This window comes from Nocardioides sp. Z43_10, assembly GCF_059766615.1.
Genome location: NZ_JCBAJY010000005.1, coordinates 112,912 through 224,858 on the forward strand (window position 1 = coordinate 112,912; position 111,947 = coordinate 224,858).

A 111,947-nucleotide genomic window follows, 5' to 3' on the forward strand; every position below is an offset into this window, starting at 1 on the left:
GCCGGGGGGTCGTCGACGCGGACCACCAGGTGCACGGCCACCCGGGGCTGTACGTGATGGACGCCAGCGTGATCCCGGCGAACCTCGGCGTGAACCCGTCGCTGACCATCACCGCGCTCGCGGAGAGGTTCGCCTCACGGTTCCCGGCGCCGGCCGGTGCTCCGCGGCGGCGCGAGCCGATCGACGCCCGGGAGACCGCGACCCCCAAGCCGGTAGCTCCTGATGAGCCCGGAGGCAGGGGGCGCCGTTGAACAGGTAACGAACGGTGCCTGGGTGACCGTTCGTTGCGCCCTCGTCCGTGGGGGCGCAATCTGGGGAGGTACGCCAGTCAACGATGGAGTCTGTCGACGCATCTGCGCCGACCGTTCGAGGAGGCATGGGCATGAGGCGAGCTGCACTCTCCGTCGCCGGCGCCGTGCTCGTGTCCAGCGCGCCCATGCTCACGGCGTCGCCCGCCGTGGCAGACAGCCAGGGCTGTGTGACGCGGCACGAGTTCTACGAGGTGCGCCCCGGGATGCGAATGTCTCGCGTCCAACGGGTGTTCGACACCGCGGGCCGGGTTGCCTGGCGAGACGCCGGCCGGTTGCACAAGTACTACAAGGTCTGCCACGTCCGATTCATCAGACGACAGGCTGTGCACGTGATCTACCAGAAGGACCATGGCGTCTGGAAGGTGCGCCGGAAGTGGGCGAACGCCGAGTAGCGACGGTGCGTCGACTGGGCGCCCGGAACGAAGGAGCCTGAAATGAAGAAAAGGCCCCGTGGAGCCGGGGCCTTTCCAGTGTCCGAGGGGGGACTTGAACCCCCACCCTCTATACGAGGACTAGCACCTCAAGCTAGCGCGTCTGCCTATTCCGCCACCCGGACGAGTGCTGTGGAACTGTAACAAAGGTTCGCCCCAACTCTCACATCGGACCCCCCGGGCGGTGCAGATGTCAGGATGTGCCCATGGTCACCGAGAGCCCCCAGCCCGCGCCGTACGACCCCGCCGCCGAGGTCGTGGACCTGTGCCGCGACCTGATCCGCATCGACACCTCGAACTACGGCGATGCCGAGGGTCCCGGGGAGCGCAAGGCCGCCGAGCTGGTCGCCACCCTGCTCGACGAGGTCGGGATCACGTCGACGATGTACGAGTCCGAGCCGGGGCGCACGTCCCTGATCGCGCACTGGGGCGGTACGACGGGTGAGCCGCTGTTGCTGCACGGCCACCTGGACGTGGTGCCGGCCGCAGCCGAGGACTGGCAGGTGCACCCCTTCTCCGGGGAGGTCCAGGACGGCTTCGTCTGGGGCCGCGGCGCGGTCGACATGAAGGACTTCGACGCGATGCTGCTCTCAGTGGTCCGGGCCCGCACCCGCGCGGGTCGGCTGCCCGAGCGTCCGATCGTGCTGTGCTTCACCGCCGACGAGGAGGCCGGCGGGCACAAGGGTGCCGAGCACCTGGTCAAGGTGGCGCGCGAGGAGCTCGAGGGCTGCACCGAGGCGGTCGGCGAGGTGGGCGGCTTCAGCGCGACGGTGCGAGGTCGGCGGATCTACCTGATCGAGGCGGCCGAGAAGGGGATGGCCTGGATGCGTCTGCGCGCCCGCGGACGCGCCGGCCACGGCTCGATGATCAACCACGAGAACGCCATCACCGAGCTCGCCGGAGCGGTGGCCCGGATCGGTGCCTACGAGTGGCCGGTGCGGCTCACCCCGGCGATGCGGGTGCTGCTTGCCTCGGTCGGGGAGCTCGCCGGGACCGAGGCGACGCCGGAGAATGCGGAGGCGCTGATCCAGGAGTTCGGCCCGGCGGCTCGGATGCTGGGCGCCGTCATCCGGAACACCGCGAACCCGACGATGCTCGACGCCGGCTACAAGGTCAACGTCATCCCGACCGAGGCCACGGCACACCTCGACGGCCGGTTCCTGCCCGGCTACGAGGATGAGTTCTTCGCCACGATCGCCGAGTTGTGCGGGGAGAACGTCGAGATGGACTTCGTCAGCCACCAGCAGCCCTGGGAGATGCCCTACGACACCCCCCTGGTGGACGCGATGACGCGCTCGCTGATGGCCGAGGACCCCGACGCCCTCGTCGCGCCGTACCTGATGAGCGCCGGGACGGACGCCAAGCACTTCACCAAGCTCGGGATGCGCTCCTACGGCTTCGCGCCCCTGCGCCTGCCCGCCGACCTCGACTTCACCGCGCTCTTCCACGGAGTCGACGAGCGGGTCCCGGTCGACGCCCTCCATTTCGGCGCCCGAGTCTTCGACCGCTTCCTCGACGAAGCCTGACCCAGCACGTCGAGTCGGCGTGAGGTCGCACGCTCAGCACGCCGAGTCGGCGTGAAGTCGTGCGCTCGGTACGCCGACCGGGCGTGAAGTCGCACGCCCGTAGCGTGAGTTCACGCCGACTCAGCACCCGTACGACGCGAGTTCGCGCCGACTCAGCACCCGTACGACGCGAGTTCACGCCGACTCGGGGGGCGTACGAGGTGAGCTCGTGCCGGGTGGGCGGGGAATGGGGGCGGGGGCGAGGGGGTTGGGGTGGGGGCAGGACGCCGCACGCAGTCAACCGAAGGAGAGCTCGTGAGCAAGGTCCTTTTCGTGGTCACCGCAGCCCGGCACTGGACGCTGAAGGACGGCACCCAGCACCCCACCGGGTTCTGGGCCGAGGAGCTCGTGGCGCCGTACCGGGTCTTCACCGACGCCGGTCACGAGGTGGTGATCGCGACGCCCGGGGGAGTCCCTCCGGTGGTCGACAAGGCCAGCCTCGCCGCCGACGTCAACGGGGGACAGGAGCAGGCCGACGCCATCGCCGCCCAGCTCGACGGCATCGAGCAGCTCGCGACGCCGGTGCGTCTCGAGGACACCAGGCTCGACGACTACGCGGCGGTGTTCTACCCCGGCGGCCACGGCCCGATGGAGGACCTGGCGGTCGACGAGACCTCCGGGCGCCTGCTGGTCTCGGCCCTGGAGTCGGGCAAGCCGCTCGGCATCGTCTGCCACGCCCCCGCCGCGCTGCTGGCAACCGCCGACGCCGACGGCACCAGCCCGTTCGCGGGCTACCGGCTCACCGGCTTCAGCAACGCCGAGGAGAGCCAGGCCGGCCTGGCCGACCAGGCACCGTGGCTGCTGCAGGACCGCCTGATCGCGCTCGGCGCGGACTACCAGGAGGCCGAGCCGTGGACGCCGCACGTCGTGGTGGATCGGACGCTGTTCACCGGACAGAACCCGGCGTCCTCGGCCCCGTTGGCCGAGGAGATCCTCAAGGCCCTCTGAGTCGCCAGCGCGCACGCCGCGTGAGCACAGTGCGGTCGATCCGGAGCACCACCTGCTCCGGATCGACCGCACACGTGTCTCAGCGGCTCACAGGTAGAAGGTCGGCCGTGCCTGGCGGATGATCTTGCGCCGCAAGGTGACCCGCCGGGTGCCGTCCGGGGTGATCCGCACCCGGTCCAGCTCCCAGCCGCCGTGCTCGGCCCGGTCCACCAGCAGCCGGGTCACCACGTTGCGGGAGAACTCCCGCGACAGCGTGATCCGATCGAACTCCCACTCCACTCCCGGGGCGGGCGGCCGACGATGCGTGCGAGGGCTCATCTCACTCTCCTGAGACGTCGTCCAGTGCGTCAGTGATCTCCTCGGGCAGCTCGAGCCCCTCGGTCTCCAGCACGGCACGCAGCTGTGCCGCCGTCCGCGCCCCGACGATGGGGGCGGTGACCCCCTCCCGGTCGCGCACCCAGACCAGCGCCACCTCGAGCGGCGACCAGCCCAGCCCGTCCGCGGCACGGATCACGGACTCCACGATGCCACGGCTGCGCTCGCCGAGGTAGGCGTTGACGAAGCCGGCGAAGTGCTCGGTCGCGGCGCGTGAGTCCGAGGGGGTCCCGTGCCGGTACTTCCCGGTCAGCACCCCGCGACCCAGCGGCGACCAGGGCAGCACGCCGAGGCCGAGCGCCTGGGCGGCGGGCAGCACCTCCGCCTCGATCGAGCGGTTCAGCAGCGAGTACTCCACCTGCGTCGAGGCGAGCAGTGCACGCCCCGGCACCGCGCGCTGCCAGGTGGCGGCCTGCGCGGTCTGCCAGCCGGTGTAGTTCGAGATCCCCACGTACGACGCGCGACCGCTGGACACCGCCAGGTCGAGCGCGGTGAGCGTCTCCTCGAGCGGGGTCGAGTCGTCCCACACGTGCACCTGCCAGAGGTCGACGTGGTCCACCCCGAGGCGCCGCAGCGAGGCGTCGAGGGTGGTGAGCAGATGACCGCGCGAGGTGTTGGTCGAACGCTGACCGTGGCGCCGCGAGATCCCGGCCTTGGTGGCGATCACCAGGTCGTCGCGGTCGGCGATCTCGCCGAGGAGCGACCCGATCAGCTCCTCCGAGGCTCCGTCGCCGTAGCCGGCCGCCGTGTCCAGCAGCGAGCCACCCGCCTCGGTGAAGGCGATCAGCTGGTCGCGCGCCTCATGCTCGTCGGTGTCTCGTCCCCATGTCATCGTCCCCAGACCGAGCCGGGAGACCTTGAGCCCTGTCGAGCCCATCGCGCGCTGCTGCATGGCGCAACGTTAGCCACGCCCCTCACGGACGCTTCCCGCGGCACGCCGTACACGTGGGTGTCGGACCGCACCGACACACTTCCACGTAGGCTTCCGGCCCGTGGTCGACCTACTCAAGGCTGTCGTGCTCGGGACCCTCCAAGGGCTCACCGAGTTCCTGCCGATCTCCAGCAGCGCCCATCTGCGGATCTTCCCCGAGATGCTCGGCTGGGGCGACCCGGGCGCGGCGTTCACCGCGGTCATCCAGATCGGCACCGAGCTCGCCGTGCTCATCTACTTCCGCCACGACATCTGGCGCATCGCCACCGCCTGGCTGCGCTCGCTGGTGAAGCCGGAGTACCGCGGCCACCTCGACGCCCGGATGGGCTGGTTCATCATCATCGGCTCGCTGCCGATCGTGATCCTGGGCATCGCCCTCAAGGACGTGATCGAGAAGGACTTCCGCAGCCTGTGGATCATCGGCAGCACCCTGATCGTGCTCGGCATCATCCTCGGGATCGCCGACAAGATGAGCAGCAGCAGCAAGCAGATCAAGCAGATGAACCTGCGCGACGCGGTGCTGATGGGGCTGGCCCAGGCGGCGGCGCTGGTCCCGGGGGTGTCCCGCTCGGGTGCGACGATCTCGATGGGCCGGATCCTCGGCTACGAGCGCGAGGCCGCGACCCGCTACGCGTTCCTGCTGGCCATCCCGGCGGTGGTCGGCGCGGGCCTGTACGAGCTCAAGGAGATCCCGCACGGGGACAACTCCTTCGGCTGGGCGCCCACGATCGTGGCGACCGTGGTCTCCTTCGTCGTCGGGTACGCCGCCATCGCCTGGCTGCTGCGCTACGTCTCCACCCGCTCCTACACGCCGTTCGTGATCTACCGGATCGGGCTGGGCGCCCTCACCCTGGGCCTCGTCGCCACCGGCGTGCTCGCCGCCTGAGCCGCCGGGATCACAGCCAGCCAGACCGCTTGAACTGCACCCACAGCAGCCCCGACGAGAGCGCCATCAGCGCCAGCGCGAACGGGTAGCCGAAGGTCCAGCCGAGCTCCGGCATGAACTTGAAGTTCATTCCATAGATCCCGGCGATCAGCGTCGGCACCACCACCAGGGCCGCGTACGCCGAGATCGTGCGCATGTCCTCGTTCTGCTGCACCGAGATCCGCGCGACGTGGGCGTCGAAGGCCGACGAGAGCAGCGCGTCCAGGTTGTCGATGATCTCCGCCACCCGGCCCAGGTGGTCGTCGACGTCGCGGAAGAACGGCCGGCTGTCCTGCCGGATCCCCTCGACGCGCCCGGCCGCGAGGTTGCTCATCGGCAGCCGCAGCGGGATCACCGCGCGGCGTACCTCGGCGATCTCGCGCTTGAGGGTGTAGATGCGCTCCGCGTCGCGGCTGCTCAGCGTCGAGAAGACGGACCGCTCGACCTCGTCGACGTCCACCTCCAACGAGGCGGCCACGGACTGGTACTGGTCGACCACCACGTCGCACACGGCGTACACGACGGCCGAGGCACCCTGGGAGAGCACCTCGGAGGCCCCCTCCAGGTAGCTGCGGGCGGAGTGCAGTCCGTTGCCCTCACCGTGGCGCACGGTGACGACATAGCCGGGGCCGATGAACAGGTTGATCTCGCCGGTCTCCACGGCGTCCTCGGCGTCGACGTACCAGAGCGTCTTGAGGACCAGGAAGAGGTCGTCGCCGTAGTGCTCGAGCTTCGGACGCTGGTGTGCCTTTACCGCGTCCTCGACCGCCAGCGGATGCAGGCCCAGCTGCCCGGCGACGGTGTCCATCTCCTCGGCCGTCGGCTCGTGCAGCCCGACCCAGACGAAGGAGTCGTCTCCGCGGACCTGCGCCCGCGCCTCACCCAGCTGGTCCACGGCGACGGCGCCCTCTTCCCGGACGCCGCCGCAGTAGAGCGCGCTCTCCACGATCATCGGGTCACTGTACGACGGATACGCTCCACGCCATGGCCACTGTGATCCTCGCGCGCCACGGGCGCACGACCGCCAACGCGTCCGGCGTGCTCGCCGGTCGTCAGGCGGGCGTCCGCCTCGACGACACCGGCGCCCGGCAGGCCCTCGCCGCCGGTGAGCGGCTCGCCGCGGTGCCGCTGGCGGCCATCGTCACCAGCCCGCTGACCCGGTGCCGGCAGACGGCGTCGGCGATCGCCAGGGCCCAGGCGCACGAGCGCCCCGCGCCGCCGGTGATCACCGAGCGCGGACTGCTGGAGTGCGACTACGGGCAGTGGCAGGGCCGCTCGATCAAGGAGCTCGCCCAGGAGGACCTCTGGCGGGTCGTGCAGCAGCAGCCCTCCGCGGTGACCTTCCCCGGCGGGGAGTCGATGTTCGCGATGCAGGCGCGGGCGGTGGAGGCGATCCGCCGCCACGACGCCGCGGTCGAGGCCGAGCACGGGCCGGGCGCCGTCTGGCTGGCCGTCTCCCACGGCGACATCATCAAATCCGTGCTGGCCGACGCGCTGGGCACCCACCTGGACCTGTTCCAGCGCATCCACGTCGACCCGGCGTCGCTGTCGCTGGTGCGCTACACCGCGACCCGTCCGTTCGTGCTGGGCGTGAACACCCACGCCGGCGCGCTGGACTGGCTCGTCGCGCCCCCCGCGGCCGCCGCAGCGGCCGCCGCACCGGGCGCCCCGGGCACCGACGCGGCCGCCACAGGGGACCCCGGCGACCCGGGGGACGCCGTGATCGGCGGCGGCGCCGGGCCCGGCGCCGCCGCTGTCGGGTCATAAGGTGGGGGACATGGCACCCCTCGTCCACGGTTTCGACCCTCCGGAGCGCTTCGTCGCCGGCACCGTCGGCCCTCCCGGCCAGCGGACCTTCTTCCTGCAGGCACGCGAGGGCGCACGCGTGATCAGCGTCTCGCTGGAGAAGCAGCAGGTGGCCGCCCTCACCGAGCGGATCGACGAGCTCCTCGACGAGGTGATGGTCCGGGCCACCACCGAGGCGGTCGTCCCCGCCGTGGCGCCACTCGACCTCGAGGACACCGCCCCGCTGGAGCAGCCGATCGAGGAGGAGTTCCGGGCGGGCACGATGACGCTGTCGTGGGACCCCACCGACGAGCGCATCGTGATCGAGGTCTTCCCGTTCAGCGAGGCCGCGGTGGTCGCCCCCGACCAGCTCGACGAGGAGCTCGAGGAGCCCGAGCCCGACGAGCTGCTGCTGGTGCGCCTCAGCGCCGCCGCCGCGCGCGCGTTCGTCAAGCGCGCCGCCCAGGTCCTCGAGGCCGGACGCCCCGACTGTCCGTTCTGCGGCCACCCGATCGACCCCGAGGGCCACCTGTGCGTGCGCGCCAACGGGTTCCGTCGACGCGACCCGTGAGCGCACCCGGCCCGGCGGAGGTCGACGTCGAACAGCTCCGGACCGCTCCGATCGAGCTGCACGGGCGGGTGATGCCCGCCTCCAACGCCACCTTCATCGGCGAGATCGACGACGTCCGGGTGGTCTACAAGCCGGTGGCGGGGGAGCGTCCGCTGTGGGACTTCCCCGACGGCACGCTCGCCCAGCGCGAGGTGGCGGCGTACGCCGTCTCGCAGGCCCTCGGCTGGGACGTCGTCCCGCTCACGTTCCTGCGCGACGGACCGCACGGTCCGGGGATGGTCCAGCTGTGGCGTGAGCCCGACCCGGAGCAGAGCGCCGTCGACATCGTGCCCGAGGGCGAGGTGCCCCCGGGGTGGTGCCGGGTCTTCGACGGCGTCGACGGCAACGACAGCCCGGTGTCGCTGATCCACGAGGACACGCCCGCGCTGCGCCGGATGGCGATCTTCGACGTGCTGGTCAACAACGGCGACCGCAAAGGCGGACACGTCCTGGCGATGACCGACGGGCACCGCTACGGCGTCGACCACGGCGTGAGCTTCCACGTCGAGGACAAGCTCCGCACGGTGCTGTGGGGCTGGGCCGGCCAGGACCTGCGCACCGAGGAGCTCGACGCCGTACGGCGCGTCGAGGACCTCGCCCTGTCCACCGGAGCCGGCACCCTGGGCCCGGAGCTGGCCGAGCTCGTCACCGGCGCCGAGGTCGGCGCCTTCCTCTCCCGGTGCGCGCTGCTGCTGCGCCGCGAGGCGATGCCGACGCCCGGCGGGGGCTGGCCGTCGATCCCGTGGCCACCCTTCTGACCTGACCCGTGCAGGGGGTTGGCTAGGCTGCCCGCCATGCGTACGTGGTCTGCTCCAGACGTCCCGACCCTGCCCGTCACGGGTCCCATCGTCCGGTTGCACGACACCGCGACCGACGCCGTGGTGGCCACCGACCCGGTGGGACCGGCCCGGCTCTACGTCTGCGGCATCACGCCCTACGACGCCACGCACATGGGCCACGCCGCGACGTACCTCGCCTTCGACCTGCTCAACCGGGCCTGGCGCAGCGCCGGACACGAGGTGACCTACGTGCAGAACGTCACCGACGTCGACGACCCGCTGCTCGAGCGGGCCGCCAAGGTCGACATCGACTGGCGCGAGCTGGCCGAGCGGGAGACCGAGCTCTTCCGCCAGGACATGGAGGCGCTGCGGGTGCTGCCGCCGGCGCACTACATCGGCGCGGTCGAGTCGATCCCGCTCGCGGTCGAGCTGATCGCCCGGCTCGAGACCACCGGCTCGGTCTACCGTGTCGACGACGACCTCTACTTCTCCGTGGCCGCCGACCCCGACTTCGGCGCGGTGTCCCGCCTGGACCGCGAGGAGATGCTGCGGATCTTCCCCGAGCGCGGCGGCGACCCGGACCGGCCCGGCAAGCGCGACCCCCTGGACTGCCTGCTGTGGCGCGCGGAGCGCCCCGGCGAGCCGGCCTGGGAGAGCCCCTTCGGGCCGGGCCGCCCCGGCTGGCACATCGAGTGCACGGCCATCGCGATGGAGCACCTCGGCGGCGCCTTCGACGTCCAGGGCGGCGGCAGTGACCTGGTGTTCCCGCACCATGAGATGTGCGCGGGCCACGCCCAGGTGGCCGTGCCCGGCACGCCGTTCGCGCAGGTCTACTCCCACGCCGGGATGGTCGGCTACGACGGCGAGAAGATGTCGAAGTCGCGCGGCAACCTGGTGTTCGTCTCCGCCCTGCGCCGCAGCGACGTCGACCCGATGGCGATCCGGCTGACGCTGCTGCGCCACCACTACCGCTCCGACTGGGAGTGGACCGACGACCAGCTCTGGGCCTCGGTGGACGCGCTGGTGCGGATGCGCCAGGCGCTGTCCCTGGGCGCCGGGGCGCCGGCCGCGCCGGTCGTCGACATCGTGCTCGGCGCCCTGGCCGACGACCTCGACGCGCCCACGGCGCTGGCGGCCGTCGACGCCTGGGTCGCGGCCACGCTCGGCACCGACGGCCTGGCCGACACCAGCGACCCGAGCGCCGCGGCGACGATCCGGACGCTGCTCGACGCGGCCCTCGGCCTGGCTCTGTGAGGCGGGCCGGCCGGGTCGGTGCGGCTCAGCCGCCGGCCGGGTCGTCCCCGCGCCGCTTGAGGTAGCGCTCGAACTCGCGGGCGATCGCCTCGCCCGAGGCCTCCGGCAGGTCGGTGGTGTCCCGGGTCTCCTCGAGGGCGCGCACGTAGTCGGCGACGTCCTCGTCCTCCTCGGCGAGCTCGTCGACGCCGCGCTCCCAGGCGCGGGCGTCGTCGGGCAGCTCGCCGAGCGGGATGCTCGTCTCGAGCAGGTCCTCCAGCTGACCGACCAGGGCCAGGGTGGCCTTGGGGCAGGGGGGAGAGGCCACGTAGTGGGGGACCGCGGCCCAGTAGGAGACGGCCGGGATGTCGAGGCGCACGCAGGCGTCCTGGAAGACGCCGACGATCCCGGTGGGCCCCTCGTAGGAGGACTGCTCGAGCTTGAGCCGGTCTACCAGCTCGGGCTCGGTGGCGGTGCCCGTCACCGGGATCGGGCGGGTGTGCGGGGCGTCGGCGAGCAGCGCACCGAGCGTCACCACCAGCTGGCTGCCCAGGTCGTCGCAGGCGGCGAGCAGCTCGGCGCAGAACTGCCGCCAGCGCATGTTCGGCTCGATGCCGCGCACCAGGATCACGTCGCGTCCCATGCCCGGGGGCGAGGCGACCGCGATCCGGGTGGTGGGCCACTGGATGCGACGGTGGCCGAGCGCGTCGGTCCCGACGACGGGACGGTTGACCTGGAAGTCGTAGAACTCCTCGGGGTCGACCGCGCCGACGATGCGTGCCTGCCAGACGTCGATCAGGTGGTCGATGACCGACGAGGCGGAGTCGGCCGCGTCGTTCCACCCCTCGAAGGCGGCGATCACCACCGGGTCGACCAGCTCGGGCACGTCGTCCATCTCGATCACCCACCCAGCCTAGTCGCGGCCGGGGATTTCCTCCGTGCCGACCGGCGGTGTCACGATGCGGGAAGCCGGTCCACGAGACGGACAAGCCTGCCTAGGCTGGAGGACGCGGTCCGTGTCCGCGACCTTGAGGAGAACCTGTGAGCCCGTCCGAGCTGATTCGTCCCGATCTCACCGAGCAGCTCTCCGAGGCGATGCGCACCCGCATCCTGGTGATCGACGGTGCGATGGGCACGATGATCCAGGGCTACGGCCTCGAGGAGCCCGACTACCGCGGTGAGCGGTTCGCCGACACCGACCGCGAGCTCAAGGGCAACTCCGACGTGCTGTCGCTGACGCGCCCCGACGTGATCCGCGCGATCCACCGCAGCTACCTGGAGGCGGGCGCGGACATCGTCGCCACCAACACCTTCAGCGCCCAGCGCATCTCCCAGGCCGACTACGGCCTCGAGGACCTGGCCTACGAGCTCAACTTCGCCTCGGCCAGCCTCGCCCGGCAGGCTGCCGACGAGGTCACCGCGCAGACCCCGGACCGGCCCCGGTACGTGGCCGGCGGGCTCGGCCCGACCAACCGCACCGCGTCGATCAGTCCCGACGTCAACGACCCTGGCAAGCGCAACACCAGCTTCGACGAGCTCGCCGAGGCCTACCTCGAGCAGGCCCGGGGCCTGGTCGACGGCGGCGCCGACCTGCTGCTGATCGAGACGATCTTCGACACCCTCAACGCCAAGGCGGCGATCTTCGCCCTGGAGACGCTCTTCGAGGAGCGCGGGCGCCGCTGGCCGGTGGTCATCTCGGGCACCATCACCGACGCCTCGGGACGCACCCTGTCGGGTCAGCTGCCCGAGGCCTTCTGGAACGCCGTGCGCCACGCGCGGCCGCTGGCGATCGGGCTCAACTGCGCCCTGGGCGCCACCGACATGCGCCCCTACATCGCCGAGCTGGGCCGGGTCGCGGACTGCTTCATCTCCTGCTACCCCAACGCCGGACTCCCCAACGCCTTCGGGGAGTACGACGAGACCGCCCAGCAGATGGCCGCCGTGCTGGCCGAGTTCGCCGGCAACGGCCTGGTGAACCTGCTCGGCGGCTGCTGCGGCACCACCCCCGAGCACATCTCCGAGATCGCGAAGGCCGCCGCGTCCGGCACCCCGCACCAGCCGAGCACAATCGCGCCCGCCACCCGCCTCTCGGGCCTGGAGCCGTTCAACATCACCCCCGACAGCCTCTTCGTCAACGTCGGCGAGCGCACCAACATCACCGGGTCGGCGCGCTTCCGCAAGCTGATCAAGGACTCCGACTACGACGCGGCCCTGGCGGTGGCCGCCCAGCAGGTGGAGAACGGCGCCCAGGTCATCGACGTCAACATGGACGAGGGGATGATCGACGGCGTCGCCGCCATGGACCGCTTCCTCAAGCTGGTCGCCGGCGAGCCGGACATCAGCCGGGTGCCGGTGATGATCGACTCCTCCAAGTGGGAGGTGATCGAGGCCGGGCTCAAGTGCGTGCAGGGCAAGGCGATCGTCAACTCGATCTCGATGAAGGAGGGCGAGGACGCCTTCCGCGAGCACGCCCGGCTGTGCCGCAAGTACGGCGCGGCGGCCGTGGTGATGGCCTTCGACGAGGACGGCCAGGCCGACGACCTCGAGCGGCGCAAGGAGATCTGCGCCCGGGCCTACCGCATCCTCACCGAGGAGGTCGGGTTCCCCGCCGAGGACATCATCTTCGACCCCAACGTGTTCGCCGTGGCGACCGGCATCGAGGAGCACGCGTCGTACGGGCTGGACTTCATCGAGGCCACCCGCTGGATCAAGGAGAACCTGCCCGGGGCCAAGGTCTCCGGCGGCATCTCCAACGTGTCGTTCTCCTTCCGCGGCAACAACCCGGTCCGCGAGGCGATCCACGCGGTCTTCCTCTACCACGCGATCGCCGCCGGCCTGGACATGGGAATCGTCAACGCCGGCGCGCTGGTGGTCTACGACGAGGTCGACCCCGAGCTGCGCGAGCGCATCGAGGACGTCGTCCTCAATCGGCGCCCCGACGCCGCCGAGCGGCTGCTCGAGGTCGCCGAGGAGCACAACCGGGCCGCCGGGCGCACCGAGGCGGTGACCGAGGAGTGGCGCTCGCTGCCGGTCGGCGAGCGGATCACGCACGCGCTGGTCAAGGGCATCGACGCCTACGCGGAGTCCGACACCGAGGAGCTCCGTGCCGAGATCGAGGTGCGCGGCGGGCGGCCGATCGAGGTCATCGAGGGTCCGCTGATGGACGGCATGAACGTGGTCGGCGACCTGTTCGGGGCCGGCAAGATGTTCCTGCCGCAGGTGGTGAAGTCCGCACGGGTGATGAAGAAGGCCGTGGCCTACCTGATCCCGTTCATCGAGCAGGAGAAGCTCGACAACCCCCAGTACGCCACCGCCAAGGACACCAACGGCACGATCGTGATGGCCACCGTCAAGGGCGACGTCCACGACATCGGCAAGAACATCGTCGGCGTGGTGCTGCAGTGCAACAACTTCGAGGTCGTCGACCTCGGCGTGATGGTGCCGGTGCAGAAGATCATCGACAAGGCCGTCGAGGTGGACGCGGACGCGATCGGGCTGTCCGGGCTGATCACGCCCTCGCTCGACGAGATGGTCACCGTGGCCGCCGAGATGCAGCGCCAGGGGCTCACCATCCCGCTGCTGGTGGGCGGCGCGACCACCTCGCGCGCGCACACCGCGGTCAAGGTGGACGGCAAGTACGACGGCCCCGTCGTCTGGGTCAAGGACGCCTCGCGCTCGGTGCCGGTGCTGGCCGCGCTGCTCAGCGACGCCCAGCGCCCCAAGCTGCTGGCCGACCTGAAGACCGACTACGACGCGCTGCGCACCCGCTACGCCACCAAGCAGGACCGCCCGATGCTCTCCCTGGAGCAGGCGCGGGCCAACCGCACCCCGATCGACTGGGAGGGCTACCAGCCGCCCGCCCCGCGCCAGCCCGGCGTACACGTGCTGTCCGGCTACGACCTCGGGGTGCTGCGCGACTACATCGACTGGCAGCCGTTCTTCAACGCCTGGGAGATGAAGGGGCGCTTCCCCGACATCCTCAACAACCCGACGACCGGCGAGACCGCCCGCGCCCTGTACGACGACGCGCAGGCCATGCTCGACCGGATCGTCTCGGAGAAGTGGCTCACCGCCAACGCCGTCTTCGGCTTCTTCCCCGCTCACGCGGTCGGCGACGACATCGTGCTCTACACCGACGAGTCGCGCACCGAGGTGCTGAGGACACTGCACAACCTGCGCCAGCAGGGCGAGCACCGCGACGGCGTGCCGAACCGGTGCCTGGGCGACTTCGTGGCGCCGCAGGAGAGCGGGCTGCCCGACCACGTGGGCGCCTTCGCGGTGACCGCCGGCCTGGGCATCCACGAGCGGATCGAGGCCTTCAAGAAGCAGAGCGACGACTACTCCGCGATCCTGCTCGAGTCGCTCGCCGACCGGCTGGCCGAGGCGTTCGCCGAGCACCTGCACGAGCGGGTCCGCAAGGAGTTCTGGGGCCACGCCCCCGACGAGACGCTCGACAACGAGGCCCTGATCGCGGAGCGCTACGAGGGGATCCGCCCGGCGCCCGGCTACCCGGCCTGTCCCGAGCACACCGAGAAGCGGACCCTGTGGGAGCTGCTCGACGTCAACGCCAACACCGAGATCGAGCTCACCGACGGGATGGCGATGTGGCCCGGCGCAGCCGTCTCGGGCTGGTACTTCTCCCACCCGCAGTCGCAGTACTTCGTCGTCGGCCGGGTCGGTCGCGACCAGGTCGAGGACTACGCGCGGCGCAAGGGCTGGACGATCGCGGAGGCCGAGCGTTGGCTCTCCTCCAACCTCGCCTACGACCCGGAGGACTGAGCCGCTCCGACGCGCCTGTGCTGAGGTCGGGCGGAGCCCTGGTTTCTCGCGCGCGCGATCGACACAATGTGTGGGTCGCCGCTGCGGCCCAGGGCTCCCTCACCGGGGCGCCCTCCCACACCTCGAGGACTCGCATGACCGAGACCGAAATCGACCGCTCCGTCCCCCCGTCGGGGACCGGCTGCGCCGAGTGCCTCGCCACCCCGGACGGCTGGTGGTTCCACCTGCGCCGGTGCGCGCGGTGCGGGCATGTCGGCTGCTGCGACTCCTCGCCGTCGCAGCACGCCACCGCCCACCACCGCAGCACCGGACACCGCTACGTGCAGAGCTTCGAACCCGGGGAGTCGTGGTTCTGGGACTACGCGGACGAGCGGACGCGCAGCGGACCCGAGCTCGCTGCCCCGCACCATCGTCCCCTCGACCAGGGAGCGCCGGCGCCGGCGCACCTGGTGCCCGCGGACTGGGAGTCCCGGCTCCTCTGACTGCGCGAGCACGGGTGAGGCAGGATCAGCGCCGGTGGTCCTGCGACCCGTTGGCGCAGGCCGCGCACCTCGGTTCTAGGGTGGGCCGTCGCACAGGAACGCCGCACGGAGCCTGAGGGAGGACCTTCTGAACACCGCCGAATCGGGAGAACCCGGAGGTCGGACCGGCCACGCCGAGTTCCCCCACGCCGTCCTGTGGGACATGGACGGCACCCTCGTCGACACCGAGCCGTACTGGATCGCCACCGAGTTCGAGCTCGCCGAGCGCCACGGCGGGAAGTGGACCCACGAGCACGCGCTGGAGCTGGTCGGCAACGACCTGATCAGCTCGGGGCGCTACATCCGCGAGCACATGGGCATCGACCTCGAGCCCTCGCAGATCGTGGAGGAGCTGCTCGACGGAGTGGTGGCCCGGGTCGAGCGCGAGGTGCCCTGGCGACCCGGCGCCCGCGAGCTGCTGGCGGACCTGGGCGGCAACGGGGTGCCGTGCGCCCTGGTCACGATGTCCTACCGGCGCTTCGTCGAGCCGGTGCTGGCCGCCCTACCGCCGGGGACCTTCGCCGAGGTCGTCACCGGCGACGCGGTCACCCACGGCAAGCCGCACCCCGAGCCCTACCTCAAGGCCGCCGGCGCTCTGGGGCTCGACCCGTCGTCGTGCCTGGCCATCGAGGACTCCAACACCGGCGCCCGCTCGGCCGAGGCCGCGGGCTGCCTGGTGCTGTGCGTGCCCAACCACGTGCCGATCCTGGAGTCCGAGAACCGGGTCTTCCGCGACACCCTGGTCGGCCTGGACGCCGCCGCGCTGCGCCGGCTGACGCCCTGACGCCGCGGCCGTCCGGGCGCGCTCAGCCCTCGGAGGCGCTGCGCAACGTGGACGCGGGCTCCTCGCGCCCGAGCAGGGCGCCGTAGCTGAGTCCGGCGATCAGCGCTCCGCAGATCGGCGCGAGGATGAACAGCCACAGCTGGGCGATCGCGTCGCCGCCGGCGAAGAGCGCGGGGCCGATGGAGCGGGCCGGGTTCACCGAGGTGTTGGTGACCGGGATGCTGATCAGGTGGATCAGGGTCAGCGTCATGCCGATGGCCAGCGGCGCGAAGCCCTTGGGTGCCCGGGTGTCGGTGACGCCGAGGATCACGTAGAGGAAGATCGCGGTCAGCACCACCTCGATGACCACGCACGCCAGCAGCGAGTACTCACCCGGCGACCGGTCGCCATAGCCGTTGCTGGCGAACCCGGACTCCTCGGCGGAGAACCCGGCCTGCCCCGACGCCACCAGGTAGAGCACGGCGGCCGCGGCGATCGCGGCCACCACCTGTACGACGATGTAGGCGGGGGTGTCCTTCCACGGGAACCGCCCCCCTGAGGCAAGCCCGAGGGTGACCGCCGGGTTGAAGTGTCCTCCGGAGACGTGCCCGACCCCGTAGGCCATGGTCAGCACCGTCAACCCGAAGGCGAACGAGACGCCCAGGAAGCCGATGCCCAGGTGCACGTCGTCGTCGCTGAGGAACCCGGCCGCGAGCACGGCTGAGCCGCACCCGCCCAGGACGAGCACGAACGTGCCCAGGAATTCCGCTGCCAGCCGGTGCGTCATCGGGATGGGAGTCGACATCGTGCCTCCGAGGGGCTCGCGGACCGAGGACGCTCCCCGCTCCGGGTAGTCCTCAAGTGTGCACCTCGCACGCCCAAATGGCTCGGGTCCTGCTCCATCGAAGGGGTCCGCTCAACGGAGCTCCGTGTCCGGCTGTCGTGCAGATCGTTGCCGATTTGGGACCTGCCACCGGGGTTTCTCCCGTGGCGTGGCTCACACTGCGGCCAGTATGTTCCCCGAAACCGGTCTCATTCGGGCCCGGGTCCGAGTCAGTAAGGGGTCTGGACGTGAACCGCAGAAGGCATGCGATCGCGCTGGCGGGGGTGGGCGTGCTGATGGCGTCCCTCGTCGCCTGCGGCGGCGACGACGAAGGTGACGGCGGCAACGGCGACGGCGGGAACGGCGCGGGCGACGCCAGCGGCGCCCCCTGGATCCTGGGCACCACGGAGTCCGTGACCGCGATGGACCCCGCCGGGTCCTACGACTTCGGCTCGTGGAACATGCAGTTCAACATCTTCGAGCAGCTGGTCTCCATCCCCGCCGGGGCCGACGCGCCGGTGGGCGACGCCGCGGAGTCCTGCGACTACGACGACGCCGAGACGGTGACCTGCACCCTGCGCGAGGGGCTGAAGTTCTCCAACGGCAACGAGCTCACCTCCTCGGACGTGAAGTTCTCCTTCGAGCGCAACATCGCGATCGCCGACCCCAACGGCTCCTCGGTGCTCCTCGGCGCGATCAGCAACGGCGACGAGAAGAAGCCGGCGCTGGCCGAGGGCGCGATCGAGACGCCCGACGACACCACCGTCGTCTTCCACCTCAACAAGCCCGACACCACCTTCCTCAAGGTGCTCAGCACGGCCACGGCCTCGATCGTGGACGAGGAGACCTTCCCGGCGGACAAGCTTCTGGGCGACGCCGAGGTGATCGGCTCCGGCCCCTTCAAGCTCAGCCAGTACAAGCCCGGCGAGCAGGCCGTCCTCGAGGCCAACGCCGAGTACGACGGCGAGCGTGCGCCCAAGAGCTCGCAGATCTTCGTGCAGTACTTCGAGGACGCGGCACCGCTCAAGCAGGCCGTCGAGTCCGGCCAGGTCGACGTGGCCTGGCGCACCCTGAGCCCCACCGACCTGAACTCCCTCGAGGAGGGCGGCAAGGTCGACGTGCTGCACGGCGAGGGCTCGGAGTTCCGCTACTGGGTGTGGCAGTTCGCCAACCCGGTCGCCAAGGACGTGGCCACCCGGCAGGCCGTCGCCCAGATCATCGACCGCGAGGCGATCGCCCAGGACGCCTACGACGGCACCGTCGAGCCGGCGCAGTCCATCGTGCCGCCCGGGTTCGGTGGCCAGAAGGACTCCTTCGAGGAGAAGTACGGCGAGCCCGATGTGGAGGCCGCGAAGAAGCTGCTCAGCGACGCCGGCATCAAGACCCCGGTGAAGCTGACGCTCGGCTACACGCCCACCCACTACGGCCCCAACGCCGTGGACGAGGCCAACGAGCTCGCCGCGCAGCTCAACGACAGCGGCCTGTTCGAGGTGACCACGCAGGACGCCGAGTGGGAGGAGTACCAGACCCTCTACAAGGAGGGCGCCTACGACCTGTTCATCCTGGGCTGGTACCCCGACTTCCTGGACGCCGACAACTACCTCACCCCGTTCCTGCGTGAGGGCGGCTTCTACGCCAACAACTACAACAGCGAAGAGGTCAACGCCCTGCTCGACCAGGAGCTGGCCGAGACCGACGAGGGCACCCGCAGCGACCTGATCGGGCAGATCCAGGACATCGTGGCCGAGGACGTGCCGCTGATCCCGTCCTGGAACGGCCAGAACGTCGCGGTGGCGAGCTCGGAGATGGAGGGGGTCGAGGAGACGCTCGACCCGACGTACATCTTCCGCTTCTGGGGCATCTCGAAGAACAGCTGATCACCTGGGGGAGGAGGGCGCGCGCTGCGCCCTCCTCCCTCGCCCTTGTCCCACCCGTCCCACCCGTCCCACCCCGCCCCACCGTGCGTGTCCTGGCCGGCACGCCCCAGAGGAGTGATCTTGAGTTCCGCATCGGGCTCGCTGCCGCGCTACGTGATGGTGCGGCTGGCCCTCGTCGTACCGATGATGTGGGTGCTGCTCACCGTCGTGTTCTTCCTGCTCCGCGTGGCGCCGGGCGACCCGGTCTCGGCCGCTGTCGGCGGGAAGCTGAGCGAGGACGCCCTGGACGCGCGCCGGGCGACGTTGGGCCTGGACCGGCCGATGCTGGTGCAGTACCTGGACTACCTCGGCGACGTGGTCCGCCTCGACTTCGGCAACACCATCAGCGACAACCGCCCGGTCCTGGACCTGATCAGGGACCAGGGCGGCGCCACCCTGACCCTGACCCTGGGCGCCTTCCTCTTCGCGCTGCTGATCGGCCTGCCGCTGGGCCGGCTCGCCGGGCGCTACCGCGACTCCGCGCTGGACGCGACGATCCGCGTCTTCGGGGTGGTGGCCTACGCCGCGCCGATCTTCTGGGTCGGCATCATGCTGGTCATCCTGGTGGTGAACCTGTTCCCCGGCTGGCCGACCTACGACATCGCCTCGGTGGTCACGAAGTTCACCACCGAGCCGAAGACGCACATCCTGCTCGTGGACACCATCCTGGCCGGTGACGGCGCCGCGACCGTCGACGTGCTCAAGCACCACCTGCTGCCGTGCCTGACCCTCGGCCTCCTGCTGTCCGGGGTGATCATCCGGCTGGTGCGCATCAACGTGATCCAGGCGATGAAGGGCGACTACGTCGAGGCCGCCCGCGCCCGCGGCATCGCGGAGGGCCGGGTGATCCGCAAGCACGCCTTCCGCAACGCGCTCGTCCCGGTGATCACCGTGATCGGCCTGCAGATCGCCCTGACGCTCTCCGGCGCGGTGCTCACCGAGCGCACCTTCAACTGGCCGGGGCTGGGCACCTCCCTGATCGACTACATCACCGCCCGCGACTACATCGCGGTCCAGGGGCTGGTGACGTTCTTCGCGATGATCGTGGTGCTCGTCAGCGTCGTCGTCGACATCATCAACGCCCTGGTCGACCCCCGAGTGAGGTACTGATGCGCACCCTCCTGCGGACCGTCTGGAACACCAAGGGGATGGCCCGGTGGATCTTCTTCACCGGCCTGCTGATCACCGCGGTGTTCGTGGTGTTCGCGGTCTTCGCGCCCTGGATCGCCCCCTACGACTTCAACCAGAGCACGGCCGACGGTTCCAAGCTGCCCAAGCTCGCCGCTCCGTCGGGCGAGCACTGGCTGGGCACCAACGACCAGTTCTACGACATCTACTCCCGGGTGGTCTGGGGGGCGCGGACCGCGCTGGAGGTGATCGTGCTGGCGGTGCTCCTGTCCGCCGTCGTCGGGGTGCCGCTGGGGATCCTCTCCGGCTTCATCGGCGGCTGGATCGACCGGATCCTGGTCTTCCTGATGGACGCCATGTACGCCTTCCCGGCGCTGCTGCTCGCGATCGTCTTCTCCTTCCTGCTGCGCGGCCCCCTCGGCGGGGGCATCGTGGCGGCGGCCCTGTCGCTGACGGCCGTCTACATCCCCCAGTACTTCCGGGTGGTGCGCAACACCACCGTCTCGGCGCGCGAGGCGACGTACGTCGAGGCCGCGCGAGCGATCGGGGCGCCCCCGTTCACGATCATGCGCAAGTACCTGTTCGGCAACGTGGTGCAGTCGGTGCCGGTGCTCGGCACGCTGAACGCCGCCGACGCGCTCGGCACGCTGGCCGCGCTCGGGTTCCTCGGCCTTGGCATCCAGTCCAACGAGGCCTCCGAGTGGGGCTACGACCTGAGCCGTGCCCTGGATGACGCCGCCGCCGGCAGCTGGTGGCCGGCGCTGTTCCCCGGCCTGGCGATCGTGCTGCTGATCACCGCCCTGACGCTGGTCGGCGAGGGCCTCAACGAGACGGTGAACCCCGCGCTGCGCCGGCGCAGGCTGCGCCCCGTGCAGCTGCCGGCGACCGACGACACGAAGGTGACCCCGTGAGCGACCTGACCCTCACCTCCGGCTCCGGCTCCGCCCCGGAGACCGGTCCCGACGCCGACCCTGTGCTCGACGTACGTGACCTGCGGGTCTGGTACGGCACCGAGCGCGGCCCGGTGCAGGCCGTGAACAAGGTGAGTTTCGAGATCCGCAAGGGCGAGATCCTCGGCCTGGTCGGGGAGTCCGGCTGCGGCAAGTCCACCCTGGGCCGCGGCCTGGTGGGCCTGCTGCCCGACGGGGCGGTGCGCGACGGCGAGCTCCACTTCCGCGGGCGCGACATGCTTTCGCTGCGCAAGAAGGAGCAGCACGCGATGCGGGGCAAGGACCTCGCGATGATCTTCCAGGAGCCGCTGACCCGGCTCAACCCGCTGATGCGGATCTCGGAGCACTTCGCCGAGACCCTGCGCACCCACGTGAAGGGGATCAGCAAGGAGGAGATCGAGCAGCGCTCCATGGAGGCGCTGCGGCTGATGGGCATCCCGCCCACCCGCTACCGCGCCTACCCGCACGAGTTCTCCGGCGGCATGCGCCAGCGGGTGATGATCGCGCTCGCCCTCGTGCTGCGCCCGGCCTTCGTGGTCGCCGACGAGCCGACCACCGCCCTGGACGTGCTGGTCGAGGCGCAGATCATCCGCATCCTGCACGACCTGCGCAGCACCTACGAGACGTCGCTGCTGCTGATCACCCACAACCTCGGCATCATCGCGGAGGCCTGCGACCGGGTCGCGGTGATGTACGCCGGGGAGATCGTGGAGATCGGCGACGCCCGCGAGGTCTTCTCCCGCCCCCAGCACCCCTACACCCGCGAGCTGCTGCGCAGCACCATCTCGCTGCGCACCACCGGCCTGAACTTCATCGACGGGGCCCCGCCGGACCTCGTGGAACCCCCGTCGGGCTGCTACTTCCACCCCCGCTGTCCCGACGCCATGCAGGTCTGCGCCACCCGGCACCCGGTCCAGCGCGTGCACGACTCGGGCACCCGCGCCGCCTGCTGGGCCGCCGACCTGCGCGACGGCCAGGTGGACCTCACCGACCACGAACGCGCACCCCTGGTGCGGGAGGAGATCTCCGTTGCCGACGAAGCCTGAGCCACCCGTGACCACCCGCGTGGAGACGCGCTCGGACGCCGTCGTCGACGTCCAGGACCTCTCCGTGCACTTCGAGCTGCGCGGCGGCGCGCTGAGCCGGCTGCTGGGCCTCAAGACGCGTGCGGTGAAGGCCGTGGACGGCGTCTCCTTCAACCTCCGGCGCGGCGAGGTGCTCGGTCTGGTCGGGGAGTCCGGGAGCGGCAAGTCCACGCTCGGCCGGGCGCTGCTCGGGCTGGTGCCGGCGACCAGCGGGAGCATCACCTACCACGACGCCGGGCGTGGGGAGCGGGTCGTCTCCACCATGCGGGGCCGCGAGCTGCGCGAGCTGCGGACCAACCTGCAGATGGTGTTCCAGGACCCGCACGCCGCGCTGAACCCGTCGATGACCATCGAGGACGCCGTCGGACACCCGCTGGTGATCCACAAGATCGCCCAGGGCGAGGAGCTGCGCCGACGCGTGGCGCACGCCCTGGAGCGGGTCGGGCTGGCCCCGGTGGAGCGATTCCTGTCCAAGTACCCCTCGGACCTGTCGGGCGGGCAGAAGCAGCGGGCGGTGATCGCGCGTGCGATCATCCTCGACCCCGAGGTGCTCGTCGCCGACGAGCCGGTCTCGATGCTGGACATGAGCGTGCGCGCCAAGATCCTGCAGCTGATGCTGGACCTCAAGCGCGACCTGGGACTCACCTACATCTACATCACCCACGACCTGGCCAGCGCCAAGTACTTCTGCGACCGGATCGCGATCATGTACCTGGGTCGCGTGGTGGAGATCGGGCCGACCGAGGAGATCTTCCGCAACCCCCGCCACCCCTACACCAAGGCGCTGCTCAAGGCGATCCCGGAGCCGGACCCGGAGCTGATGGTGGCCCGCGACCTGCCCCGCGGGGAGATCCCCGACGCGGCCAACCCGCCGCTGGGCTGCAGCTTCCACCCGCGCTGCCCCGAGGCGACGCCCGCCTGCGGGTGGGAGGCGCGCGACCTCAAGACGCTCCTCGAGGAGCACTGGACCCGCCGCCCGGAGGCCTTCGAGGCCGAGCAGTCGCTGGTCGGCAACCTCGAGGTGCTGGACCGGCCCAGCCAGGTGGCACGGCTCGGGCGCGGCGGCGCCGGCGAGGTCCGCGGGCTGCTGGAGCGGATCCGCGCGGAGAACGCCGACGAGCCGCTGTGGGGAGGGGTCGACCGGATCGAGGACCACGGCGCGGGAGTGGACGTGCACTTCCACGAGGGGGTGGACCCGCGGCTGCGGCGGGCGGGCACCGTCGACGTGGCCTGCGTGCTCTACCCGACGCCGGACTCGCCGCCGGACCCGGTGAGCGGCACCGGCGCCGACTGAGCCACCTCCACCACGGCGGCCTCGGGGGTGGTCGGGGGCAGCGGCGGGGGAGTGCCCCCGAACTCGGGGCAGAGCGCCTGGTGGGCACACCAGGCGCACAGCGCGCTGCGCCGCGGCTGCCAGTCCCCGGTCTCCTCCGCGTGGCGGATCGCGCGCCAGATCGCCTCCACCTTGCGCTCGGTGGCCAGCAGCTCGGCCTCGTCGGGCACGTGGCGCAGGATCTCGCCGCTGCCCAGGTAGACCAGCTGCAGCATCGCCGGGACCACCCCGCGGGTGCGCCACAGCACCAGCGCGTAGAAGCGCATCTGGAACAGCGCCTTCGCCTCGAACGCCTCGCTGGGGGCCCGGCCGGTCTTGTAGTCGACCACGCGCACCAGCCCGTCCGTGGAGACGTCGAGCCGATCCACGAACCCGCGCAGCAGCAGGCGCGAGTCGAGCACCGTCTCGACGTACAGCTCCCGCTCAGCCGGCTCCAGGCGCCGGGGGTCCTCCAGGGTGAAGTAGCGCTCCAGCACCTCGCGGCACCCGGCCAGCCACCCGGCCAGCTCCGGGCCCTCCTCGCCGAGCATCGCGGCGAGCTCGGGCTCGGCCTCCCGCAGGCCCGCCCACGCCGGATCGAGCATCCGGGCGGCCTGCTCAGGGGTGCGCTCGGCGGCCGGCAGGTCGAAGAGGTCCTCGAGCACCTTGTGCACCACGGTGCCGCGCACGGCGTCCGGCGAGGGCGGCTCGGGGAGCCGGTCCACGGTGCGGAAGCGGTAGAGCAGCGGGCAGGTCAGGAAGTCCCCGGCGCGGCTGGGGGAGAGCGCGCCGAGCACCTCGACGCCGTCGACCGGCGTCGAGACCAGATCCGCTGGGGAGTCGTGCGGGGCGCTCATGGCAAAAACCCTAGGCGAGGGCGCCGACAGTGCGGTCGGCTAGCCTCGGCAGCGTGCCTCCTGAAGCCCCCAGCTCCGCTCCGCACCGCCCCCCGGGAACCCTGCGGATCGGCACCATCGCGGGCAGCGACGTCCTGGTCTCCTCCTCGTGGTTCCTGATCGCCGGCCTGATCGCGGTGGTGATGGCGCCCGCCATCGAGCAGGCACAGCCCGGCCTCGGCGCCTGGAAGTACGTCGCCGGAGCGACCTTCGCCGTGGTCCTCTACGGATCGGTGCTCCTGCACGAGGCCTCCCACGCGCTGATGGCGCGCCGCCAGGGCTTCGCCGTACGCGCCATCACCCTGCACTTCCTGGGCGGCGCGACCGAGATCCAGGGCGAGTCGCGCACACCGCGCCAGGAGTTCCTGATCGCCGTCGTCGGCCCACTCACCTCGATCGCGATCGGGCTGCTCGCCCTCGCCGCGGTGCCGGTGACCCCGGACGGGCTGCTGCGCCTGGTGCTGCAGGGGCTGATCGTCGCCAACCTGCTGGTGGGCGTGCTCAACCTGGTTCCCGGCCTGCCCCTGGACGGGGGGCGCGTGCTCAAGGCGGCCGTGTGGCAGCTGACCGGCGACATGCACCGGGGCACGGTCGCCGCCGGATGGGGCGGGCGCCTCGCCGCGCTCGCGGTGCTGCTGTGGCCCGCCGCGCAGCCGGCCGTGCTGGGTCGCGACCCCGACGTCTTCGACTACGTGATCGCGTTCGTGATCGCGCTCTTCCTGTGGACCGGGGCGACCGCGTCGATCGCCTCCGCCCGGATGCGGGCACGGCTGCCGCAGCTGGTGGCCCGCGACATCGCCCGCCGTACGGTCACCGTGCCCGACGACCTCTCGGTGGCCGAGGCGGTACGCCGCGCGCAGGAGGCGCAGGCGGGCAGCGTCGTGACCGTCGCCGGCACGGACACGCCGGTGGGGATCCTCAGCGAGGCGGCCCTGCTCGCGACCCCCGAGGAGCGGCGTCCCTGGCTGCCGGTCTCCAGCATCTCGCGCAGCCTCGAGGCCGGGCTCACCCTGCCCGCCGGGCTGTCGGGGGAGCAGCTGGTGGTCGCCCTGGGGCGCACCCCGGCGTCGGAGTACCTCGTCGTCGACGACGACGGTCGGTTGTTCGGCGTGCTCAGCACCGCCGACGTCGATAGGGCGTTCCGCAGCACCCGCCGATAGTCTTCCGCGCATGCTCGAGGACACCCCGGACCCCCAGACGACGGACCAGGAGGCTCCCGACCAGGAGGCCCCGGACCAGCGCGCGCCGCACGAGAACGCTCCCTGGGAGGACGTCGCCCCCGAGGCCTGGTCGGGGGTGCACCGCGGTCCGCTGCGCGAGGGCGAGTGGGTGCGCCTGGTCGACCAGAAGGGCCGGCGCCACAACATTCGCCTGGAGGCCGGCAAGAGCTTCCACACCAACCGCGGCGGGATGGCGCACGACGACCTGATCGGGCGCGACGAGGGGTTCACCATCACCTCGACGGCCGGCGGCCAGTACCTCGTGTTCCGCCCGCTGCTCTCGGAGTTCGTGGTCTCGATGCCCCGCGGCGCGGCGGTCGTCTACCCCAAGGACAGCGCCCAGATCGTGGCGATGGCCGACATCTTCCCCGGCGCCCACGTCGTCGAGGCCGGCGTCGGCTCCGGCGCGCTCACCTGCTCCCTGCTGCGTGCCGTCGGCCCGCACGGGCGGGTCACCTCCTACGAGCGCCGCGAGGAGTTCGCCGACGTGGCCCGGCGCAACGTCACCCAGTTCTTCGGCGGCGACCACCCGGCGTGGAGCCTCGAGCTCGGCGACCTGGCCGAGGCGCTGCCGGCCTCCGGCGCCCGCGTCGACCGGATCATCCTCGACATGCTCGCGCCCTGGGAGTGCGTCGACGCGGTCGCCGGCGCCCTGGTGCCCGGCGGCATCGTGTGCGCCTACGTGGCGACCACCACGCAGCTGAGCCGGATCGTGGAGACGCTGCGCGCCCACGGCGGCTTCACCGAGCCGCAGGCCTGGGAGTCGCTGGTGCGCGACTGGCACGTCGAGGGGCTGGCCGTGCGGCCGGGACACAAGATGATCGGCCACACGGCGTTCCTGGTCACCGCGCGGCGGATGTCGGCCGGCCAGAGCGCCCCGGTCAAGCGTCGACGCCCCGCTCCCGGCGCCTACGGCGTCGACTACAGCGGTCCCCGCCCGGCCGACCTGCCCCCGCAGGTGGTCGAGGAGCCCTCCTGGGACTGACGCCGCGCGCGTCCCTTCCGTTCCTGGAGGACAGCGGTAGGGTCGCTGGAACACACAGGAGGTGACGCTCATGTCGGCATCGGACAGTGCTTCCAACTTCGGTCGCGGCCGCGAGGAGCTCCTCAGCCAGGTGCGGTTCCTGGAGGCGGAGGTCACCGACCTGCGCCGGCGCCTCGCTGACGGCCCCGCTCACTCACGGGGCATCGAGCTCCGGCTCGCCGACACGCAGCGCTCGCTGGCGGCGGTCACCAGCCAGAACGAGCGGCTGGCCCACACGCTGCGCGAGGCCCGCGACCAGATCCTCAAGCTCAAGGAGGAGGTCGACCGGCTGGCGCAGCCGCCGGCTGGCTTCGGCACCTTCCTGGCCCGCAACGACGACGACTCCGTGGACGTGTTCACCGGCGGGCGCAAGCTGCGGGTCAACGTCAGCCCCTCGGTCGAGCTCGACGAGCTGCGCCGCGGCCAGGAGGTGATGCTCAACGAGGCGCTGAACGTGGTCGCCGCCTTCGACTTCGAGCAGGTCGGCGAGGTGGTGATGCTCAAGGAGCTGATGGCCGACGGCGACCGGGTGCTGGTCATCGCCAACGCCGACGAGGAGCGCGTGGTGCGCCTCGCCGAGCCGCTGCGCACCGAGACGCTGCGCGCCGGCGACTCGCTGCTGCTCGACGCCCGCGCCGGCTACGTCTACGAGAAGGTGCCCAAGTCCGAGGTCGAGGAGCTCGTCCTGGAGGAGGTCCCCGACATCGACTACTCGCGCATCGGCGGGCTGGTCGCTCAGATCGACCAGATCCGCGACGCGGTGGAGCTGCCCTACCTGCACCCCGAGCTGTTCCTCGAGCACGAGCTCAAGCCGCCCAAGGGCGTCCTGCTCTACGGGCCGCCCGGCTGCGGGAAGACGCTGATCGCCAAGGCGGTGGCCAACTCGCTGGCCAAGAAGGTCGCCGCCCGCACCGGGCAGGAGGGGAAGTCCTACTTCCTCAACATCAAGGGCCCCGAGCTGCTCAACAAGTACGTCGGGGAGACCGAGCGCCACATCCGGCTGGTCTTCCAGCGGGCCCGGGAGAAGGCCAGCATGGGCACCCCGGTGATCGTCTTCTTCGACGAGATGGACTCGCTGTTCCGCACCCGCGGATCGGGCGTCTCCTCCGACGTCGAGAACACCATCGTGCCGCAGCTGCTCAGCGAGATCGACGGCGTCGAGGCGCTGGAGAACGTGCTGGTCATCGGCGCCTCCAACCGCGAGGACATGATCGATCCGGCGATCCTGCGGCCCGGGCGGCTGGACGTGAAGATCAAGATCGAGCGTCCCGACGCGGAGTCGGCACGCGACATCTTCAGCAAGTACCTGACCTCCCACCTGCCGCTGCACACCGACGACCTCGCCGAGTTCGGCGGCGACCGCGAGGCGTGCACGGCCGGGATGATCCAGGCCACCGTCGAGCGGATGTACACCGAGACCGAGGAGAACCGCTTCCTCGAGGTCACCTACGCCAACGGCGACAAGGAGGTCCTGTACTTCAAGGACTTCAACTCCGGGGCGATGATCCAGAACATCGTGGACCGCGCGAAGAAGATGGCGATCAAGGACCTGCTCGAGCACCAGCAGAAGGGCCTGCGCGTCCAGCACATGCTCCAGGCCTGCGTCGACGAGTTCAAGGAGAACGAGGACCTGCCCAACACCACCAACCCCGACGACTGGGCGCGGATCTCGGGCAAGAAGGGCGAGCGGATCGTCTTCATCCGCACGCTCATCACCGGCAAGCAGGGCACCGAGCCCGGCCGGTCCATCGACACCGTCTCCAACACCGGCCAGTACCTCTGAGCCGCGGTCAGTCGGCCGGGCGCACCGCCCGGCCGACCGACCCGAACGTCCACGGCCGCAGCAGCGCCTGGCCCGGTAGGTAGAGCTGCTCCAGGTCGACGACGTCGAAACCCGCCTCGCCCAGCAGGGCCGGGACGTCGCGGGTCAGGTGGCAGCCGGCGAAGGCCCGCCGCTGGAACGGTTCGAGCCGGCGCTGCCAGCCGCGCACGGCGTCGTCGGGCGCCTGCCCGTGCTCGAGGAAGTGCAGCGCACCGCCCGGCGCCAGCACCCGGCGCACCTCGGCCAGCGCACGCAGCGGGTCGGGGATCGTGCACAGCGTGAACGTCGAGAGCGCGCTGTCGCAGGACCCGGTCTGCTCGGTGAGCGACTGGCCGTCCAGTCCGGAGCGCTGCACGGACACGCCGCTGGCGGCGCGCCGCGACGCCGAGCGGCGCCACCCCAGGTGCGAGGGATCGACGGCCGCGACCTCGCTCACCGCCTCGGGCAGCCAGGCCAGGTTCAACCCCGACCCGAAGCCCAGCTCCAGGACCCGGCCGCGCAGCCCCCGGCACACCCGCCGGCGCCAGGTCGCCACCTCGTCGCCGCTGAGCGAGGCGTCGGTCAGCCGGGGCACCACGTGGTCGGTCCAGGCACCCATCCGGCGCTCCTCGGTGAGTCGTTGTTGAGCCATCCCCACGGTAGTTCGTTTGCCCCGTGGCAGACACGGGTAGGTCGCCCACGGATGCCGCGGGCTACCGGCGGCCGGGAGGAGGCTGGACTCGTGCTCAAGATCCTGGCGATCGTCCTCGTCGTGCTCGCGATGCTCTACGTCACCAAGATGGTGATGAGCCGTCGGTAGGCTCTGTCCATGAGCGTGCGCCGCGTCATGGGAACCGAGGTCGAGTACGGCATCTCCGTGCCGGGTCAGCCCAGCGCCAACCCGATGGTCGCCTCCTCGCAGGTCGTCAACGCCTATGCGTCGGCCACCGTCAAGGCCCGTCGGGCGCGGTGGGACTTCGAGGAGGAGTCGCCGCTGCGCGACGCCCGCGGCTTCGACCTGTCGAGGGCCGCCGCCGACGCCTCGCAGCTCACCGACGAGGACCTCGGCCTGGCCAACGTGATCCTGACCAACGGGGCCCGGCTCTACGTCGACCACGCGCACCCGGAGTACTCGACCCCCGAGGTCACCACCCCGCTCGACGTGGTGCGCTGGGACAAGGCCGGCGAGCTGGTGATGCTCGATGCGGCGCGGCGCGCGGGGCAGCTGCCGAACGGCTCGCCGATCGTGCTCTACAAGAACAACACCGACAACAAGGGCGCCTCCTACGGCACCCACGAGAACTACCTGATGCGGCGCGCCACGCGCTTCGCCGACATCGTGCGCCACCTGACGCCGTTCTTCGTCAGCCGCCAGGTGGTCACCGGCGCCGGGCGGGTCGGGATCGGGCAGGACGGCCGCGAGCACGGCTTCCAGATCAGCCAGCGCGCCGACTACTTCGAGGTCGAGGTCGGGCTGGAGACCACCCTGAAGCGGCCGATCATCAACACCCGCGACGAGCCGCACGCCGACCCCGAGAAGTACCGGCGCCTGCACGTCATCATCGGCGACGCCAACCTGGCCGAGATCTCGACGTACCTCAAGGTGGGCACCACGTCGCTGGTGCTGGCGATGATCGAGGACGGCTTCATCGACCGCGATCTCAGCGTCGAGCGGCCCGTCGCGGCGCTGCGCGCGGTCTCCCACGACCCGACGCTGCGCCACCTGGTGCGCCTGAACGACGGCCGCACGCTGACCGCGGTCCAGCTGCAGATGGAGTACCTCGACCTGGCCCGCAAGTACGTCGAGGACCGCTACGGCGACCAGGTCGACGCGCAGACCGCCGACGTGCTGGCCCGCTGGGAGTCGGTGCTGACCCGCCTCGAGCAGGACCCGATGCTGTGCGCCGGGGAGCTGGACTGGGTGGCCAAGCTCAAGCTGCTCCAGCAGTACCGCGACCGCGACGGGCTCGACTGGGACGACGCCAAGCTGCACCTCATCGACCTGCAGTACGCCGACATCCGCCCGGAGAAGGGCCTGTACCAGCGTCTGGTCCGCGCCGGGCGCATCGAGCGGCTGCTCGGGGACGCCGAGGTCGTCGAGGCCATGCACGAGCCGCCGCACGACACCCGGGCCTTCTTCCGCGGGCGCTGCCTGGAGAAGTACGCCGCGCACGTGGCCGCCGCCTCCTGGGACTCGGTCATCTTCGACCTGCCCGGTCGCGAGTCGCTGCAGCGGATCCCGACCGTCGACCCGCTGCGCGGCACCCGGGCGCACGTCGGGGAGCTCCTCGACCGCTGTGAGAACGCCCAGCAGCTGATCTCGGCGCTGACGCGCTGAGTCACCGACCCCCAAAGCTCACCGACCCTGGATAGGGTCGGTGGCGACCCCTCACCAAGGAGGACCCCGTGGCCCAGGAGCACAAGCAGCCCCGCAAGTCGACCGAGAGCGAGGCGAAGGCCGAGGAGGCCGTCGAGAGCGACGTCGCCGAGCGCAAGGAGGCCCTCGACGACGACGTGGACGCCATCCTCGACGAGATCGACGACGTCCTGGAGACCAACGCCGAGGACTTCGTGAAGTCGTTCATCCAGAAGGGCGGCGAGTGAGCTCAGTGAGCGACAGCCCCCGCCTCCCCGCGGCCTACCTGATGCCCGGGACGTCCTCGTTCTCGGACTTCCTCGCCGACCAGGCACCCGACCTGCTGCCCTCGCGTCGCGCCGTACCTCAGGGCAACGCGGGCGACCTCGCGCCCCACGGCACCACGATCGTCGCGGCCACCTTCCCCGGCGGGGTGCTGATGGCCGGTGACCGGCGGGCCACGATGGGCAACATCATCGCCCAGCGCGACATCCAGAAGGTGTTCCCCACCGACGAGTACTCCTGCGTCGGCATCGCCGGCACCGCCGGGCTCGCGGTGGAGATGGTGCGCCTGTTCCAGACCGAGCTCGAGCACTACGAGAAGATCGAGGGCACCACGCTGTCGATGGACGGCAAGTCCAACCGGCTGGCGGCGTTGATCCGCTCCAACCTCGGGATGGCCATGCAGGGCCTGGCGGTGGTGCCGCTGTTCGCGGGCTACGACCTGCACACCGAGCAGGGGCGGATCTTCAGCTACGACGTCACCGGCGGACGCTACGAGGAGACCGCGTTCCACTCGGTGGGGTCGGGCTCGCTGTTCGCCCGCGGGTCGCTGAAGAAGCTCTACCGCGACGACCTCACCGCCGAGGAGTGCGTCACGGCCGCCCTCCAGGCTCTCTACGACGCCGCCGACGACGACTCCGCCACCGGTGGGCCCGACATCGCGCGGCGGATCTTCCCCGTGGTGCACGTGGTGACCGCCGACGGGGGCCGCCGGCTGCCCGACGACGAGGTGGCGACCATCGCCGACCGCGTGATCGCCGGGCGGATGAACCGCCCCGATGGCCCCTCCGCGGGCCTGGTCTGAGAGGGAGCCACCATGAGCATGCCGTTCTACGTCTCGCCCGAGCAGATGATGAAGGACCGCGCCGACTTCGCCCGCAAGGGCATCGCGCGCGGCCGGTCGGTGGTCTGCGTGCAGTACGCCGACGGGGTCCTGTTCGTCTCCGAGAACCCCTCCGAGGCGCTGCACAAGGTCTCCGAGATCTACGACCGGATCGCCTTCGCCGCGGTCGGGCGCTACAACGAGTTCGAGAACCTGCGCATCGCCGGGGTCCGGCTGGCCGACATGCGCGGCTACGCCTACGACCGGGGCGACGTGACCGGGCGGGGCCTGGCCAACGCCTACGCCCAGACGCTGGGCACGATCTTCTCCAGCGGGGGCGAGAAGCCCTACGAGGTCGAGCTGTTCGTCGCCGAGATCGGTCACGCGCCGGCCGAGGACCAGATCTACCGGCTCACCTACGACGGGCAGGTCGCCGACGAGCACGGGTACGCGGTGATGGGCGGCGCCGCCGACGTGGTCGCGGGCCACCTCAAGGAGCACTACCGCGAGGGCGGCTCGTTGCAGGACGCCGTGCGGCTCGCGGTGGCGGCGCTGGGGCACTCGGAGTCCAACGACCGGGTGATCCCGATCGAGGACCTCGAGGTGGCCGTGCTCGATCGGACCCGCAGCCAGCCGCGCAAGTTCGCCCGGCTGCGTCCCGCGCGGGTCGTCGAGCTGCTCGGCGAGCGCGGCGCCGTCTCGCCCTCCGAGGCCGGCGACGACACGCCGGCCACGGGCGGTGCCGACACCCCGGCCACGGGCGGGCCGGACACGCCGGTGGCGCCCCCGGTGGCCCCCGAGATCGACCCGGGTGACCCGCTGTCGTGACCGAGCTGCCGCCGGCCCGGCCCGACTGGGTGCCGGTGGGGGAGGACCGCGTCGCCTACGACGGCTTCGTCCGGGTCCTGCACCGCCGGCTGCGTCTCCCCGACGGGCGCGAGGCGCTGTGGGACATCGTCGACACGCCGGCCACCGTCGCCGTGCTGGCGCTCACCCCCGACGACCACGTGGTGATGGTGCGCCAGTACCGGCCGGGCCCCGCCCGCCAGGTCCTCTCCCTGCCCGGCGGCATCGTCGACCCCGGCGAGGACCCCGCGAGCGCCGCCGCCCGGGAGCTGCGCGAGGAGACCGGCTACGGCTGCGAGCGCGTCGAGGTGGTCGCCTCCACGATGTCCGGCAACGGGACGGGGCCCCGCTACGCCGCGATCGCGCGGGGCTGCGTCGCGTCGTACGACCAGCGCCTCGACGAGTTCGAGGACTGCGAGCCCGTCCTGCTCGACCTGCCCACCCTGCGCGCCGAGCTGCGCGCCGGCCGTCTCGGCGTCACCGAGCAGACCTACCTGGCCCTGGACCACGCCGGCCTCCTCTGACCCCTCGCACGCTCCGCCTCGCAGGCTCGGCCCGCCTCGCAGGCTCGGCCCGCCGTTTGGTCCCCAACGGATGACTTTCGGCGTCTCCTGATGCCGTTTGTGACCAATCGGCGTGTGTACGAAGCCGCCCGGCGGCCGTGGGCGGCTCGACGTGAGGATCGTTATCCACAGGGTGGGGGTTGGGGGTGTCGGTGGGTGCGGGTGAGACCGATGCTCGCCTGTATGAACGAGGAACCAGCAGCCGACATCGGGGCGGTCCGCGGCGACATCCGGGCGGTCGGCTACCGCCGGGTGGGACATGGCCTGTACCTGCCGGTGCTGCCCGGGGCCGGGCCCGAGGAGGAGACGATCCGCGAGCTGCACGCGTGGCGGTTGGTACTGCCCCAGGGCGCCGTCTTCACCCACCTCACCGCCGCGCGGCTGCTGGGCTGGAGCCTGCCGCGGCTGCCCGAGCGTGTCCCGGTCTTCGCGGCCGTGCAGCACGATGACCCGCGCCCTCGGCGCCCCGCGCTCGTGTGCTCTCGGCTGGCCCGCGCCGCCGAGGTCCAGGAGCATCGAGGGGTCCCGATCGACACGGTCGAGGAGATCCTGCTGCGCGCCGCCCGGGACCTGTCCCTGCTGGACCTCGTCGTCCTCGTGGACGCCGCCCTGCACGCCGGACACACCACCCCCGAGCGACTGCTGGCACTGTGCAACGCGGCGCCGCGTCCCGGCGTACGTCGACTGCGCCGTGCGGTGCGCTTGTCCGACGCCCGCTCGGAGTCGGCGTGGGAGACGCTCCTGCGGATCTTCCACGTCCTGGTCCGGATCGCCGTCGAGCCGCAGTTCGAGGTGTTCGACGACGACGGCCTGTTCGTCGCGCGCGCGGACCTGCTGGTCGTCGGCACCTGGTTCCTCCATGAGTACGACGGGGGTGTGCACCGCACGCCTGAGGTGCAGGCGGCCGACCTGCGCCGCGAACGTCGCCTCAGCGGCACGCCGTACCGCCGTCGCGCCTTCACCGCCGACGAGCTCCTCAACCGGCCCTCGAGCGTGCTCCAGGAGATCGACCACGCCCTCGGGCGAAAGCACCTGCCCGCCCGGGTCCAGCCCTGGCGGCGGCTGGTGGGGGAGTCCTGCTGGTCGCCGGCGGGCAGGGCTCGCCTGGAGAACCGCTGGCGGAAGGTCAACGGGGTCCCCGATTGGGCACAGACGGCATGACTGGAGCCGGATTTCGCGCCGTTGGGGACCAAACGGCAGCCACCGACGCAGGAGGACGCGGGCGATGTACGCCGCGTGCTAGGTGAGGGGGCCTAGGGTGGCGAAATGGACCGCCGCATCTTCGGTATCGAGAACGAGTACGGGGTCACGTGCACGTTCCGGGGGCAGAGACGCCTTTCGCCGGACGAGGTTGCCCGCTACCTGTTCCGCAAGGTGGTGAGCTGGGGGCGCAGCAGCAACGTGTTCCTGCGCAACGGGGCCCGGCTCTACCTCGACGTGGGCAGCCACCCGGAGTACGCCACGCCCGAGTGCGACGACATCATCGAGCTGGTCACCCACGACAAGGCCGGCGAGCGCGTCCTCGAGGGGCTGCTGCTCGACGCTGAGCAGCGCCTGCACGACGAGGGCATCGCCGGTGACATCTACCTGTTCAAGAACAACACCGACTCCGCCGGCAACTCCTACGGCTGCCACGAGAACTACCTCGTGGGTCGGGCCGGCGAGTTCAGCCGGCTGGCCGACGTCCTGATCCCGTTCCTGGTGACCCGCCAGATCATGGTGGGGGCCGGCAAGATCACCCAGACGCCCCGCGGGGCGACATACTCGGTCTCCCAGCGCGCCGAGCACATCTGGGAGGGCGTCTCCAGCGCGACGACCCGCAGCCGGCCGATCATCAACACCCGCGACGAGCCGCACGCCGACGCCGAGAAGTACCGCCGCCTGCACGTGATCGTCGGCGACTCGAACATGAGCGAGACCACCACGATGCTCAAGCTCGCCAGCTGCGACCTGGTGCTGCGGATGATCGAGGAGGGCGTGGTGATGCGCGACCTCACCATGGAGAACCCGATCCGGGCGATCCGCGAGATCTCGCACGACCCGAGCGGGCGCCGCAAGATCCGCCTCGCGAACGGGCGCGAGGCCAGCGCGCTGGAGATCCAGGGGGAGTACCTGGCCAAGGCCCGCGACTTCGTCGACCGCCGCGAGCTCAGCACACCGGTCATCGAGCGGGCGCTGGACCTGTGGGAGCGCACCCTGAAGGCCGTGGACTCCGACGACCTGGGCCTCGTCGACACCGAGATCGACTGGGTCATCAAGTGGAAGCTGATCGAGCAGTACCGCGCCAAGCACAACCTCGCGCTGGGCCACGCCCGGATCGCCCAGATCGATCTGGCCTACCACGACATCCACCGTGATCGCGGGCTGTACTACCTGCTCGAGAAGCGAGGCAAGGTCGCCCGGGTGACCAGCGACCTGCGCGTCTTCGAGGCCAAGTCGGTGCCGCCGCAGACCACGCGGGCTCGGCTGCGCGGCGAGTTCATCAAGCACGCCCAGGAGCGACGCCGCGACTTCACCGTGGACTGGGTCCACCTCAAGCTCAACGACCAAGCCCAGCGCACCGTGCTGTGCAAGGACCCGTTCAAGGCCTACGACGAGCGGGTGCAGCGCCTGATCGACGGGATGTGAGCCGCCGGCCCCGTCCGTTACGGGGCGCCGGATAAGGTGACGACGCCGTTCGCGGCTGACCCGAACCCCGTTTGTCTGGAAGGTAGTCCCCACGTGCGTCGTCGTCCCGGTCGTCTGCTGGCTGTCCCGCTCGCGCTGAGCCTGGCCCTCGGCCTCGCCTCCTGCGGCGAGGAGGAGGAGCCCGGCGCAGCGCTGGACACCGTCAAGGTCTCCGACGACTTCGGCACCGCCCCCGAGGTCACCTGGGACGGTCGCCTGGAGGCCGAGAAGCTCGAGTCGGAGGTCCTCGTCGAGGGCAAGGGCGCGAAGCTGGGCGAGGGCGACGGCGTCTTCGCGCACCTTTGGCTGGGCAACGGCTACACCTCCAAGCAGACGCTGAGCACCTGGGACTCGCAGGTGCCGACCATCCTCTCGATCTCCGACAACCTGCCCGCCTTCCTGCTGGAGGCCCTCGAGGGCCGCAGCATCGGCTCGCGGATCGTCGTCGCCGCGCCGCCCAAGGACGCCTACGGTGAGCAGGGCAACGCCTCGCTCGGCCTGGGCAACGGCGACAGCGTCCTGGTCGTCGTCGACCTCGTCGACCCGGTGCTCTCCGCCCCCGAGGGCGCCGCGCAGAAGGCCCCGGCGACCATGCCGAAGGTGGTCGAGGCCGAGGGCTCGGTCACCGACCTCGACTTCGCCGGCCTCAAGCGGCCCTCCTCGCAGCTGCAGGCCACGACGCTGGTCGCCGGCACCGGCGAGAAGGTCAAGAAGGGCGACGTGATCGCCGTCGACTACTTCGGCAAGGTCTTCGGCGGCAAGAAGCCCTTCGACGAGACCTACACCCGCGAGCCGTACGCCGCCCCGATCGGCGAGGGCGGGTTCGTCAAGGGCTGGGACCTCAAGCTGGTGGGCGTCCCGGTCGGCAGCCGGGTGCTGCTCGCGGTCCCGCCGAAGTTCGGGTACGGCGCCAAGGGCCGCGGCGACATCAAGGGCACCGACACGATGTACTTCGTGGTCGACATCCTGGGCACCACCGACAAGACGGCGGCCCCGGCGGCCCCCGAGGACCCCGCGTCCTCCCCGGCCACGCCCCCCGAGCAGAACGACGACTCCACGCAGTAGTCTCCGCGTCGCCCCGCTGGTCGACAGCGGGGCGACACCACACGCAGGGAAGGGAAGCCGCCATGGCGACGGCGAAGTCGGAGCGGTTGCTCAACCTGCTGATCATGCTGCTGGTCCAGCGCCACTACGTGCCCAAGGATCGGATCCGGGCGATCCTCTACCCCGACGCGAGCACCGACGCCTTCGAGAAGATGTTCGAGCGCGACAAGGAGGAGCTGCGCAGCCTCGGGGTCCCGATCGAGGTGGGCAGCCTGGACGCGTTCTTCGAGGAGCCGGGCTACCGGATCCGTCCCGACGCGTTCGCCCTGCCCGAGATCCGCTTCGAGGCCGACGAGGCCGCGGTGATCGGTCTGGCCACCCGGGTGTGGGAGCACGCCCGCCTCGCCGAGGCCACCTCCGAGGCCCTGAAGAAGCTCGCGGCCGCGGGGCTGCCGGTCGACATCACCGCCCTGGACATCGTGGAGCCGCGGCTGAGCGCCGACGAGCCCGCCTTCGACGCCTTCTGGGAGGCCACCCAGGAGCGCATCCCGGTCTCCTTCGCCTACCGCCGGGCCGGGGCCACCGAGGCCACCACCCGCCATCTCCAGCCGTGGGGGGTGGTCCGCTCCTCGGGGCGCTGGTACGCCGTGGGCCTCGACACCGACCGTGGCGAGGAGCGGGTCTTCCGGCTCTCCCGGGTGGTCGGTCGCGTGCTGCACGACGGACCGCCCCGCTCGTACGCCGTACCGGCCGGCACCGACGTCGGCGCCCTGACCCGTCGCCTGGCGCCCGCCCCGGTCGCCGAGCACGCGGTGGTGCTGGTGCGCGCCGACGCCGGTCACGCCCTGCGCCGGCACGCGATCAGCATCACCCCGGGCGTCGAGGGCCCCGACACCCGCTCGACCTGGGACGAGGTCGTCCTGGGCCAGTCCGGCCCCGACATCGCCGACGAGCTGCTCAGCCACGGCCCCGACGTGTACGTCGTGTCCCCGCCGCGGCTGCGCGAGGAGGTGGTCGCCCGGCTCTCCGCGGTCGTGGCGCGCCAGGTCCCCGGAGGTGCCGCATGAGCCAGCCTCCCGTGCAGCCCAACGCCCGCGAGCAGGTGGCCCGGCTGCTGACGCTCGTGCCCTACCTGCACGCCCACGACGAGGTCCGCCTGGAGGAGGCCGCCGCGGCTCTCGGGGTGGAGCCCGCACAGCTGGTGCGCGACCTCAAGGTACTGCTGATGTGCGGCCTGCCCGGCGGCTATCCCGACGACCTGATCGACGTGGACCTCGACGCGCTGGAGGGCCCGGAGGGCGACGGGGTGATCCGGGTGTTCAACGCCGACTACCTGGCCCGTCCGCTGCGCCTGACCACCACCGAGGCCACCGCGCTGATCGTGGCCCTGCGCGCGCTGCGCAACGGGGCCGGAGACGACACCCGGGTGATCGTGGACCGGGCGCTGGCCAAGCTCGAGGCCGCGACCGCCCAGGGCAGCGCCGCCGCGCTGATCGACCCGGGCAGCGACCCCGCCGAGGCCGAGCTGACCCGGCTCAGGGCCGCCCTGGAGGACGCCGTCGCCCGGGGCCGCCAGGTCCGGCTGACCTACTACGTGCCGGCGCGCGACGAGGAGTCCGAGCGCACCGTGGACCCCCGCGGGGTGCTCAGCGCGCACGGGCACTCCTACCTCGACGCCTGGTGCCACAGCGCCGAGGCGCCGCGGCTGTTCCGGCTCGACCGGGTGCACCACGCATCCGTCCTCGACACACCGGTCCGCACCGCCACCCAGGCGCCGCGTGACCTGTCCGCGGGGCTGTTCCAGCCGGCCGCCGGCACCACCCCGGTGACGCTGCGCCTGGCTCCGGCGGCGCGCTGGGTTCCGGAGTACTACCCGGTCGAGGCGGTGCGCCCCCAGGACGACGGGTCGCTGGAGATCGACCTGCTCGTGGCCGACCACCGGTGGCTGCGCCGGCTGCTGCTGCGGCTGGCCCCGCACGCGCGGGTGGTGACCCCCGCCGAGCTCAGCGACGACTTCCTGGAGCAGGGCCGACAGGCCCTCGGGCTGTACAGCTCGGGCGCGTAGGATGATCACTACCCGCAGCACTCCTAGGTGAGGACGCCATGACCACCCCCCTGATCTCCGCCCCCGGCCCGACCGAGCTGATCCTGATCGTCCTGGTCATCGTCCTGCTCTTCGGCGCGAAGAAGCTCCCCGAGCTCGCCCGCGGCACCGGTCGCGCCCTGCGCATCTTCAAGGCCGAGACCAAGGGGCTGATGGACGACGACGAGCTCTCCGACGATGACCGCCCGACCGGCGAGCTGCCGGCCTCGCAGCGCCGGCAGACCCCGCCCCCTGCCGTCACCGACCCGCAGCCGTCGGACGCCCGTCCCGACACCCAGAACCTCTGAGCACCCGTCCGCGGACGGCGTCGAGCTGAGCCACGCCCGTGTCTGTCACCGGTCTCGTCCAGCTCTTCGCGGGCAAGCCGCGCCATCCCGTCGGCCCCGACGGCCGGATGGCACTCTCGGATCACCTGCGTGAGCTGCGCGCCCGGCTGCTGAAGATCGCGGTCTTCCTGGTCTGCGGCCTGGTCGTGTCGCTGTTCTTCTTCGACCCCATCTTCGACCTCGTGCTGACCCCCTACGAGCGGGCCAGCGCGGCGCTGGGGGAGGACGTCGACACCGAGGCCACCATCGGCGGCGTGGGTGGTCCGCTGATGCTGCAGCTGAAGCTGTGCGGGGTGGTCAGCCTGGTCGCCACCAGTCCGCTGTGGCTCTACCAGATCTGGGCGTTCATCCTGCCCGGGCTGCACCGCCACGAGCGCAAGTGGAGCCGGGTCTTCGCCGCCGTCGCCGGTCCGCTGTTCCTGATCGGCGTGGCGGTGGGCTACTGGACCCTGCCCAAGGGCCTGGAGGTGCTGATCGGGTTCACCCAGGACTCGCTGGTCAACCTGGTCGACTTCGGTGACTACCTCAGCTTCTTCACCCGCACGCTGCTGGTCTTCGGCATCGCCTTCGAGATCCCGGTCTTCGTGATCCTGCTCAACCTGGTCGGGGTGCTGCCCGGTCGCGCCCTGGGCACCTACCGGCCGTGGATCGTGATCGGCACGTTCGTCTTCGCCGCCGTGGCGACCCCCTCCACCGACCCGTTCTCGATGCTGTTCCTGGCCCTGCCGATGCTGGGGCTCTTCGTCCTCTCCGAGATCATCGTGCGGATCCTGGACCGGCGGCGCGGGCGCCGCAACACGCTGGCCACGGTCGGCGACGACGAGCTGTCGGCCCTGTGACGGGCGCCCTCCCCGAGGAGGTCGACCCGTTCGACCTGCCCGACTGGCTCGGCGTCGGCGACGTCACCTGGAGCACCGAGGTGGGGGTGCGCACCGCCGGGCACCTGGTCTCGGGGCGGCTCACCGGCGTCGAGGACGACCGGGCCTGCGACCTGCCGTGCGACCTGCTGGCCGTGGACGAGGCCTACCCGGCCCCGGTGGCCGCCGACGACGTGCGGCGTCGTACCCACCAGGCCTGGCGGCACGGCCAGGTGTACCTGGTGGAGCGGGAGGGCCGGCTCACGCTCGCGCTGCCCGGGTCCGACCTCGACGCCGACCGTGCCCTCGACGCGATCAGCCGGCTGGCCCGCGCCGTCGGCGCCTCGCCGGAGCGCTACGCCGTGCTGCTGCGGATCGGCACCTCCTCGCCGCGGCGTCCAGGGGCCGCCGGATAGTCTCGCCTGCGTGGCCGTGCAAACGCGAGAGATCGCACTCCTGACGAACCCGGCCGCGGGCCGGGGGCGCGGGCGCCGGCTCCGCGACGCCGCGCTCGACCGGCTGCGCAGCTCCGGGCTCGCGGTGCGCGACCTGCAGGGCCGTGACGCCGACGAGGCCCTCGACCTGGCCCGGGGCTGCGTCAGCGACGGCGTGGAGGCGCTGGTCGTCTGCGGCGGCGACGGGCTGGTGCACGTCGGGGTGCAGGCGGTCGCCGGGACGCCGGTGGCGCTGGGCATCATCCCGGCCGGCTCGGGCAACGACGCGGCGCGCGCGCTGGGGATCGCCACCGGCGACCCGTCCGCAGCGGTGGACCGGGTGATCGCCTCGCGCACCCGCCAGGTCGACCTCGCCCGGTGCGGCACGCGCTACTTCCTCACCGTGCTCGCCGCCGGCTTCGACGCGGTGGTCAACGAACGGGCCAACTCGATGACCTGGCCGCAGGGCCAGATGCGCTACAACCTCGCCACGCTCGCCGAGCTGCGCACCTTCCGGCCGCTGTCCTACAGCCTGGACCTCGACGGCGCGGCCCGCCGGGTCGACGCGATGCTGGTCTCGGTCGGCAACGGTCCGTCGTTCGGCGGTGGGCTGCGCATCGCCGAGGGCGCCTTGCTCGATGACGGCATGCTCGATGTCGTGATCATCAAGCCGGTCAGCAAGGTCGAGCTGGTCCGCACCTACCCGAGGCTGTTCCGGGGTACCCACGTCACGCACCCGCGCTACGAGCACCACCGGGTGCGGCAGGTGACCGTGGCCGCCCCGGGGATCGTCGCCTACGCCGACGGCGAGCGCTTCGGTCCCCTTCCCCTGACGATCGAGTGCGCGCCCGGCGCGCTGAAAGTGCTGGCATGACTGACGACAAGACCGCCGCGGAGCGCTACGCCGACTTCCGCGTCTGGCAGCGCCACCCGGTGCTGCGCGAGTTCACCGGGCTGTACGACTTCGAGCTCGACGACTACCAGCTGCGCGCCTGCCGCGAGGTCGAGGACGGGCGCGGGGTGCTGGTCGCCGCGCCCACCGGCTCGGGCAAGACCATCGTCGGCGAGTTCGCGATCCACCTCGCGCTGCAGACCGGACGCAAGGCCTTCTACACCACCCCGATCAAGGCGCTGTCGAACCAGAAGTACTCCGACCTGGTCAAGCGCTACGGCGCCGACCAGGTCGGGCTGCTCACCGGCGACAACAGCGTCAACGGCGAGGCGCCGATCGTGGTGATGACCACCGAGGTGCTGCGCAACATGCTGTACGCCAGCTCCCGGACGCTGAGCGGTCTGGGCTTCGTGGTGATGGACGAGGTGCACTACCTCGCCGACCGGATGCGCGGGGCGGTGTGGGAGGAGGTCATCATCCACCTGCCCGAGTCGGTCGCGCTGATCTCGCTGTCGGCGACGGTCTCCAACGCCGAGGAGTTCGGCGAGTGGCTCGAGACCGTGCGCGGGGACACCACCACGATCGTGGAGGAGAAGCGCCCGGTCCCGCTCTACCAGCACGTGATGCTCGGGCGGCGGCTGCTGGACCTGTTCGCCGACTCCGACGTCGACGCCAAGGCCGGCTTCGTGAAGGAGGGCGCGCCGGTCAACAACGAGCTGGTCAAGATCGCCCGCGACGAGTGGGCCGCGACCCGGATCAAGGACCGGCGCTCGCCGCGCGGACGCAGCAACGCCCGCGGCCGCGACGACAAGTCCGGCGGGGGGCGCCCGATCGGCAACGGACGACGGGTGTGGATCCCCAGCCGGGTCGACGTCGTTGAGCGCCTGGAGCGCGACGGGCTGCTGCCGGCGATCAACTTCATCTTCAGCCGGGTCGGCTGCGACGCGGCCGTCACCCAGTGCCTCAACGCCAACCTGCGGCTGACCACGCCCGAGGAGCGCGACACGATCTACGCGTTCGTCGAGGCCAAGTGCGCCCACCTGCCGCGCGAGGACCTGCAGGTGCTCGGCTACCACGAGTTCCTCGACGCGCTGACGCGCGGCATCGCGGCCCACCACGCCGGGATGCTGCCCACGTTCAAGGAGTGCGTCGAGGAGCTCTTCCAGCAGGGGCTGTGCCGCATCGTCTTCGCCACCGAGACGCTCGCGCTGGGCATCAACATGCCCGCGCGCACCGTGGTCATCGAGAAGCTCAGCAAGTGGAACGGCGAGACGCACGCCGACCTCTCGCCGGGGGAGTACACCCAGCTCACCGGGCGCGCCGGGCGCCGCGGCCTGGACGTCGAGGGCCACGGCGTCGTGCTGTGGCAGCCGGGGATGAACCCGCGCGAGCTGGCCGGCCTGGCCTCCACCCGCACCTATCCGCTGAAGTCGTCGTTCCGCCCGTCGTACAACATGGCCGTCAACCTCGTGCACCAGTTCGGCCGGGAGCGCGCCCGCAGCCTGCTCGAGTCCTCGTTCGCGCAGTTCCAGGCCGACCGGGCCGTGGTCGGGATGGCCCGCCAGCTGCGCAAGAGCGAGGAGGCGCTGGACGGCTACCGCGAGGCCGCCACCTGCCACCTGGGCGACTTCATGGAGTACGCCGGGCTGCGCCGTGCCATCAACGACGCCGAGAAGGGGGCCGCGCGGGCCCGCCGGCTGGATCGTCGCGAGGAGGCACTGACCTCGCTGAGCAAGCTGCGCCCCGGCGACGTCATCGCGGTGCCGACCGGCAAGTACGCCGGGTACGCCGTGGTCATCGACCCCGGCCTGACCGGCGAGGAGCCGCGCCCCTACGTGGTCACCAGCGACCGCCAGGCGCGCCGGCTGGCGATGGTCGACTTCCCCACCCCGGTGCAGGCGCTCTCGCGGGTGCGGGTGCCGCGCAACTTCAACGCGCGCAACCCGCAGATGCGCCGCGACCTGGCCGCCACCCTGCGCTCGGCCACGCACGGGCTGGACCCGCAGCCGCCGCGCAGCAGGTCGGCGCGCGGCGACACCCTGGCCGTGACCCGCCAGGACGCGGAGATCGAGCGGTTGCGCGCCGAGCTGCGCGCGCACCCGTGCCACGAGTGCCCCGAGCGCGAGGACCACGCACGCTGGGCCGAGCGCTGGTTCAAGCTCGACCGTGACGCCAACACCCTGCGGCGCCGCGTGGAGCAGCGCACCAACACCGTGGCCCGGCAGTTCGACCGGGTCTGCGAGGTGCTGACCGCGCTGGACTACCTCGAGGGCGACACCGTCACCGAGCGGGGCCGGCACCTGCAGCGGATCTACAACGACATGGACCTCGTCGCCGCCGAGGCGCTGCGCCAGGGGACGTGGGAGGGGCTGGACGGCTCCGGGCTGGCCGCCGCCCTCTCGGTCCTGGTCTACGAGACCCGGCGCGCCGACGACTCCGCCACGCCGCGGGTGCCCGGCGGCGCCATCCAGGACGCGATCGCCCAGACCGTGCACCTGTGGGCCGGCCTCGACGCACTGGAGAAGCAGCACCGGCTGGACTACCTGCGCGAGCCCGACCTCGGCTTCGCCTGGGCCGCGTACCGGTGGGCCGAGGGCGACGAGCTCGACGACGTGCTCACCGCCACCGGGCTGGCCGCCGGCGACTTCGTCCGGTGGGTCAAGCAGCTGCTCGACCTGGCCGGCCAGGTCGCCGACGCCGCCGGCGACGACGCCGCGCTGCGCAGCACCGCACGCGAGACGGTCAAGCGGCTGCGCCGCGGCGTGGTCGCCTACTCAGCCCTGGCCGACTAACCCAACCCGGCGCAACCCCGCGCCGAGTCGGCGTGAACTCGCGCAAAATCCGTGCCGAGTCGGCGTGAACTCGCGCGGAATCTGCGCCGAGTCGGCGTGAGCTCGCTCAGCCGGCGACGGCCCGAGCGATCGCGTCGTCGATGCTCAGGTCCCCGGAGACGAGCTCCCACTGGTGCCCGGCGGTGGCGGGGCTGTCCAGGGCAGCGGCGACGACGGCGGCGACGTCCGCGCGCGGGACGCTGCCCCGCTCGACGCGCTCGGCGAGAGTGACGCGTCCGGTGCCGGGCTCGTCCACGAGGGCGCCGGGCCGGATGATCGTCCACTCCAGCGGGCTCTCGCGCAGCGCCGCGTCGGCGTCGCGCTTCGCCTCGACGTACGCCCGCCAGACCGGGGCGGTGTCCTCGGGGATCGGCTCGTCGACGCCGATCGCCGAGACCTGGACCAGGCGACCGATGCCGGCCTTGTGGGCGCCCTCGATCGACTTGAGCGAGCCCTCGAGGTCGACCGTGCGCTTGCGCTCGATGTTCCCGTCGGGTCCGCCGCCGGCGGCGAAGACCACCGCGTCGCAGCCCGAGAACGCCTCGGCGAACGCCGTGGCGTCGTCGCGCTCGATGTCGAGGATGCGCACCTGCGCGCCGAGCGCCTCGAGCTCGGGGCGGTACTCCTCCTTGCGGACCAGCGCCACCGGCGTGTGACCGGCGGCGACGAGGAGGGGGTGGAGGTGGAGGGCCACCTGGCCGTGGCCGCCGACGATCGCGATGTGAGTCATGGCCTCCAACGTACGCGCCGGGCAAGCACCGCCCCGGTCAGCGGCGAGAGCGAGAGCTCAGCCTTGTAGCGCCTCCACCAGGCGTACGGCGGAGCTGCCGAGCCCCCACCGCTCGTCGAGCGCGACGACGCGGTCGGGGTCGCGAGGGGTGCGGGGCAGGGTCAGGTCGGGGCCGGCGAGGTCGAGGTCACGCACCACCGCGACCACCTGGGGCGCGACCGCGAGGTAGTCGGCGGCAGCCTTGATCTTGCCCCGCGGCCCCGGGCCCATCTCACTGGCCGGGTCGTGCGCGGCCGCCACGATCGCGTCGATGTCCCCGAAGCGCCCCAGCAGGGTGGCGGCGGTCTTGTCGCCCACGCCGGCGACCCCGGGCAGGCCGTCGGAGGAGTCACCGCGCAGCGTCGCGAAGTCGGCGTACTGCCGGGCGTGGACGCCGTACTTGGCCCAGACCCAGTCGTCGGTCACCCGCTCGTGCTTGCCGACCCCGCGCGCGGTGTAGAGCACCCGCACCTGAGCCTCGTCGTCGACGAGCTGGAAGAGGTCCCGGTCGCCGGTGACGATGTCCACGGGCATGCCCGCGCCCGTCGCCAGGGTGCCGATGACGTCGTCGGCCTCGTGCTCGTCGGCGCCGACCACGGCCAGGCCGAAGGCGTCGAGGACCTCCAGGATCACCGGGATCTGCACCTGCAGCGGATCGGGGACCTCCTCCACGTCGGGGTCGCCGGGCACCTCCTCGACCACCCGATGCGCCTTGTAGGTCGGCAGCAGGTCGACGCGCCACTGAGGGCGCCAGTCGTTGTCCCAGCAGCAGGCCAGGTGGGTGGGCTGGTACTCGGTGACGAGGCGGGCGATGAAGTCCATCAGCCCGCGCACCGCGTTCACCGGCGTCCCGTCCGGCGCCTTGATCGTGTCGGGCATCCCGAAGAAGGCACGGAAGTACAGGCTCGCGGTGTCGAGCAGCATCAGCCGCTGCGGGGACTCAGTCATGGCCGAAGCCTAGGCGTGCGCTCCGACGCTCGCAGCCTCGCGGCGGCCCACGGTGGCCACCCACCGGTGGACCCCGGTGCCGAGGGGGCCAAGTGCCGCTAGTGTGCGAGCGTGGAAGAGACCGACCGGCAGATCCTGACATTGCTGGCAACCGACGGCCGGATGTCCTACACCGACCTCGGGAAGGCCACCGGCCTGTCCACGTCCGCGGTGCACCAGCGCGTGAAGCGCCTCGAGCAGCGTGGCCTGATCCTGGGCTACGGCGCGACGATCAACCACGCCGAGATCGGCCTGCCGCTGACGGCGTTCATCTCGATCCGGCCGATTGACCCCTCCCAGCCCGACGACTGCCCCGAGCGGCTGCTGGGGATCGAGGAGATCGAGTCGTGCTGGTCGGTGGCGGGGGAGGAGTCCTACATCCTCAAGATCCGCGTCGCCACGCCACTGGCCCTCGAGGACCTGCTGTCGCGGATCCGGTCGGCGGCCAACGTGGCCACCCGGACCACGATCGTGCTGTCCACGCCGTACGAGAACCGGTCCGTCCTCTGAGGCTCGGCCGCGTCTGTCCCGGCCTGGCTGTCGGTTTCCCCGGCCGACCGGGGAAGCCTGAACTGGGCGGGCGAAACTTCGCCTGACAAGTTCAGCGGTTGCCCTGTGGATCAGGCGATCCGCGACAGCGGGAACAGCATCGCCCGGAGTCGCTGCGCGGTCCGCTCGGGGTGCTCCAGGTCCCACCAGGTGATCCGGATGCAGCGCCAGCCGGTGACCTCGCAGAGCCGCTCCTCACGGCGCTTCTCACGGATCACCAGATTGGCGGCGCTCTCGCCGCCCGCCAGCGGCCCGGCGTACTTCACCGCCCCGTCGAACTCGAGGAAGACTCCGAGCTCCGGCCACGCGAAATCCACTCGCCCGACGATCTCGCCGTGCGCGTCACGCACCACGAACTGCGGCACGGGCGACGGCAGAGAGAAGCGTCGCAGCAGGTCCAAGGTGCGGCTCTCGCCCACGGACTCGACGCGCTCGTCACACAGCGCGAGCACGAGACCGGTGTGCAGGGTTTCAGGCCACCTCTCCATGGCGGCATAACGCTCCAGGAGATCCGCGCGGGTGGTGGCACCACTGTGCAGCAGCGAGTTGACCACCACGAGGCTCCGCTCGACGTCGGCCACCGTGGTGACCTCCAGGGCGGCCCGCGTGGCGGAGGTGCAGCGGATCCCGTCCCGCTCGACCACGTCCCCGTCCAGAATCCTGCCCCGGTGCTGGCGCACCCCGGCCTCGCGACGCCCGGTCCTCCCGTCGAGACGGGTCAGATGCACCTCCTGGAGCGGGAGATCCCAGGCGTCGCAGCCGTGGAAGGGCAGGCTGCTGGTGTGGGACAGCACCACCTGCGCGCGGGCCGTGCGGACGGCCGCGCGGCCCAGCAGCCCGTGTCGCTGCAACGGCGTCGCCTCGGTCCAGAACGGCGCGAGAGTGTAGGCGCCGTGACGCACGTGGATCCACGCCCCGGCCCGCACCTCCCGGGCGATGGCGCGGTCGTGGTAGCCCAGGGCGATCGCCTCGCGCCGCAGGAAGACGCCGTGCCGGCGACAGATTGCCTCGAGGGAGCTGTTCATCCCCCGACTGTCGCGCGTCGACGCTCACCTCACGACGCGGTGGTGCCGCCCTGTGGAGCACGGCGGGTGGCGAGGTCCCTGTGGACGCTCACCGGGCCGCCGGGCGTCGCCGTACCCAGCGATGGGCCCGTGCACCTGTCAATCACTGATGTTGTCGGGCGAAGTTTCGGCCGACAACATCAGCGTTCCCCGGCCGACCGGGGATTCCACCCCCCGAGAGCGCCGAGCCCAAGAACGGCCCCCTCAGCGAGCCTGCAGCTCAGCGGTACGCCGGGAGGCCTGGGCGGCGTCGGCGGCACGTACGGCGGTCTCGTCGCGCCGGCTGTGCTCGGCCCACCACGCCTGGCCCTCGGCGGGCAGGGTGTGGATCGGGTCGTAGTACTGGTAGGTCCGGGTGAGCGCCTCGTCGTCGAGGGACTCGATCGAGGTGCGGTAGTTCTTGGTCCACCCCGAGATCCCGCGGACGGTGTCGTACTCGGTGAGCTGGTGGACCCAGCGCTTGCCGACGAACGGCACGTCGCACACGATCCGCGGCGTCGCGAAGCCGGGCAGGTAGCCCATGATGTGGTGCTGGAGGCGCTGGGCTTCGGCGACCGAGACCCGCCAGTGCTCCGAGAACGGGATCATGTCGCACATGTAGAAGTAGTAGGGCATGATCTGCGCGCCGTCGAGGAGTCGGAAGCACAGGTCGAGCAGCGTGTGCGGGTCGGCGTTGACCCCGTCCAGCAGCACCCCCTGGTTGCGTACGTCGCGCACCCCGGCCTCGAGCATCGCCCGGCTCGCGTCCGCCACCAGCGGCGTGATCGAGTTGGCGTGGTTGGCGTGGGTGTGGATCGCCAGCGAGACCCCGCGGGCGTGGGCGGTGCGCGCCACCCGCTCGACCCCGGCGCGCACCTCGTCCTGCAGCCAGTGCTGGGGCAGACCCACCAGCGCCTTCGTGGCCAGGCGGATGTCGCGGATGTTGTCGATCTCCAGCAGCCGGGTCAGGAAGTCCTCCAGGCGCGGCCAGGGCATGTTGGCCACGTCGCCACCGGAGACGACGACGTCGCGGACCTGCGGCGAGCGGCGCAGGTACTCCATCATCGCGTCGAGTCGGTCCACCGGCTTGGCGGAGAACTTCAGCTTCTCGACCAGCGGGGTGGAGTTGCCCACCAGGTCCATCCGGGTGCAGTGCCCGCAGTACTGCGGGCAGGTGGGCAGCAGCTCGGCGAGCACCTTGGTGGGGTAGCGGTGGGTGAGCCCCTCGGCCACCCACATGTCGTGCTCGTGCAGGGAGTCGCGCGCGGCGTGCGGGTGCGAGGGCCAGTCGGTACGGCGGTCGGAGAACACCGGCAGCATGTAGTGGCGCACCGGGTCGGCGTACAGCGCCTCGGTGAGCGAGCCGGGCCCTGCAGGCACCGCGTGGGGCACCATCGTGTTCATCATCTGCGGCGGCACCAGCATCGACATCGTCGCGCGCTCGGCCTGGTCGCGCTCGAGGTCGGCGTAGAAGCGCTCGTCGACCAGGTCGCCCAGCAGCGCCCGCAGCTGGCGCACATTCTTGACGCAGTGCGCGCGCTGCCACTGCACCGAGGCCCACTCCTCGGCGGTGACGCCGCGCCAGCCCGGGAACCTGGTCCAGTCGGGCTCGACGAGCTCCACGCGCCGGTAGGGGTAGGGCTGGCCGTCGAGGGTCATGGTGGCTCCTGTGCGGTGGAGGGTTCGCCGGCGCTGTGGCCGGTTGTGTGGCGTACGCGACATCTGCCAAAGTAGGCGGATTAACTGACGCTAGTCCAGCACAAAACCGTAGGATTTCCGGCGAAACCCGTTGATTTATGGAGGAATGGCCGTGCAGCCCGTCATCGTGAGCGATCCCCTCGGCCTCCACCGCGTCCTGGAGCCGCCCGGGTCCCTGCCGCAGGCCGCCCAGCGGCTCGACACCCGCCGCGAGCTGTGGCCCGACGAGGTGCGGATCCGCGTGGAGCGGCTGAACCTCGACGCGGCCTCCTACCGCCAGCTGGCGAGCCGCCACACCGACGCCACCGGGTCGCTCGACGCCGACGCCCTGCGCGCCGAGGTGCTCGCGATCATCACCGGGCGGGGCAAGATGCAGAACCCCGAGACCGGCTCCGGGGGGATGCTCGTCGGCGTCGTCGAGGAGGTGGGGGAGCGCTCTGCGCTCGGCCTCGCCGTCGGCGACCGGGTCGCCACCCTGGTCTCCCTGACGCTGACGCCGCTGGTCGTCGAGGACCGACTGGCGCGCTGGGACGGGCGCGGCGAGCAGGTCCCCTGCGACGGCTACGCCGTGCTGTTCGGGCGCTCCATCGCGGCCCGGCTGCCCGAGGACCTGTCCGCCGAGCTCTCGCTGGCGGTGATGGACGTGTGTGGCGCGCCGGCGCTGACGGCCCGCGTGGTGGGTCAGTACGACGCGCCGACGGTCGCGGTCATCGGCGGGGCCGGGAAGTCCGGGTCGCTGAGCCTGGCCGCCGCCCGCGCGGCCGGCGCCGCCCGCACGGTGGGAGTGGTGCCGACCCAGGCCGAGGCCGAGCTGCTGCGCGGCACGGGCCTGGCCGACGAGGTCGTGGTCGCCGACGCGCGGGACCCGATCGCGCTGCGCGACGCGGTCCGGGCGGCGGGCGGCCCGGCCGACGTGAGCGTGGTCTGCGTCGACGTGCCGGGCTGCGAGGGCGGAGCCGTGCTGGCCACCGCCGACGGCGGCACGGTCGTCTTCTTCTCGATGGCCACGTCGTTCTCCGCCGCCGCCCTGGGGGCGGAGGGGGTGGCCGCCGACGTCACCATGCTGATCGGCAACGGCTACGTGCCCGGCCACGCGGCGTACGCGCTGGAGCTGCTGCGCCGCACCGACGGCGTCCGGAGTCTGTTCGAGCGCCGCCTCGCTGCCGAGACGACCTATGCGACCCAGACGACCGAGACGACCGAGGCGGCCGAGACCGCGCCGGCCCAGAGCAGGGAGATCCCCGCATGAGCAAGCTCGACCTCGACCCGGGCACCGTCGCCCGGGCCCGCGACCTGGCGGCCCGGGTGGGGCGCCCCATCGTGGATCTCGCCCAGCAGCACACCACCGTGGCGGTGGAGCGCGCGACCCTGCGCCTGGCCGGGTTGGGTGGCGCCGACGCCGACGGCATCCCCTGGGCAAACCGCCTGCTCGACTGCGTGCGCGGCGACCTGGCCGAGGACGGCGGGCTCGCGCACGGCGTGGCGCTGCCGGTCTGGGACGCGATCGTCCGCGGCGAGGCCCCCGACCTGGCCGTCCTCGCCGAGAAGGCGTCCGCCGGCTCCGTGCGGTTCCGGCTGCCCGCGGGCCGCGACGCCGAGCGGGCGCGCGCCGCGGCCCGGGTCGGCGTGCAGGCCGGCCTACGACGCATCGACGCGCGGCGCACCGAGCGCGAGCAGTTCGTCGCCGGGGTCGGCGACGCGCCACGCACCCCGTGGATCTACCTGATCGTGGCGACCGGCGACATCCACGAGGACATCCCGCAGGCCCAGCAGGCTGCCCGCGAAGGCGCCGACGTGATCGCGGTGATCCGCTCCACCGGGCAGAGCCTGCTGGACTACGTCCCCGAGGGGGCTACCCGCGAGGGCTTCGCCGGCACCTACGCCACCCAGGAGAACTTCCGGCTGATGCGGGCGGCGCTGGACGAGACCAGCCGCGAGCTGGGCCGCTACGTCCGGCTGACCAACTACGCCTCCGGGCTGTGCATGCCGGAGATCGCGGTGCTCGCCGGGCTCGAGCGTCTCGACATGATGCTCAACGACTCCATGTACGGGATCCTCTTCCGCGACATCAACCCGGTGCGGACCTTCGTCGACCAGCGCTTCAGCCGCCAGGTCCACGCCCGCGCGGGGATCATCATCAACACCGGCGAGGACAACTACCTCACCACCGCCGACGCGATCGAGGCCGCGCACACGGTCACCACCAGCCAGCTGCTCAACGAGTTCTTCGCCAAGGAGGCCGGTCTCGAGGACTGGCAGCTGGGCCTGGGGCACGCCTTCGAGATCGACCCCGACGTGCCCGACTCGTTCCGCCTCGAGCTCGCCCACGCCCTGCTCGCGCGCGAGCTGTTCCCCGACGCGCCCCTGAAGTGGATGCCGCCCACCCGGCACATGAGCGGCGACGTGTTCCGCGGGCACCTGCTCGACGGCTTCTTCAACCTGGCCGGCGCGCTGACCGGCCAGGGCATCCTGCTGGTCGGGATGATGACCGAGGCGGTGGTCACCCCGTGGCTCTCCGACCGCGACCTGGCGCTGCAGAACGTGCGCTACGTGCTGCAGGCGGCCGGCAGCCTGCACGAGGACTTCCGCCCGGCTCCCGGCGGCGTCATCGTGAGCCGCGCCCACCAGGTCCTGGGGGAGTCCCTGGAGCTGATGGAGCGCATCCTCGAGCACGACGACGGCCTCCTCGACGCCATCGCCGACGGCACCTTCGGGCTGATGAAGCGCCCCGCCGACGCCGGGCGCGGCCTCGACGGCGTCGCCGTCAAGTCGGAGATCTACCACAACCCCGCCACCGAGCTGCTGGAGGAGCGATGAGCATCGTCCGTCCCTACGGGGACACCTCAGGGGACGGCATGGTGCAGATGTCGTTCACGCTGCCGCTGCCCCACGACAAGGTCGCCGAGGGGGCGGCGGTCCAGCTGGCCAACAAGATGGGCATGGACCCCGCGCTGGTGGCGCACGCGCGGCCGCTCGGTGCCGGCTTCACGTTCTTCGTGGTCTACGGCCGGGTCAACCACCTGGTGGACACCAGCACGGTGGAGGTGGTCGAGCGCGACTACCCGCTGCTGACCCCCAAGGAGGTGAACGCGGCGGTCAAGGAGCGCCTGGCCCGGCGCCTGGTGGTGGTCGGCGGCTGCATCGGCAGCGACGCGCACACGGTCGGCATCGACGCGATCCTCAACATCAAGGGCTTCGCCGGGGAGAAGGGGCTGGAGTACTACCGCGAGATCAAGGTGGTGAACCTCGGGGCGCAGGTCTCGGTGCCGCACCTCGTCGAGCGTGCGCAGGCCGAGCAGGCCGACGCCGTGCTGGTCTCCCAGGTCGTCACCCAGCGCGACGCCCACCTGCTCAACACCCGCGAGATGTCGGCCGCCTTCCGGGAGGCCTACCCCGTCGAGCGGCGCCCGCTGCTGGTGGTCGGTGGTCCGCGCTTCGACGAGCGGATGGCCGGCGAGCTCGGGGTCGACCGGGTGTTCTCCCGGGGCACCACGCCGGGCGAGGTCGCCAGCTTCCTGGTGCACCGGGTGACGACGAGGATGGCCTCATGAGCAGCGCACCGAGCCCGGTCCCTGGCCTGCGGGTCACCCACCGCCGCTACGTCCCCTACTCCCACGCCCACTACGCCGGCAACCTCGTCGACGGCGCCTACTCCCTCGGCCTGTTCGGGGACGTGGCCACGGAGATGTGCATCCTCACCGACTCCGACGAGGGGCTGTTCGCGTCGTACGACGACGTGCAGTTCCGCGCCCCGGTCCGGGCCGGGGACGTGCTGGAGGTGAGCGCCGAGCTGATCCGGGTGGGTCGACGCTCGCGGGTGATGTCGTTCGCCGTACACGTGGTGGCGCGTGGCGCCGCGACCCCGGAGGCCCCCGGTGCCGCGAGCGTCCTGGCCGAGCCACTGCTGGCCACCGAGGCCACCGGCACGGTCGTGGTGCCGCCGCGCTGACGGTGCCGCCCGGCGAGGCGGCGTGTCCCGCGCGACACGCCGCTACGTCTCGATAGCCGGCATCGTCACAGCCTCCGGATCCGACGCGCTGACCTGCGCAAACGCGCGTCGTCGCAGGTCAGGGGCCGGTTGACAGGGCGGGCTCGGTCAGACCAAGGTGCCGAGGTCCTCCCACGCAGCTCGCGGTGGGGACACCGGCGTCCGAGTGGCCGTGTCGAAGGGTCGGGTACCACGAACCCTGGCGACATTGTTCACGGAGGTCGGTGCTCCCTCGTGAGGGCGGACACGGAAGGGGCCCGCGCGCCGTAGACAACTTCCCGCCGCCGACAGCCAGTCGGTTCCGGGTTGGTCCGAAGCGTGCGGGCGCCCTTCCGTTACCTGCTCGCCCGCGTCCCCCGAGGTACCGTGGGGGAGTGCTGCTGCGGACCCTCCTCGCCCTGGGCGCCGGCGCTCTCCTCTCGCTCGCCTTCGAGCCGGTCGGCCTGACCCTGCTCGTCCCGGTCGCCCTCGCCGGCCTCGCGCTGTGCCTGCGCGGGCTCCGGGCCCGCCGGGCCTGGCTCCCGGGCCTGGCATTCGGCGCCGGCTTCTTCTACCCGCTGCTGTTCTGGATGCGGGTGGTCGGGGTGGACGCCTGGCTGGGGGTCGCCGCGGTCGAGGCGCTGTACCTAGGTCTTCTGGGGGCGATCGCCGCGGCGCTGATGCGGCTGCCCGCCTGGCCGCTGTGGTTCGCGGCCGCGTGGACCTCGGTGGAGGCGCTGCGGGGCTCGTGGCCGTTCGGCGGCTTCCCGTGGGGGCGCCTGGCCTTCGCCACCGTCGACACTCCATTCGCCGGCGCGCTGCCGTGGGTCGGTGCCGTCGGCGTCGGCTTCCTGCTCGCCCTGCTCGGGGCCACGCTCGCCTGGGCGGTGCTCGAGGTGCGGCGGCGGCCCCTGCCGGCGCTGGCCACGCTCACGGCCGTCGCCCTGGTCGCCACCCTGCCCGCTCTCGCGCCGTACGACGTGGAGCCGGTGGACACGGTGGACGTCGCCGCGGTCCAGGGCGATGTGCCCGGGCGCGGCGACGACATCCTGCTCGACCATCGCCAGGTCACCGCCAACCACGTCGAGGCCACCGTGGCACTGGCCGAGGAGACGGCCACCCCCCGCCCGGACTTCGTGGTCTGGCCGGAGAACTCCACCGCCGTGGACCCCTTCGGCGACGGCGGGGTCAACGCCGGGATCCGAGAGGCCTCCGAGGCGATCGGCGTGCCGATCCTGGTGGGCGCCATCGTGGACGGGCCGCAGGAGGGTCAGGTGCTCAACCAGGGCGTCGTCTGGGACCCCGAGACCGGGGGTGGCGACCGGTACACCAAGCGGCACCCGGTGCCGTTCGGGGAGTACATCCCCTTCCGCAACAGCCTGCTCACCCAGGGCGTGAGCCGGCTCGACCTGGTGGCACGCGACATGCTGGCCGGCACCGGGACCACGCCGCTGCGCATCGGCGACGCCCTGGTCGCCGACGCCATCTGCTTCGACGTCGCCTACGACGACGGCATCCACGCCCAGATCCGCGAGGGCGGTCAGCTGCTGGTGGTGCAGACCAGCAACGCGATGTTCATCCACACCAGCCAGATCGAGCAGCAGTACGAGATCAGCCGGCTCCGGGCGCTGGAGACCGGGCGCTACACGGTCGTCGCCGCGGTCAACGGCGTCTCCGGCATCATCGCCCCCGACGGCGAGGTCCTCGAGCAGGCCGACGAGCGGACGCGCACCGTGCTGCGGGCCGAGGTCGGGCTCGTCGACGAGCTCACCCCGGCGGTCCGGATCAGCCCCTGGCTCTCCCGCGCCGCGGTCGCGCTGACGGGGATCGGCCTGGTGCTGGTGTGGCTGGCGTATCGTCGTAAGTCTCGGGTGTCCGCCAGGAACCCGGGTGACCCAGACGGCACTGCGCAGGAGACAGCGTGAGCAACGAGGAGACGCGCGGTCGCGTCGTGATGGTGGTCCCGACCTACAACGAGGCTGCCAATCTCGAGTCGATCGTGCGCCGGCTGCGCACGGCGTCCCCGACCACGGACGTGCTGGTCGTCGACGACGCCTCGCCGGACGGCACCGGCGACATCGCCGATCGGCTCGCCGCGCAGGACCCGCAGGTGCACGTGCTGCACCGCACCGCCAAGACCGGCCTGGGTGCGGCGTACCTGGAGGGCTTCGGCTGGGCCCTGGACGCGGGCTACGACGTGGTGGGGGAGATGGACGCCGACGGGTCGCACCAGCCCGAGGAGCTGCACCGCCTGCTGTCCGCCCTCAGCGAGGCGGACCTGGTGATCGGCTCGCGCTGGGTGCCGGGAGGATCGGTGGTCAACTGGCCGCGGCGCCGCGAGCTGCTCTCGCGCGGCGGCAACCTCTACGTCCGGCTGCTGCTCGGGATCGGGGTGCACGACGCCACCGCCGGCTACCGGGTCTTCCGCCGCGCCGCACTGGAGAAGATCGACCTCGCCTCGGTGCAGTCCACCGGCTACGTCTTCCAGACCGACCTCGTCTGGCGCACCCTCGACGCCGGCCTGCGGGTCGCGGAGGTGCCGATCCGGTTCGTGGAGCGCGTCCACGGCGACTCCAAGATGACCGCCCCGGTGGCGGCCGAGTCGCTGCGCCGGATCACGGCCTGGGGTCTGCGCGAGCGAGGACGCCAGCTGCACCAGGCGGTCTCCAGGATCCGGGCCAAGGTCGCGCGATGAGCTGGGCGAGCCCCGAGTACGGCGCGCCCCGGCGTGGTCGCCGCGGCTGGGTGTGGCTGCTGCTGGCCGCCTTCGTCGTCGTACCCCTGGTGGAGGTCTACGTCCTGATCCAGGTGGGCCAGGTGATCGGCGGATGGTGGACCATCGCGCTGCTCATCCTGGCCGGCGTCGTCGGCAGCTGGCTGATGAAGCACGAGGGCGCCCGGGCCTGGGCGGCGCTGCGTGACGCGCTGGCCAGCGGACGGATGCCGGCACGCGAGCTCGCGGACGGTGCGCTGATCCTGATCGGCGGCACGCTGATGCTCACCCCCGGCTTCGTCAGCGACCTGGTCGCGATGTTCCTCATCCTGCCGGTGACCCGGCCGCTCGCCCGCCGGGCGCTGACCCGCGTGGTCAGCCGCAAGCTGGTCGGGGGAGGCCCCGGACAAGGCAATCGCCCCGGACCCCGGTCCGATGGACCGGTGATCCGGGGCGAGGTGCTCGACGACTGAGTCGAGCGACTGCCGTGGGCAGGCTCCCTCAGGCGCTCGCCTTGCGCTTCTTCGCGTTGGCCCGGTGCAGGTGCGCCGGACCGATCTCGCCGCCGCGCAGCAGCTCGAGGCGCTCCTTGAGGATGTCCTCGAGCTCCTTCTCGGAGCGACGCTCCAGCAGCATGTCCCAGTGGGTGCGAGCCGGCTTCTCAGCCTTCACCTCGGGCACGATGCCGGAGGTGCTCAGCGCCTCCGCGCCGCACCGCGGGCACTCCCAGTTCGCGGGGATGTCGGCCTCGACCGACATCGTGATCTCGAACTCGTGACCCTGCTTGCACTGGTACCCGACCTGCTGACGCGCCGCGAACTCGATGCCGCGCTCGTCCTCGAAGCTCTGGCCACCGAGCCGAGCCCCACGCAGTGTGCGCTCCGCCATTGAGCCACCTCCAGATGACTGAAAAAACCATGTCCGACATTCGACGACACCCCAGGAGCAGGGCGCACGAGCACCCCTTGCCGTCGTGTCTGTTCAACGGTAGAGGTACCCCGGAGATTCCCGAAATCACGTGATGTGGCCTGCGCAACTACAACTGGGGGTGGGTGACCAGCGCAGAATCCTCCCGGATACGTCCCTTGACGGGGATGAGCAGGGCCAGTCCGAGCGCCAGCACCACCATGATCCCGAGGATGCCCCAGTGCTGGGCGTCGTCGATGTGGTCGCCGCCGGTGACGACCATCCCCAGCCACATGGCGCCTGAGAACAGGGCGGGCGCCAGCGGGCTGACCGCGCGGCCGGTGGTGGCGTAGAGACCGAACACCTGCCCCTCCTTGCCCTCGGGGATCAGCCGGGCGAGGAACGTGCGCGACGCGGACTGGGCCGGGCCGACGAAGACGCACAGCGTCAGGCCGAAGATCCAGAACACCATCGACCCGCGGTCGTGGAGCAGGAACACCATCAGGCCCGCGACGATCATCGAGGAGAGCGAGAGCACGATCACCCGCTTGGGACCGAACCTGTCGTCCAGGGCCCCGAAGGCGATGGTGGCGATGCCCGCGACCACGTTGGCGGCGATCCCGAAGACGATGACGCCGGAGTCGCTGAAGCCGAACACCTTGGCGGCGATCACGGCACCGAAGGTGAACACCCCGGCGAGGCCGTCGCGGAACACCGCGGAGGCACCCAGGAAGTACACGGTGTTGCGGTCGGTGCGCCACAGGTCGGCGACGGTGGCGAACAGCAGGCGGTAGGAGCCGATGAACCCGACCCGCTCGCCCCGGTCGGCGCGCCGGGTCTTGTCGTCGCGCACGGTGAGCAGCACCGGCAGCGAGAACAGCAGCGTCCAGCCGGCACAGACCAGCATCGTCACCCGGACGTCGAGGCCCTCGGCGCCGGTGATGCCGAAGACCCCCACCTCGGGGCTGATCAGCCCGAAGTACACGATCAGCAGCAGCACGATGCCGCCGATGTAGCCCAGTCCCCAGCCGAGCCCGGAGACCCGGCCCACGTTGGCCGGGGCGGAGATCTCGTTGAGCATCGCGTTGTAGTTGACCGAGGCGAACTCGAAGAAGATGTTGCCCGCGGCCACCAGCACCAGCCCGAGCCACAGGTAGTCCGGGCTGGGCTTCACCAGGAAGAGCGCCATCGAGGCCAGGATGACCAGCCCGGTGTTCAGCCCCAGCCAGAAGGTACGCCGCCCCGAGCGGTCGGCGCGCTGCCCGGAGATCGGGGCGAAGAGCGCGATCAGCAGGCCGGCCGCCGCGAGAGCCCAGCCGAGCTTCGCGGACGCCCCCGGCCCGAAGTCGTCGGAGGTGATGTAGACCGAGAACACGAACGTGGTGATCACGGCGTTGAAGGCGGCCGACCCCCAATCCCACAGGCCCCACGCGTAGACGGGCCAGCCGAAGCCGCGGCGCGTGGGCGCGGGCCTCTCGTCGGACAGCTGGGTCATGCCTCTCCCCTCCATAGGCCGCGCGCTCGCAGCACGCGCCTGAGTATGTCCGTGCGATCGGTCATCAACCCGTCGACACCACGCTCGATCAGCTGGACCATCTCGCCGGGGTCGTCGACCGTCCAGACGTGGACGTGCTTGCCGGCGGCATGAGCGCGGCGGACGAGGCCCGGCGTGGTCACCGTGAGCCCGCTGTGGCGATGGGGGATCTGCAGCGCCGCCACCCGCCCGCGGGTCAACCGGTCCGCCAGCCGGCCCGAGGGCAGGAACCGGAACGCCAGGACCTCGAGGGCGTGCGCCGAGGTGGGGACCCGGCCCCGGACGATCCTGCGGAAGGCATTGAGCCGCCGGCCGGAGAAGGAGCCGACCAGCACCCGGTCCCAGGCGTCGTGCTCGGCGATGAAGCGGGCCAGGGCCGGCACGGAGCCGGCGGACTTGAGGTCGATGTTGAAGCGCGCCTCGGGGAACCGCTCGAACAGCTGGGCCAGCGTCGGCACCCGTTCGACGCCGCCGATCAGCGCCTGCTGCACCTCGGCGTGGGTCAGCTTGGCGATCTCACCCTGGCGGTCGGTGACCCGGTCGAGCACCTGGTCGTGGAAGGCGAGCAGCACGCCGTCCGCGGTCACGTGGACGTCGGTCTCCAGGTGGGTGAAGCCGAGGTCCACCGCGTGCGCGAAGGCGGCCAGCGTGTTCTCCAGCCCTTCGATCTCCGGGTGGTAGGCACCACCCCGGTGAGCGAACGCCAGCACCCCGCCCGGCGGGTCGAGGACCGTGTCGAGGAAGGGGTAGCCGGTCCGAGGCGTCGACGGCCGGTGCGCCGTGGGGCGCTGGGGGCTGCTCACCGGGGCAGTATGCCCCGGTCCACTTCTCAGATGTCGCGGAAGGGCTCGATGTTGGCGCCGAGCAGGTTCAGCCGTTCGGCCAGGTCCTCGTAGCCGCGGTGGATGACGTAGGTCGAGCGCAGCACCGACGTGCCCTTGGAGGCCAGCATCGCGAGCAGGATCACGACCGCGGGGCGCAGCGCCGGGGGACAGACGATCTCGGTGCCCGAGAAGTGGGTGGGGCCCTCGATCATCACCCGGTGCGGGTCGAGCAGCTTGACCTGGCCGCCGAGCTTGTTGAGCTCGACCAGGTAGATCGCCCGGTTCTCGTAGACCCAGTCGTGCAGCAGCGTCTGGCCCTCGGCGACCGCGGCGATGACCGCGAAGAACGGCAGGTTGTCGATGTTGAGGCCGGGGAACGGCATCGGGTGGATCTTGTCCAGCGGCGCGTGCAGCTGCGAGGGCTTGGTGGTGAGGTCGAGCAACCGGGTGTGGCCGTTGAGCGCGACGTACTCCTCGGAGCAGCTGTAGACGAAGCCCATCTCCTCCAGCAGGGCCAGCTCGATCTCGAGGAACTCGATCGGCACCCGCTTGATGGTGATCTCGGACTTGGTGACGATGGCGGCGGCCAGCAGCGACATCGCCTCGATCGGGTCCTCGCTGGGCGCGTAGTCGACGTCCACGTCGATCTCCGCGCGTCCGGTCACCCGCAGCGTGGTGGTGCCGATGCCCTCGACGTCGACGCCCAGCTTCTGCAGGAAGAAGCAGAGGTCCTGGACCATGTAGTTCGACGAGGCGTTGCGGATCACCGTGGTGCCCGGGTGCAGCGCGGCGGCCATCAGCGCGTTCTCGGTGACGGTGTCGCCGCGCTCGGTGAGCACGATCGGCCGGGCCGGCTCGATCGCCCGGTTCACGCTGGCGTGGTACATCCCGTCGCTGGCCTTCACGTCGAGACCGAACGGCCGCAGCGCCGACATGTGCGGCTCGACGGTGCGGGTGCCGAGGTTGCAGCCGCCGGCGTAGGGGAGCTCGAACTCCTCCACGCGGTGCAGCAGCGGGCCGAAGAACATGATGATCGAGCGGGTACGGCGCGCGGCGGTCTCGTCGATGTTCGCCAGGTCCAGGTGGGCCGGCGGCACGATCTCGAGGTCGTTGTCCGCGTTCAGCCAGCGGGTCTGCACGCCCAGGCTCTCCAGCACCTCGAGCAGGCGGTTGACCTCCTCGATCCGGGCGACCTTGCGCAGCGTGGTGCGGCCGCGGTTGAGCAGCGAGGCGCACAGCAGCGCGACCCCGGCGTTCTTGGAGGTCTTCACCTCGATCGAGCCGGACAGGGTGGTGGGGCCGGTCACCCGCAGGTGGGTCGGCCCCGCGCCGAGGGCGACGATCTCGGAGTCGAGCGCGGCGCCGATGCGCGCGATCATCTCCAACGAGAGGTTCTGGTGGCCCTTCTCGATCCGGTTGATCGCGCTCTGGCTGGTGGCCAGCAGCTCGGCGAGCTGGGTCTGGGTGAGCCCCCGGTGCTTGCGGGCGTCACGGATCAGGTTGCCGATACGGCCCTTGTAGTCCTGGGTCATGGGACGACGGTATCTCAGATATGAGATACAGCAACTTCGCCGGGACTCCGGATCCGGGGGCGGATCGGGGCACCCGTGGCAGGATCGGGGCCATGCGAGCCACTACCATCCACGCGCCACGTGACATCCGTCTCGAAGAGGTCCCCGTGCCGACGATCTCGGCACCGACCGACGCCATCGTACGCGTCACCGCGGCCTGCGTGTGCGGGTCGGACCTGTGGTCCTACCGGGGCGAGAACGACATCACCGCCGGCGCCACCATCGGTCACGAGGCCGTGGGCATCGTCGAGGAGGTCGGCGCGGAGGTCCGCAGCTTCAAGCCCGGGGACTTCGTGATCATCCCGTTCTGCCACTGCGACAACACCTGCGCGCACTGCCGCGCCGGCGTCCAGTCCGCGTGCGAGAACCTCGCGATGACCGCGAGCGGGCAGGCGGAGTACACCCTGGTCCACCAGGCGGACGGCAGCCTGGTCACCACCGACGGCACCCCCGATCCGGCGATGCTGCCCTCGCTGCTGGCGCTGACCGACGTGATGGCCACCGGCTGGCACGCCGCGGTGGCGGCCCGGGTGAAGCCGGGGGACACCGTGGTGGTGGTCGGAGACGGCGCCGTCGGCCTGTGCGGCGTCCTGGCCGCCGCGCAGATGGGCGCGGAGCAGGTGGTCGCGATGTCGCGCCACGAGCCGCGCCAGGCGCTCGCCACCCAGTTCGGGGCCACCCACATCGTCGCCGAGCGCGGCCGCGAGGGCGGGGAGCGGATCAAGGAGATCACCGCCGGCGTCGGGGCCGACGCGGTGCTCGAGTGCGTGGGCACCGACCAGGCGATCAAGACGGCCTTCGGCGTGGCCCGCCCCGGGGCGACCGTGGGGTTCGTCGGCGTCCCGCACGGCGTGGAGCTCCCGGTGCGCCGGATGTTCCAGAAGAACGTCGGCCTGGCCGGTGGGATGGCGCCGGTGCGCCGCTACCTGCCCGAGCTGCTGCAGCTCGTGCAGACCGGGGCGATCGAGCCCGGGCTCGTCTTCGACCTGACCCTGCCGCTGGACGACGTCGCCGAGGCCTACCGCGCCATGGACGAGCGGCGCGCGATCAAGGTCATGCTCCAACCGTGAGGGCCTCACGATGACGGGCCTCGTCCTCGGCCCCCTGATGCGCTACGTCGACGAGACCTGCGCGAGCGTCTGGGTGGAGACCGAGAGCGCCGCCACGGTGACGGTGCGTGCCGGGGAGCATCGCGCGCAGGCGGCGACCTTCGCCGCCCACGGCCACCACTACGCCCTGGTCGACCTCACCGGGCTCACCCCCGGAACGGTGACCCCCTACGCCGTGGAGCTCGACGGCACCCAGGTGTGGCCGCCGGCCGACTCGCCCTATCCCGCGCCGGTGATCGCGACGCTGGAGCCCGGCAAGGCGCTGCGTCTCGCGTTCGGGTCGTGCCGCACCAGCGTCAGCCACGACCGCGCGGGCAACCGGACGCACGGTGTCGACGCGCTGCGCGCCTACGCGCTGCGGATGGCGGGGATCACCGAGTCCGGCTCCGACTGCGACGACGGTCGCTGGCCGGACCTGGTGCTCTTCCTCGGTGACCAGGTCTACGCCGACGAGACCACCGCCGAGATGCGCGAGTTCATCAGCTCGCGACGCGACATCGACGAGGAGCCGGGCGCAGAGCTCCAGGACTACGAGGAGTACGCCCACCTCTACCGGCTCGCCTGGAGCGACCCGGCCAACCGCTGGCTGCTCTCGACGCTGCCCAGCGCGATGATCTTCGACGACCACGACATCCGCGACGACTGGAACACCAGCCACACCTGGCGACAGCAGATGGAGGCCACCTCGTGGTGGCACGGCCGGATCGTGGCCGGGCTCGGCTCCTACTGGGTCTACCAGCACCTGGGCAACCTGTCGCCGGCGCTGCGCGCCCAGGATCCGCTGTGGCAGCGGGTCACGTCGTACGACGGGCCCGGCGAGGTGGATCTGAGCGATGACCTGGACGCGTTCGCGGACCGCGCCGATCAGGCCCCGGAGAGCTACCGCTGGAGCTTCGCGCGCGACTTCGGCGAGCAGGCCCGGCTGGTGGTCGTCGACTCCCGGGCGGCACGGGTGCTCGAGCCCGAGCGGCGCTCGATGCTCGCCCCGGCGGAGCAGGAGTGGCTCGACGCGCAGATGCAGGGCGGCTTCGAGCACCTGCTGGTCGGCACCTCGCTGCCGTTCCTACTGGCTCCGGGTCTCCATCACGTGGAGGCCTTCAGCGAGGCGCTGGCGCAGGGCGCCTGGGGCCGGCGGGCCGGCCGGGTGGGGGAGCGGCTGCGCCAGGGGGTCGACCTCGAGCACTGGGCCGCCTTCCGGGAGGGCTGGTCGGCGGTCGCGCGGATGACCCTCGAGGTCGCCGCCGGACGCCGAGGCCCTGCCCCCCGCACCGTCACCTTCCTCTCCGGCGACGTGCACCACAGCTTCGTCTCCGAGGCGGTGCCCGATCCGCGGGTGCCGGCCGGCCGGGTGGAGATCCAGAGCCGGATCATCCAGGCGGTGTGCTCGCCGATCCGCAACCCGCTGCCGCGGTTCATGCGGTGGATCACCGCGGTCCTGTCCTACGGCGTGGCCGGACCGGTCGGGCACGTCGTCTCGCGGCTGGCCAAGGTCCCGCGCCCGATGCTGCGCTGGCGGTTGACCCGCGGGCCCTGGTTCGACAACAACCTGGCCACCCTCGAGGTGACCCCGACCGGCCTCCGGATGTGGTGGTCGCGCGGCGACGTGCGGCACGGACGCCACGACCGGCCCGTGCTGCGCCGGGTGGCGACGATCGAGGTCGAGTCCCCCCTGCCGGACCCCGAGCGCGAGGGGCGCGCTTGGAGCACGCCGCGGCAGAGCACTTAGGGGGCGTGGCTCCGCCGCGGCGCGAACCTGCATTGTGTCGTGTCCGCAGGGGCGACTCGCCGGCTGTGGCCAGGGCGCGGCAGGACTGTGGCAATAATGTGTAAAAGCACAGCAAATTGGGGTATCGGGGTGCCCGAGCGGGTCACCGCGAGCCGGGAGGCGGGCCGCCCGGCCCCAGCTCGGGGAAGACGGCGCGAGCCAGCGCCGTACTGTCCAGCGCGGGCGAGCTGGAGGTCTCGGCCGCCACGTAGACGCCGAACCCCGGGAGGGTGAAGCGGACCAGCCCGTGCCCGGCCGGCTCGATGATCCCCTTCTCGATGAGGCGGTCGCGCGGCGTGCTCAGGGCGCGGGACTCCTTGCCCAGTGCGGCCGCGATCTGGGCGCGCGGCACGGCCTCGGTGCCCGAGGCCGCCATCGCGACCATGAAGTCCTGCTCGGCCGGGGACGCGGCCTTCCAGCGCGCCCGGTAGAGGGCGCGCAGCTGTTCGGCGGCCCCGGGGTAGCCCCGGCGCACGTCGTCGACGCTGATCGTGTCGCCCGCATCGGGGCGCACCGCGTCCCAGGTCGCCGAGCCCACCAGCTGCAGGAAATAGGGGTAGCCGGCGGTGTCGGCCACGACCTGGCGCACCGCCTCGTCGCTCCACGACACGTCCAGCCCGGCGGCGGGCTCCACGATCGCCGCGGCGGAGTCCGTGGCGTCGAGGCGGTGCAGCGGGACGAAGGCGGTGCGCTCCCCGAAGGTCGCGGCGCGGGTCAGCACCTCGGGGGTCGAGGGGAGCCCGGCCGCGAACACGGCCAGCGGGTTGGCCTGGCGCTCCCCGTCGATGTTCTGCAGCGCGTTGAGCAGCACCGCGAGGTCGGCTTGGTTCGCCGCGTGGATCTCGTCGACGAAGACCAGCAGGCCCGCCCCGCCGTGCTGACGCACGAGCGTCGAGGTGTCGTGCAGGAGGTCCTCGAGCGCGCCGATCGGCGCCGACGGGGCCGGGGGCTGCGCCGGTCGCTCGGGGGAGAGCTCCGCGCTCACCTTCGCCCCCGGCAGGCCGACCTCCAGCTGGATCTTGTCCAGCCTGGTGCGCCAGCGCCTGGTCGCGGCGCCCGACAGCGCGTCGCTGCGCGAGATGCTGCGCTCGGTGGCGCGCACCAGCTCGCCGAGCACCGACCCGCGGTGCGCTGCGGCGACCCAGACACTGACGAAGCCGGCCGCGTCCGCGTCGCGCTGCGCCGCTCGCAGCAGCGAGGTCTTGCCGAGCCCGCGCGGGGCGTGGAAGGCGAGCAGGGAGCCGCCGAGCTCCCCGAACGTGGCCACCCGGCCGAGCCGGTCGCGGATCATCGCCCGCTCGTGCTCGCGTCCGGCCAGGACCCGAGGCACCTGCCCCGGGGTGTAGGGGTTGGGCAGCGCCATGCTCGCTCCGATGCTCGCTTTCGATTCTTTGTTATACCTGCCTCAGGTATATCAGTCGATCGGTCCCCGGTCAGTGCCGTACGTGCGGAGGCTCGTCAGGCACGGACTCGGTGCCGTCGCCGCCGCTGATGATGCACACCGAGACGAGCACCCCCAGACCGACCCCGCCAGCAGGACGCCGGTCAGGTAGCCGAGGGCCACCACGAAGGCGCCGAGCGCGAGCGTGACCCAGGGCCCGCACAGCCATGCTCTGGCCGAGCCCGTAGCCGGTCTTCAACGCGGCCATCGAACGCCGCGACGGGCGTCCCTGGCCTCGCCCCGAGAGCTGAGCGCACGCCCCGAGGGAGCCGAGGCTGGTGGCTCCGGAGCACGACCCAGCTGCTGGGCGGCCCGGGGCCTGGCGGCCTTGTGGCAAGCCCCCGGTGGCGCTATGCGTGGAGAAGGAGGGGGAGCTACCGTCGTGCGATGGCACGCGGCGAGATCTTCGCGATCCTGAACTGCCGGGACCTGGTGGCGACGAGGGCCTTCTACCAGCGGGTCTTCGAGGCCGAGCAGAGTTACGCCTACAGCGCCGAGGGGCGCGAGGTCTACGTCACTCTCGATGTAGGGGCGGGCAAGCTCGCACTCGGGCTGGGCACCGGGCCGGCCATGTACGGCGAGACGCCGCTGCCGGCCTCCGGTCACGCCGTGGACCTGTGCCTGTACGTGCCCGACCTCGACGCCGCCGTCTTGGCCGCGCCCGGCGCCGGCGGCCGCGTCGTCGTACCTCCCCAGGACATGCCCTGGGGAGAGCGCATCGCCTACCTCCAGGACCCGGAGGGCACCATGCTGCTCACCATCCAGGACCCACCCCCCACCTGACCCCCGCCGCCGAAAAGGCCCCTGAACGCCCGCCGTTTGGTCCCCAACGGCGAGGTTTCCCGGAGTTTCGCCGCCGTCTGTGACCAATCGGCGACCTCCCTTCTCCCGGTGCCGGCAGTACGTCGGGCAGAGGTCGGGGCGGGCGTGCACGGGGGAGGCTTAACCGTCCAGATGGACTGTTAAATTTCGGGCCATGACCGTGGTGGAGGAACGTCCCGCACTCGCCGGCCCGCGGGAGTGGGCCGCGCTGGCTGTCCTGGTCCTGGTGGTGATGCTGCTCGCCGTCGACGGGACCGTGCTCTACCTGGCGGTTCCCTCGATGACCGCGGACATCGCGCCGACGTCGGCCCAGCTGCTGTGGATCGGCGACGTCTATGGGCTGGTGCTCGCGGGCCTGCTGATCACGATGGGCAACGTGGCCGACCGGATCGGGCGCAAGCGCCTGTTGCTGATGGGCAGCGCCGGCTTCGGGGTCGCCTCGGTGCTGGCGGCGTTCGCCCCCGATGCCGGGACGCTGATCGCGGCCCGCGCCCTGCTCGGCGTCGCCGGCGCCACGCTGATGCCCTCGACGCTGTCCATCGTCCGGGCGATGTTCGCCGACCCCGCCCAACGCACCCGCGCGATCGCACTGTGGGCCGTCGGCGCCACCGCCGGGGGAGCGCTCGGGCCATTGGTGGGCGGCGTGCTCCTGGAGCACTACTGGTGGGGCTCGGTCTTCCTGATCAACCTGCCGATCATGGTGCTGGCACTGCTCGGCGGGTGGTGGCTGCTGCCGGAGTCCCGCGGAGCGGCCGACCAGCCGGTCGACCTGACGTCGTCGGCGCTCTCGATCGTCGCCATCGTGCCGCTGGTGTACGCCGTGAAGCACTGGATCGGATCGGGATTCGACGCGATCGTGGTGCTCTGCGGCCTGCTCGGCGTGCTGGCGGCCTGGGTCTTCCTGCGCCGGCAGGCTCGGTTGAGGGTGCCACTGCTCGACATCTCGCTGTTCCGGATCCCGGCCTTCGCCGGGGCGGTCGGCGCGAACACCCTGTCCATCTTCGCCTTCCTCGGCCTGCTGTTCTTCTTCTCCCAGTACCTGCAGCTGGTGCGCGACTTCGGCCCCTTGCAGGCAGGCATCGCCGAGCTTCCCGCGACCATCGCCTCGTTCGCGGTGATCGCCCTGATCGGCACCCTCGTCGCTCGCCTGGGCGCCGGGCGCTCGATCGGGGCGGGTCTCGGCGTGGCGGCGCTCGGCCTGGCCGGGATCGGGCTGACCACGTCCTGGACGTCGTACTGGGGCCTGGGCGCCTCCTTGGCCGTCATCGGCCTGGGCATCGGCATCGCGATGACCCTGTCCACCGACGCCGTCGTGAGCGCCGTCCCCACCCAGCGCGCCGGTGCCGCCGCCGCCATCTCCGAGACCGGCTACGAGTTGGGCGGCGCTCTCGGCATCGCCCTGCTCGGCTCGCTGCAGATGGCCATCTACCGCTCGCGCCTGGAGCTCCCCGCCGATCTCGGCGCGGGGGATACCGCCACGGTCAAGGACTCTCTGGCTTCGACGCTCGCCTCAGTCGAGGACCCGGGGGTGATCGCGACGGCGCAGGAGTCGTTCGCCTCCGCGATGCAGGCGACGTCGTTCGTGGCGGCGGCCGTGCTGTGCCTGGCTGCGGTGATCGCGTGGCGCACGATCCCCTCGCCGCTGCCCGCCACGGCGGTGCGCCACGATGGGTGAGCGACAGCTGGTGCGCGATAGCGAGCGCACGCGGCGCGCCATCCTCGAGGCGGCCGAGCAGGCGATCCTCCAGCGCGGCGCCAAGGTCAGCCTGGCCGACATCGCGGCACTGGCCGGGGTCACCAAGAGTGGGCTGGTGCATCACTTCCGGACGCGCGAGGAGCTGACCACAGGGCTCGTCGGGCACACCATCACGCGGATGTGGGAGGAGGTCCGCGCGAACGTCGATCTGAGCGAGGAGCAGCCCGGGACGTTCACCCGTGGCTATGTGCGCGCCCTCACCGGTGGCAGCGAGTACCTCACCCGGGTGCTCAACCCGACCGGGTTGCTCGCCGCCCTGGGCTCGCTGGGTGCCGAGGGTGCAGACCAGCTGGAGCGCGCCGACGCCCAGGCCTGGAACGACGCCTTCGCCGCGGACGGGTTGCCGGCGGGACGGGCCCAGCTCGTCCGCTACGCCGCGGAGGGGCTCGTCGCCTCGGCCCACACTCCCTATCTCACCGCCGAGCAGCTCGGCGAGATGCGCGCGCAGCTCCTGGAGCTCACCGAACCAGAACGAGTCCAGTAGCTGCGCGCCACAGGCAGATCAGCCGCACTGCCAGGTGAAGGCGATGTCCGAGCCTCGCGGGACGGTGGTGCCATCGGTGCGCGCCAACCAGTAGAGACATCCGGCGTCGCCCCAGCAGGTACCGGCGTCGTCGTCACTGCCGACCTGCAGGAGCGGGCGCCAGCGCAGCGCCTCGGCGATGTGGGCGCGGTTGTAGGCCGCCTTGCGCAGCCGAGTCTCGGCCGCCTCGAGCTCGACGAGTCCCTGCACGGGATGCTCCCACCCCGGCCAGGTGAGCACCTGGACGCCGGTCAGCGTCACCAGCGGGTCCCTCGTCGGCGCGGTGCCGAGGACATGCAGCAGCCGCGACCCGGGCAACGACTCGGGGTCGCTGCTGTCGACCACGGCACCTATCCCGTCCGGGTCGTCGAAGTAGAAGGCCAGGTAGCGGCCCTCGGACGGCAGCGTGAGACCCGCGTCGAGGCCGGTGGAGGCCAGGACCGCCAGGTCGACCTCGGCAACGAGGGCGAGCGGGCCGTACCCGGGCCACTCCGGCCACGCCGCGTCGCCGGGCAGGTCGGGGGTGCCGCCGAGTCGGGCGACGATCGTGTCACCGCCCCGGGCGGGCATCAGCTGTACGGCGGGGCGGAGCAATCCCAGCCAGCGCTGAGCCGTGGCGTCGGGGAGATGAGCGTGAGCGAGTCGACTGAGGTGGTCGTACGTGCGTCGGGTCACAGCGCCGCAGTGTGGCAGAAACCGCGGACAGGAGAGTGGGGCAGCGCGTCGCCGACAAGCGACGGCCAGAGGAGCGCAGTTATAGAGCAGATGTTCTGATACCTTTCCCGGCACATTCCATCTTGCCTCCGCGAGCCACCGAGAAAGGGGAGTGGGCATGCCCTCCCTCACCAACGACGGCGTCATCTGGCTGCTTGACCTGGGCGCCGACGAGAACCGCTTCTCCCCGGCGCTGCTGGAGATGGTGATGGCGCAGCTCGACGAGCTCGCCACGTCCAGCGAGCCGGCGGTGCTGGTCACCACGGGCACCGGCAAGTTCTTCTCCAACGGCCTGGACCTGGACTGGCTGGGCGCCCACCCCGACGAGCTGGTCTCGTACGTCGCCCAGGTCCACGGCCTGTTCGCCAAGGTGCTCACCCTGCCCATCCCGACCGTCGCGGCCGTGAACGGGCACGCCTTCGGGGCCGGGGCGATGCTGGCGATGGCCCACGACTTCCGGGTGATGCGCAGCGACCGCGGCTACTTCTGCTTCCCCGAGGTGGACATCCACATCCCGTTCACCCCGGGGATGGCCGAGCTCATCCAGTCCAAGCTGACCCCCCAGGCGGCCGTCGAATCGATGACCACCGGGCGCCGGTACGCCGGACCGGAGGCCCTGGCGGCGGGGATCGTGGATGCCACCGCCTCCGAGGCCGAGCTCACCAAGACCGCCGGCGCACTCATCCGCGACCTCGCCGGCAAGGACCGCGCGACGCTGGGGAAGATCAAGGCCACGATGTACGCCAGCGCCGTCGACGCGCTGCGACGTACCGAGGACTGAGCGTTGGGCCGCCCGCGCGAGCACGACCTGGACGACCTGCTCGACCACGCGCGCGCACTCTGGGTCGAGAAGGGCACCGCCGGCCTGACGATCCGTGCGCTGAGCGCGCGTTCCGGAGTCTCCAGCGGCGCCATCTACCACGCCTTCGGCTCTCGGGAGAACCTGTTGGCCCGGGTCTGGGCGCGCGAGGCGCGGGCCTTCCTCGCCTTCCAGTCGACCTCCGTGGCCGAGGCACTGGCGCAGGGCGGCGCACCGCGGGGCGTCCTCGCGGCGTCCCTCGCGCTCGCCGACTATGCCGACGCCCATGATGAGGCGGCGCGCCTGTTGATGGCCGTCCACGTCGGCACCGTCCTCGACTACGACCTGACGCCGGCGGTCCGAGCCGACCTCGACGGCCTGCGTGCCGAGCTCAGCGCGTTGATCGTCGGCCTCGCCGCGGCGCTGTGGCAGCGCGAGGACACGGTTGCCACCGCGCTGATCACGATGTGCGTGGTCGACCTGCCCGGCAGGCTCCTCCTCGCCAAGGGGCGCGTCGCGAGCCCGCTGGCCCGCCACGCGCTCGCCGCCGCGGTCACCGGCCTCACCAGCGCCGAGCCGCCCCCAGCGCCGGGGGAGAGCCCGCGAGGCTGACGCGCCCGAGAACCGAAAGTAAAGGCGCTGCAGTGCTTGCCTACTGGCGGGTCATGGCCGAGGGTGAGCACCCCTTTCAATTCTCGGAACGAAGGACCCTTCTGTGAACACACGTCGCCTCTCCGCGTTCGCCCTCTCCGGGGCGCTCGCACTCTCCGTCGCCGGACTGACCACCGGAGCACCGGTGCAGGCCAAGCCGGTCAACTCTCACTGCGGCACCGAGGCCGGCGGCAACTCCGCCGGCTTCGTCAACCATCGCCAGCTCACCCAGTCGCTCGAGAAGATCGAGCGCACCAGCAAGGGCAACGTCCAGGTCGACGTGATCGGCCGCAGCAACGAGGGCCGGGAGATCTACTCGGCCCGTGTCGGCACCGGTGACACGGTGATGTTGGTGCAGTCGCAGATCCACGGCAACGAGAACCACGGCACCGAGGCACTGCTCAACATGCTGCAGCAGTTCGGCGGCAACAGCCCCGCGGCGCAGGAGATGCGCGAGGGCATCACGATCGTCGCCGTACCGCGGTTGAACGTCGACGGCGGTGAGCACCAGCACCGGCAGAACGACCAGAGCTGGGCGCAGACCGTGCAGCGCTTCCCGCAGCTTGCCGGCTCTACCCCGACCTGGAACTACAACCCCAACGTGCCGGGCTTCGACACCAACCGCGACTTCAATCCCGACCTGGACTACGTGCCGCAGCCTGCGGACGTTCCGGGCGACAGCGGGTCGGTCGGCTGGTACCTGACGCCCGAGGCCCAGACGGTGCGTGAGGTCTACCGCGACCTGGAGCAGGAGTTCGGCACGGTCGACTACTTCGTCGACCTGCACAACCAGGGACCCTGCTACCTGGTCGAGGGCACCAACCGGTTGTCCACGCTCTCCATCTCGGGTCGCTTCATCGACGACCCGGCGCAGCACGGCACGTGGCCGGAGTTCGACTACGACGCCTCGCGCCGCGCCAACGTCGCCATCTATGACGCGCTGAAGGACCGCAGCGGCGCCGGTTCGGGCTTCGGCGACGTCACGCTGTACCCGCAGGACACCAACCTTCCCGGCACCGCGCTGGGCTCGTTCGCCCTGCGCGGCAGCGCCACCGTGTTGTTCGAGACCAGCTCGCAGACCCAGTCCACCGGACTCAAGGGCAACGGGATGCTCACCAAGCAGGTCGAGATCGGCCTGCAGGGGCTGATCGACGCGATCGTCGACGGGTCGGTGGACACCCTCGACCCGAACGCCTACGAGGCCATCCCCAACCGCATGCCGGTGCCGACGAACTGACCCCTCGAATCGCATAGCCGCCGCCTCGCCCCGATCCTCATAGAGGTCCGGGGCGAGGTGCGAGCGGGGGGGTGGGGGAGCGGCGCCCCGCTCCTCCGTCTAGCGGAGAAGTGCCTCACGCTGCGGGTCGTAGCAGACCAGACCGTGAGCACGGGCCAGCCCAGCAGCGAACTCGGATGCCTCCTCGGCAGCACTCCACACCAACGAGAAGTAGATCGAGTCGCCGCGGGCGTTGGCGATGAGCGGGCCGTCGGCCCAGGGGGAGTCCTCACCGGCGTCGTCGGTGAGGTCGGGCCAGCGCGCCAGAAGGGCGTCGACGTAGGCACGGATGCCAGGCGTCGGCGCTGCGTCGCCACCCGCGTGCTCGGCTCGATCCATGAGCTGGGCGAAGATCACGGTGGCCGACTCGTCGTCCTCGGGCAGGACGCCCTCCCACACGGCAAGGTCATAACTCATGGGGGCACCCTGCCACGGATGGCGAGTACGCCCTGCCTGCTGCACGGGTCCGGTCAGACGACGACGAGCTTGCTTCCGTCAGGCTCGTGATCGGCCATCGCGACACTCTGGATCGAGGGGTCGTCGTAGGTGTTCCAGTAGTACGTCTTGGTCCGCGCAGAGAAGAGCCCGGTGTAGATGGTCTTCTCGAACTCGCCGTCGCCCATGGCTGCGCTGCCGTCCACCATGGCGACCTGCTGGAGCGTGTGGAACGCCCTGCTGACGTTCTCCTCCTCACTCGCCTTGTCCGGGTAGTGCGCGTTCACGTAGGCCGCGCGCACGAACCGGGACGGCGAGTAGTAGTCCCCGGGGATCCCTCGCATGTGTGAGCCCGAGCCGAACGGCCCCAGGTGTGCCCGCCCGAGCACGAGCTCCTCGGGAAAGGCGGGTGACGTGTTGAGGTAGTTGCGCAGGTTCTCGTGGTGCCACGAGAAGCCCGGCTGGTTGGCAAGGACGTCGACGTCGTCGTCGAAGACCTGCAGGCCGTCGCTCGTGGACTCCACCACGATGGCGCGACTCGAGTCGCCGATGATCCAGTGCAGGAGCGAGCTCGGGTACTTCTCATTGATGGGCTTGTCGACGATGACGACGTCACCGAGGGCGGCCTCGACCTCGTCGACGCTGGCGAACTGGGAGGCCACCCAGAGCGGGAACTCGAAGGCGGCGACGTTCGTGGCGCCGTCGACCGGCTCCTGCGCGTAGCGCGCGTAGCCCGGGAAGTTGAGGCCCGCCACGGCCAGGCCCGCGTCGTTGCCGCAGTCGAAGTACAGGGGTGTGTCTTCCTCCACGATCCCCATGCCGATGACGGCGTACTGGATGCGCGGCACGGCGCCGAACGGTGAGTTCGTCTCGTATGCGGTGGGTGTCAGCACCACCCGCTCGCCGTAGCCGTACGTCCAGTCGAGGTTGCGTGCGAGATAGAGATTGCTTCCATCGGAGAACCTGATGCTCGTGCACATGTCGTTGCCCCTGCCTGTGGGCAAAGCTGCGACGGCCTCGCGTGACAGTCGCCGCCGGCCCTCGCTCGTCCGGTGCGCCTTGGCCCGATCGGGCCGTGGTGGTTGTCCTTTGCAGCGTAGCCCGGGGGGAAACACCCGGGAATCCCCAGCAATCCCCAGCGAACTGGGGCGTGCCTCCGCGAGCCGAGCGCAGGCGAGGAAGCTGCGAGATAGGGGAGCCTCGTGCCTTGGCGTAGCAGCGTGAGGAAACGATCAGGCCGATGGCTGGCAGCTTGCGACCTCTAGATCGCCAGAGGATTGGCCGCCAAACCCACAAACAGGCCCGTCCCAGATGAGAACAACAGCGGGGTGGCCCATCGCACGTGGAACTCCGGAATGAGCTTTGTCGCCCACTCATACGCCGCCCCCGAAGCCCCATGAGGCCGCGGCCAGCACGAACATGAGAGCAACAAGGTCGTCCACATTCCCCCACGCGCTCTGTGAGAGACCACGTGCCAGATAGAACGTGACCAGTGAGAGAGCCAGACCAACGCCGATGTATCCCATCGGAGCGAACTCGGGACGGTCGTTGCCGCGTCGCAGAGCCGCGATGAGGCACGCGGCGAAGTGCGCGATGGCGAGGATGACGCCAAGGCCGCTGGAAGCGATGGCTAGGCCCGAGAAGACGTCATCCATCAGCCGCACTGCTCCTCGATGGTGTCGATGTCGGCCGCCACTCGTTGGATAGCCGCCACCTCTAGAGCGTCGACCAACTCCCACTCAGCCGTGACGAGGTCCGGCCACGATCGTGAGACTCCTCCAAGAGCGGGCAGTCAATACCCGTGGTTCTGTCTAGGCCCGTTCTAGCGATAGGACCATAGTCCTCTATAAGTCGAGTTCCGACTTTTTTGCTGAGGTGAATGCATCGCTGGGTGGACGACTTCGCCTGCGCCCTTCAAGGGTGAACCCTACAAAGAGGGCACTGAGCCCACTGACTGCAGACGGCGTCACTCGCTGGGACAAATCGATGAGACCAGTCAGGTCCAATGCGATGGCCACCAGCACGACCAGTCCGACGACTGCGGCGCCATAGAGCAGCGAGCGAATGAGTTCCATGCGGACCAGTCTGTACGCCACAGCAGTTTTGTCACACTCGCTTCGCCCCGCGTCAGGCAAAGGAGTGACTGCTGTGGTCCGCCTGCGGTGGAGAAGCTCGCTTGACGAATGCACTTGCGCTTTCCCGCGCGCCCCAAAAGGCGGCTCTGACCAGTGGACATAGCGCCCGAGGCGACCCGCCGATAATATTGCCGTGGTGCGGAGAGGGTGAGGCGGCTCGATTCGAACCAGGGCCACCCCGGCCTGGACGTCACATCTAGCCGATGAGCAGGCCCCGCTGGGAACAGCAGATCAAGATCTGCCGAGCTCGGCCTCAAGGACCACAACGCGGTGGGCTAGTTCTTGGCGTCGATGCTCGATCTTTTGCCTGTCGATCGCAGTCACTCGCCGAAACTGTAGGTTCAGGACCGCGTCTGCCTGCGTCTCGTTGAAGCCGAATCGCTGCGCGAGGGCTCGTCGCGCACTCTCCGGGTCCGAGGCGCACAGCATCGTGTCGAGCGCCGCGTGGGCGTCATCGATGGCGACTGCGAGGGCCTCGTAGACCTGCAACTCGTAGAGCGTGTTCCGCAACTCGACGTCAGCAGTGAGTTCGGGATCCCGGCCAGTCATAGCCGAAGCGTGACATGACCGTGTGAGATAGGCCGGTGAACAACTCGGGGATCGTCTCCGCGATCTAGATAGATCATTCAGCTGGTCGAGCTTTTGCGTCGGACGGGTGGCGTTGGAGACGAACCTGAGCCGGCTGCACCGGCTCCCGGCGGGTCAACTACTCGTTGACCTGCGGAAGGAACACGGCGCGATCAGCCTCGAGATCATCCAGTTGTGGCAACGAGCAATCGGTGAGCGCAACAGGCTTATCCATCGCTTCTTCATCCAGCACATGGAGGCGGAGCGCTTCAACACCGTCGCTGGTTTTCAAAGTGCTGTGTCGGACGCCGACAACATCCGTGTTCTGCTCTCGCGAGCGGCCGAGACCTGTGCGGATGTGCGGCGGACAACGCTCCGAAACGTGCAGCGACTAGTTGGCGAGTCCGACGAGTGACCGGCCTCTGACTAGCAGAACGGCGGGAAGGACTAACCGCCGATAACTTACATTATGTAAGTTGGTAGTCTGCGCATTGCATCAGATGAGTCACCGCGGTCGACCTCAGCCACTACCCCCGCGATACATGGCTGGAACGTCGCTTGACCTTCGCACTCGGATCTGGGACCTGAGGGGCACCGTCTACGCAGCGAAGCGGGGCTAAGACTAGTAGAACCGTGCACGTCGCCCAGTGCGCCCGACACGCCGTTAACTTGCGCAAACACGAGAGTCTCATCGGATGCAATGATGACCCGCTCCTGAGTGCATATCTGGCGGGTCTTGCCTTAAGGGCGCGGGTCGCTAGGCCTGGCGAACGCTGCGGCGGTGAGGAGCAGCCCCGTCCCGATCAGCCAGTACGCCGCGGCCGGAAGGTCCGTCAGGAAGGCCATGGCGGCGCACCCGGCCCCGAGAATAGAGAAGGCGATCGCGAGAACGCGTCTGTATTTAAGCATACTTGATCCACATGAAGGGTTCGTAGCCGAATGGGAAATGCGAAGTATTCGAGCCGAGTCTGATGCCAAGCCCATAGGCCGTCGCGTAACTCTTATACGTCCATGAGGCGGATATCTCGATATCTCTGCCGTCCGCGAACGCCACCCACAGCCCCCATGTTGCGATGAGCAAGCCGTTGACAGCTCCTCGTGCCCTGCTTGACACTCGCGCCACATGTTTTCCAGGGAGGCCAGCCCTGCTGTCAATGATAGTCTTCAAGATTCCGGCAACAAATCCAATGACGGCCGCGGCCTTCGTATACTTGACTTGATCCTTCGGTGTCACGAAGACCGACAACTTAATGTTGTATAAGGTCCCCTTGGCGCCCGACCAAGCGCACCCAAAGATCCGTTTCATGGCCCCGCTATTCATGCAGCTGCCAGCCGAAAAATTCTTGGTCGTCCAAGAGATCATTGTCCAGGCTTCGCCTGAGACATCCATCTGGTTGACGGGGTCAGTTGGGTAACTGTATCGGTTGGCGCCGCCGTCCTGCACCGGGTCAGGCGAGAGGAAGAGCCCAGTGGTTGGGTTGTAAAGCCGACCGCCCATCAGTGTAAGACCCCCGACGCTATCGGTAGAGCGTTGATGGGTGCCAAGCCATCCGTACCGACCAGGATTGCCCCCAATCGGGTTGCCGTACTCGTCTGCTTCGCCGTAACTGTCAATGCTGCTCCTCCGTCGCCGACACGTAAGGCCCAAGCGCGATGTGCCCAGTACGACATTGCGGCTGGCTTCCAACTACTCGTTCCAACGTCGGCCCTGGATAGTCAGGATTGGGGTGTCACAGGGCGACAAGTCGTAGTCGTCGTATACCAGGTATCGCTTGTCTGGCGGCTGGATCCAGACGAGTTCTCGTACGTGTTGTACGGCCGCCTCGAGGTCGCCCCACGGGATTGATACGAGGTTGTCCCACTGATCCGGCGTCATGACGATCTCGATCACGGTCGAAGTCCCATCAGTCTGAGGAACGTTGACAACAAGGCCGTACGGATGGCGTTGCTCCACCACCCCCAACGAGCCCAAGACGTTGACCAGCTCGGTCCACCATGGGTCAGCTTCGACGCTCATTTCCTCAGCATCGCACGATCTGGGGCCCAGCAACTCCACGTGGCCGGGGACGGCAACGGATCTATGTTCACGGTGACGTAGTTGTATCCCGCGTCTGACGTGGCGCCACACGTGCTCGCCGACACGAGGATCAACACGTTGTCGGACCTGGCGGTGTCGTCGTCATGACCCCCGCTCCCCCGCTCATCACTGAATCTGGAAACCAGGCTGTGGGGCAGGTCAGTGTGTAACAAGGCCAGGGCCTTGCGGAGCGTTCAGGGCGCACTAGTTGACACCCGTCGGCGAAGAACTAGCGGCGTCAAACGGCCACGCGTCGCGACGCCATCCCACTGGCAATGTGCGCAGGATACAATCGTCTATCCCGTCCTTTTCGCGGCGCATCCTCATGTCGCGATCGGCGTCATCACGGCCTGCGTAAACGGCGATGCCCATCGGATCGGCAGCTTCGTTCACCTCGTCGCCGTCTGGGGTCAGCAGCACCGCATGCACAGTTTCGGTGGGGCCGCCGACCACCCGGTGGGCCTCCCACATCACTCGCGCGCCCGGCTCGCGACTCACGACTTGGGTCTCGATTTGAGCTGCCTCATCCTCTGTCCACACCACGGCGACGAGTGGCTCCGGCTGCTGCAAACCCGGGCGGCGGGCGTAGACGAGCTGGACCTCGCGTGAACCCCGATCAAGCGGCGACGTTGACCGAGCACGTCGTCTTTCCCGTGCTCGCCATGGCCAGCGTGCTGCGTCGTCCTTCATGGAGCGACCCCCTGCTCTGCTCTCACCCGCCACAGTTGAGCGTCTTGGCGGCCTGGGACAGCCTGGCATAGTACTTTTTGCCGCGGTACGAGATGGTGCCAGCTATGAATCAGCGGTGATAGACGATCGAGTAGCGGAATCTCAGTTCCTCCTCAAGGCGATGGGCCAGTCGTATCGCCCACGCATCGAAGTCCTTGCCGCGTTCCCCGCGGTTCCAAGCGTCCGCCCACTCGGCGACCTCGGTCGCCAAGCGAGGACTGACACCCAACCTGAGCGTCAACTCCTCGGGCAGCGAAAAGAGCAAACCCCAACCCCCGTCCCCCCACAACGGGACCGTGACGGTGTGCTCCCCCATGAAGCGCAGGGTGGCTCCAGCAGGTGGCAAGTCGCCTGATGCCTCTTCCGGCGGAACGGCGTGCCGCCCAGCGTCGCGATGCGCCAATGAGTGCCGTTCTTTACGACTCACGCTCTCATCATCACAGCAATCCGAGGACTGCTCATCACAAAGGCGGCAGTCAAGCTCCTGCACGCACGTAGTCCTCGACCACTACGCCCGACGCGAACGAGCGAGTGCTGTCCAGAGTGAATGGCCGCGGGTCCCACGGCGCCTCGCCGAACAACGGGATACCCGCCCCGAAGACCAGCGGGTTTCGTTTCAGTACCAGGCGGTCGATCTCTGGAAGTAGGGTGCCGGCGAGCTCTCCCCCGCCGCAAAGCCAGATGTCCAGGCCCCCTTCCTGCTTGAGGGCGCGGACGGTCGCGAGTGGATCCTCAATGAGGGTGATGGCCTGGTCGTGCTCACGGGTACGCCGACTGGCGACGAACTGGCGCAGATGTGGATATGGGCTCGCGATACCGGCGTTCAGAGCGGGAGCCAGCGTTTTCCACCCCATGATCACCGTGTCAAACCGGCTATTGGGCGACGAGATGCCGAGCGCCTGGCGGACGTGCCCGGGCAGCGCGTCGACGTACTCCTCGAACACGACCGAGGCATGGTCGCCTTCAACCAGGAAGGCGTCGAAGCCGCCCCCCAGCGGGTCCGCGATGTATCCGTCGATGCTGACGGCGACGTAGTAGACGAGGTTGCGCAAGACGCTCCAATCACGACAGATGTCGTGATTAAAGGTACAACAGACGTCGTGGTTTGGCTACGCTTCTCCTATGGCCCGCAATACCGAACGCCGCTCCGCCCTCGCTGACGCGGGGATCCGCGTCCTCGCGGAAGAGGGTGCGCGCGGTCTCACCCATCGCGCGGTCGACGCGGCGGCCGGCACCCCGCGCGGCACCGCCTCCAACTACTTCCCCAGCCGCGACGAGCTCATCTCAGCGCTGGTCGATCGCATCGAAGAGCGACTCACGCCGGCGCCTGAGGCAGTCGCTCCCCTCGAACACCGATCGCCTGACCGAGCACTGTTCGCCGAGTACCTGCGCGACGTGGTGCGGCGCCTCGTCGCTGATCCGCATGTGGCACTGGCACTCTTCGAGCTCCGGCTGGAGGCAGCGCGCCGCCCGACCGTCGCCGCCGCCCTCGGCGCCTGGCGACAGCGTGCTTTCGAGGAAGACGTCGCGTTCAACACCCGGGCCCAGCTGCCCGGCGGGCGAACCGAGCTGGCACTGCTCCACTACGCCATCGACGGGCTCATGCTCGACCACCTCACCGTCCCGCTAGGCACGGGCCTGTCGGTGCACGCCGTCGTGGACGAGCTGGTGGACCGCATCCTCCCGTGAGCCTGGCTGTGCGACGACCTCGGAGTCGCCCGAGTCACGACAGCACGTTCACCGCACGCGCCACGACGAGACCGAGGATCACGAGCGACACCACCGCCTGGATCGACATCACCGCCTTCGCCCACGGCACGAGCGGCATCACGTCGGTCGGGCTGAATGCCGTGGCATTGGTCAGCCCGAGATAGAGGTAGTCGACGAAGCGCGGTTGCCATCCCGGCGGGCATACCTCGGGGCTGAGCTGCTGGGGGAAGGCGAGATCGGGCGTGCGTGGCAACCGCTCGGCCCGCGCCGCGGCGCCACCGCTATCGAGCTCGAAATAGAGCAGGGCGCAGGCCAGGGCGGTCCCCAGCCACACGTTCCCGCCGGACTGCAGCAACTCTCGGGCCGAGTCGGTCTCAGGCCCCGCGGTGACCAGGTCGACGACGAGCTTGACGGTGGACCACACCGCGCCGAGCGTGAGCACCGTGATCAGCGCGACCGAGATCGCGCGCAGCACCGCGGACCGCCGCGAGATCCGGCCCGGGTCCCCCGCCAGCAGCGCCACCAGCAGCAGCCCGGCGACGGTAGGCAGCATCCAGCGCTGTCCCATCCGCAGGTCGTCGGGCAGCAGGACGGTCAGGGTCATCGCGACGACGACGGCAGCCGCCATCGGCAACCGCGACTCACCGAAGTCGCCTTCCTCGCCCTGGGCGGCCTCGGGGTCAGGCTCGGCCATGGACACCCTCCCCTGCCTGCCGCGCTTGCGCGAGAGGCCGCGTCAGTGGTGGAAGCTAGTACCCTCCTGCGCCGACAGCGACTCCTTGGGGCCGTGCTTGTCGAGGATCTTCATCGCGCGGCGGTAGTCATCGAGCAGCAGCGACGCCAGGTCGTGGCTGAAGTCGTGACGGACCAGGATGCGCTGGATGACCAGGTCCTCGCGGTCGGGGGGCAGCGTGTAGGCAGGCACCTGCCAGCCTCGGGTGCGCAGCCGATCGGCGAGGTCGAAGAGGTTCCACCCGTGGTCCATGCCCTCCTTGAGCTTCCAGGTCAGCCCCGGGATGCCGCCGCGACCGTCGTAGATCATCTCGAACGGGCCCATCTGGGCGATCTCGTCGGCGAGGTAGCGCGCCGTGGCGTAGCCGGCCTCGTGGATCTTGCGATATCCCTCCCGTCCCAGCCGGAGGAAGTTGTAGTACTGCGCGACGATCTGGCCACCGGGCCGCGAGAAGTTGAGCGCGAACACGGCCATGTCGCCACCGAGGTAGTTGACGTGGAAGACCAGCTCGTCAGGCAGTTCCTCGGCGTCGCGCCACACCACCCAGCCGACCCCGAGGGGTGCCAGGCCGAACTTGTGTCCGGACGCGTTGATCGACTTCACGCGCGGCAAGCGGAAGTCCCAGACGAGGTCGGGCTCGACGAAGGGCGCAAGGAATCCTCCGCTGGCGGCGTCGACATGAATCGGGATGTCGAGGCCCGTGTCGGCCTGGAGCTTGTCGAGGGCTGCCGCCACGTCCGCCACGGGCTCGTACTGGCAGGTGAACGTGACGCCCAGGGTGGGGACGACCCCGATCGTGTTCTCGTCGACCCGCTTGACCGCCTCCTCGGGCGTCATCAGCAGGCGGTCACCCTCCATCGGGATCTCGCGGAGCTCGACGTCCCAGTAGCGGGCGAACTTGTGCCAGCAGATCTGCACCGGACCGGTGACCAGGTTGGGCCTGTCGGACGGCTTGCCCTCGGCGCGACGACGGTCCCGCCACTTCCGCAGTAGCGCCATCCCCCCGAGCATGGCGGCCTCGCTCGACCCGGTGGTCGAGGTGCCCATCGTGTTGTCCGAGTCCGGGCTGTTCCACAGGTCGGCGAGCATGTGCACGCACCGTGCCTCGAGCTCCGCGGTCTGCGGGTACTCGTCCTTGTCGATCATGTTCTTGTCGACCGACAGCGTCATCAGCTCGTCTACCTCGGGCTCGACCCACGTCTGGCAGAACGTCGCCAGGTTCTGACGCGAGTTCCCGTCGAGCATCAGCTCGTCGTGCACCACCTGGAAGACGTGCCGGGCGACGTGCTCGTCCTTCGGGAACCGGTACTTCGGCATCGCGACCGACAGGTCGGTCGAGGCGAAGACGTCGTCCTCGAGGGCGTCTCGGACCGAGTGCTTCTTGTGCAACATCAGATTCGCTCCTCAGGTCAGCGCATGGTCGCGCGTCGGGGTGTTCGTTGGGTGCGGCTTCTTCCTTGGTCGAGCGCGCCTACGGCGTGGGGACGGTCTCCTCGGTGTCGAGCTTGTCGATCACGTCCTGCAGCGCCTTGGTCTTGTCTGGGCAGTAGGTCTCGACCACGGCCATGTCGTAGGCCACGACGCTCGGGTCGAGCACCACTCGGCGCAGGTTGTTCGAGTTGTTGCCGAACTGGGACAGCGCCAGCCGGTGCTGGAGCTCGTCGACGTTCTCGCAGCTCACCCCGCCGTCGGTGCCGTACAGGGTGGTCGCCGTGTCCATGTCGATCTCGGGCAGGCCGGCCGCGACGAGGTTCTGGTTGAGCACCTCGGCCAGCTGCACGGCCTGGTTGCTGCCGGAATCCTCTCCCCTGCCGGCCGCGGTGCACGCCGAGAGTGCGAGGCCCACGGCGACGGCAAGAGCGGCTGCTCGGTGCGTGACGGGACGGGCTGCTCGTGGTCGCGTCGTGATCATCGGACTCACGCCTCCTGAACCGGTGCGTCGGAATGGGTGTGGTCCGGGGAGGCCGCGATCTTCCACTGCGGCTTCCGCAGCCTGTAGAGCACGAAGGGCCAGACGCCGAGAAGGACGATGCCCGCCACGAGAATCAGGATGTAGACGCCCTGCGGCGTCGCGTCCGCGTTGCCCGACGGCTCGACGAAGCCGAGAAGGAAGGCGGCCGCGCTCGCCACGAACCCGAGCGAGCCGACCACGGGCATCGCCGGCGTACGGAACCCGCGCGGCACGTCGGGATGGGTGCGGCGCAGCCGCATGGCCGCCAGGAACATCACCATGTACATCAGCAGGTAGAGCTGCACGGCCATCGCGGTGAGGATCCAGAACACCGACTGCACCGACGGCAGCACCGCGAACAGGATGGCCAGCGCGGTGACGATCAGTCCCTGGACCATCATGATCGGGACCTGCATGCCGCGGCTGTTGGTGCCCTGCAGGCGCGGCGGGAGGTACCCCTCCTTGCCGACCAGCAGCAGGCCGCGGCTCGGGCCGGGGATCCAGGTGACCACCGAGGCGAGGATCCCGATGACGATAAGCAAGGCCATCACCGTGGTCCCCCAGGACATCCCGAGGTGGTTGAAGAAGACGTCGAAGGCCTGCAGCACTCCCTGCGTCAGGTTGACGCTGGATCCCGGGACCCCGACGGAGATGGCGAGCGTCGGCAGGATGAAGACGAAGAGGATCAGTACGACGGACAGCACGATCGCCTTCGGGAACTCGATGCTGGGCCTGCGCATCTCGGTGACGTGCACCGCGTTCATCTCCATGCCCGCGTAGGACAGGAAGTTGCTGACGATGAGCACGATGCTCGCCAGGCCGGTGAACTTCGGGAACCACTCCGCATCCCCGATCGGCTGCAGGTGCGACGTGCCGCCGTCCGACCAGTAGATGGCGGCGAAGACGATCAACGCTGCGGCCGGCACGATCGTGCCGATCAGGAACCCCCAGGTCCCCACCTTCGCGAACGCATCGACGCCGAAGGTCGCGATGAGGGTGGAGAACCAGTACACGACCAGGATCACCAGGCCGGTGAAGAGCCCCGAGTTGGCCAGCCCCGGGTCGAAGACGTAGGCCAGGGCGGAGGCGAAGAAGGCCAGCTGAGCGGGGTACCAGGCGACGTTCTGCATCCACTGCTGCCAGATCGCGAAGAAGCCGATCTGGTCGCCGTAGGCCTCCTTGACCCAGACGAAGACCCCGCCCTTCCACCCGCTGGCCAGCTCGGCGGCCACGAGCGCCACCGGCACCATGAACAGCAGCGCCGGCAGGACGTAGAGGAAGATCGACGCCCAGTCGTAGGCGGCCATGGCCGGCAGCCCGCGGACGCTGGCCACGGCCGTGGCGATGAGGATCGCCATCGACGTCCAACTGATGTAGGAGCTCTTCGCCGCCCGCTGGGCAGGGGGCTGGCGCTCTTCCCGAGTAGCCATGGCGAGGCCTTCCGGCTGATTTCCCCCTCGATGACGCTAATCGCCGATCTCGTGGCCCGCAATACTCAGCTGGCTCTGAGGTCCCGGCACGTCGGGCTCGGGAACGCGGTTTTGACACCCTGAACGGGGGGTAGTCATCACCGCATCACGGGGGAAGGTACCCAATGGCCGACTACACCGAGCTCGATCCGCGAGCAGCCGCATGCCGCCCGACGAGCCTCCCGCCTCACTGAGCCCTGATGCGGCGTCCGGGCTGGCCGGGCTCCTCGCCGAGCAGGTCGCGCATTACCGGGCGATAGCCGGCGAGTACGAGGACCACGACGTCGCCATCGCCGGCGGCGGGTCAGCCGTCGCGGCACTGGACGCGTTCCGGCCGGCGGGGTCCGTCCTGGAGCTGGCCTGCGGACAGGGACGCTGGACCGGACAGCTGCTGCGCCACGCCGCCGAGGTGACCGCGGTGGATGCCTCGCCGGAGATGCTCGCGATCGCCTCGCATCGTCTCGACAGCCCCCGGGTGCGCTTCGCGCGCGCCGACCTCTTCGGCTTCGAGCCCGACCGCCGCTACGACGTGGTCTTCTTCGGCTTCTGGCTCTCCCACGTGCCTCTGGAGCGGTTCGAGTCCTTCTGGGCGCTGGTCGCGGACTGCCTCAAACCGCGGGGCCGGGTCTTCTTCGTCGACGACGCCCACCGCTCCCCCGACGAGCTGGTGGAGGGCGAGACCTCGACGACCGTCCGCCGCCGGCTGAACGACGGGCGCACCCACCGGATCGTGAAGGTCCCCCACGAGGCGGCAGACCTCGAACGGCGGCTCGCCGCGCTGGGCTGGGCGGTGCAGGTGACGCGGACGTCCGGGCCGCTCTACTGGGGCTGGGGCGGGCGCAGCGGCCGGCGCGGCTGACGCGCTGCCCGAACCTTCGGGCCGGGTCAGGAGTGCAACTTGAGGGTCCCGGTGCCGTCTCGGTACAGCTCCCGGCAGGAGCCCTCGGAGATGCTGCACTCCCACAGGGAGGCCGCGTCGCCCTCGCGCACCACGCTGACCAGCGAGTCGCCATCGAGCCAGCCGACGTCGCCGGCTCCGGTCGGCAGCGCGTCCAGATCCTGGGCGACCCCGGTCCGGGGGTCGACGTGCACGGGAGCCCCGTCGAGGGTGCCCACCCAGGTGCCGCCGTCCGGCGACAGCTCGCCGGTCCCCTCCCCCGGCACCCTGCTCAGCCGCCGACCGGTCGAGGCGTCGAAGAAGCGCACCTCCTTGAAGGAGCTGAGCGCCAGCACGCCTCCGGAGAGGTCCGCTCCCAGGATGCCTCCCTGAGTGGCCAGTGCACGCGATCCTCCGTCGTGGAAGAGCGTCAGCCCGTCCGGATCCGACTCGACCCGGCGTGCTCCGTCGCTGACGTAGACGTCGGCGACCGGGTCGGGGAGCGGACTCCAGCCGCCACCCCCAGCCTCACGGATCAGCACGGTGCCCGAGGCGACCTGTGCCACCACGCTCCCGGTCGACGCGTCCAGCCAGGCGTGGTCCACCACCTGCCGAACCAGCCGGCGAGCGGTGCCGGCCCGGCCGGCTGCGGTGACAGGAACGCCGACGAGCGCTCCGGTACCGTCCGCCACGACCAGCTCGCCCGCCGACATCCCCAGCACGACCCGCGCCGGGATACCGGTCTCCTGGTAGCCGTTCGCCGTCCCCACCACCAGCTCGTCCTCGACGATGAAGCCCACCACCGAGCTCGGGGGCGCGACCACCGGATCGGCGCCGCTGGCGGGCCCGGGGGCAGGGTTGCTGCCGGTGGAGGGCAGCAGGGACGCTGCGCCACCCATCACCGCCGCGACCGCGGCCGCGGCCGCCAGCCCGGCACCGATCCGTGAACGGGCGCGGCGCCGGCGCTCCTCGCGCAGTCGCACCTGGAACGCGGCCCAGTCCGGCGTGGGCACGTCCACGGCCTCGGCCACGTCGATGAGGGACTGGCGTACGTCGGTGCGGCTCATGACAGCTCCTGAAGGATGGGAGGGAGATCGGGGAGGGCGGTGCGCAGCCGTCTCAGGGCGTGGTGCGTCTGGCTCTTGACGGTCCCGACCGAGCAGCCCAGCTCGCGGGCCGTCGCCTCCTCGGTGAGGTCCTCGACGTAGCGCAGCACCAGGGTGGCGCGCATCCGCGGCGGCAGGCGGCGGATCTCCGCCCACAGGTCCAGGTACTCGGCGCGGACGTCGAGACCTCCGCCGTGTCCCGGATCCGGAAGGTTCTCGGTGGGCAGTTCCCGCCCGCGCCGCCGCCAGTGGCTCGTCATCTGCCGCACCATCGCCTGGCGGACGTAGGCGTCCGCCGCCCCCTTGTCCCGGATGGCGTCCCAGCGCACGCAGGTGCGGGCCAGCGCATCCTGGAGAAGATCCTCGGCGCCGTGCCGCTCGCCCGTCAGCAGGTAGGCCGTGCGGTACAGGGCAGCCCACCGCGCCCGCATGAAGTCCTCGAACGCAACGTCCCCCACGCTGCTCATGTCCCACATCCCTTTGATGGTCACGATGGGTGAGGACACGCTCCACCCTCGATAGGTTGTGAGGCTGCCAGAAATCGTTGTCGGAGCGTGGACGGTTGGCAGTGTCGGTGGTGTGGGTCACGATGCTCGGGTGGGTGCCCGCCGGGGGCATCGAGAGACGAGAGGCCAGCCGATGTCCGAGGTACTGCTCTTCCACCATGCTCTCGGCCTGACCCCCGGCCTGCACGACGTCGCCGACCGGCTCCGGTCCGCCGGTCACCGCGTGCACGCGCCCGACCTCTTCGACGGGCAGGTCTTCGACGACCTCGATGCCGGCGTCCGCCACGCCCGGGAGATGGGTTTCTCCACGATCTCCGAGCGCGCACGCGCCGCGGCCGAGGACCTGCCCGCCTCACTGGTGTACGCCGGCTTCTCGTTGGGTGTCCTCTCCGCGCAGCAGCTGGCCCAGACCCGCCCAGGCGCGCGTGGGGCCCTGCTCTTCGAGGCGTGCCTTCCGATCACCGAGTTCGGCACGTGGCCGGTGGGCCTGCCGGGCGAGATCCACGCCATGGACGCCGACCCCGAATTCGTGGATTCCGGCGACATCCAGGCGGCCCGCGCCCTGACGGCCCTGGACCCGGCGGTCACGCTGCACCTCTACCCCGGGGACCAGCACCTGTTCAGCGACCCCGGCCTCCCGTCGTACGACGAGCAGGCGGCGGCGCTGCTGTTCGACCGGGTGTTCACCTTCCTGGACCGGGTCGGCTGAGCGCGGTCACCAGGCCTTCAGCAGCCACGCTCCCCCGACCACCAGCCCCGCGAGCGTCACGGCCAGGAAGAGCCCGACCCAGAGCACGCCGGGGATCCGTGTCAGCCGCGCCAGCACGTCGGCGTCGGAGTCACGTCCTCTCCCCCGACGGCGGACGTGCTGCAGCTCGACGACGGCGCGCGGGGCGGCCAGCAGCAGGAACCACGCGCCGGCCTCGGCGACGAAGGCCTGCAGCGGGCCGCTCCCCCACCAGGTCACCGCGAAGACACCGCCCCCTGCCAGCGCGACGAGGTAGAGGCCGTGGAAGTTGCGGATCTGCACCAGCAGCAGACCCAGCAGCACCACCGCCGTCCACAGCGCCACCAGCGGTCTGCCCTGGCTCACCAGGAACGCGGCGCCCAGCCCGATCAGCGCCGGCCCCGGGTACCCCGCGGCCGCCGTGGCGATCATCCCGGGCCCGGTGGGGCGCCCGCTGGACAGCGTGAGGCCCGAGGTGTCGGAGTGCAGCCGGATCCCGGCGAGCCGGCGCCCACTGAGCAGCGCGGCGACGCCGTGGGCGCCCTCGTGCGCGATCGTCACCACGTGCCGGGTCCGGCGCCACACGCTCGGGATCAGGACCAGAAGCGCCGCCACGACGGCCGGGGCGAGCACGGACCACGACGGCACGTCTGCGGGCAGGGACACGCCGCCACTGTGCATCATCGGGGCGCGACCCGAGCGGTCCGGCCCACCGATCGAGGCAAAGTGGGGAGCGCGGTCAGCGGGTCCGCCAGACATGGCTACGCTCAGCCCATGACCACCAGCATCGACCTCGGTCGACCCACGCAGGGTGACGTCATCGACGTCATCCTCGACGACCACCGCCGCTTCGAGACCATGCTGCGCCAGCTGCGCGACAGCAGCGCCGACCGTGACGCCGTACGCCGGGCGTTCTCCGCCCTGCACGTGGCACACGCCCTGGCCGAGGAGCGGTTCGTCTACCCCGCCCTCGAGCGCAAGAACGCCATCTCCGACGACGAGGCCGAGCACGGCGAGGAGGAGCACGCCGAGGGGAACGAGGCGCTGCTCGCCGTGCTCGAGCTGAAGGGCACCGACACCCAGGCGTTCGACGACGCCGTGGAGGAGCTCACCGCGGCGGTGAGCCACCACCTCGCCGAGGAGGAGCTGACGATCCTCAACCCCGCCCGCGACGAGGTCTCCGCCCGCGTCCGCGCGGACCTCGGGCTGAAGTTCTGCGCCGAGCGCAACCGGCTGATCGACGCCGACTGCGGGTCGCTCTCGAACGTCCGCCGGCTGGTGGCCCAGGCCGAGAGCGCGGGCCTCCTCGACGACGACGACGACGAGGACTGACCGGCCGCGGCGCCCTCAGCGCCACGCCGACGGGCGGCGAGGCCCGGCTACCCGCAGGTAACTGGCGGATCGCACGCACCAGGTGACGGGGAATCTCCAGTTACCCGTCGGTCGCCCTGCGGCGGCGGGGCTGCGGGGCGGCTGGGTCACGGGGTGGCGAGCTGCTCGGAGTTGTGGCCGCCCAGGAGGGCCCGGGTCATCGCATTGCGGGTGTCCATCAACTCGTCCAGGGCCGCGTCGAGCTGGTCGGCACTGACCCGCAACGGCCGGCCGGGGTCCCCCTCGTCGTCCGTCTCCTGCGCCGAAGCTTCCTCCGCCGCGAGCACCGCCGCGCGCCGCAGGAGCTCCTTGAGGAACGACGCGGTGACGCCGGTGGTGCGCTCCAGCACACCGGCCAGCCGGCTCTCATCGACGTCCAGCGCGCCGCGGTAGAGGGCGAAGAGCCGTCCGCGTGCGTCGGCGTCGGGGTGGTCCAGCGCCACCGCCTGGTCCACGCGTCCGGGCCGCTGGGCCAGCGCGGGCTCGAGGACGTCGACCCGGTTGGTGGTCAGCAGGAACACCACGTCGGCGTCCTCGGCCAGCCCGTCCATCTCGTTGAGCAGCTCGAAGAGCAGCGGGTGCTGCCCCGGATGCATCCCGCGCTCCTCGGCGATCAGGTCGACGTCCTCGATCACGATCATCGCCGGCTGGAGCGAGCGCGCCACCGAGCAGGCCGCCCCGATCAGGTGCAGGCTGCTGCCGGAGAGCTGGACGATGGTGGTGTCCTTGAGCTGGCTGGTCAGGTAGCGCACCGTGTGGGTCTTGCCCACCCCGGGCGGCCCGTAGAGCAGCAGGCCGCGCTTGAGGTGCTGACCCGCCGCGAGCAGCCGGTCCCGCTGCCGGGCGACCCCCACCACCTGCCGGGTGATCGCCGAGCTCACCTCGACCGGCAGGATCAGGTCGTCGGCGGTCATCGAGGCCCGGCTGTGGAACGACAGCGCCGCCCGTCGCTCGCCGAACATGTCCTGGCCGAACGAGACCACCTGGCCGCGGTAGACGTTGTGCTCCAGCGCCAGGTCGCGGACCTCCGCGGCGAGACGGGCGGCGTAGCCCGCGGAGGAGGCGACCACCTCCAGGGTGGTCGAGCCTCGCCCCATGTCGGGGTCTCCGGCGCGCAGCAGCATCGCCGCGCGCTCCTCGCCCTCGGTGACCAGGAGGACCGCGCACACCAAGCAGGCCCGTACCTCGCCCTGCGGGCCGGCGGGCAGATTCATCCGGGAGACCGTCCCCGGCATCGGCCCGTGCATTCCCGTGGAGCTCATCAGCTCGGACAGGTCGAAGTCCCGGTGACGGTGGTTGAGCACACCGACCAACTGGTGCTCGCGCCCGGTCCCCGCGAGCCAGGCGTCCAGCCCGGCCTGCACGTTGACGTGCTCGTAGCCGGGCCACGCCTCGGTCACCACGTCCAGCGTCGCCGGCTCCTGGGCGAGGTGCGCGGCCAGCAGACGCCCGAAGGACGCCTGGTCCCCGGCTCGCGCCGTCCGCACGATCCGATGGCGGGTTCGTCTGGCCAGCTTGGCCAGGTCGGAGAGCCGCAGTCGCTCGTCGGGCTGCGCGGCCGGTGCCGTGACCACGCCCGGCGCGTCGCTGTAGGACAGGAACGAGTCGCTGGAAGTCGCGTACGCCGTCATCGGTTCCCCCTCGAGCCAGTGGGCCGTCAACCTAGTGGCTGACGGGCCCCGGCGCGAGGAAGTTGCGGCGTACGGCCCCGCTCAGGTGAGGACGGACTGCGCGGAGACCGCGCCGTGCCTGTCCTCGATGGCGTCGGCCAGCTTCTTCACGTCGGCGTCGTCGACGCTCACCCCGACCTCGCCGAACCCCTTGCGGAGCTCGTCCTCCACGACACGTTCCTCGGCGCCGTCCTGCCAGGACGTCACCCGGTCGACCACTACCTGGATCGCTTCCCACTTCTCTTCGCTCATGGCCGCGACGGTACCCAGCTCCAGCGTGCGAGAACGTGCTCGCGCCCATCGGTCCGCCGGTGACCGTCTCTGACGCTCACCAGTGCCCCGGCCTGTCCCAGCCCTCGGGCAGCGTGGTCCGGGCGTCTCCGCGGGCCGCGCTGACCTGGCTGGGCGACAGGAAGAGGGCTCGGGCCAGCCTGGCCCCGCGCAGGTCGGCGTCGCGCAGGTCCGCGCCGAGCAGGTCGGCCAGCGTCAGGTCGACCCCGCGCAGGTCCGCCGCGATCAGCCGGGTCCCCCGCAGGTCCGCTCCACGCAGGTCCACGCCTCGCAGGTCCGCACCGATCCGCTCGGCACCGCGCCAGCGCACCGACGAGGTGACCCGGCCGCGGAGCTGACCGGCAGCGCGGTCCAGGAGCATGCCGACCTGCGCCCGGTGCCGGCCGGGATCGACGCGCACCAGGTCGTCGGCGCCCAGCGCCGCGTCGCGTCGTACGGCGTCGCGGACCGCGCCGAGCTCGGCACGCAGCCCGTCCTCGCGGGCGGCGTCCAGACCCTGCTCCACGTGCCACAGCACCTCGTGCAGCTGGCGCAGCACCGCGAACGGAGCGGCCATCTGCTCACGAGGCGCCCCTGCGCAGGTCTCGTTGACCACCCGCTGCCCCGCCCCGAAGCAGTCGAAGACCGTGCACCCGGCGAAGCCGCGGGGCCGCAGCTGATCGTGGATGGTGCACCCGTGATCGTCGCCGAGATGGCGACACGCCTCCCCCGCGGCCTTGTCGAAGGCGAAGTCGGCCGAGCGCGCGAAGGGCAGCACCACGCAGCACAGGCCCACGCAGCGGCTGCAGTCGGCGCGGAGCTCGGGAGAGGCAATAAGGGAAGCGGGCACCCGTCCATCATCCTCGCCTGGCTAGGTTGTCCGCATGGCGACCGACATCGAGATCCCTTCCTACTCTCTGAACGACGGCACCACCCTGCCGGCCATCGGGTTCGGCACCTATCCGCTCAAGGGCGACGAGGCGGTCACCGCGGTCAGCAGCGCGATCGACCTCGGTTACCGGCTGATCGACACGGCCGTGAACTACGGCAACGAGCGCGAGGTCGGCGAGGGCATCCGCCGCAGCGGCGTGCCGCGCGAGCAGATCCAGGTCACCAGCAAGCTGCCCGGGCGCCACCACGCCTACGCCGACGCGATCGCCAGCGTGCGCGAGTCGGTCGCCGCGCTCGGCCTGGACTACATCGACCTGCAGCTCATCCACTGGCCCAACCCCAGCGTCGGGCTCTTCCCCGAGGCCTGGCGCGCGTTGATCGCGCTGCGCGAGGAGGGTCTGGTCCGCTCCATCGGCGTCTCCAACTTCAGCGGCGTCCACCTCGAGCGCATCATCGACGACACCGGCGTGGTGCCGGTGGTCAACCAGATCGAGCTGCACCCCCGGTTCCCCCAGCCGCAGATGCGCCACGAGCACCAGCGGCTGGGCATCCACACCGAGTCGTGGAGCCCGCTGGGCAAGCGCGAGGCCCCGCTGGCCGAGCCCGAGGTGACCGGCCCGGCCACCAAGTACGGCGTCACCCCGGCCCAGGTCATCCTGCGCTGGCACGTCGAGCTCGGCGCGACCCCGATCCCGAAGTCGGCGACCCCGCAGCGCCAACGCGAGAACCTCGACGTCTTCGGCTTCTCCCTGACCGACGAGGAGGTCGCGGCGATCACCGGCCTCGGGCGCCCCGACGGCCGGCTCTTCGGCGGCGATCCCGAGACCCACGAGGAGCAGTGAGCCCGGCCACCCCCTACCTGGCGGTCGACCTGCCCCGGCTGCACGCCAACCTCGGGCGTACGGCGCAGCGCGCGGCCGCCGCGGGCGTCGCGCTGCGCCCGCACGTGAAGACCCACAAGTGCCTGGAGATCGCGCGCCTGCAGGTCGCGGCCGGGGCTCGGGGCATCACGGTGGCCACGCTCGGCGAGGCCGAGCTCTTCGTCGCCCACGGGTTCGACGACGTGCTCATCGCCTTCCCGCTCTGGGTCGACGAACGAGCCGCTCGGCGTCTGCGCGACCTCCTCGACGGCGCCCGGGTCAGCGTGGCCGTCGACTCGGTGCCGGGTGCCGCGAACCTCGGGCGTCACCTGGGCGGCACCCCGCTGCGGGTGCTGGTCGAGGTGGACAGTGGGCACCGGCGCAGCGGCACGTCGCCCGAGCTGGCCGGCGAGGTCGCCCAGACGGCACGGCGCGCCGGACTGCAGGTCGACGGGGTGTTCACCTTCCCGGGGCACAGCTACGCCCCCGGGGCGTCGCGCACCTCCGCGCGCGACGAGGCTTCGGCCCTGCGCGGTGCCGCGCGGTCGCTGCGCGCCGCCGGCGTCGAGCCACGGGTGCTCAGCGGCGGCTCCACGCCCAGCCTGGCGCACGCCGAGACCGACCTGCTCACCGAGCTGCGCCCGGGGGTCTACGTGTTCGGCGACGCCCAGCAGTGGGAGCTGGGCGCGATGGCCCCCGCCGACATCGCGCTCACCTGCCGCACCACCGTGGTCAGCCACGCGGGCGGCCGGCTGGTCGTCGACGCCGGGAGCAAGGCCCTCGGCGCCGACCGCGCGCCGTACGCCAGCGGGTTCGGCCGGATGCTCACGCACCCCGATGCCCGGGTGGTGCTGCTCTCCGAGCACCACGCCGTCGTCGATCTCGCCGGTGCCACCCTGCCGCCGCTGGGCAGCGTGGTCGAACTCGTCCCCAACCACGTCTGCAACGCGGTGAACCTCGCCGACCGGCTGCACGTGGTCGACGCCACCGGACCGACGACCTGGGCCGTCGCGGGTCGCGGCCTCAACTCCTGAGGTCGCCCGGCCGGCCGTGAGGTGCCCTCGCCTACCATCGCCGCATGCTCCGACGACTTGTAGCGGTCCCGACCGCCGTCCTGATGATGACCCTGCTCGCCTCGTGCGGCGACGACTCCGACGACAGCGACAAGGCCGGCGACACGGCCAGCTCGAGCGAGTCCGCCAGCCCCAGCGAGTCGGCCTCGGCCACGCCGAGCGAGGGTGACGCGCAGGCGAGCGGAGCCTGCGAGTACGTCGCCTCCGGTGACGCCGCCAAGGAGGTCGAGCTTCCTCCGGCCGAGCCGACGGTGAAGGGGAAGGTGCCGGTCACGATCAGCACCGGGCTCGGCGAGATCAAGGCCACCCTGGACGCGAAGAGCGCCCCGTGCACGGTGAACTCGTTCGTGTCGCTGGCCGAGCAGGGTTACTACACCGACACCGAGTGCCACCGCCTGGTCACCTCGGGCATCTACGTCCTGCAGTGCGGCGACCCGACCGCGTCGGGCATGGGCGGACCCGGGTACTCCATCCCCGACGAGCTGTCCGGCACCGAGGACTACTCCGCGGGTGCGCTGGCGATGGCCAAGACCTCGATGCCCGACTCCGGCGGCTCGCAGTTCTTCATCGTCTACGAGGACTCCAACTCGGGGCTGGCCAAGGACTACACCGTCTTCGGTCGCCTGGACGCCAAGAGCACCAAGCTGATCGCCGACGCGGCCGCCGCCGGGACGGCCGAGGGGACGCCTGACGGTTCGCCGAAGACCGCGGTCGAGATCACCGGGGTGAGCGTCAAGTAGCACCGCGCGGCGGGCTCACAGCCCGAAGCAGACCCCGGTCAGCGACTCCGACCTCGCCCACACCTCGCGGGCGACGTCGGGGTCGCTGGCCGTTCGGCTGCGCCCCACCTGGGTGGGCCAGCCGAACAGCTCCCCGGCCCGGTGCGGACCGACGTAGCTGTTGCCCGGCACGTCCATGGTGGCCGCGAACAGCGGGGACAGAGCGCCCCGCTCGGGCGGCATCCCGACCAGGCGGTTGCCGACCTGGGCGAGCGCGGTGAAGGCGCGTGAGCCGGTGTGCCCCTGGATGCCGGTGGCGCTGTAGCCGGGGTGGGCAGCGACCGCGCGCAGGGTGGACCCGGCGGCGGTCAGCCGGCGCTGCAGCTCGGCGATGAACAGCAGGTTGCACAGCTTGGACTGCGCGTAGGCGCCGTAGCGGTGGTAGGGACGCCGCTCCCAGTTCAGGTCCGCGGCGTCGAGGTGGCCGGAGCGGTGTGCCGCCGACGCGATCGCCACCACCCGGTCCGTCACCCGCGGCAGCAGCAGGTTGGTCAGCAGGAAGTGACCCAGGTGGTTGGTCGCCAGCTGGAGCTCGAGCCCGTCGCCGGTGCGGGTCAGCGGCAGCCCCATCACCCCGGCGTTGTTGATCAGCACGTCGACCGGCCCGGTGCCGGCGGCGAACTCGCGTACGGCGTCCAGGTCGGCGACGTCGAGCTGGCGGAGCTCGAGGTCGCCCTTGACGCCGCGGATCAGGTCACGGGCCTTGTCCGGTGAGCGCACCGCCATCGTGACCTGGGCTCCCGCCTCGGCCAGCCGCCGGGTGCACTCCAGCCCGAGCGCGCCGGTGGCGCCGGTGATCAGGAAGCGACGCCCGTGCTGGGAGGGCATCCGCGCCGTCGTCCACCGCGGCGGGCGAGGCCCACGGTTCGCCATCAGGCGGGGTCCTGGCCCGGCTGCGCTGCCCCCGACGTGCCTGACTCGCACAGCACCGGGGTGCCGACCTCGACGGTGCGGCTGACGGTGCACAGCCGCTCCCGGGTCTGCTCGATCGCCCGGGGCAGCATCGCGCGCGCCCGATCCCCGGCCTCGTCGTCGGGGAAGACCACGTCGAAGCTCACCCGCAGGTCGCTCAGCCGGTTGCCGAGCTCGTCGCGGATCTTGTCGCCCTCGGCACGCACGTCGAAGGACAGCGCCTGCGCGCGGCGCCCGGTGATGAGGTCCACGTTGATCGCGCTGCACCCGGCCAGGGCGACCAGCAGCAGCTCGACCGGCGTGAAGTCGGCGTCGTCGCCGGAGCCGAAGTCCAGGACCCCGCCCCGGACGTTGGTGGCGCGGTAGCGACCCTCGCCGGTGCGGGTCAGGTCGATGCTGCGCCGGGTGTCCTCGCTCATGGGCCACACCCTGCCAGAGTCGGCGCGCCCGCGGACACGCCCGGGATCGGGCCCGGCTTGTCCGGGGGCATCGCCCGAGCAAGGGTGGTGGCTGTCTCTGTACGCAATCGGAAGGTCGAGCATGCTCACCCTCACCGAGAACGCCAGCACGATCGTCAAGGACATCACCTCCCAGCAGGGTCTCTCCGACACTGCCGGCCTGCGGATCACCAGCGAGGACTCTCCCGAGCCGTCGTTCGCGGTGACGGCGGCGCCGCAGCCCGAGCCCGGCGACCAGATCGTGGAGGCGGGCGGCGCACACGTCTATCTCGACGCCCCGGCCGCCGAGCAGCTCGACGACAAGGTGCTCGACGCGCGCGTCGACCAGGAGGGCCACGTGGAGTTCGCTCTCGGACTCCAGGGCTGAGCCACCGCTCGGCCACCTCCCCACAGCATCACCCGACGTCCCTCGTCACCAGGGCCCGACCTTCCGGTCCGGCTCTCGCGGCGGGGGACGTCGCCGTTCGGTGAGGCTCGCGCGAGTGTCGCCTCCCGGTCCGCTGGCACCTGGGGCTAACATGGATGTTGCCATCGCGCGGTCGTTGCCGCGCGGGGCGATCCGGCCACCACCTGGTGGTCGTAGGTTCCCTGATGAGGACGGGCCGTCGGGCCCGTCTCGTCGATCTCTCGCAGATCTGTGGGGCCACGTGTCGTCTCGGAGTGGGCCCCGGTCTGCCTCGCATGACGTCCCAGCGTCCCGGCTGTGCGCCGCGAGCGGGTGCAAGACCCCGTGGCGGCGCCCGTGCCGGGTATCCGGAGGAGGAGTCTGTGGCTCGACGAGGCCAGCGCCAGCAGGGTGCTCGCCGTAGCGCCCCGCGCGATCAGCGTCGCGTGCGCGCGCGTGACAACGAGGGCGTCATCCCGGTCCTTGCCCGCGCGGTGCGCGAGATCGAGGCGGCGGTGTCCCGTGGGGCGGTGATGCCCTCGACCCGCACGAAGTTCCAGGTGGTGGCGCTGCTGGTGCGCCAGGAGCGCGAGCGCATCAAGAGCGACGCGACCGCCAGCGAGGCGCAGCGCGGGGAGCAGCTCAAGCGGCTCGACGGGATCGCCACGATCCTGGCGACGACCGCCGTACGCGACACCTCCCTGCTGACCCTGCTCGACGAGAAGGCCGTGGTCTCGGACTCCGCGAAGGCCCTCAAGCGGGAGATGCTGGAGGCGGCCGGCCTCGAGGTGCCGGTCGAGGAGGCGCCGCCCGCTGCCGCCACGACCGGTGGCCGACCCGAGCGCCAGGTGGTGCCGCAGTCGGTGATCGCGCGCCAACTCGCCAACCCGTTCCTGGTCCCCGACTTCTCCGCGGCGCCGCCGCGGCCCAAGAGCCAGCGGCTGCTGGCCGACTGGGAGCTGCTCGGCCCGCTCTTCCGCTCCTTCGAGTACGGCGGTGGCCGGGCGCGCGCCTGCATGCCGCTGCCCGAGCCGTCCGCCGTGAAGCTGCCCGGCGACCTCGAGCTGATGCCGCACCAGGCCCAGGTGGTGGCCGCGGCCGCGGCCGGGCACCGGACCTTCCTGCTGGCCGACGAGCCCGGCCTGGGCAAGACCGCCCAGGCGCTGCTCGCCGCGCAGGCCGCCGAGGCCTACCCGCTGCTCGTCGTCGTGCCCAACGTGGTCAAGACCAACTGGGCGCGCGAGGCGGGCCTGTGGACGCCGAACCGGCCCGCCACGGTGATCCACGGCGACGGCGAGAGCATCGACGGCTTCGCCGACATCGTGATCGTGAACTACGAGGTCCTCGACCGCCACGTCGGCTGGCTCGGCGACCTGGGCTTCCGCGGGATGGTCGTGGACGAGGCCCACTTCATCAAGAACAAGAGCTCCCAGCGCTCCCAGCACGTGCTGCAACTCTCCGAGCGGATCCGGCGCCGGATCGCCCGTCCGCTGCTGATGGCGCTGACCGGCACCCCGCTGATCAACGACATCGAGGACTTCCGGGCGATCTGGCAGTTCCTCGGCTGGATCGACGACAAGGCGCCGCTGCCCGAGCTGATGGACAAGCTCGAGGAGGCCGGGCTCACCCCGGCCGACCCCGGCTTCTACGCGGCGGCGCGCAACAGCGTGGTCGACATGGGCATCGTGCGACGCCGCAAGATCGATGTCGCCGCCGACATCCCGGCCCGCCGGGTCGCCGACCTCCCCGTGGAGCTCGACGACGAGGTCGGCCGCTCGATCCGTCAGGCCGAGCGCGAGCTGGCCCGCCGGCTGGTCGAGCGCTACGACGGCGCCCTCGAGCGTCGTACCTCGAAGGTCGTGGTGGACGGCATCGACCACGAGCTGGTGCGTCGCGTCGCGACCTGGGAGCGCGAGGACACCGCCAGCACGCCGAGCGACGAGAACGTCTTCTCGATGATGCGCCGGATCGGGCAGGCCAAGGCCGGGCTGGCCGCCGACTACGCCGCCCAGCTCGCCCGCTCGGTCGGCAAGGTCGTCTTCTTCGCCAAGCACGTGGACGTGATGGACCAGGCCGAGGAGACCTTCGCCCGGCGCGGGATCAAGTACTCCTCGATCCGCGGCGACCAGACCACGGCGCGGCGCCAGCGCAACATCGACGCCTTCGTCAACGACCCCGAGGTCGCCATCGTGGTCTGCTCGCTGGCCGCGGCCGGTGTCGGCCTCAACCTCCAGGTCGCCTCGAACATGGTCCTCGCCGAGCTCTCCTGGACCGACGCCGAGCAGACCCAGGCCATCGACCGGATCCACCGCATCGGCCAGGAGGAGCCGGTCACCGCCTGGCGGATCATCGCCGCCCAGACGATCGACACCAAGATCGCCGAGCTCATCGACAGCAAGGCCGGCCTCGCCGCCCGCGCCCTCGAGGGCTCCGACGAGGAGCTCCCCTCCTCCGCCGACGTCCAGCTCGAGGCCCTGGTCGCCCTGCTCACCGAGGCGCTGGAGGCGCGGGGCTGAGTTTGTCCCAGCAGCACCTGCTTTCACGAGTTAACTCGTGAAACCCGCACTTCCCAGGCGTTGCAACGCGTGGGAAGTGCGGGTTTCGTGTGGGAAGTACGCCGAGAGTTGCCGCTCATGCCCGCGGAACCCTCGGCGCGCCGCCCCCTCGGCGCGGCGCCGCCCCTCGGTGCGCCGCCCCCTCGGCGCGCTGCCCCCTCCGCGCGCCCCCCTCCCACCCGCCCCCGCGACCCGTCACTCGCGCCGCGACACGCCGCACAAATGGTCGAGGCAATGACGGGTCGCGTCAGGCGGGCTGGAACCAGGCCCGGGAGGAGGCGGTGAGCTGGTCGGCGTACCTGGCCAGCAGCGGGCCCGCCACGGCAAGGATCACCACGTAGCCGGAGGCGAGCGGGCCGATCTCGGTGTAGCCGGCGGTCACGGCCAGCTCCGCGATCACGATCGAGAACTCGCCGCGGGCGATCAGCGCGGTCCCGGCACGGGCTTGGCCCATCGCCCCTACGTGGTCGCGACGTGCGGCGTAGATCCCGGTGGCCACCTTGGTCAGCGCGCAGACGACGGCGAGGGCCAGCGCGGCGGGCAGGAACGGCACCACCTCCTGCACCGAGGTGGTCAGCCCGAAGGAGAGGAAGAACAGGGCGGCGAACAGGTCGCGCAGCGGCCGGAGCACGTCGCGCGCCCGCTCCGCGGTCCCCGGCGGGATCGCCAGGCCGACCAGGAACGCGCCGACGGCGGCGGAGGCGTCCACCAGGTAGGTCAGCCCGGCCACCACGAGCATCAGCCCCAGCACGCGCAAGAGGACCTGCTCGTCGCTCTCGTGACCCAGCACGCGGCCCAGGTGGTGGCCGAAGCGCCGACTGGCGAAGAGCACCAGCAGCACGACGCCGAGCGCGCCCGCGACCGCGACCATCGCAGCGAGCATCGAGCCGCCGGAGAGCACGACCACCAGGAGCGGCAGGAACACCGCCATCATGATGTCCTCGAGCACCACCACCGACAGCACCGCCGGGGTCTCGCGGAAGCCGGTGCGCCTCAGGTCGCTCAGCAGGCGGGCCACGATGCCCGACGACGAGATCCAGGTGATCCCGCCGAGCGCGAGACAGGCCTGCCAGTCGTAGCCCAGCAGCCACCCCGCCACGAACCCCACCGGGGCGTTGAGCACCAGGTCGACCACTCCCGAGGGGGTGTGCCGCTTCATCGACGCCGCGAACTCCTCGGCGGAGAACTGCAGGCCCAGCATCAGCAGCAGGAGCAGCACGCCCAGCTCGCCGGCGACCTCGATGAACTCGCTGGAGGCTCCCAGGTTGTGGATCCCGCCCTCGCCGAGCATCAGCCCCGCGACGAGGAAGAAGGGGATCGCCGAGAGACCCAGGCGCCCCGCGACGTTGCCCAGGAACCCGAGGATCAGCAGGATGACCCCGAGCTCGAGGAAGAACGACTCCACGCCGGCGGCGCCTAGCCGAGGAGGATGCGGCGGACCGCGTCGAGGGCCTCGCGGCTGCCGATGACCACCAGGGAGTCGCCCGCCAGCAGCCTCTCCCCCGGTCCCGGGGAGGTGATCACCCGCTCGCCGCGCACGACCGCCACGATCGAGGCACCGGTCAGCGTGCGACACCGGGTCGCGCCCAGCGAGGCGCCGTCGTACGGCGAGCCGGGCGGAAGGTCGACGGTGTCGGAGATCAGGCCCGGGATCTCGCGGGTCAGGTCCGCGTACTTCTCCACGATCCTGGGCGCGCCCAGCAACCCGGCCAGCGTCTCGGCCTCGTCACGCGAGAGCGAGAGGAGCGTCTCGGCGGCGTCGGGGTCGCGCCGCTCGTAGCGCAGTAGGTCGAAGGACCCGTCGCGGCGCGCCACCACGCCGGTCCGCACGCCTTTCCGCGTCTCGAACTCGTAGACGACCCCCACACCCGGGAGCAGGATCTCGGTCACGTCCATGAGGGTCAGTGTGCCGCAGCCGTCGGGCGCCGTTCGGGTTCTGGCGACACCGGGGACCGCGGGCGTGTCGCGGCCGACGGATGCCACCTAGGCTGGGTGGGTGACGACCCCCTCCCAGAGCCTCCAGCACACCGAGGCGCAGGCGCGCGCCGAGCTTCTCACCGTCGAGGAGTACGACGTGCGTCTCGACCTGGCCGCGGACGACGCGACGTTCTCGTCGGTGACGACGATCCGCTTCGACAGCGCCGGCGGCCCGACGTTCCTCGACCTCAAGCCCGCGCGCGTGAACGAGATCCGGGTCAACGGGCAGGTCGTCGACGCTGAGCTCCTCTCCCGCGGCCGGCTGCCGCTACAGACCGTGCCGGGCCGCAACGAGGTCGTCGTGGACGCGGTGATGCGCTTCCGCAACGACGGCGAGGGCCTGCACCGCAGCGTCGACCCCGCGGACGGGAAGCACTACGTCTACGGCATGTCGTTCATGGACGCCGCGCCGAGCATCTTCGCCTGCTTCGACCAGCCGGACCTGAAGGCGCCCTACACCTTCCACGTCACCGCACCCACCGACTGGGTGGTGGTCGGCAACGCACCGGGCCGCCAGGTCGAGCCCGGCAGCTGGGAGTTCGAGCAGACCCGGCCGCTCTCGACGTACTTCGTCACGCTGGTGGCCGGGCCCTACCACCTGATCCGCGACGAGCACGACGGCATCCCGCTCGGGCTCTCCGCGCGCGCCTCGATCGCCAAGGACCTCGAGGCCGACGCCGACGAGCTGTTCACGATGACCAAGCAGTGCTTCGACGAGTTCCACCGGCTGTTCGGGATCCGCTACCCGTTCGGGGACTACCACCAGGCGTTCGTGCCCGAGTTCAACGCCGGCGCGATGGAGAACCCCGGCTGCGTGACGTTCCGCGATCCGCTGATCTTCAGCTCCCGGGTGACCCGCGGCGTGCGCATCCAGCGCGCCACCACGGTCGCCCACGAGATGGCCCACCAGTGGTTCGGCAACATCGTCACGCCGCGCTGGTGGGACGACCTGTGGCTCAACGAGTCGTTCGCCGAGTACATGGGCAACCGGGTCACCGCCGACGTGACCGAGTACGGCGACGCCTGGACCCACAACGCCTACGCCCGCCGCCAGTGGGGGCTGATCGCCGACCAGCGGCCCAGCACCCACCCGGTGGCCGGCAACGGCGCCGTCGACGCCACCGCCGCGCTGCAGGACTTCGACGGCATCTCCTACGCCAAGGGCTCGGCGATCCTCAAGCAGCTCAACGCCCGGATGGGCGACGAGGTGTTCCTGGCCGGCGCGATCGACCACTTCACCCGCCACCGCTTCGCCAACGCGACCATGCACGACCTGTTCACCAGCTGGGAGCAGGCCGGCGCCCGGGCCCTCACGTCGTTCACCGACAACTGGCTGCGCACCGCCGGCCCGGACACCATCGTCCTGGACCGGGCGGCCGGCCTGCTGCGCCGTACGCCGCCCGCCGCGCACCCCGCCGACCGCGAGCACACCTTCCGGGTCGCGGTCGCCGAGCCTGGCGGCGACTGGAGCACCAGCCGGGTCACGCTGACCGGCGGCGTCACCCCCTACGACGCTCCGGTCGGGGCCGCCGTCGTGCTGGACCCCTTCGAGGACACCTGGGCGCTGGTGCAGCCCGACGGCGAGACCGTCGCGGCGCTCCCCGCGCTGCTGGCCGAGACCGACGACCAGCTGCTGCGCGCCGGCATCTGGAACGGCGTGCGCAGCGCCTTCCACAACGCCGCGGTCAGCCCCGAGCGGGTGCTGGACCTCGTCGAGGCGGCGATCCCCGTCGAGACCAACGACGACGCGACCGGCTCCACGCTGCCCTGGGCGATCGGGAAGGTGGCGACGCTGTCCCACGACCCGCTGCGCGCGCTCGACCGGATCCACCACGCCTGCCGGACGCTGCTGGGACGCACACCGGCCGGCTCGACCCTCCAGCTGTCCGCCTTCCAGTCCCTGGTGTCGTCGTGCCGCGAGGCCGCTGCGCTGCGGGGCTGGCTCGACGGCCGCGAGCTGCCCGAGGGACTCGAGGTCGACCTCGACCTGCGCTGGCGGATGCTGGCCCGCCTGGCGGTGCTCGGGGAGATCACGCGCGGCGAGCTCGACGAGCGGCTGCACGCCGAGCCGACCGCACGCTCGCGCGTGGAGCACACCCGAGCGGTGGCCTCGCTGCCCGACGCGGACGCCAAGGCCTGGGCCTGGCGCCGGTTCACCGGTGAGGACGACGTGCCCAACTACGAGCTCGCCGCCGCCGGGGAGGGCATGTGGCAGGTCGGGCAGGAGCACCTCACCCAGGAGTACGTGGAGCGCTACTTCGCCGAGCTGCCCGGCACCGTCGCGGTGCGCAGCGGCTGGAGCCTGGCGGATGCGGCGCAGGCGTTCTTCCCGATGACCGCGACCGACGAGGTGACCCTGACCCGGGCCCGCACCCTGGCGGGCTCCGCGGACCTGGACCTGAGCCTGCGCCGACGGGTGATCGACATGGCCGACGAGCTGGCGCGCCGGCTCGCCGTACGCAAGGCCTTCGGGCGGGTGTGAGCCCGTGACAGGCCTCGGGGACGGCAAGCCTCGGCGTCCCGGTCCGACCGTGCGGACCCGGGTGCGGGAGCTGACACCGGACGGCGAGCGTCACCACGAGGACCGGCTGGCCACCGAGGAGCCGCTGGAGATCCGGCTCGCCTGGCCGGGACGTGCGGCCGAGCGGGTCTGGGTCACCATGCGCACGCCCGGCCACGACTTCGAGCTGGCCGCGGGCTATCTGATGCACGAAGGGGTGGCGGGTCCGGGACATCTCCACACGGTGGCGTACTGCACCGACAGCGACCTCGAGCCCGAGCAGGAGTTCAACGTCGTGACCGTCACGCTGAGCGCTCCCCCGGCCTCCGACCCGACCCACCGGCACGGCGCGATGAGCGCCGGCTCGTCGGCCTGCGGGGTGTGCGGCAAGGACAGCATCGCCGCGGTCCTCGACGTCCCCCGCCCGTCCCCCTGGACCGGTCCCCTGCCCAGCCCGGACGTCGTACGAGGCCTGCCCGAGCGGCTGCGCGTCTCCCAGCGGGTGTTCGCGCGCACCGGCGGCGTGCACGCGGCCGGCCTGTGCACCGCCGAGGGCCGGATGCTCGTCGTGCGCGAGGACGTCGGGCGGCACAACGCCGTCGACAAGGTCACCGGCGCGCGGGTCCTGGCGGGCGCCGCCTCGGCCGACGCCTGCCTGGTGGTCAGTGGCCGGGCCGGCTTCGAGCTGGTGCAGAAGGCCGTCGCGGCCGGTGTCGGCTCACTGGTGGCGGTGGGCGCACCGACCAGCCTCTCGGTGCGGCTGGCCGAGGAGTCCGGGCTGGCGCTCTACGGCTTCACCGCCGAGAGCCGCTGCGTGCGCTACAGCTGAGCGCGTCACCCACCGCCGTTGTCGCCGCCCAGCGAACCGGGCCGGTCGTCGCGCACCGTCCCGTCGCAGGCCGGGTCCAGGCAGCGTCGCTCGGTGCTCGGGTCGGCGCCCGGCGGCAGGGCCACCGGTCCTCCGCAGCGCGGGCAGGTCAGCTCGTCCATGCCTCCACGCTAGCCCGTGTGACCAGGGCCGAGGGCGCTGAACGGCGTGGGCTCCGGCGGACTGTCGGCGGCCTCTTCTACGGTCTTCTCGTGCGCATCCTCCACACCTCCGACTGGCACCTGGGGCGTTCCTTCCACCGCGAGGGCATGCTCGAGCACCAGGCTGCCTACGTCGACCACCTGCTCGCGGTGGTGCACAGCGAGCAGGTCGACCTGGTGGTGGTGTCCGGGGACGTCTACGACCGCGCGCTGCCGCCGGTGGACGCCGTCCAGCTCGCCGACGAGACCTTCGCCCGCCTGGCGGCCTCTCGCGCCCAGGTGGTGGTGACCAGCGGCAACCACGACTCGGCGCGCCGGCTGGGCTTCAACTCCCGGCTGATCGACGCTGCGGGCGTCTTCATCCGCAGCGACGCCACCACCGTCGGCACCCCGGTGCTGCTCGACGACGAGCACGGCCAGGTCGCGGTCTACGGGCTGCCCTACCTCGACCCCGACGCCGTCCGCGAGCCGTGGGCGCTGACCGGGCGCTCCCACGAGGCCGCGCTCGGCGAGGCGATGCGCCGGGTCCGCACCGACCTGGCCGGCCGCGCCGGCACCCGCTCGGTGGTGATGGCGCACGCCTTCGTCGCCGGCGCGGAGCCGAGCGACTCCGAGCGCGACATCAGCGTGGGCGGGGTGTCGATGGTGCCCACCTCGTTCTTCGACGGCATCGACTACACCGCGCTGGGGCACCTGCACGGGCGGCATACGCTGCGCGACTCGGTGCGCTACAGCGGCTCCCCGCTGGCGTACTCGTTCTCGGAGGCCGCGCACCGCAAGGGCTCCTGGCTGGTCGAGCTGGGCCGCGACGGGCTGGGCAGCACCGACTTCGTCGAGGCGCCCGTCCCGCGTCCGCTGGCCCGGGTGCGCGGCGAGCTGGAGTCGCTGCTCACCGACCCCGAGTTGAGCGTGCACGAGGGATCCTGGCTGCAGGTGACCTTGACCGACGACGTGCGTCCGCTGCAGGCGATGGAGCGGCTGCAGCGCCGTTTCCCGCACACGCTGGTGCTCGGCTTCGAGCCCGCCGGCGGCGGTGCCGTCACGGTCGCCGGTGCCGCGGTGCAGGGGAAGTCCGATCACCAGATCGCGCTCGACTTCGTCCGGGACCTGCGCGGCGCCGACGCGTCCGAGGCGGAGTCGGAGCTGCTGCTCGACGCCTGCGACAGCTGCTGCGACGACCGTGACCTCGACGTCAGCGTGCCGCTCGCCTCGGGGGACGCGCCGTGAGGATCCACCACCTGCAGGTCACCGCGTTCGGCCCGTTCGCCGACACCGCGGAGGTCGACTTCGACGAGCTCTCCGAGTCCGGGCTGTTCCTGCTCGCCGGGCCCACCGGCGCGGGCAAGACCAGCATCCTCGACGCGGTCTGCTTCGCACTGTACGGCGACGTGCCCGGGGACCGCAGCGCCGCGCGACGGCTGCGCTGCGACACCGCCGCGCCGGGGGTGGCCCCGCGGGTGGTGCTCGACACGACCCTGGCCGATCGGCGCTTCCGGATCACCCGCTCCCCGGCCTGGGAGCGCCCCAAGAAGCGCGGCAGCGGCACCACCACCGAGCAGGCCAAGGTGCTGGTCGAGGAGCGCCAGGGCGCCCAGTGGGTGCACCTGTCGAGCCGCAACGACGAGGCCGGCCATCTGGTCACCCACCTGCTGGGCATGAACATGTCGCAGTTCACCCAGGTCGCGATGCTGCCGCAGGGGCAGTTCCAGGCCTTCTTGCGCTCCCGCTCCGAGGACCGTCAGAAGCTGCTGCAGAAGCTGTTCCGCACCGACCGCTTCGCCGACATCGAGCGCTGGCTGCGCGATCGGCGCATCGAGCTGCGCAAGGGCTGCGAGACCCGGCGCGCGGACGTGGTCGCGGTGCTGGGGCGGATCAGCGAGTCCGCCGACGAGCCGACGCCCACGGAATGGGAGGAGTCGCTGGAGTCGGCCGCGGAGGACGGCACCCTGCGTAGCTGGGCGGTCGACCTGCTCGGGCGTGCGGAAGCCGACCACCAGGACCTCGCGGCGTCGCTGGCCGTCGCGGTCCCCGCGGAGCGTGTGGCCCGGGAGTCCCTCGAGGAGGGGCGCCGGCTGCGCGAACGCCGGGAGCGGCACGCGCGCGCCCTATCCGCGCTGGAGGCGCTGGACGCCCGCGCGCAGACGGCGGACGAGGGCCGACAGCGTCTGCAGCGCGCCCGCCGGGCCGCCGCCGTGCGTCCGCTGCTGCGGCTGAGCGCGCAGACGCTCACCGCCCGCGAGCGCGCCGCCACGTCGGCCGCCCAGGCCCGCAGCGAGGCGGCAGCGCTGCTGGGAGCCTTCGACGTGGACGCCAAAGACGTCGAAGCGGCCTGCGAGCGTGCCCGCGACCAGCTCGCCGCGGCGCGTGCGCTGCTGCCCCGCGAGGCGGACCTGGACCGCGTCCGCAGCGAGCTGGCCACCAGCTCCCAGCGCATCGAGGCGCTCTCGGCCGAGATCACCCGTCTCTCCCAGCGCGGTGAGCAGCTGCCCGGGCGACTCGAGCAGACCCGAGCGGCGCTGGCTGAGTCGCTGGCGGCCGAGACCCGGGTCGCCTCGTTGGAGTCACGCCGCACCGAGCTGGAGAGGCAGCGGGAGGCCTGCCGCCAGGTCGCTGCTCTGGAGCCGGCCCTCGAGGAAGCCCTCGCTGCCCTGAGCGAGGCCGTGGACCGCACGCAGGCGCTGCGCGAGCGGTGGCTGTCGCTGCGTGAGGCTCGACTCGAGGGCATGGCCGCGGAGATCGCCGGCCAGCTCGCCCACGGCACCTGTTGTCCGGTGTGCGGGTCCGAGGAGCACCCGCTCAAGGCGGTACCGGCCAGTGGTGCGCCCAGCGAGCGTGACGAGAAGGAGGCCCGCAGGACGCACGAGGACGCCGAGATCGCCCGGCTCGCCCACGAGCAGCAGGTCCGCGACCTGCAGACCCAGCTGGCCGGCGCCCGGGCGGCCGCCGGGTCCCTGGTCCGCGCGGACCTCGAGCATCTCCTGGCCGAGGTGAGCAGCGAGCTGCAGGAGTGCCGGCGCCTCGGGGCCCAGGCCGACACGAGGCGGGGGGAAGTGACGCGCCTGGAGCAGGAGGTCGGCACGGTCCGCGAGCAGGTCACCGCGCTGGGCCAGCAGCTGTCCGCGTGCGAGGCGACCCGCCAGGCCCGCGAGCGGGAGGCCGCCGGCATCGAGCGCGAGCTCGGCGCCGTCCTCGCCCGAAGCGGGCACGACGCCCTCGCGCCCCTGCTGAGCGAGCTGGGTGAGGCCGACGACCTCCTCAGCGATGCCCTGCGCCGGATCCAGGAGCTGGACCAGGCCGAGGAGCGTGTCCAGGAGACCCGGGAGTCGCTGGCCGCGTGTGCCCTCGAGCACGGATTCGACGACGTGGCCGACGCCGAGCGCGCCCTGCTCGGTCAGGACGACTGTGACGACCTGCAGCGCTTCCTCGAGGCCTACGACCGGGAGCGCTCGGGGGCGCTGGCCCAGCTGGCCGACCCCGAGCTCGTCGCCGCGGTCGAGTGCGAGGAGCCCAACCTGGCGGCGCTGGCATCCACCCACGCGGATCTGGCCCGCTGCCTGGCCCAGCTGCAGAGTCGCGCAGGCGTCTGCGAGGCGCGGGTACGCCGGCTGCGGACGCTCTGCGAGGAGCTCGATGCTGCGCTCGCCACGTGGGAGCCCGCGCGGGCGTCGTACGGCGTGGCGGAGCGGGTGGCGTCGTTCGTGGAGGGGAAGTCGGCCGACAACCGGCTCAAGATGCGCCTCTCCGCGTACGTGCTCTCCTACCGTCTGGGCCAGGTGGTGGCCGCGGCCAACGTCCGGCTGGCGACGATGTCTGACCAGCGTTACGCCCTTGAGCACACCCACCACAAGGGCGCCGGCGAGACCCGCGGCGGGCTGAGCTTGATCGTGCGCGACGCCTGGTCCGGGGAGCAGCGCGACCCGGTGACACTGTCGGGCGGTGAGACGTTCGTGGTCTCGCTGGCGCTGGCTCTGGGGCTGGCCGACGTGGTCACCCAGGAGGCGGGCGGAGCCGACCTGGGCACGTTGTTCGTGGACGAGGGCTTCGGCTCGCTGGACCCCGAGACGCTCGACGACGTGATGGACACCCTCGATGCGCTGCGCGACGGTGGACGGGTGGTGGGCGTGGTCAGCCACGTCTCCGAGATGCGGGCCCGGATCCCGGTGCAGCTGCAGGTGGACAAGAGCCGGACCGGGTCGACGATCCGGCTGCTCCGCTCGGCCTGACCCGCATTTCTTGCGGGGCCGTTGTCCACAGTTCCGGTCGCGGGCCTGTCGCTGCGCGCTCTGATCTCACTACCTTGGACCTGCGCCGGCTCCTGGGCGGCGGCTCTCGCAGACAGTGAGGATCCCGACGTGAACCTGCGCTCTCGCACCGTCACCGCACTGCTGCTGTGCCTGCCCCTGCTGCTCACCGGCTGCACCGGGAACGATGAGGAACCCGAGGCCAAGCCGCCAGCCACATCGGCGGCAGCGACGACGCCGAGCGCGACGCCGACAACTGAGCCCTGGGCGCTGCAATCGGAAACCGGCATCAGAGCCTTCATCGAGCACTGGGCTGCCCTCATTTCTGAGGCGTCCGTGACAGGAGAGACCGAGCGTCTGGATGCAGTGGCCCAGGCCGGATGCCGATCGTGCGAGGCCGTCTCCCAGTACCTCCAGGATCTTTACGCCGATGGCGGGCGAGTAAAGACCGGCGAACACCGAGTACTGCAAGTCGGGCGCTTGCCACCTGGGGCGTCGCTCCGCAGACCGGTGGTCGCGGCGACGATCCACAAGCCTCGAGAAATTGTGTTCCGCCACGGCCGAAAGACGCTGGTACCGGCGGCGCGCTTGGCCTACCAGTTCGATCTCCGGTGGAGCGGCAAGGACTGGAGAATTGCACAGATGGGCCGCATCGAATGAGGCCTCGACGGCTTGCACTGGCAATTCCGCTAGGTGTTCTTAGTCTGGCGCATCCAGTGCTGAGCAGTGCCGAGCCCGGCGGCAGTACGAGCGGGGACGTTGATCCGTCACAGGAGGGCGTCTCGGTGCACGTCGAGGTAGTGAGGAATCCGGCGACCTCCAACTCAGGTGCTGGATCCGCTGGTCAGACGGCTGGAGCACCGGCATCCGGCGGTGTTTCGTACTCCTACACGCCGACATGCAATGCGTCGGGTGAGATCAATCCCGGGCTCTACGAGTGCAGCACGGCAATCGACTGCGGCGACGAAGGCGTGATGATGACCGTCACCCAGCACAGCCCAGGCGCAGCCGACTCCTTCGCGGGCTACACCTGCGCCGAGCCAGGCGAAGCCGCCGCTGCCGCTGCCGCTGCCGCCCCGACCATCACCCCCGGCATGATCACCCGCGCCTTCCGCCGCGTCCCCCTCCCCGAATCCACCCTCACCGTCCAACCCCCAGGCGGCGAGACCCTCGTCAACTTCGACACCCTCTTCTCCACCCAAGCCGAACCCTTCGCTCACACCCTGACCATGCTCGGCCAAAGCGTCGAACTCGACATCACCCCCACCACCTTCACCTGGAAACACGGCGACGGCACCCACCAGACCAGCACCACCCCCGGCACCGCCTTCCACGACAGCCTCCCCATGGACACCTACATCTCCCACCAGTACGAAGACGCCGACCTCACCGTCCACCCCTCCGTCGACACCACCTGGACCGCCCGCTTCCGCCTCAACAACGGCCCCTGGCAACCCGTCGACGGCACCGTCACCATGACCGGCGACCCCGCCACCCTCACCGTCCTCGAAGCCAGCCCCCGCCTCTCCCGCTGATCCGCCGCCCCCTCCCCCGCCCTGCGAGGCAGGCTCCCGCCAAACCCGGGCGCCACCCAGCTCTCCGGTCGACTAGGTTTCCTCCATGAGCGACTCGGATCTCGACCCGACCTTCCTCGCGCTCCCCTACCGCGCCCTCGGCGATGCAGCCCTCCAGCGCGCGCGAGATCTCGGCGTCAGCCACGCCGACTTCCGCTTCGAGCGGCTGCGCCACCAGTACGTCGGCGTGCGCGACGAGGTGCTGCAGACCGCGGCGGACGCCGAGGACCTGGGCTTCGCGGTCCGCGTTATCCACCGCGGCGCCTGGGGCTTCGCCTCCGGGATGCTGCTCACCGTCGACGAGGCCCGCCGCGTCGCGGAGACCGCCGTCCAGGTCGCCTTGGTGGCCGCCAAGATGACGTCCGAGCCGGTGGAGCTCGCCCCCGAGCCCGTCTACGACGACGTCACCTGGCTCTCGGCGTACGACGTCAATCCGCTCGACGTCCCGACCGCCGACAAGGCGGCGCTGCTCATCGACTGGTCTCGCCGTCTGCGCGCCCACGACGCCGTCCAGCACGCCACCGCCGGTGTCCAGCAGGTGCAGGAGAACAAGTACTACGCCGACCTGGCCGGCACCCGCACCACCCAGCAGCGCATCCGCCTCCAGCCGTTCTTCGAGGCGATGGGCACCGACGAGACCACCGGCGTCTTCGACTCGATGGCCAGCCTCGCTCCCCCGGTCGGCCGCGGCTGGGAGTACCTCACCGACGGCAGCTACGACTGGGACGGCGAGCTGGCCGAGGTCCCCGGGCTGCTGGCCGAGAAGCTGCGGGCCCCGAGTGTCGAGGCGGGCCGCTACGACCTGGTCATCCACCCCTCGAACCTGTGGCTGACCATCCACGAGTCGATCGGGCACGCCACCGAGCTCGACCGCGCGCTGGGCTACGAGGCGAACTACGCCGGCACGTCGTTCGCCACCTACGACAAGCTCGGCACCCTCCAGTACGGCTCGCCGGTCATGCACGTCACCGGTGACCGCACCACCGCGCACGGCCTCGCCACGATCGGCTACGACGACGAGGGCGTGCAGACCCAGACGTGGGACATCGTCAAGGACGGCGTCCTGGTGGGCTACCAGCTCGACCGAGCGATGGGCCGGCTCCATCCCGAGCTGAACGCCGGCCGCTCCAACGGCTGCTCCTACGCCGACTCCGCCGGTCACGTCCCCATCCAAAGGATGGCCAACGTCTCCCTGCAGCCCGCCCCCGACGGCCCCAGCACCGAGGACCTCGTCTCGCGTGTCGAGCGTGGCCTCTACGTCGTCGGCGACAAGAGCTGGAGCATCGACATGCAGCGCTTCAACTTCCAGTTCACCGGTCAGCGCTTCTACCGCATCGAGGACGGCCAGCTCAAGGGCCAGGTCCGCGACGTCGCCTACCAGGCGACCACCACCGAGTTCTGGGGTTCGATGGAGGCCGTCGGCGGGCCGCAGACCTGGATCCTCGGCGGCGCGTTCAACTGCGGCAAGGCCCAGCCCGGCCAGGTCGCCGCGGTCAGCCACGGCGCCCCGACCTCGCTGTTCCGCGACGTACGCATCCTCAACACCACCGAAGAGGCCGGCCACTGATGACCACCACGCCCCCGCGCCCGCAGGACCTCGTCGAGCACGCCCTCGCGACCTCCAGCGCCGACGACTGCATCGCGATCGCCTCCCACGCCACCAGCGCCAACCTCCGCTGGGCGAACAACACGCTCACCACCAACGGCGTGATGCAGGCGCTCTCGGTCACCGTGATCTCCTTCGTACGGCGCGCCGGCGGCGTCGCCACCGGCTCGGTGAGCGGCAGCGCCAGCTCACTGGAGCAGGTCAGCACGCTCGTCGAGCAGGCCGACGCCGCAGCCCGCCTCGGCGAGCCGGCCGAGGACGCCGCCGACCTCGTCTCCGGCGCGGCCGCCGCGGACTGGGACGACGCGCCGGTGCCCACCGACATCCACGTCTACGACGCGTTCGCCCCGGCCCTGGGCGAGGCGTTCGGGCGGGCCCGCGGGCAGGACCGGGTCCTCTACGGCTTCGTCAACCACGAGCTGACGACGACCTACCTCGGCTCCAGCACCGGCCTGCGGCTGCGCCACGTCCAGCCCACCGGTCACTACGGCTGCACCGGCAAGAGCGCCGACCTCTCCCAGAGCGCCTGGGTCGGCGGGGCGACCCGCGACTTCACCGACGTGGACGCGCTCGCGATGGACGAGACGCTCGCCCGGCGCCTGTCCTGGGGCAGTCGCCGCATCGACCTGCCCGCGGGACGCTACGACACCATCCTGCCGCCCATCGCTCTGGCCGACCTGATGATCGACGCCTACTGGAGTGCCGGCGCCCGCGTCGCGCACGAGGGGCAGTCGGTCTTCAGCCGACGCGGCGGCGGCACCCGCGTCGGCGAGCAGGTCGCCAGCCCGGGCGTCACCTTGTTCAGCGACCCTGCCTTCCCGGGACTGGAGAGCGCCCCGTTCGTCACTGCCGGCGCCTCGGGCAACACCTCGTCGGTCTTCGACAACGGCCTCCCGCTCGCCCGCACCGACTGGATCCGCGACGGCCTGCTCACCTCGCTGCTGCAGACCCGCCACTCGGCGGCGATGACGGGGCTGGCGGTGACCCCGATGATCGACAACCTGGTCCTGGAGGTCGACGGCGCCACCGGCACCGTGGACGACCTGGTCGCCGGCACCGAGCGCGGCCTACTGCTGACCTGTCTGTGGTACATCCGCGAGGTCGACCCGCAGACCATGCTGCTGACCGGCATCACCCGCGACGGCGTCTACCTCGTCGAGAACGGGGAGATCACCGGGGCGGTCAACAACTTCCGGTTCAACGAGAGCCCCGTGGACCTGC

111 protein-coding genes and 1 tRNA gene (2 of these 112 only partly in view) are annotated in these 111,947 nt (G+C 71.1%); 69 read left to right on the forward strand and 43 right to left on the reverse strand.

Annotated elements, in window-relative coordinates; genetic code table 11:
• Together AC6EI4_RS10830 and AC6EI4_RS10835 are read left to right on the forward strand one after the other, a co-directional pair.
• A protein-coding gene (locus AC6EI4_RS10830; RefSeq protein WP_498451446.1) for an FAD-dependent oxidoreductase crosses the window boundary here: on the forward strand, window positions 1-251 show its 3' end. The gene continues 1,426 nt to the left of window position 1, outside the view; the window shows 251 of its 1,677 coding nt (coding positions 1,427-1,677); its start codon lies off the left edge, out of view; its stop codon occupies window positions 249-251.
• Between the two features lie 131 nt (window positions 252-382).
• Window positions 383-703 (forward strand): hypothetical protein, encoded by a 321-nt coding sequence (locus AC6EI4_RS10835; protein ID WP_498451447.1) that lies wholly within the window; start codon window positions 383-385, stop codon window positions 701-703.
• Between the two features lie 79 nt (window positions 704-782).
• On the opposite strand, the gene AC6EI4_RS10840 is transcribed toward AC6EI4_RS10835, so the two are convergent.
• Window positions 783-867: transfer RNA gene (locus AC6EI4_RS10840), tRNA-Leu, on the reverse strand.
• An 81-nt stretch (window positions 868-948) separates the two neighbouring features.
• Here AC6EI4_RS10840 and AC6EI4_RS10845 point away from each other — a divergent pair.
• Together AC6EI4_RS10845 and AC6EI4_RS10850 are read left to right on the forward strand one after the other, a co-directional pair.
• Complete coding sequence (locus AC6EI4_RS10845; RefSeq protein WP_498422819.1) at window positions 949-2,268, forward strand: M20/M25/M40 family metallo-hydrolase; 1,320 nt, start codon at window positions 949-951, stop codon at window positions 2,266-2,268.
• Window positions 2,269-2,562: 294 nt separating this feature from the next.
• Window positions 2,563-3,255, forward strand: coding sequence for a type 1 glutamine amidotransferase domain-containing protein (locus AC6EI4_RS10850; protein WP_498451448.1), 693 nt, complete (start codon window positions 2,563-2,565; stop codon window positions 3,253-3,255).
• Window positions 3,256-3,342: 87 nt separating this feature from the next.
• Here the strand turns inward: AC6EI4_RS10850 and AC6EI4_RS10855 are convergent, their stop codons facing one another.
• Both AC6EI4_RS10855 and AC6EI4_RS10860 read right to left on the reverse strand, forming a co-directional pair.
• Window positions 3,343-3,573, reverse strand: a complete 231-nt coding sequence (locus AC6EI4_RS10855; RefSeq protein WP_498422816.1) for a DUF5703 family protein — start codon at window positions 3,571-3,573, stop codon at window positions 3,343-3,345.
• A 1-nt stretch (window position 3,574) separates the two neighbouring features.
• Window positions 3,575-4,522 carry an aldo/keto reductase gene (locus AC6EI4_RS10860; protein ID WP_498422815.1) on the reverse strand — a complete coding sequence of 316 codons (948 nt, stop codon included), beginning with the start codon at window positions 4,520-4,522 and terminating at the stop codon, window positions 3,575-3,577.
• Window positions 4,523-4,622: 100 nt separating this feature from the next.
• Here AC6EI4_RS10860 and AC6EI4_RS10865 point away from each other — a divergent pair, with 100 nt between their 5' ends.
• Window positions 4,623-5,447, forward strand: coding sequence for an undecaprenyl-diphosphate phosphatase (locus AC6EI4_RS10865; protein WP_498451449.1), 825 nt, complete (start codon window positions 4,623-4,625; stop codon window positions 5,445-5,447).
• A gap of 10 nt (window positions 5,448-5,457) precedes the next feature.
• Here AC6EI4_RS10865 and corA read toward each other — a convergent pair whose 3' ends face one another.
• Window positions 5,458-6,438, reverse strand: a complete 981-nt coding sequence (corA, locus tag AC6EI4_RS10870) for a magnesium/cobalt transporter CorA (RefSeq protein WP_498451450.1) — start codon at window positions 6,436-6,438, stop codon at window positions 5,458-5,460.
• A 32-nt stretch (window positions 6,439-6,470) separates the two neighbouring features.
• Between corA and AC6EI4_RS10875 the strand changes: the two genes are divergently transcribed.
• From AC6EI4_RS10875 to mshC, 4 genes are read left to right on the forward strand one after another with little or no spacing between them, the layout of a single operon-like run.
• Window positions 6,471-7,253 carry a histidine phosphatase family protein gene (locus AC6EI4_RS10875; protein ID WP_498451451.1) on the forward strand — a complete coding sequence of 261 codons (783 nt, stop codon included), beginning with the start codon at window positions 6,471-6,473 and terminating at the stop codon, window positions 7,251-7,253.
• A gap of 10 nt (window positions 7,254-7,263) precedes the next feature.
• Window positions 7,264-7,842, forward strand: a complete 579-nt coding sequence (locus AC6EI4_RS10880; RefSeq protein WP_498422809.1) for a DUF3090 domain-containing protein — start codon at window positions 7,264-7,266, stop codon at window positions 7,840-7,842.
• Window positions 7,839-8,639, forward strand: coding sequence for an SCO1664 family protein (locus tag AC6EI4_RS10885; RefSeq protein WP_498422807.1), 801 nt, complete (start codon window positions 7,839-7,841; stop codon window positions 8,637-8,639). The genes AC6EI4_RS10880 and AC6EI4_RS10885 overlap by 4 nt, the downstream gene beginning before the upstream one ends.
• Window positions 8,640-8,675: 36 nt before the next feature.
• Window positions 8,676-9,914: a cysteine--1-D-myo-inosityl 2-amino-2-deoxy-alpha-D-glucopyranoside ligase gene (gene mshC, locus AC6EI4_RS10890; RefSeq protein ID WP_498451452.1), complete on the forward strand. Its 1,239-nt coding sequence runs from the start codon at window positions 8,676-8,678 to the stop codon at window positions 9,912-9,914.
• 25 nt (window positions 9,915-9,939) lie between these two features.
• Here mshC and AC6EI4_RS10895 read toward each other — a convergent pair whose 3' ends face one another.
• Window positions 9,940-10,788 carry a PAC2 family protein gene (locus AC6EI4_RS10895; protein WP_498423132.1) on the reverse strand — a complete coding sequence of 283 codons (849 nt, stop codon included), beginning with the start codon at window positions 10,786-10,788 and terminating at the stop codon, window positions 9,940-9,942.
• 146 nt (window positions 10,789-10,934) lie between these two features.
• Here AC6EI4_RS10895 and metH point away from each other — a divergent pair, with 146 nt between their 5' ends.
• The 3 genes from metH (at window position 10,935) to AC6EI4_RS10910 (ending at window position 15,977) form a co-directional block, all read left to right on the forward strand.
• The gene (gene metH, locus AC6EI4_RS10900) at window positions 10,935-14,672 is read left to right on the forward strand and encodes a methionine synthase (protein WP_498451453.1); all 3,738 of its coding nucleotides are present in this window, start codon (window positions 10,935-10,937) and stop codon (window positions 14,670-14,672) included.
• A gap of 134 nt (window positions 14,673-14,806) precedes the next feature.
• A complete protein-coding gene (locus tag AC6EI4_RS10905; RefSeq protein WP_498451454.1) occupies window positions 14,807-15,154 on the forward strand; it encodes a UBP-type zinc finger domain-containing protein in 348 nt (115 codons plus the stop codon).
• A gap of 127 nt (window positions 15,155-15,281) precedes the next feature.
• Window positions 15,282-15,977: an HAD family hydrolase gene (locus AC6EI4_RS10910; RefSeq protein ID WP_498451600.1), complete on the forward strand. Its 696-nt coding sequence runs from the start codon at window positions 15,282-15,284 to the stop codon at window positions 15,975-15,977.
• 22 nt (window positions 15,978-15,999) lie between these two features.
• Here AC6EI4_RS10910 and aqpZ read toward each other — a convergent pair whose 3' ends face one another.
• The gene (aqpZ, locus tag AC6EI4_RS10915) at window positions 16,000-16,761 is read right to left on the reverse strand and encodes an aquaporin Z (RefSeq protein ID WP_498422798.1); all 762 of its coding nucleotides are present in this window, start codon (window positions 16,759-16,761) and stop codon (window positions 16,000-16,002) included.
• A 266-nt stretch (window positions 16,762-17,027) separates the two neighbouring features.
• Between aqpZ and AC6EI4_RS10920 the strand changes: the two genes are divergently transcribed.
• The 5 genes from AC6EI4_RS10920 (at window position 17,028) to AC6EI4_RS10940 (ending at window position 23,152) form a co-directional block, all read left to right on the forward strand.
• Window positions 17,028-18,656, forward strand: coding sequence for an ABC transporter substrate-binding protein (locus AC6EI4_RS10920; RefSeq protein WP_498422796.1), 1,629 nt, complete (start codon window positions 17,028-17,030; stop codon window positions 18,654-18,656).
• 114 nt (window positions 18,657-18,770) lie between these two features.
• Window positions 18,771-19,805: an ABC transporter permease gene (locus AC6EI4_RS10925; RefSeq protein WP_498451455.1), complete on the forward strand. Its 1,035-nt coding sequence runs from the start codon at window positions 18,771-18,773 to the stop codon at window positions 19,803-19,805.
• Window positions 19,805-20,734: an ABC transporter permease gene (locus AC6EI4_RS10930; protein WP_498422792.1), complete on the forward strand. Its 930-nt coding sequence runs from the start codon at window positions 19,805-19,807 to the stop codon at window positions 20,732-20,734. Before AC6EI4_RS10925 ends, AC6EI4_RS10930 begins: the two co-directional genes overlap by 1 nt.
• A complete protein-coding gene (locus AC6EI4_RS10935; RefSeq protein WP_498451456.1) occupies window positions 20,731-21,819 on the forward strand; it encodes an ABC transporter ATP-binding protein in 1,089 nt (362 codons plus the stop codon). The genes AC6EI4_RS10930 and AC6EI4_RS10935 overlap by 4 nt, the downstream gene beginning before the upstream one ends.
• A 7-nt stretch (window positions 21,820-21,826) precedes the next feature.
• Complete coding sequence (locus AC6EI4_RS10940; RefSeq protein ID WP_498422789.1) at window positions 21,827-23,152, forward strand: ABC transporter ATP-binding protein; 1,326 nt, start codon at window positions 21,827-21,829, stop codon at window positions 23,150-23,152.
• Here the strand turns inward: AC6EI4_RS10940 and AC6EI4_RS10945 are convergent.
• Entirely contained in the window at window positions 23,098-24,027 is a 930-nt protein-coding gene (locus AC6EI4_RS10945) for a RecB family exonuclease (protein ID WP_498422787.1), read from the reverse strand. The genes AC6EI4_RS10940 and AC6EI4_RS10945 overlap by 55 nt on opposite strands.
• A gap of 53 nt (window positions 24,028-24,080) precedes the next feature.
• Here AC6EI4_RS10945 and AC6EI4_RS10950 point away from each other — a divergent pair, with 53 nt between their 5' ends.
• From AC6EI4_RS10950 to arc, 3 genes are all read left to right on the forward strand, one after another.
• A complete protein-coding gene (locus AC6EI4_RS10950) occupies window positions 24,081-25,226 on the forward strand; it encodes a site-2 protease family protein (protein ID WP_498422786.1) in 1,146 nt (381 codons plus the stop codon).
• Between the two features lie 136 nt (window positions 25,227-25,362).
• Entirely contained in the window at window positions 25,363-26,271 is a 909-nt protein-coding gene (locus AC6EI4_RS10955; protein ID WP_498423129.1) for a tRNA (adenine-N1)-methyltransferase, read from the forward strand.
• 70 nt (window positions 26,272-26,341) lie between these two features.
• Window positions 26,342-28,093 (forward strand): proteasome ATPase, encoded by a 1,752-nt coding sequence (gene arc, locus AC6EI4_RS10960; RefSeq protein ID WP_498422784.1) that lies wholly within the window; start codon window positions 26,342-26,344, stop codon window positions 28,091-28,093.
• Window positions 28,094-28,100: 7 nt separating this feature from the next.
• Here the strand turns inward: arc and AC6EI4_RS10965 are convergent, their stop codons facing one another.
• On the reverse strand, window positions 28,101-28,730 hold the full coding sequence (locus AC6EI4_RS10965) for a class I SAM-dependent methyltransferase (protein WP_498451457.1): 630 nt from the start codon (window positions 28,728-28,730) through the stop codon (window positions 28,101-28,103).
• A gap of 210 nt (window positions 28,731-28,940) precedes the next feature.
• Here AC6EI4_RS10965 and dop point away from each other — a divergent pair, with 210 nt between their 5' ends.
• The 15 genes from dop to AC6EI4_RS11040 all read left to right on the forward strand — a co-directional run bounded on the left by dop (window position 28,941) and on the right by AC6EI4_RS11040 (window position 44,097).
• A complete protein-coding gene (gene dop, locus AC6EI4_RS10970; RefSeq protein WP_498422782.1) occupies window positions 28,941-30,449 on the forward strand; it encodes a depupylase/deamidase Dop in 1,509 nt (502 codons plus the stop codon).
• 68 nt (window positions 30,450-30,517) lie between these two features.
• Window positions 30,518-30,715: a ubiquitin-like protein Pup gene (locus tag AC6EI4_RS10975; RefSeq protein WP_498422780.1), complete on the forward strand. Its 198-nt coding sequence runs from the start codon at window positions 30,518-30,520 to the stop codon at window positions 30,713-30,715.
• Window positions 30,716-30,756: 41 nt separating this feature from the next.
• A complete protein-coding gene (gene prcB / locus AC6EI4_RS10980; RefSeq protein WP_498423128.1) occupies window positions 30,757-31,554 on the forward strand; it encodes a proteasome subunit beta in 798 nt (265 codons plus the stop codon).
• A gap of 12 nt (window positions 31,555-31,566) precedes the next feature.
• A complete protein-coding gene (gene prcA / locus AC6EI4_RS10985; protein ID WP_498422779.1) occupies window positions 31,567-32,400 on the forward strand; it encodes a proteasome subunit alpha in 834 nt (277 codons plus the stop codon).
• Entirely contained in the window at window positions 32,397-32,942 is a 546-nt protein-coding gene (locus AC6EI4_RS10990; RefSeq protein WP_498422777.1) for an NUDIX hydrolase, read from the forward strand. The genes prcA and AC6EI4_RS10990 overlap by 4 nt, the downstream gene beginning before the upstream one ends.
• 222 nt (window positions 32,943-33,164) lie before the next feature.
• Window positions 33,165-34,142 (forward strand): PDDEXK family nuclease, encoded by a 978-nt coding sequence (locus AC6EI4_RS10995; RefSeq protein ID WP_498451458.1) that lies wholly within the window; start codon window positions 33,165-33,167, stop codon window positions 34,140-34,142.
• A gap of 105 nt (window positions 34,143-34,247) precedes the next feature.
• Window positions 34,248-35,609, forward strand: coding sequence for a Pup--protein ligase (pafA, locus tag AC6EI4_RS11000; RefSeq protein ID WP_498422773.1), 1,362 nt, complete (start codon window positions 34,248-34,250; stop codon window positions 35,607-35,609).
• 93 nt (window positions 35,610-35,702) lie between these two features.
• Window positions 35,703-36,713, forward strand: a complete 1,011-nt coding sequence (locus tag AC6EI4_RS11005) for an FKBP-type peptidyl-prolyl cis-trans isomerase (RefSeq protein ID WP_498422770.1) — start codon at window positions 35,703-35,705, stop codon at window positions 36,711-36,713.
• A 62-nt stretch (window positions 36,714-36,775) separates the two neighbouring features.
• A complete protein-coding gene (locus AC6EI4_RS11010) occupies window positions 36,776-37,759 on the forward strand; it encodes a helix-turn-helix transcriptional regulator (RefSeq protein ID WP_498422769.1) in 984 nt (327 codons plus the stop codon).
• Window positions 37,756-38,757, forward strand: a complete 1,002-nt coding sequence (locus AC6EI4_RS11015) for a helix-turn-helix transcriptional regulator (protein ID WP_498422767.1) — start codon at window positions 37,756-37,758, stop codon at window positions 38,755-38,757. Before AC6EI4_RS11010 ends, AC6EI4_RS11015 begins: the two co-directional genes overlap by 4 nt.
• 38 nt (window positions 38,758-38,795) lie before the next feature.
• The gene (gene tatA / locus AC6EI4_RS11020; protein ID WP_498422766.1) at window positions 38,796-39,083 is read left to right on the forward strand and encodes a Sec-independent protein translocase subunit TatA; all 288 of its coding nucleotides are present in this window, start codon (window positions 38,796-38,798) and stop codon (window positions 39,081-39,083) included.
• A 38-nt stretch (window positions 39,084-39,121) separates the two neighbouring features.
• Window positions 39,122-39,961 carry a twin-arginine translocase subunit TatC gene (tatC, locus tag AC6EI4_RS11025; RefSeq protein ID WP_498422765.1) on the forward strand — a complete coding sequence of 280 codons (840 nt, stop codon included), beginning with the start codon at window positions 39,122-39,124 and terminating at the stop codon, window positions 39,959-39,961.
• Window positions 39,958-40,395 (forward strand): hypothetical protein, encoded by a 438-nt coding sequence (locus AC6EI4_RS11030; protein WP_498451459.1) that lies wholly within the window; start codon window positions 39,958-39,960, stop codon window positions 40,393-40,395. The genes tatC and AC6EI4_RS11030 overlap by 4 nt, the downstream gene beginning before the upstream one ends.
• A 10-nt stretch (window positions 40,396-40,405) precedes the next feature.
• Entirely contained in the window at window positions 40,406-41,287 is an 882-nt protein-coding gene (locus tag AC6EI4_RS11035) for a YegS/Rv2252/BmrU family lipid kinase (protein WP_498451460.1), read from the forward strand.
• Window positions 41,284-44,097, forward strand: a complete 2,814-nt coding sequence (locus tag AC6EI4_RS11040; protein ID WP_498451461.1) for a DEAD/DEAH box helicase — start codon at window positions 41,284-41,286, stop codon at window positions 44,095-44,097. The genes AC6EI4_RS11035 and AC6EI4_RS11040 overlap by 4 nt, the downstream gene beginning before the upstream one ends.
• Before the next feature lie 106 nt (window positions 44,098-44,203).
• Here AC6EI4_RS11040 and AC6EI4_RS11045 read toward each other — a convergent pair whose 3' ends face one another.
• Together AC6EI4_RS11045 and AC6EI4_RS11050 are read right to left on the reverse strand one after the other, a co-directional pair.
• Window positions 44,204-44,866 (reverse strand): SDR family oxidoreductase, encoded by a 663-nt coding sequence (locus AC6EI4_RS11045; protein ID WP_498451462.1) that lies wholly within the window; start codon window positions 44,864-44,866, stop codon window positions 44,204-44,206.
• Between the two features lie 57 nt (window positions 44,867-44,923).
• On the reverse strand, window positions 44,924-45,853 hold the full coding sequence (locus tag AC6EI4_RS11050; protein WP_498451463.1) for a 5'-3' exonuclease: 930 nt from the start codon (window positions 45,851-45,853) through the stop codon (window positions 44,924-44,926).
• Between the two features lie 111 nt (window positions 45,854-45,964).
• On the opposite strand from AC6EI4_RS11050, the gene AC6EI4_RS11055 reads away from it, so the two are divergent.
• Entirely contained in the window at window positions 45,965-46,402 is a 438-nt protein-coding gene (locus AC6EI4_RS11055; RefSeq protein ID WP_498422756.1) for an Lrp/AsnC family transcriptional regulator, read from the forward strand.
• 110 nt (window positions 46,403-46,512) lie between these two features.
• Here AC6EI4_RS11055 and AC6EI4_RS11060 read toward each other — a convergent pair whose 3' ends face one another.
• Window positions 46,513-47,466 (reverse strand): type IV toxin-antitoxin system AbiEi family antitoxin domain-containing protein, encoded by a 954-nt coding sequence (locus AC6EI4_RS11060; protein WP_498451464.1) that lies wholly within the window; start codon window positions 47,464-47,466, stop codon window positions 46,513-46,515.
• 243 nt (window positions 47,467-47,709) lie between these two features.
• Window positions 47,710-49,143, reverse strand: coding sequence for a KamA family radical SAM protein (locus AC6EI4_RS11065; protein WP_498451465.1), 1,434 nt, complete (start codon window positions 49,141-49,143; stop codon window positions 47,710-47,712).
• 151 nt (window positions 49,144-49,294) lie between these two features.
• Here AC6EI4_RS11065 and kdd point away from each other — a divergent pair, with 151 nt between their 5' ends.
• From kdd to AC6EI4_RS11100, 7 genes are all read left to right on the forward strand, one after another.
• Complete coding sequence (gene kdd, locus AC6EI4_RS11070) at window positions 49,295-50,431, forward strand: L-erythro-3,5-diaminohexanoate dehydrogenase (protein ID WP_498451466.1); 1,137 nt, start codon at window positions 49,295-49,297, stop codon at window positions 50,429-50,431.
• Entirely contained in the window at window positions 50,428-51,999 is a 1,572-nt protein-coding gene (gene kamD / locus AC6EI4_RS11075) for a lysine 5,6-aminomutase subunit alpha (protein ID WP_498451467.1), read from the forward strand. Before kdd ends, kamD begins: the two co-directional genes overlap by 4 nt.
• Window positions 51,996-52,733 carry a lysine 5,6-aminomutase subunit beta gene (kamE, locus tag AC6EI4_RS11080; RefSeq protein ID WP_498451468.1) on the forward strand — a complete coding sequence of 246 codons (738 nt, stop codon included), beginning with the start codon at window positions 51,996-51,998 and terminating at the stop codon, window positions 52,731-52,733. Before kamD ends, kamE begins: the two co-directional genes overlap by 4 nt.
• Window positions 52,730-53,131: a 3-aminobutyryl-CoA ammonia lyase gene (gene kal, locus AC6EI4_RS11085; RefSeq protein ID WP_498451469.1), complete on the forward strand. Its 402-nt coding sequence runs from the start codon at window positions 52,730-52,732 to the stop codon at window positions 53,129-53,131. Before kamE ends, kal begins: the two co-directional genes overlap by 4 nt.
• Window positions 53,132-53,544: 413 nt before the next feature.
• The gene (lnt, locus tag AC6EI4_RS11090) at window positions 53,545-55,074 is read left to right on the forward strand and encodes an apolipoprotein N-acyltransferase (protein WP_498451470.1); all 1,530 of its coding nucleotides are present in this window, start codon (window positions 53,545-53,547) and stop codon (window positions 55,072-55,074) included.
• 29 nt (window positions 55,075-55,103) lie between these two features.
• On the forward strand, window positions 55,104-55,844 hold the full coding sequence (locus AC6EI4_RS11095; RefSeq protein WP_498451601.1) for a polyprenol monophosphomannose synthase: 741 nt from the start codon (window positions 55,104-55,106) through the stop codon (window positions 55,842-55,844).
• Window positions 55,841-56,335 (forward strand): FxsA family protein, encoded by a 495-nt coding sequence (locus AC6EI4_RS11100; protein ID WP_498451471.1) that lies wholly within the window; start codon window positions 55,841-55,843, stop codon window positions 56,333-56,335. Before AC6EI4_RS11095 ends, AC6EI4_RS11100 begins: the two co-directional genes overlap by 4 nt.
• Before the next feature lie 28 nt (window positions 56,336-56,363).
• Here the strand turns inward: AC6EI4_RS11100 and AC6EI4_RS11105 are convergent, their stop codons facing one another.
• The 4 genes from AC6EI4_RS11105 to AC6EI4_RS11120 form a co-directional block, all read right to left on the reverse strand.
• Window positions 56,364-56,750: an RNA polymerase-binding protein RbpA gene (locus AC6EI4_RS11105; protein WP_498422742.1), complete on the reverse strand. Its 387-nt coding sequence runs from the start codon at window positions 56,748-56,750 to the stop codon at window positions 56,364-56,366.
• Between the two features lie 148 nt (window positions 56,751-56,898).
• Window positions 56,899-58,263: an MFS transporter gene (locus tag AC6EI4_RS11110; RefSeq protein ID WP_498422740.1), complete on the reverse strand. Its 1,365-nt coding sequence runs from the start codon at window positions 58,261-58,263 to the stop codon at window positions 56,899-56,901.
• The gene (locus AC6EI4_RS11115; protein ID WP_498451472.1) at window positions 58,260-59,105 is read right to left on the reverse strand and encodes a glycerophosphodiester phosphodiesterase family protein; all 846 of its coding nucleotides are present in this window, start codon (window positions 59,103-59,105) and stop codon (window positions 58,260-58,262) included. Before AC6EI4_RS11115 ends, AC6EI4_RS11110 begins: the two co-directional genes overlap by 4 nt.
• A 26-nt stretch (window positions 59,106-59,131) precedes the next feature.
• Window positions 59,132-60,658, reverse strand: coding sequence for a helix-turn-helix domain-containing protein (locus AC6EI4_RS11120; protein WP_498422736.1), 1,527 nt, complete (start codon window positions 60,656-60,658; stop codon window positions 59,132-59,134).
• A 92-nt stretch (window positions 60,659-60,750) separates the two neighbouring features.
• Between AC6EI4_RS11120 and AC6EI4_RS11125 the strand changes: the two genes are divergently transcribed.
• The gene (locus AC6EI4_RS11125) at window positions 60,751-61,767 is read left to right on the forward strand and encodes a zinc-dependent alcohol dehydrogenase family protein (RefSeq protein WP_498451473.1); all 1,017 of its coding nucleotides are present in this window, start codon (window positions 60,751-60,753) and stop codon (window positions 61,765-61,767) included.
• Window positions 61,768-61,777: 10 nt separating this feature from the next.
• On the forward strand, window positions 61,778-63,532 hold the full coding sequence (locus AC6EI4_RS11130) for an alkaline phosphatase D family protein (protein WP_498422733.1): 1,755 nt from the start codon (window positions 61,778-61,780) through the stop codon (window positions 63,530-63,532).
• A 142-nt stretch (window positions 63,533-63,674) separates the two neighbouring features.
• On the opposite strand, the gene AC6EI4_RS11135 is transcribed toward AC6EI4_RS11130, so the two are convergent.
• A complete protein-coding gene (locus AC6EI4_RS11135; RefSeq protein ID WP_498422732.1) occupies window positions 63,675-64,934 on the reverse strand; it encodes a DUF8462 domain-containing protein in 1,260 nt (419 codons plus the stop codon).
• A gap of 465 nt (window positions 64,935-65,399) precedes the next feature.
• Between AC6EI4_RS11135 and AC6EI4_RS11140 the strand changes: the two genes are divergently transcribed.
• From AC6EI4_RS11140 to AC6EI4_RS11150, 3 genes are all read left to right on the forward strand, one after another.
• Window positions 65,400-65,795 (forward strand): VOC family protein, encoded by a 396-nt coding sequence (locus tag AC6EI4_RS11140; protein WP_498422731.1) that lies wholly within the window; start codon window positions 65,400-65,402, stop codon window positions 65,793-65,795.
• Window positions 65,796-65,988: 193 nt separating this feature from the next.
• Entirely contained in the window at window positions 65,989-67,509 is a 1,521-nt protein-coding gene (locus tag AC6EI4_RS11145; RefSeq protein ID WP_498451474.1) for an MFS transporter, read from the forward strand.
• Window positions 67,502-68,074, forward strand: a complete 573-nt coding sequence (locus AC6EI4_RS11150) for a TetR/AcrR family transcriptional regulator (protein ID WP_498451475.1) — start codon at window positions 67,502-67,504, stop codon at window positions 68,072-68,074. The genes AC6EI4_RS11145 and AC6EI4_RS11150 overlap by 8 nt, the downstream gene beginning before the upstream one ends.
• Window positions 68,075-68,092: 18 nt before the next feature.
• On the opposite strand, the gene AC6EI4_RS11155 is transcribed toward AC6EI4_RS11150, so the two are convergent.
• A complete protein-coding gene (locus AC6EI4_RS11155) occupies window positions 68,093-68,683 on the reverse strand; it encodes a DUF1963 domain-containing protein (protein WP_498451476.1) in 591 nt (196 codons plus the stop codon).
• Window positions 68,684-68,945: 262 nt separating this feature from the next.
• Here AC6EI4_RS11155 and AC6EI4_RS11160 point away from each other — a divergent pair, with 262 nt between their 5' ends.
• The 3 genes from AC6EI4_RS11160 to AC6EI4_RS11170 all read left to right on the forward strand — a co-directional run bounded on the left by AC6EI4_RS11160 (window position 68,946) and on the right by AC6EI4_RS11170 (window position 71,514).
• Complete coding sequence (locus AC6EI4_RS11160) at window positions 68,946-69,608, forward strand: enoyl-CoA hydratase/isomerase family protein (protein ID WP_498451477.1); 663 nt, start codon at window positions 68,946-68,948, stop codon at window positions 69,606-69,608.
• A gap of 3 nt (window positions 69,609-69,611) precedes the next feature.
• Window positions 69,612-70,238 (forward strand): TetR/AcrR family transcriptional regulator, encoded by a 627-nt coding sequence (locus AC6EI4_RS11165; RefSeq protein ID WP_498451478.1) that lies wholly within the window; start codon window positions 69,612-69,614, stop codon window positions 70,236-70,238.
• Window positions 70,239-70,341: 103 nt separating this feature from the next.
• Entirely contained in the window at window positions 70,342-71,514 is a 1,173-nt protein-coding gene (locus tag AC6EI4_RS11170; RefSeq protein ID WP_498451479.1) for a M14 family zinc carboxypeptidase, read from the forward strand.
• A gap of 99 nt (window positions 71,515-71,613) precedes the next feature.
• Here the strand turns inward: AC6EI4_RS11170 and AC6EI4_RS11175 are convergent, their stop codons facing one another.
• The 5 genes from AC6EI4_RS11175 to AC6EI4_RS11195 form a co-directional block, all read right to left on the reverse strand.
• The gene (locus AC6EI4_RS11175) at window positions 71,614-71,970 is read right to left on the reverse strand and encodes a hypothetical protein (RefSeq protein ID WP_498422720.1); all 357 of its coding nucleotides are present in this window, start codon (window positions 71,968-71,970) and stop codon (window positions 71,614-71,616) included.
• Window positions 71,971-72,023: 53 nt separating this feature from the next.
• Window positions 72,024-72,968: a choloylglycine hydrolase gene (bsh, locus tag AC6EI4_RS11180; protein ID WP_498422719.1), complete on the reverse strand. Its 945-nt coding sequence runs from the start codon at window positions 72,966-72,968 to the stop codon at window positions 72,024-72,026.
• 393 nt (window positions 72,969-73,361) lie between these two features.
• Window positions 73,362-73,643 (reverse strand): hypothetical protein, encoded by a 282-nt coding sequence (locus AC6EI4_RS11185; protein ID WP_498422717.1) that lies wholly within the window; start codon window positions 73,641-73,643, stop codon window positions 73,362-73,364.
• A gap of 189 nt (window positions 73,644-73,832) precedes the next feature.
• A complete protein-coding gene (locus tag AC6EI4_RS11190) occupies window positions 73,833-74,063 on the reverse strand; it encodes a hypothetical protein (protein ID WP_498422715.1) in 231 nt (76 codons plus the stop codon).
• A gap of 291 nt (window positions 74,064-74,354) precedes the next feature.
• Window positions 74,355-74,672 (reverse strand): hypothetical protein, encoded by a 318-nt coding sequence (locus AC6EI4_RS11195; RefSeq protein ID WP_498422713.1) that lies wholly within the window; start codon window positions 74,670-74,672, stop codon window positions 74,355-74,357.
• Between the two features lie 106 nt (window positions 74,673-74,778).
• On the opposite strand from AC6EI4_RS11195, the gene AC6EI4_RS11200 reads away from it, so the two are divergent.
• Complete coding sequence (locus tag AC6EI4_RS11200; protein ID WP_498422711.1) at window positions 74,779-75,105, forward strand: hypothetical protein; 327 nt, start codon at window positions 74,779-74,781, stop codon at window positions 75,103-75,105.
• A gap of 486 nt (window positions 75,106-75,591) precedes the next feature.
• Here the strand turns inward: AC6EI4_RS11200 and AC6EI4_RS11205 are convergent, their stop codons facing one another.
• The 5 genes from AC6EI4_RS11205 to AC6EI4_RS11225 form a co-directional block, all read right to left on the reverse strand.
• Window positions 75,592-76,377, reverse strand: a complete 786-nt coding sequence (locus tag AC6EI4_RS11205; RefSeq protein WP_498451480.1) for an RHS repeat-associated core domain-containing protein — start codon at window positions 76,375-76,377, stop codon at window positions 75,592-75,594.
• Complete coding sequence (locus AC6EI4_RS11210) at window positions 76,378-76,707, reverse strand: hypothetical protein (RefSeq protein WP_498451481.1); 330 nt, start codon at window positions 76,705-76,707, stop codon at window positions 76,378-76,380.
• Between the two features lie 264 nt (window positions 76,708-76,971).
• Entirely contained in the window at window positions 76,972-77,457 is a 486-nt protein-coding gene (locus tag AC6EI4_RS11215) for a hypothetical protein (RefSeq protein WP_498451482.1), read from the reverse strand.
• Between the two features lie 109 nt (window positions 77,458-77,566).
• On the reverse strand, window positions 77,567-77,986 hold the full coding sequence (locus tag AC6EI4_RS11220; RefSeq protein WP_498451483.1) for a hypothetical protein: 420 nt from the start codon (window positions 77,984-77,986) through the stop codon (window positions 77,567-77,569).
• Window positions 77,973-78,548, reverse strand: a complete 576-nt coding sequence (locus tag AC6EI4_RS11225) for a dihydrofolate reductase family protein (protein ID WP_498451484.1) — start codon at window positions 78,546-78,548, stop codon at window positions 77,973-77,975. Before AC6EI4_RS11225 ends, AC6EI4_RS11220 begins: the two co-directional genes overlap by 14 nt.
• A 70-nt stretch (window positions 78,549-78,618) precedes the next feature.
• On the opposite strand from AC6EI4_RS11225, the gene AC6EI4_RS11230 reads away from it, so the two are divergent.
• Complete coding sequence (locus AC6EI4_RS11230) at window positions 78,619-79,185, forward strand: TetR/AcrR family transcriptional regulator (RefSeq protein WP_498451485.1); 567 nt, start codon at window positions 78,619-78,621, stop codon at window positions 79,183-79,185.
• 34 nt (window positions 79,186-79,219) lie between these two features.
• Here the strand turns inward: AC6EI4_RS11230 and AC6EI4_RS11235 are convergent, their stop codons facing one another.
• From AC6EI4_RS11235 to gadC, 4 genes are all read right to left on the reverse strand, one after another.
• Window positions 79,220-79,900 (reverse strand): hypothetical protein, encoded by a 681-nt coding sequence (locus tag AC6EI4_RS11235; protein ID WP_498451486.1) that lies wholly within the window; start codon window positions 79,898-79,900, stop codon window positions 79,220-79,222.
• A 42-nt stretch (window positions 79,901-79,942) separates the two neighbouring features.
• Window positions 79,943-81,331, reverse strand: a complete 1,389-nt coding sequence (gad, locus tag AC6EI4_RS11240; RefSeq protein WP_498451487.1) for a glutamate decarboxylase — start codon at window positions 81,329-81,331, stop codon at window positions 79,943-79,945.
• Window positions 81,332-81,410: 79 nt separating this feature from the next.
• Window positions 81,411-81,785, reverse strand: coding sequence for a hypothetical protein (locus AC6EI4_RS11245; protein WP_498425032.1), 375 nt, complete (start codon window positions 81,783-81,785; stop codon window positions 81,411-81,413).
• 71 nt (window positions 81,786-81,856) lie between these two features.
• Window positions 81,857-83,320, reverse strand: coding sequence for a glutamate/gamma-aminobutyrate antiporter GadC (gadC, locus tag AC6EI4_RS11250; protein ID WP_498425031.1), 1,464 nt, complete (start codon window positions 83,318-83,320; stop codon window positions 81,857-81,859).
• Between the two features lie 202 nt (window positions 83,321-83,522).
• On the opposite strand from gadC, the gene AC6EI4_RS11255 reads away from it, so the two are divergent.
• On the forward strand, window positions 83,523-84,218 hold the full coding sequence (locus tag AC6EI4_RS11255) for a class I SAM-dependent methyltransferase (protein WP_498451488.1): 696 nt from the start codon (window positions 83,523-83,525) through the stop codon (window positions 84,216-84,218).
• A gap of 26 nt (window positions 84,219-84,244) precedes the next feature.
• Here AC6EI4_RS11255 and AC6EI4_RS11260 read toward each other — a convergent pair whose 3' ends face one another.
• Window positions 84,245-85,303, reverse strand: coding sequence for a hypothetical protein (locus AC6EI4_RS11260; RefSeq protein WP_498451489.1), 1,059 nt, complete (start codon window positions 85,301-85,303; stop codon window positions 84,245-84,247).
• A complete protein-coding gene (locus AC6EI4_RS11265) occupies window positions 85,300-85,809 on the reverse strand; it encodes a SigE family RNA polymerase sigma factor (RefSeq protein ID WP_498425028.1) in 510 nt (169 codons plus the stop codon). Before AC6EI4_RS11265 ends, AC6EI4_RS11260 begins: the two co-directional genes overlap by 4 nt.
• A 172-nt stretch (window positions 85,810-85,981) precedes the next feature.
• Here AC6EI4_RS11265 and AC6EI4_RS11270 point away from each other — a divergent pair, with 172 nt between their 5' ends.
• The gene (locus tag AC6EI4_RS11270) at window positions 85,982-86,557 is read left to right on the forward strand and encodes a dienelactone hydrolase family protein (protein WP_498425027.1); all 576 of its coding nucleotides are present in this window, start codon (window positions 85,982-85,984) and stop codon (window positions 86,555-86,557) included.
• Between the two features lie 6 nt (window positions 86,558-86,563).
• Here AC6EI4_RS11270 and AC6EI4_RS11275 read toward each other — a convergent pair whose 3' ends face one another.
• Window positions 86,564-87,241, reverse strand: coding sequence for a M50 family metallopeptidase (locus AC6EI4_RS11275; RefSeq protein ID WP_498451490.1), 678 nt, complete (start codon window positions 87,239-87,241; stop codon window positions 86,564-86,566).
• 108 nt (window positions 87,242-87,349) lie between these two features.
• On the opposite strand from AC6EI4_RS11275, the gene AC6EI4_RS11280 reads away from it, so the two are divergent.
• The gene (locus tag AC6EI4_RS11280) at window positions 87,350-87,907 is read left to right on the forward strand and encodes a hemerythrin domain-containing protein (RefSeq protein WP_498451491.1); all 558 of its coding nucleotides are present in this window, start codon (window positions 87,350-87,352) and stop codon (window positions 87,905-87,907) included.
• Between the two features lie 146 nt (window positions 87,908-88,053).
• Here the strand turns inward: AC6EI4_RS11280 and AC6EI4_RS11285 are convergent, their stop codons facing one another.
• The 3 genes from AC6EI4_RS11285 to AC6EI4_RS11295 form a co-directional block, all read right to left on the reverse strand.
• Window positions 88,054-89,577 (reverse strand): AAA family ATPase, encoded by a 1,524-nt coding sequence (locus AC6EI4_RS11285; protein ID WP_498451492.1) that lies wholly within the window; start codon window positions 89,575-89,577, stop codon window positions 88,054-88,056.
• A gap of 81 nt (window positions 89,578-89,658) precedes the next feature.
• Window positions 89,659-89,868, reverse strand: a complete 210-nt coding sequence (locus AC6EI4_RS11290; protein WP_498451493.1) for a hypothetical protein — start codon at window positions 89,866-89,868, stop codon at window positions 89,659-89,661.
• A gap of 76 nt (window positions 89,869-89,944) precedes the next feature.
• Window positions 89,945-90,736: a pentapeptide repeat-containing protein gene (locus AC6EI4_RS11295; RefSeq protein WP_498451494.1), complete on the reverse strand. Its 792-nt coding sequence runs from the start codon at window positions 90,734-90,736 to the stop codon at window positions 89,945-89,947.
• A gap of 34 nt (window positions 90,737-90,770) precedes the next feature.
• Between AC6EI4_RS11295 and AC6EI4_RS11300 the strand changes: the two genes are divergently transcribed.
• Genes AC6EI4_RS11300 through AC6EI4_RS11310 form a run of 3 tightly spaced genes read left to right on the forward strand, consistent with a single transcriptional unit; the run spans window position 90,771 to window position 93,450 of the window.
• A complete protein-coding gene (locus AC6EI4_RS11300) occupies window positions 90,771-91,619 on the forward strand; it encodes an aldo/keto reductase (protein ID WP_498451495.1) in 849 nt (282 codons plus the stop codon).
• A complete protein-coding gene (locus tag AC6EI4_RS11305) occupies window positions 91,616-92,671 on the forward strand; it encodes an alanine racemase (protein WP_498451496.1) in 1,056 nt (351 codons plus the stop codon). The genes AC6EI4_RS11300 and AC6EI4_RS11305 overlap by 4 nt, the downstream gene beginning before the upstream one ends.
• 44 nt (window positions 92,672-92,715) lie before the next feature.
• Complete coding sequence (locus AC6EI4_RS11310) at window positions 92,716-93,450, forward strand: peptidylprolyl isomerase (protein WP_498451497.1); 735 nt, start codon at window positions 92,716-92,718, stop codon at window positions 93,448-93,450.
• Window positions 93,451-93,465: 15 nt separating this feature from the next.
• Here AC6EI4_RS11310 and AC6EI4_RS11315 read toward each other — a convergent pair whose 3' ends face one another.
• Both AC6EI4_RS11315 and AC6EI4_RS11320 read right to left on the reverse strand, forming a co-directional pair.
• Entirely contained in the window at window positions 93,466-94,317 is an 852-nt protein-coding gene (locus tag AC6EI4_RS11315) for an SDR family NAD(P)-dependent oxidoreductase (protein WP_498451498.1), read from the reverse strand.
• Window positions 94,318-94,361: 44 nt separating this feature from the next.
• A complete protein-coding gene (locus AC6EI4_RS11320) occupies window positions 94,362-94,820 on the reverse strand; it encodes an OsmC family protein (RefSeq protein WP_498425017.1) in 459 nt (152 codons plus the stop codon).
• 121 nt (window positions 94,821-94,941) lie between these two features.
• On the opposite strand from AC6EI4_RS11320, the gene AC6EI4_RS11325 reads away from it, so the two are divergent.
• Together AC6EI4_RS11325 and AC6EI4_RS11330 are read left to right on the forward strand one after the other, a co-directional pair.
• Complete coding sequence (locus AC6EI4_RS11325) at window positions 94,942-95,226, forward strand: Fe-S cluster assembly protein HesB (RefSeq protein WP_498425016.1); 285 nt, start codon at window positions 94,942-94,944, stop codon at window positions 95,224-95,226.
• Between the two features lie 464 nt (window positions 95,227-95,690).
• Window positions 95,691-97,760, forward strand: a complete 2,070-nt coding sequence (locus tag AC6EI4_RS11330) for a DEAD/DEAH box helicase (RefSeq protein WP_498425015.1) — start codon at window positions 95,691-95,693, stop codon at window positions 97,758-97,760.
• A 286-nt stretch (window positions 97,761-98,046) separates the two neighbouring features.
• Here AC6EI4_RS11330 and AC6EI4_RS11335 read toward each other — a convergent pair whose 3' ends face one another.
• Window positions 98,047-99,204 (reverse strand): cation:proton antiporter, encoded by a 1,158-nt coding sequence (locus AC6EI4_RS11335; RefSeq protein ID WP_498425014.1) that lies wholly within the window; start codon window positions 99,202-99,204, stop codon window positions 98,047-98,049.
• 11 nt (window positions 99,205-99,215) lie between these two features.
• A complete protein-coding gene (locus tag AC6EI4_RS11340) occupies window positions 99,216-99,695 on the reverse strand; it encodes a cation:proton antiporter regulatory subunit (RefSeq protein ID WP_498451499.1) in 480 nt (159 codons plus the stop codon).
• A gap of 100 nt (window positions 99,696-99,795) precedes the next feature.
• On the opposite strand from AC6EI4_RS11340, the gene pepN reads away from it, so the two are divergent.
• Window positions 99,796-102,258, forward strand: a complete 2,463-nt coding sequence (gene pepN / locus AC6EI4_RS11345; protein ID WP_498451500.1) for an aminopeptidase N — start codon at window positions 99,796-99,798, stop codon at window positions 102,256-102,258.
• A gap of 4 nt (window positions 102,259-102,262) precedes the next feature.
• Window positions 102,263-103,105: a formate dehydrogenase accessory sulfurtransferase FdhD gene (locus AC6EI4_RS11350; protein WP_498451501.1), complete on the forward strand. Its 843-nt coding sequence runs from the start codon at window positions 102,263-102,265 to the stop codon at window positions 103,103-103,105.
• A gap of 5 nt (window positions 103,106-103,110) precedes the next feature.
• Here AC6EI4_RS11350 and AC6EI4_RS11355 read toward each other — a convergent pair whose 3' ends face one another.
• On the reverse strand, window positions 103,111-103,266 hold the full coding sequence (locus AC6EI4_RS11355) for a hypothetical protein (protein ID WP_498451502.1): 156 nt from the start codon (window positions 103,264-103,266) through the stop codon (window positions 103,111-103,113).
• A gap of 90 nt (window positions 103,267-103,356) precedes the next feature.
• Here AC6EI4_RS11355 and AC6EI4_RS11360 point away from each other — a divergent pair, with 90 nt between their 5' ends.
• The 6 genes from AC6EI4_RS11360 to AC6EI4_RS11385 form a co-directional block, all read left to right on the forward strand.
• The gene (locus AC6EI4_RS11360) at window positions 103,357-104,532 is read left to right on the forward strand and encodes an exonuclease SbcCD subunit D (protein ID WP_498451503.1); all 1,176 of its coding nucleotides are present in this window, start codon (window positions 103,357-103,359) and stop codon (window positions 104,530-104,532) included.
• Complete coding sequence (locus AC6EI4_RS11365; RefSeq protein ID WP_498451504.1) at window positions 104,529-107,528, forward strand: AAA family ATPase; 3,000 nt, start codon at window positions 104,529-104,531, stop codon at window positions 107,526-107,528. Before AC6EI4_RS11360 ends, AC6EI4_RS11365 begins: the two co-directional genes overlap by 4 nt.
• A gap of 129 nt (window positions 107,529-107,657) precedes the next feature.
• Window positions 107,658-108,206, forward strand: coding sequence for a DUF6318 family protein (locus AC6EI4_RS11370; protein ID WP_498451505.1), 549 nt, complete (start codon window positions 107,658-107,660; stop codon window positions 108,204-108,206).
• A gap of 317 nt (window positions 108,207-108,523) precedes the next feature.
• Window positions 108,524-109,081: a hypothetical protein gene (locus tag AC6EI4_RS11375; protein WP_498451506.1), complete on the forward strand. Its 558-nt coding sequence runs from the start codon at window positions 108,524-108,526 to the stop codon at window positions 109,079-109,081.
• A gap of 85 nt (window positions 109,082-109,166) precedes the next feature.
• The gene (locus tag AC6EI4_RS11380; protein ID WP_498451507.1) at window positions 109,167-110,687 is read left to right on the forward strand and encodes a TldD/PmbA family protein; all 1,521 of its coding nucleotides are present in this window, start codon (window positions 109,167-109,169) and stop codon (window positions 110,685-110,687) included.
• Window positions 110,687-111,947: the 5' portion of a metallopeptidase TldD-related protein gene (locus tag AC6EI4_RS11385; protein ID WP_498451508.1), read on the forward strand. 137 nt of this gene lie beyond the right edge of the window; only the first 1,261 of its 1,398 coding nucleotides appear in the window; it begins with the start codon at window positions 110,687-110,689; its stop codon lies beyond the right edge, outside the window. The genes AC6EI4_RS11380 and AC6EI4_RS11385 overlap by 1 nt, the downstream gene beginning before the upstream one ends.

Coding starts and splice junctions, on each gene's coding strand:
- AC6EI4_RS10945 (WP_498422787.1), bottom strand. CDS start 24,027: ATGAGCGCCCCGCACGACTCCCCAGCGGATCTGGTCTCGACGCCGGTC.
- prcA (WP_498422779.1), top strand. CDS start 31,567: ATGAGCATGCCGTTCTACGTCTCGCCCGAGCAGATGATGAAGGACCGC.
- AC6EI4_RS11010 (WP_498422769.1), top strand. CDS start 36,776: ATGGCGACGGCGAAGTCGGAGCGGTTGCTCAACCTGCTGATCATGCTG.
- AC6EI4_RS11065 (WP_498451465.1), bottom strand. CDS start 49,143: ATGACCCTCGACGGCCAGCCCTACCCCTACCGGCGCGTGGAGCTCGTC.
- AC6EI4_RS11325 (WP_498425016.1), top strand. CDS start 94,942: ATGCTCACCCTCACCGAGAACGCCAGCACGATCGTCAAGGACATCACC.
- AC6EI4_RS10895 (WP_498423132.1), bottom strand. CDS start 10,788: ATGGACGACGTGCCCGAGCTGGTCGACCCGGTGGTGATCGCCGCCTTC.
- AC6EI4_RS11110 (WP_498422740.1), bottom strand. CDS start 58,263: ATGACCCAGCTGTCCGACGAGAGGCCCGCGCCCACGCGCCGCGGCTTC.
- AC6EI4_RS11040 (WP_498451461.1), top strand. CDS start 41,284: ATGACTGACGACAAGACCGCCGCGGAGCGCTACGCCGACTTCCGCGTC.
- AC6EI4_RS11140 (WP_498422731.1), top strand. CDS start 65,400: ATGGCACGCGGCGAGATCTTCGCGATCCTGAACTGCCGGGACCTGGTG.
- AC6EI4_RS11190 (WP_498422715.1), bottom strand. CDS start 74,063: ATGGAACTCATTCGCTCGCTGCTCTATGGCGCCGCAGTCGTCGGACTG.
- AC6EI4_RS11185 (WP_498422717.1), bottom strand. CDS start 73,643: ATGGATGACGTCTTCTCGGGCCTAGCCATCGCTTCCAGCGGCCTTGGC.
- AC6EI4_RS10860 (WP_498422815.1), bottom strand. CDS start 4,522: ATGCAGCAGCGCGCGATGGGCTCGACAGGGCTCAAGGTCTCCCGGCTC.
- AC6EI4_RS11160 (WP_498451477.1), top strand. CDS start 68,946: ATGCCCTCCCTCACCAACGACGGCGTCATCTGGCTGCTTGACCTGGGC.
- AC6EI4_RS11255 (WP_498451488.1), top strand. CDS start 83,523: ATGCCGCCCGACGAGCCTCCCGCCTCACTGAGCCCTGATGCGGCGTCC.
- arc (WP_498422784.1), top strand. CDS start 26,342: ATGTCGGCATCGGACAGTGCTTCCAACTTCGGTCGCGGCCGCGAGGAG.
- AC6EI4_RS11265 (WP_498425028.1), bottom strand. CDS start 85,809: ATGAGCAGCGTGGGGGACGTTGCGTTCGAGGACTTCATGCGGGCGCGG.
- pafA (WP_498422773.1), top strand. CDS start 34,248: ATGGACCGCCGCATCTTCGGTATCGAGAACGAGTACGGGGTCACGTGC.
- gadC (WP_498425031.1), bottom strand. CDS start 83,320: ATGGCTACTCGGGAAGAGCGCCAGCCCCCTGCCCAGCGGGCGGCGAAG.
- AC6EI4_RS11210 (WP_498451481.1), bottom strand. CDS start 76,707: ATGAGCGTCGAAGCTGACCCATGGTGGACCGAGCTGGTCAACGTCTTG.
- AC6EI4_RS10995 (WP_498451458.1), top strand. CDS start 33,165: ATGAACGAGGAACCAGCAGCCGACATCGGGGCGGTCCGCGGCGACATC.
- AC6EI4_RS11280 (WP_498451491.1), top strand. CDS start 87,350: ATGACCACCAGCATCGACCTCGGTCGACCCACGCAGGGTGACGTCATC.
- AC6EI4_RS11045 (WP_498451462.1), bottom strand. CDS start 44,866: ATGACTCACATCGCGATCGTCGGCGGCCACGGCCAGGTGGCCCTCCAC.
- AC6EI4_RS11105 (WP_498422742.1), bottom strand. CDS start 56,750: ATGGCGGAGCGCACACTGCGTGGGGCTCGGCTCGGTGGCCAGAGCTTC.
- AC6EI4_RS11375 (WP_498451506.1), top strand. CDS start 108,524: ATGACCGTCACCCAGCACAGCCCAGGCGCAGCCGACTCCTTCGCGGGC.
- AC6EI4_RS11300 (WP_498451495.1), top strand. CDS start 90,771: ATGGCGACCGACATCGAGATCCCTTCCTACTCTCTGAACGACGGCACC.
- AC6EI4_RS10930 (WP_498422792.1), top strand. CDS start 19,805: ATGCGCACCCTCCTGCGGACCGTCTGGAACACCAAGGGGATGGCCCGG.
- AC6EI4_RS11340 (WP_498451499.1), bottom strand. CDS start 99,695: ATGGACGTGACCGAGATCCTGCTCCCGGGTGTGGGGGTCGTCTACGAG.
- AC6EI4_RS10835 (WP_498451447.1), top strand. CDS start 383: ATGAGGCGAGCTGCACTCTCCGTCGCCGGCGCCGTGCTCGTGTCCAGC.
- AC6EI4_RS11270 (WP_498425027.1), top strand. CDS start 85,982: ATGTCCGAGGTACTGCTCTTCCACCATGCTCTCGGCCTGACCCCCGGC.
- bsh (WP_498422719.1), bottom strand. CDS start 72,968: ATGTGCACGAGCATCAGGTTCTCCGATGGAAGCAATCTCTATCTCGCA.
- AC6EI4_RS11155 (WP_498451476.1), bottom strand. CDS start 68,683: ATGCCCGCCCGGGGCGGTGACACGATCGTCGCCCGACTCGGCGGCACC.
- AC6EI4_RS11315 (WP_498451498.1), bottom strand. CDS start 94,317: ATGCCCTCCCAGCACGGGCGTCGCTTCCTGATCACCGGCGCCACCGGC.
- AC6EI4_RS10905 (WP_498451454.1), top strand. CDS start 14,807: ATGACCGAGACCGAAATCGACCGCTCCGTCCCCCCGTCGGGGACCGGC.
- AC6EI4_RS10855 (WP_498422816.1), bottom strand. CDS start 3,573: ATGAGCCCTCGCACGCATCGTCGGCCGCCCGCCCCGGGAGTGGAGTGG.
- AC6EI4_RS11060 (WP_498451464.1), bottom strand. CDS start 47,466: ATGAACAGCTCCCTCGAGGCAATCTGTCGCCGGCACGGCGTCTTCCTG.
- AC6EI4_RS11235 (WP_498451486.1), bottom strand. CDS start 79,900: ATGGCCGAGCCTGACCCCGAGGCCGCCCAGGGCGAGGAAGGCGACTTC.
- AC6EI4_RS11130 (WP_498422733.1), top strand. CDS start 61,778: ATGACGGGCCTCGTCCTCGGCCCCCTGATGCGCTACGTCGACGAGACC.
- AC6EI4_RS11285 (WP_498451492.1), bottom strand. CDS start 89,577: ATGACGGCGTACGCGACTTCCAGCGACTCGTTCCTGTCCTACAGCGAC.
- AC6EI4_RS11050 (WP_498451463.1), bottom strand. CDS start 45,853: ATGACTGAGTCCCCGCAGCGGCTGATGCTGCTCGACACCGCGAGCCTG.
- AC6EI4_RS11260 (WP_498451489.1), bottom strand. CDS start 85,303: ATGAGCCGCACCGACGTACGCCAGTCCCTCATCGACGTGGCCGAGGCC.
- kamE (WP_498451468.1), top strand. CDS start 51,996: ATGAGCATCGTCCGTCCCTACGGGGACACCTCAGGGGACGGCATGGTG.
- AC6EI4_RS11215 (WP_498451482.1), bottom strand. CDS start 77,457: ATGAAGGACGACGCAGCACGCTGGCCATGGCGAGCACGGGAAAGACGA.
- AC6EI4_RS11355 (WP_498451502.1), bottom strand. CDS start 103,266: ATGGACGAGCTGACCTGCCCGCGCTGCGGAGGACCGGTGGCCCTGCCG.
- kal (WP_498451469.1), top strand. CDS start 52,730: ATGAGCAGCGCACCGAGCCCGGTCCCTGGCCTGCGGGTCACCCACCGC.
- AC6EI4_RS11100 (WP_498451471.1), top strand. CDS start 55,841: ATGAGCTGGGCGAGCCCCGAGTACGGCGCGCCCCGGCGTGGTCGCCGC.
- AC6EI4_RS11290 (WP_498451493.1), bottom strand. CDS start 89,868: ATGAGCGAAGAGAAGTGGGAAGCGATCCAGGTAGTGGTCGACCGGGTG.
- dop (WP_498422782.1), top strand. CDS start 28,941: ATGAGCGTGCGCCGCGTCATGGGAACCGAGGTCGAGTACGGCATCTCC.
- AC6EI4_RS10845 (WP_498422819.1), top strand. CDS start 949: ATGGTCACCGAGAGCCCCCAGCCCGCGCCGTACGACCCCGCCGCCGAG.
- AC6EI4_RS11230 (WP_498451485.1), top strand. CDS start 78,619: ATGGCCCGCAATACCGAACGCCGCTCCGCCCTCGCTGACGCGGGGATC.
- AC6EI4_RS11310 (WP_498451497.1), top strand. CDS start 92,716: ATGCTCCGACGACTTGTAGCGGTCCCGACCGCCGTCCTGATGATGACC.
- gad (WP_498451487.1), bottom strand. CDS start 81,331: ATGTTGCACAAGAAGCACTCGGTCCGAGACGCCCTCGAGGACGACGTC.
- AC6EI4_RS11380 (WP_498451507.1), top strand. CDS start 109,167: ATGAGCGACTCGGATCTCGACCCGACCTTCCTCGCGCTCCCCTACCGC.
- AC6EI4_RS10965 (WP_498451457.1), bottom strand. CDS start 28,730: ATGGGTGCCTGGACCGACCACGTGGTGCCCCGGCTGACCGACGCCTCG.
- AC6EI4_RS10880 (WP_498422809.1), top strand. CDS start 7,264: ATGGCACCCCTCGTCCACGGTTTCGACCCTCCGGAGCGCTTCGTCGCC.
- AC6EI4_RS11145 (WP_498451474.1), top strand. CDS start 65,989: ATGACCGTGGTGGAGGAACGTCCCGCACTCGCCGGCCCGCGGGAGTGG.
- tatA (WP_498422766.1), top strand. CDS start 38,796: ATGACCACCCCCCTGATCTCCGCCCCCGGCCCGACCGAGCTGATCCTG.
- mshC (WP_498451452.1), top strand. CDS start 8,676: ATGCGTACGTGGTCTGCTCCAGACGTCCCGACCCTGCCCGTCACGGGT.
- prcB (WP_498423128.1), top strand. CDS start 30,757: ATGCCCGGGACGTCCTCGTTCTCGGACTTCCTCGCCGACCAGGCACCC.
- AC6EI4_RS11150 (WP_498451475.1), top strand. CDS start 67,502: ATGGGTGAGCGACAGCTGGTGCGCGATAGCGAGCGCACGCGGCGCGCC.
- AC6EI4_RS10875 (WP_498451451.1), top strand. CDS start 6,471: ATGGCCACTGTGATCCTCGCGCGCCACGGGCGCACGACCGCCAACGCG.
- AC6EI4_RS11175 (WP_498422720.1), bottom strand. CDS start 71,970: ATGAGTTATGACCTTGCCGTGTGGGAGGGCGTCCTGCCCGAGGACGAC.
- AC6EI4_RS11135 (WP_498422732.1), bottom strand. CDS start 64,934: ATGGCGCTGCCCAACCCCTACACCCCGGGGCAGGTGCCTCGGGTCCTG.
- aqpZ (WP_498422798.1), bottom strand. CDS start 16,761: ATGTCGACTCCCATCCCGATGACGCACCGGCTGGCAGCGGAATTCCTG.
- AC6EI4_RS11095 (WP_498451601.1), top strand. CDS start 55,104: ATGGTGGTCCCGACCTACAACGAGGCTGCCAATCTCGAGTCGATCGTG.
- AC6EI4_RS11120 (WP_498422736.1), bottom strand. CDS start 60,658: ATGACCCAGGACTACAAGGGCCGTATCGGCAACCTGATCCGTGACGCC.
- AC6EI4_RS11015 (WP_498422767.1), top strand. CDS start 37,756: ATGAGCCAGCCTCCCGTGCAGCCCAACGCCCGCGAGCAGGTGGCCCGG.
- AC6EI4_RS11125 (WP_498451473.1), top strand. CDS start 60,751: ATGCGAGCCACTACCATCCACGCGCCACGTGACATCCGTCTCGAAGAG.
- corA (WP_498451450.1), bottom strand. CDS start 6,438: ATGATCGTGGAGAGCGCGCTCTACTGCGGCGGCGTCCGGGAAGAGGGC.
- AC6EI4_RS11320 (WP_498425017.1), bottom strand. CDS start 94,820: ATGAGCGAGGACACCCGGCGCAGCATCGACCTGACCCGCACCGGCGAG.
- AC6EI4_RS11195 (WP_498422713.1), bottom strand. CDS start 74,672: ATGACTGGCCGGGATCCCGAACTCACTGCTGACGTCGAGTTGCGGAAC.
- kamD (WP_498451467.1), top strand. CDS start 50,428: ATGAGCAAGCTCGACCTCGACCCGGGCACCGTCGCCCGGGCCCGCGAC.